This is a genomic window from Olsenella intestinalis, from assembly GCF_023276655.1.
Taxonomy (GTDB): Bacteria; Actinomycetota; Coriobacteriia; order Coriobacteriales; family Atopobiaceae; genus Olsenella_J; species Olsenella_J intestinalis.
This window is the reverse complement of sequence record NZ_JALGRK010000002.1, coordinates 576,715-692,057: the sequence shown is the minus strand read 5'-3', so window position 1 is coordinate 692,057 and position 115,343 is coordinate 576,715. Positions and strand designations below refer to the sequence as shown.

The 115,343-nt window shown below is 67.6% G+C and carries 98 protein-coding genes (2 of these 98 only partly in view); 77 read left to right on the top strand and 21 right to left on the bottom strand.

Features of this window, described 5'->3' with window-relative positions:
• A protein-coding gene (locus tag M5D76_RS07715; protein WP_248922805.1) for an Mbeg1-like protein crosses the window boundary here: on the top strand, window positions 1-1,133 show its 3' portion. The gene continues 193 nt to the left of window position 1, outside the view; only the last 1,133 of its 1,326 coding nucleotides appear in the window; its start codon lies off the left edge, out of view; the stop codon is at window positions 1,131-1,133.
• Here the strand turns inward: M5D76_RS07715 and M5D76_RS07710 are convergent.
• A complete protein-coding gene (locus M5D76_RS07710) occupies window positions 1,130-1,495 on the bottom strand; it encodes a phage holin family protein (protein ID WP_248922804.1) in 366 nt (121 codons plus the stop codon). The two genes, M5D76_RS07715 and M5D76_RS07710, sit on opposite strands and share 4 nt — an antisense overlap.
• Before the next feature lie 135 nt (window positions 1,496-1,630).
• Between M5D76_RS07710 and M5D76_RS07705 the strand changes: the two genes are divergently transcribed.
• The 12 genes from M5D76_RS07705 (at window position 1,631) to M5D76_RS07650 (ending at window position 20,467) form a co-directional block, all read left to right on the top strand.
• Window positions 1,631-1,939, top strand: a complete 309-nt coding sequence (locus tag M5D76_RS07705; RefSeq protein WP_248922803.1) for a YerC/YecD family TrpR-related protein — start codon at window positions 1,631-1,633, stop codon at window positions 1,937-1,939.
• A gap of 123 nt (window positions 1,940-2,062) precedes the next feature.
• On the top strand, window positions 2,063-5,320 hold the full coding sequence (locus tag M5D76_RS07700; protein ID WP_248922802.1) for a PD-(D/E)XK nuclease family protein: 3,258 nt from the start codon (window positions 2,063-2,065) through the stop codon (window positions 5,318-5,320).
• Entirely contained in the window at window positions 5,317-8,895 is a 3,579-nt protein-coding gene (locus M5D76_RS07695) for a UvrD-helicase domain-containing protein (protein ID WP_248922801.1), read from the top strand. The genes M5D76_RS07700 and M5D76_RS07695 overlap by 4 nt, the downstream gene beginning before the upstream one ends.
• A 211-nt stretch (window positions 8,896-9,106) precedes the next feature.
• Window positions 9,107-13,012: a DNA polymerase III subunit alpha gene (dnaE, locus tag M5D76_RS07690; protein ID WP_248922800.1), complete on the top strand. Its 3,906-nt coding sequence runs from the start codon at window positions 9,107-9,109 to the stop codon at window positions 13,010-13,012.
• 130 nt (window positions 13,013-13,142) lie between these two features.
• Entirely contained in the window at window positions 13,143-13,523 is a 381-nt protein-coding gene (locus M5D76_RS07685) for a desulfoferrodoxin family protein (protein WP_248922799.1), read from the top strand.
• Between the two features lie 93 nt (window positions 13,524-13,616).
• On the top strand, window positions 13,617-15,545 hold the full coding sequence (locus M5D76_RS07680) for an NAD(+) synthetase (protein WP_248922798.1): 1,929 nt from the start codon (window positions 13,617-13,619) through the stop codon (window positions 15,543-15,545).
• An 83-nt stretch (window positions 15,546-15,628) separates the two neighbouring features.
• Window positions 15,629-16,261: a crossover junction endodeoxyribonuclease RuvC gene (gene ruvC, locus M5D76_RS07675; protein ID WP_346348408.1), complete on the top strand. Its 633-nt coding sequence runs from the start codon at window positions 15,629-15,631 to the stop codon at window positions 16,259-16,261.
• Window positions 16,258-16,884, top strand: coding sequence for a Holliday junction branch migration protein RuvA (gene ruvA, locus M5D76_RS07670; RefSeq protein ID WP_248922797.1), 627 nt, complete (start codon window positions 16,258-16,260; stop codon window positions 16,882-16,884). The genes ruvC and ruvA overlap by 4 nt, the downstream gene beginning before the upstream one ends.
• Complete coding sequence (ruvB, locus tag M5D76_RS07665; protein WP_248922796.1) at window positions 16,884-17,942, top strand: Holliday junction branch migration DNA helicase RuvB; 1,059 nt, start codon at window positions 16,884-16,886, stop codon at window positions 17,940-17,942. Before ruvA ends, ruvB begins: the two co-directional genes overlap by 1 nt.
• Window positions 17,943-17,967: 25 nt before the next feature.
• A complete protein-coding gene (locus M5D76_RS07660; RefSeq protein WP_248922795.1) occupies window positions 17,968-18,363 on the top strand; it encodes a hypothetical protein in 396 nt (131 codons plus the stop codon).
• A gap of 226 nt (window positions 18,364-18,589) precedes the next feature.
• Window positions 18,590-18,793, top strand: a complete 204-nt coding sequence (locus tag M5D76_RS07655; RefSeq protein WP_248922794.1) for a cold-shock protein — start codon at window positions 18,590-18,592, stop codon at window positions 18,791-18,793.
• Between the two features lie 234 nt (window positions 18,794-19,027).
• Window positions 19,028-20,467: a Sapep family Mn(2+)-dependent dipeptidase gene (locus tag M5D76_RS07650; protein WP_248922793.1), complete on the top strand. Its 1,440-nt coding sequence runs from the start codon at window positions 19,028-19,030 to the stop codon at window positions 20,465-20,467.
• A 92-nt stretch (window positions 20,468-20,559) separates the two neighbouring features.
• Here M5D76_RS07650 and M5D76_RS07645 read toward each other — a convergent pair whose 3' ends face one another.
• Together M5D76_RS07645 and M5D76_RS07640 are read right to left on the bottom strand one after the other, a co-directional pair.
• Window positions 20,560-21,240, bottom strand: a complete 681-nt coding sequence (locus M5D76_RS07645; protein ID WP_248922792.1) for an HAD family hydrolase — start codon at window positions 21,238-21,240, stop codon at window positions 20,560-20,562.
• 76 nt (window positions 21,241-21,316) lie between these two features.
• A complete protein-coding gene (locus M5D76_RS07640) occupies window positions 21,317-22,192 on the bottom strand; it encodes a Cof-type HAD-IIB family hydrolase (protein ID WP_248922791.1) in 876 nt (291 codons plus the stop codon).
• A gap of 168 nt (window positions 22,193-22,360) precedes the next feature.
• Here M5D76_RS07640 and M5D76_RS07635 point away from each other — a divergent pair, with 168 nt between their 5' ends.
• From M5D76_RS07635 to M5D76_RS07625, 3 genes are read left to right on the top strand one after another with little or no spacing between them, the layout of a single operon-like run.
• Complete coding sequence (locus M5D76_RS07635; protein ID WP_248922790.1) at window positions 22,361-23,134, top strand: SDR family NAD(P)-dependent oxidoreductase; 774 nt, start codon at window positions 22,361-22,363, stop codon at window positions 23,132-23,134.
• Between the two features lie 54 nt (window positions 23,135-23,188).
• Window positions 23,189-24,184, top strand: a complete 996-nt coding sequence (locus M5D76_RS07630) for an SIS domain-containing protein (protein ID WP_248922789.1) — start codon at window positions 23,189-23,191, stop codon at window positions 24,182-24,184.
• 59 nt (window positions 24,185-24,243) lie between these two features.
• A complete protein-coding gene (locus M5D76_RS07625) occupies window positions 24,244-25,101 on the top strand; it encodes a sugar phosphate isomerase/epimerase family protein (protein ID WP_248922788.1) in 858 nt (285 codons plus the stop codon).
• Here M5D76_RS07625 and M5D76_RS07620 read toward each other — a convergent pair.
• Window positions 25,098-25,886 carry an alpha/beta hydrolase gene (locus M5D76_RS07620; RefSeq protein WP_248922787.1) on the bottom strand — a complete coding sequence of 263 codons (789 nt, stop codon included), beginning with the start codon at window positions 25,884-25,886 and terminating at the stop codon, window positions 25,098-25,100. The genes M5D76_RS07625 and M5D76_RS07620 overlap by 4 nt on opposite strands.
• 387 nt (window positions 25,887-26,273) lie before the next feature.
• Between M5D76_RS07620 and M5D76_RS07615 the strand changes: the two genes are divergently transcribed.
• Together M5D76_RS07615 and M5D76_RS07610 are read left to right on the top strand one after the other, a co-directional pair.
• Entirely contained in the window at window positions 26,274-27,845 is a 1,572-nt protein-coding gene (locus tag M5D76_RS07615) for an amino acid permease (protein WP_248922786.1), read from the top strand.
• Between the two features lie 182 nt (window positions 27,846-28,027).
• Window positions 28,028-29,560, top strand: coding sequence for an amidohydrolase (locus M5D76_RS07610; protein WP_248922785.1), 1,533 nt, complete (start codon window positions 28,028-28,030; stop codon window positions 29,558-29,560).
• Window positions 29,561-29,745: 185 nt separating this feature from the next.
• Here the strand turns inward: M5D76_RS07610 and M5D76_RS07605 are convergent, their stop codons facing one another.
• From M5D76_RS07605 to frlD (M5D76_RS07590), 4 genes are all read right to left on the bottom strand, one after another.
• Window positions 29,746-30,843, bottom strand: a complete 1,098-nt coding sequence (locus M5D76_RS07605; protein WP_248922784.1) for an SIS domain-containing protein — start codon at window positions 30,841-30,843, stop codon at window positions 29,746-29,748.
• Window positions 30,844-30,950: 107 nt separating this feature from the next.
• Window positions 30,951-31,898 carry an ROK family protein gene (locus M5D76_RS07600; protein WP_248922783.1) on the bottom strand — a complete coding sequence of 316 codons (948 nt, stop codon included), beginning with the start codon at window positions 31,896-31,898 and terminating at the stop codon, window positions 30,951-30,953.
• Complete coding sequence (locus tag M5D76_RS07595) at window positions 31,895-32,956, bottom strand: SIS domain-containing protein (RefSeq protein ID WP_248922782.1); 1,062 nt, start codon at window positions 32,954-32,956, stop codon at window positions 31,895-31,897. The genes M5D76_RS07600 and M5D76_RS07595 overlap by 4 nt, the downstream gene beginning before the upstream one ends.
• 9 nt (window positions 32,957-32,965) lie before the next feature.
• Window positions 32,966-33,751, bottom strand: coding sequence for a fructoselysine 6-kinase (gene frlD, locus M5D76_RS07590; protein WP_248922781.1), 786 nt, complete (start codon window positions 33,749-33,751; stop codon window positions 32,966-32,968).
• Between the two features lie 293 nt (window positions 33,752-34,044).
• Between frlD (M5D76_RS07590) and frlD (M5D76_RS07585) the strand changes: the two genes are divergently transcribed.
• The 9 genes from frlD (M5D76_RS07585) (at window position 34,045) to M5D76_RS07545 (ending at window position 42,767) form a co-directional block, all read left to right on the top strand.
• Window positions 34,045-34,845, top strand: coding sequence for a fructoselysine 6-kinase (gene frlD, locus M5D76_RS07585; RefSeq protein ID WP_248922780.1), 801 nt, complete (start codon window positions 34,045-34,047; stop codon window positions 34,843-34,845).
• Window positions 34,846-34,910: 65 nt separating this feature from the next.
• Window positions 34,911-35,735, top strand: a complete 825-nt coding sequence (frlC, locus tag M5D76_RS07580) for a fructoselysine 3-epimerase (RefSeq protein WP_248922779.1) — start codon at window positions 34,911-34,913, stop codon at window positions 35,733-35,735.
• Window positions 35,736-35,744: 9 nt separating this feature from the next.
• On the top strand, window positions 35,745-36,596 hold the full coding sequence (locus M5D76_RS07575) for an amidohydrolase family protein (protein ID WP_346348407.1): 852 nt from the start codon (window positions 35,745-35,747) through the stop codon (window positions 36,594-36,596).
• An 8-nt stretch (window positions 36,597-36,604) separates the two neighbouring features.
• Window positions 36,605-37,033 carry a secondary thiamine-phosphate synthase enzyme YjbQ gene (locus tag M5D76_RS07570; RefSeq protein ID WP_248922778.1) on the top strand — a complete coding sequence of 143 codons (429 nt, stop codon included), beginning with the start codon at window positions 36,605-36,607 and terminating at the stop codon, window positions 37,031-37,033.
• Between the two features lie 89 nt (window positions 37,034-37,122).
• Complete coding sequence (locus M5D76_RS07565; RefSeq protein WP_248922777.1) at window positions 37,123-37,848, top strand: GntR family transcriptional regulator; 726 nt, start codon at window positions 37,123-37,125, stop codon at window positions 37,846-37,848.
• A 1-nt stretch (window position 37,849) separates the two neighbouring features.
• Window positions 37,850-38,578 (top strand): GntR family transcriptional regulator, encoded by a 729-nt coding sequence (locus tag M5D76_RS07560; protein WP_248922776.1) that lies wholly within the window; start codon window positions 37,850-37,852, stop codon window positions 38,576-38,578.
• 199 nt (window positions 38,579-38,777) lie between these two features.
• A complete protein-coding gene (locus M5D76_RS07555; RefSeq protein WP_248922775.1) occupies window positions 38,778-40,301 on the top strand; it encodes an FGGY-family carbohydrate kinase in 1,524 nt (507 codons plus the stop codon).
• Between the two features lie 58 nt (window positions 40,302-40,359).
• Window positions 40,360-41,187: a BtpA/SgcQ family protein gene (locus tag M5D76_RS07550; protein WP_248922774.1), complete on the top strand. Its 828-nt coding sequence runs from the start codon at window positions 40,360-40,362 to the stop codon at window positions 41,185-41,187.
• 167 nt (window positions 41,188-41,354) lie between these two features.
• Entirely contained in the window at window positions 41,355-42,767 is a 1,413-nt protein-coding gene (locus M5D76_RS07545; RefSeq protein ID WP_248922773.1) for a Sapep family Mn(2+)-dependent dipeptidase, read from the top strand.
• Window positions 42,768-42,904: 137 nt separating this feature from the next.
• Here the strand turns inward: M5D76_RS07545 and M5D76_RS07540 are convergent, their stop codons facing one another.
• The 3 genes from M5D76_RS07540 to hypB all read right to left on the bottom strand — a co-directional run bounded on the left by M5D76_RS07540 (window position 42,905) and on the right by hypB (window position 46,561).
• Window positions 42,905-45,457: a tetratricopeptide repeat protein gene (locus M5D76_RS07540; protein WP_248922772.1), complete on the bottom strand. Its 2,553-nt coding sequence runs from the start codon at window positions 45,455-45,457 to the stop codon at window positions 42,905-42,907.
• A gap of 63 nt (window positions 45,458-45,520) precedes the next feature.
• Entirely contained in the window at window positions 45,521-45,865 is a 345-nt protein-coding gene (locus tag M5D76_RS07535; protein ID WP_248922771.1) for a hydrogenase maturation nickel metallochaperone HypA, read from the bottom strand.
• Between the two features lie 21 nt (window positions 45,866-45,886).
• Window positions 45,887-46,561, bottom strand: a complete 675-nt coding sequence (hypB, locus tag M5D76_RS07530) for a hydrogenase nickel incorporation protein HypB (protein ID WP_248922770.1) — start codon at window positions 46,559-46,561, stop codon at window positions 45,887-45,889.
• Window positions 46,562-46,909: 348 nt separating this feature from the next.
• Here hypB and M5D76_RS07525 point away from each other — a divergent pair, with 348 nt between their 5' ends.
• The gene (locus M5D76_RS07525; protein WP_248922769.1) at window positions 46,910-47,092 is read left to right on the top strand and encodes a hypothetical protein; all 183 of its coding nucleotides are present in this window, start codon (window positions 46,910-46,912) and stop codon (window positions 47,090-47,092) included.
• 91 nt (window positions 47,093-47,183) lie between these two features.
• On the opposite strand, the gene M5D76_RS07520 is transcribed toward M5D76_RS07525, so the two are convergent.
• The 3 genes from M5D76_RS07520 to serC form a co-directional block, all read right to left on the bottom strand.
• Window positions 47,184-48,419 (bottom strand): DUF1015 domain-containing protein, encoded by a 1,236-nt coding sequence (locus M5D76_RS07520; RefSeq protein ID WP_248922768.1) that lies wholly within the window; start codon window positions 48,417-48,419, stop codon window positions 47,184-47,186.
• A gap of 24 nt (window positions 48,420-48,443) precedes the next feature.
• A complete protein-coding gene (locus tag M5D76_RS07515) occupies window positions 48,444-49,628 on the bottom strand; it encodes a phosphoglycerate dehydrogenase (RefSeq protein WP_248922767.1) in 1,185 nt (394 codons plus the stop codon).
• An 84-nt stretch (window positions 49,629-49,712) separates the two neighbouring features.
• On the bottom strand, window positions 49,713-50,804 hold the full coding sequence (serC, locus tag M5D76_RS07510) for a 3-phosphoserine/phosphohydroxythreonine transaminase (RefSeq protein WP_248922766.1): 1,092 nt from the start codon (window positions 50,802-50,804) through the stop codon (window positions 49,713-49,715).
• Window positions 50,805-50,985: 181 nt separating this feature from the next.
• On the opposite strand from serC, the gene M5D76_RS07505 reads away from it, so the two are divergent.
• The 3 genes from M5D76_RS07505 (at window position 50,986) to M5D76_RS07495 (ending at window position 54,046) form a co-directional block, all read left to right on the top strand.
• Entirely contained in the window at window positions 50,986-51,651 is a 666-nt protein-coding gene (locus M5D76_RS07505; protein WP_248922765.1) for an HAD family hydrolase, read from the top strand.
• Between the two features lie 120 nt (window positions 51,652-51,771).
• On the top strand, window positions 51,772-52,119 hold the full coding sequence (locus tag M5D76_RS07500) for a phasin family protein (RefSeq protein WP_248922764.1): 348 nt from the start codon (window positions 51,772-51,774) through the stop codon (window positions 52,117-52,119).
• A gap of 10 nt (window positions 52,120-52,129) precedes the next feature.
• Window positions 52,130-54,046 (top strand): ABC1 kinase family protein, encoded by a 1,917-nt coding sequence (locus tag M5D76_RS07495; RefSeq protein ID WP_248922763.1) that lies wholly within the window; start codon window positions 52,130-52,132, stop codon window positions 54,044-54,046.
• A gap of 56 nt (window positions 54,047-54,102) precedes the next feature.
• Here the strand turns inward: M5D76_RS07495 and M5D76_RS07490 are convergent, their stop codons facing one another.
• From M5D76_RS07490 to M5D76_RS07460, 7 genes are all read right to left on the bottom strand, one after another.
• Entirely contained in the window at window positions 54,103-55,047 is a 945-nt protein-coding gene (locus M5D76_RS07490) for an RlpA-like double-psi beta-barrel domain-containing protein (protein ID WP_248922762.1), read from the bottom strand.
• A 5-nt stretch (window positions 55,048-55,052) separates the two neighbouring features.
• Window positions 55,053-55,739 carry a peptidylprolyl isomerase gene (locus M5D76_RS07485; RefSeq protein ID WP_248922761.1) on the bottom strand — a complete coding sequence of 229 codons (687 nt, stop codon included), beginning with the start codon at window positions 55,737-55,739 and terminating at the stop codon, window positions 55,053-55,055.
• Window positions 55,740-55,944: 205 nt separating this feature from the next.
• Window positions 55,945-57,930 carry an ABC transporter ATP-binding protein gene (locus M5D76_RS07480; protein ID WP_248922760.1) on the bottom strand — a complete coding sequence of 662 codons (1,986 nt, stop codon included), beginning with the start codon at window positions 57,928-57,930 and terminating at the stop codon, window positions 55,945-55,947.
• The gene (locus M5D76_RS07475) at window positions 57,923-59,749 is read right to left on the bottom strand and encodes an ABC transporter ATP-binding protein (protein ID WP_248922759.1); all 1,827 of its coding nucleotides are present in this window, start codon (window positions 59,747-59,749) and stop codon (window positions 57,923-57,925) included. The genes M5D76_RS07480 and M5D76_RS07475 overlap by 8 nt, the downstream gene beginning before the upstream one ends.
• Window positions 59,734-60,213 (bottom strand): MarR family winged helix-turn-helix transcriptional regulator, encoded by a 480-nt coding sequence (locus tag M5D76_RS07470; protein WP_248922758.1) that lies wholly within the window; start codon window positions 60,211-60,213, stop codon window positions 59,734-59,736. The genes M5D76_RS07475 and M5D76_RS07470 overlap by 16 nt, the downstream gene beginning before the upstream one ends.
• Before the next feature lie 186 nt (window positions 60,214-60,399).
• Complete coding sequence (locus tag M5D76_RS07465; RefSeq protein ID WP_248922757.1) at window positions 60,400-61,269, bottom strand: alpha/beta fold hydrolase; 870 nt, start codon at window positions 61,267-61,269, stop codon at window positions 60,400-60,402.
• A 95-nt stretch (window positions 61,270-61,364) separates the two neighbouring features.
• Window positions 61,365-63,416: a class I tRNA ligase family protein gene (locus tag M5D76_RS07460; RefSeq protein WP_248922756.1), complete on the bottom strand. Its 2,052-nt coding sequence runs from the start codon at window positions 63,414-63,416 to the stop codon at window positions 61,365-61,367.
• A gap of 204 nt (window positions 63,417-63,620) precedes the next feature.
• Between M5D76_RS07460 and M5D76_RS07455 the strand changes: the two genes are divergently transcribed.
• The 46 genes from M5D76_RS07455 to M5D76_RS07230 all read left to right on the top strand — a co-directional run.
• Window positions 63,621-64,166, top strand: a complete 546-nt coding sequence (locus M5D76_RS07455; RefSeq protein WP_248922755.1) for a DUF3267 domain-containing protein — start codon at window positions 63,621-63,623, stop codon at window positions 64,164-64,166.
• A 7-nt stretch (window positions 64,167-64,173) separates the two neighbouring features.
• The gene (locus M5D76_RS07450) at window positions 64,174-64,998 is read left to right on the top strand and encodes a histidinol-phosphatase HisJ family protein (RefSeq protein WP_248922754.1); all 825 of its coding nucleotides are present in this window, start codon (window positions 64,174-64,176) and stop codon (window positions 64,996-64,998) included.
• A 178-nt stretch (window positions 64,999-65,176) separates the two neighbouring features.
• Window positions 65,177-67,861 (top strand): SpoIIE family protein phosphatase, encoded by a 2,685-nt coding sequence (locus M5D76_RS07445; protein WP_248922753.1) that lies wholly within the window; start codon window positions 65,177-65,179, stop codon window positions 67,859-67,861.
• A 34-nt stretch (window positions 67,862-67,895) separates the two neighbouring features.
• Entirely contained in the window at window positions 67,896-70,199 is a 2,304-nt protein-coding gene (locus tag M5D76_RS07440; RefSeq protein ID WP_248922752.1) for an HAD-IC family P-type ATPase, read from the top strand.
• 90 nt (window positions 70,200-70,289) lie between these two features.
• Complete coding sequence (locus tag M5D76_RS07435; protein WP_248922751.1) at window positions 70,290-72,188, top strand: GNAT family N-acetyltransferase; 1,899 nt, start codon at window positions 70,290-70,292, stop codon at window positions 72,186-72,188.
• A gap of 484 nt (window positions 72,189-72,672) precedes the next feature.
• Window positions 72,673-73,920 (top strand): deoxyguanosinetriphosphate triphosphohydrolase family protein, encoded by a 1,248-nt coding sequence (locus M5D76_RS07430; RefSeq protein ID WP_248922750.1) that lies wholly within the window; start codon window positions 72,673-72,675, stop codon window positions 73,918-73,920.
• 40 nt (window positions 73,921-73,960) lie between these two features.
• On the top strand, window positions 73,961-75,370 hold the full coding sequence (locus tag M5D76_RS07425; RefSeq protein ID WP_248922749.1) for a replication-associated recombination protein A: 1,410 nt from the start codon (window positions 73,961-73,963) through the stop codon (window positions 75,368-75,370).
• A gap of 71 nt (window positions 75,371-75,441) precedes the next feature.
• Window positions 75,442-76,026, top strand: a complete 585-nt coding sequence (locus M5D76_RS07420) for a DUF948 domain-containing protein (protein ID WP_248922748.1) — start codon at window positions 75,442-75,444, stop codon at window positions 76,024-76,026.
• Between the two features lie 2 nt (window positions 76,027-76,028).
• Window positions 76,029-76,403 carry an ATP-binding protein gene (locus tag M5D76_RS07415; protein ID WP_248922747.1) on the top strand — a complete coding sequence of 125 codons (375 nt, stop codon included), beginning with the start codon at window positions 76,029-76,031 and terminating at the stop codon, window positions 76,401-76,403.
• Window positions 76,393-77,220 carry an RNA polymerase sigma factor SigF gene (locus M5D76_RS07410; RefSeq protein WP_248922746.1) on the top strand — a complete coding sequence of 276 codons (828 nt, stop codon included), beginning with the start codon at window positions 76,393-76,395 and terminating at the stop codon, window positions 77,218-77,220. Before M5D76_RS07415 ends, M5D76_RS07410 begins: the two co-directional genes overlap by 11 nt.
• Before the next feature lie 136 nt (window positions 77,221-77,356).
• On the top strand, window positions 77,357-80,005 hold the full coding sequence (gene alaS, locus M5D76_RS07405; protein ID WP_248922745.1) for an alanine--tRNA ligase: 2,649 nt from the start codon (window positions 77,357-77,359) through the stop codon (window positions 80,003-80,005).
• An 8-nt stretch (window positions 80,006-80,013) separates the two neighbouring features.
• Window positions 80,014-80,439 (top strand): Holliday junction resolvase RuvX, encoded by a 426-nt coding sequence (ruvX, locus tag M5D76_RS07400; RefSeq protein ID WP_248922744.1) that lies wholly within the window; start codon window positions 80,014-80,016, stop codon window positions 80,437-80,439.
• Window positions 80,436-81,764 (top strand): endolytic transglycosylase MltG, encoded by a 1,329-nt coding sequence (gene mltG, locus M5D76_RS07395; RefSeq protein ID WP_248922743.1) that lies wholly within the window; start codon window positions 80,436-80,438, stop codon window positions 81,762-81,764. Before ruvX ends, mltG begins: the two co-directional genes overlap by 4 nt.
• A gap of 1 nt (window position 81,765) precedes the next feature.
• Window positions 81,766-82,275: a YqeG family HAD IIIA-type phosphatase gene (locus M5D76_RS07390; protein ID WP_248922742.1), complete on the top strand. Its 510-nt coding sequence runs from the start codon at window positions 81,766-81,768 to the stop codon at window positions 82,273-82,275.
• Window positions 82,276-82,347: 72 nt separating this feature from the next.
• Window positions 82,348-82,896, top strand: a complete 549-nt coding sequence (locus M5D76_RS07385; protein ID WP_248922741.1) for a shikimate kinase — start codon at window positions 82,348-82,350, stop codon at window positions 82,894-82,896.
• Window positions 82,893-84,002 carry a 3-dehydroquinate synthase gene (locus M5D76_RS07380; protein WP_248922740.1) on the top strand — a complete coding sequence of 370 codons (1,110 nt, stop codon included), beginning with the start codon at window positions 82,893-82,895 and terminating at the stop codon, window positions 84,000-84,002. Before M5D76_RS07385 ends, M5D76_RS07380 begins: the two co-directional genes overlap by 4 nt.
• A 48-nt stretch (window positions 84,003-84,050) precedes the next feature.
• A complete protein-coding gene (locus M5D76_RS07375; RefSeq protein WP_248922739.1) occupies window positions 84,051-85,175 on the top strand; it encodes a M24 family metallopeptidase in 1,125 nt (374 codons plus the stop codon).
• Between the two features lie 260 nt (window positions 85,176-85,435).
• A complete protein-coding gene (locus tag M5D76_RS07370) occupies window positions 85,436-86,419 on the top strand; it encodes a PTS sugar transporter subunit IIB (protein ID WP_248922738.1) in 984 nt (327 codons plus the stop codon).
• 29 nt (window positions 86,420-86,448) lie between these two features.
• Window positions 86,449-87,264 carry a PTS mannose/fructose/sorbose transporter subunit IIC gene (locus tag M5D76_RS07365; RefSeq protein WP_248922737.1) on the top strand — a complete coding sequence of 272 codons (816 nt, stop codon included), beginning with the start codon at window positions 86,449-86,451 and terminating at the stop codon, window positions 87,262-87,264.
• Between the two features lie 16 nt (window positions 87,265-87,280).
• Window positions 87,281-88,198, top strand: coding sequence for a PTS system mannose/fructose/sorbose family transporter subunit IID (locus tag M5D76_RS07360; protein ID WP_346348406.1), 918 nt, complete (start codon window positions 87,281-87,283; stop codon window positions 88,196-88,198).
• 123 nt (window positions 88,199-88,321) lie between these two features.
• The gene (locus tag M5D76_RS07355) at window positions 88,322-88,705 is read left to right on the top strand and encodes a DUF956 family protein (protein WP_248922736.1); all 384 of its coding nucleotides are present in this window, start codon (window positions 88,322-88,324) and stop codon (window positions 88,703-88,705) included.
• Between the two features lie 187 nt (window positions 88,706-88,892).
• Entirely contained in the window at window positions 88,893-89,456 is a 564-nt protein-coding gene (gene efp, locus M5D76_RS07350; protein WP_248922735.1) for an elongation factor P, read from the top strand.
• A gap of 129 nt (window positions 89,457-89,585) precedes the next feature.
• On the top strand, window positions 89,586-89,948 hold the full coding sequence (locus tag M5D76_RS07345) for an Asp23/Gls24 family envelope stress response protein (RefSeq protein ID WP_248922734.1): 363 nt from the start codon (window positions 89,586-89,588) through the stop codon (window positions 89,946-89,948).
• A 6-nt stretch (window positions 89,949-89,954) separates the two neighbouring features.
• Window positions 89,955-90,545: a transcription antitermination factor NusB gene (nusB, locus tag M5D76_RS07340; RefSeq protein ID WP_248922733.1), complete on the top strand. Its 591-nt coding sequence runs from the start codon at window positions 89,955-89,957 to the stop codon at window positions 90,543-90,545.
• 1 nt (window position 90,546) lies between these two features.
• Complete coding sequence (locus M5D76_RS07335) at window positions 90,547-90,885, top strand: exodeoxyribonuclease VII small subunit (RefSeq protein ID WP_248922732.1); 339 nt, start codon at window positions 90,547-90,549, stop codon at window positions 90,883-90,885.
• 1 nt (window position 90,886) lies between these two features.
• Window positions 90,887-91,699: a TlyA family RNA methyltransferase gene (locus M5D76_RS07330; RefSeq protein ID WP_248922731.1), complete on the top strand. Its 813-nt coding sequence runs from the start codon at window positions 90,887-90,889 to the stop codon at window positions 91,697-91,699.
• A gap of 139 nt (window positions 91,700-91,838) precedes the next feature.
• Complete coding sequence (locus M5D76_RS07325) at window positions 91,839-92,690, top strand: NAD(+)/NADH kinase (protein WP_248923069.1); 852 nt, start codon at window positions 91,839-91,841, stop codon at window positions 92,688-92,690.
• A gap of 4 nt (window positions 92,691-92,694) precedes the next feature.
• A complete protein-coding gene (locus M5D76_RS07320) occupies window positions 92,695-94,338 on the top strand; it encodes a DNA repair protein RecN (protein ID WP_248922730.1) in 1,644 nt (547 codons plus the stop codon).
• Window positions 94,339-94,456: 118 nt separating this feature from the next.
• The gene (gene pyrG / locus M5D76_RS07315) at window positions 94,457-96,103 is read left to right on the top strand and encodes a CTP synthase (RefSeq protein ID WP_248922729.1); all 1,647 of its coding nucleotides are present in this window, start codon (window positions 94,457-94,459) and stop codon (window positions 96,101-96,103) included.
• 107 nt (window positions 96,104-96,210) lie between these two features.
• Entirely contained in the window at window positions 96,211-97,170 is a 960-nt protein-coding gene (locus M5D76_RS07310) for a site-specific tyrosine recombinase (protein ID WP_248922728.1), read from the top strand.
• A 264-nt stretch (window positions 97,171-97,434) separates the two neighbouring features.
• Window positions 97,435-97,863 carry a division/cell wall cluster transcriptional repressor MraZ gene (locus M5D76_RS07305; protein ID WP_248922727.1) on the top strand — a complete coding sequence of 143 codons (429 nt, stop codon included), beginning with the start codon at window positions 97,435-97,437 and terminating at the stop codon, window positions 97,861-97,863.
• Window positions 97,864-97,881: 18 nt separating this feature from the next.
• Window positions 97,882-98,853, top strand: a complete 972-nt coding sequence (gene rsmH / locus M5D76_RS07300) for a 16S rRNA (cytosine(1402)-N(4))-methyltransferase RsmH (RefSeq protein WP_283102119.1) — start codon at window positions 97,882-97,884, stop codon at window positions 98,851-98,853.
• 133 nt (window positions 98,854-98,986) lie between these two features.
• Entirely contained in the window at window positions 98,987-99,523 is a 537-nt protein-coding gene (locus M5D76_RS07295) for a cell division protein FtsL (RefSeq protein WP_248922725.1), read from the top strand.
• Between the two features lie 9 nt (window positions 99,524-99,532).
• Window positions 99,533-101,314, top strand: coding sequence for a peptidoglycan D,D-transpeptidase FtsI family protein (locus M5D76_RS07290; RefSeq protein WP_248922724.1), 1,782 nt, complete (start codon window positions 99,533-99,535; stop codon window positions 101,312-101,314).
• Between the two features lie 17 nt (window positions 101,315-101,331).
• Window positions 101,332-102,777, top strand: coding sequence for a UDP-N-acetylmuramoyl-tripeptide--D-alanyl-D-alanine ligase (locus M5D76_RS07285; RefSeq protein ID WP_248922723.1), 1,446 nt, complete (start codon window positions 101,332-101,334; stop codon window positions 102,775-102,777).
• On the top strand, window positions 102,777-103,808 hold the full coding sequence (mraY, locus tag M5D76_RS07280; RefSeq protein WP_248922722.1) for a phospho-N-acetylmuramoyl-pentapeptide-transferase: 1,032 nt from the start codon (window positions 102,777-102,779) through the stop codon (window positions 103,806-103,808). Before M5D76_RS07285 ends, mraY begins: the two co-directional genes overlap by 1 nt.
• A gap of 9 nt (window positions 103,809-103,817) precedes the next feature.
• Complete coding sequence (gene murD / locus M5D76_RS07275) at window positions 103,818-105,227, top strand: UDP-N-acetylmuramoyl-L-alanine--D-glutamate ligase (RefSeq protein WP_248922721.1); 1,410 nt, start codon at window positions 103,818-103,820, stop codon at window positions 105,225-105,227.
• A 10-nt stretch (window positions 105,228-105,237) separates the two neighbouring features.
• Window positions 105,238-106,827 (top strand): FtsW/RodA/SpoVE family cell cycle protein, encoded by a 1,590-nt coding sequence (locus M5D76_RS07270; RefSeq protein WP_248922720.1) that lies wholly within the window; start codon window positions 105,238-105,240, stop codon window positions 106,825-106,827.
• Complete coding sequence (murG, locus tag M5D76_RS07265; RefSeq protein ID WP_248922719.1) at window positions 106,817-107,947, top strand: undecaprenyldiphospho-muramoylpentapeptide beta-N-acetylglucosaminyltransferase; 1,131 nt, start codon at window positions 106,817-106,819, stop codon at window positions 107,945-107,947. Before M5D76_RS07270 ends, murG begins: the two co-directional genes overlap by 11 nt.
• A 76-nt stretch (window positions 107,948-108,023) precedes the next feature.
• The gene (gene murC, locus M5D76_RS07260; RefSeq protein WP_248922718.1) at window positions 108,024-109,445 is read left to right on the top strand and encodes a UDP-N-acetylmuramate--L-alanine ligase; all 1,422 of its coding nucleotides are present in this window, start codon (window positions 108,024-108,026) and stop codon (window positions 109,443-109,445) included.
• 1 nt (window position 109,446) lies between these two features.
• Window positions 109,447-110,361, top strand: coding sequence for a UDP-N-acetylmuramate dehydrogenase (gene murB, locus M5D76_RS07255; protein ID WP_248922717.1), 915 nt, complete (start codon window positions 109,447-109,449; stop codon window positions 110,359-110,361).
• A gap of 7 nt (window positions 110,362-110,368) precedes the next feature.
• Window positions 110,369-111,598 carry a cell division protein FtsQ/DivIB gene (locus M5D76_RS07250; RefSeq protein WP_248922716.1) on the top strand — a complete coding sequence of 410 codons (1,230 nt, stop codon included), beginning with the start codon at window positions 110,369-110,371 and terminating at the stop codon, window positions 111,596-111,598.
• A gap of 319 nt (window positions 111,599-111,917) precedes the next feature.
• Complete coding sequence (ftsZ, locus tag M5D76_RS07245; protein ID WP_248923068.1) at window positions 111,918-113,039, top strand: cell division protein FtsZ; 1,122 nt, start codon at window positions 111,918-111,920, stop codon at window positions 113,037-113,039.
• 2 nt (window positions 113,040-113,041) lie between these two features.
• The gene (locus M5D76_RS07240; protein ID WP_248922715.1) at window positions 113,042-113,872 is read left to right on the top strand and encodes a purine nucleoside phosphorylase YfiH/LACC1 family protein; all 831 of its coding nucleotides are present in this window, start codon (window positions 113,042-113,044) and stop codon (window positions 113,870-113,872) included.
• Window positions 113,872-114,603 carry a YggS family pyridoxal phosphate-dependent enzyme gene (locus tag M5D76_RS07235; protein WP_248922714.1) on the top strand — a complete coding sequence of 244 codons (732 nt, stop codon included), beginning with the start codon at window positions 113,872-113,874 and terminating at the stop codon, window positions 114,601-114,603. Before M5D76_RS07240 ends, M5D76_RS07235 begins: the two co-directional genes overlap by 1 nt.
• 56 nt (window positions 114,604-114,659) lie before the next feature.
• Window positions 114,660-115,343 carry the 5' portion of a cell division protein SepF gene (locus M5D76_RS07230; RefSeq protein WP_248922713.1) on the top strand. Its footprint extends 45 nt past the window's final position, so only the first 684 of its 729 coding nucleotides appear in the window; the start codon lies at window positions 114,660-114,662; its stop codon lies off the right edge, out of view.

Below are 115,343 nucleotides of genomic sequence, written 5' to 3'. Positions count from 1 at the left end.
TTGCGCCCTACGTGCGCTCGCTCGCCTCGATCGACGAGTCGTTCCTGCGTGCGCTTGCCGCGTCCCGCCGCTTCGGCCGCCTTGCCATGCGCGACTACGTCGACGTCGTCGACGACGCCCGCTCGCTCCAGTTCGCCGCCCTCACGGTCGACCTCGGAGCCTGCGCGCCGGCCGACGCCTTCGTGTCCTTCCGCGGCACCGACCTCACACTCACCGGCTGGCGCGAGGACCTCATGCTGAGCTTCGAGGTGACCGAGGCCCAGGAGCGCGCCCGCGCCTACCTCGAGCGCATCCTCGACCAGGGCCACACCGTGCTCGTGGGCGGCCACTCCAAGGGCGGCAACCTCGCGGCCTTTGCCGTCGCGGCCGCAGAAGAGCGCCTGCTCGACGGCGTCGTGCGCGTCTGGAGCTTCGACGGACCCGGCATGGACCCCGCCGTCATGGCCCGTGGCCCCCTCGACGCCATCGGCAGCCGCTTCCGGCGCGTGCAGCCTGCCTACAGCGTGGTCGGCCAGCTCTTCGACCGCGCGGACACGCCGCGCCGCCACGTTGTGAGCTCGGCCGACGCGATGATGCAGCACGACCCCATGACCTGGCAGGTCGACCGCGACGCCCTCGTGCTCGCCGGCGGACTCGACCCGGCCGCGCGCCGTCTCGACGACGCGCTCGCGGCGTGGCTCTCCGCCCTCGACCTCGACCAGCGCGCGGCCTTCACGACAGAGCTCTTCGACATCCTGGGGGCCGGTGGCGCGACGAGCCTCTCCGACCTCACGACGCCCGCCAACCTCCAGCGTGTGGCCGCGGCGGCAGCGGGTGCGAGCGAGACCACCAAGTCCGTGGTCATGGGGCTCGTGGGCGCGGGCGTGAGCTCGACGACGGGCTCGGTCGCCGCGGCGATCGGCTCCGCAGTCAAGGGTGCGGTGCACGGCGCGCAGCATGCGGCCGCTGGCGCGGCGCAGGCCGCGGGCTCGGTGCTCAGGAGAGGCGAGAAGGACGCCGCGTCCCGGGAGTCTGCCCACCCAGAGGTCGACGCCGCAGGACAGCCCACGGCCCAATCAACAGATGAAACCATCCTCATCGAGGACGTCACGACCGACCCCTCGGTCGAGAAGAGCCAGCCTCGCGCCCGCTAGTCGTCGACGCCCAGAAACGCGTTCATGATCGCCATGACGATCGAGATGACGATCGAGCCGACGAGCGCTGCGCCGAACGAGTCGATGGAGATGCCCGCGTGGAAGATGTTTCGCGACAGCCAGCTCGCGACCTCGAGCATGAGCGCGTTCACCACGATGAGGAACAGGCCGAACGTGATCACCGTCAGCGGCAGCGACAGCGCGCGCGTGATCGGCTTGAGCGTGGCGTTCACCAGGGCGAGCGCCAGCGCGCACATGATGGGCCCGGCGTAGGTCCCGCCGACGGCCTCGATCCCGGGCACCAGCGCGACGGCCACCATCGTGGCGACGGCGCAGGCGATCCAGCTTGCGATGAACCTCATGTGCTCCTCCAGTCAGCGGAGACTCGAACGTAAGCCATTGTACGCCGCACGTCGTCCGCCTGCCCGTCCCGAGCGATTTAATGCGCTAAAGTGGGTGAGAAGAGCATACGTCCCGAGACGGAGGGAACCCGCCGCATGCGCAAGGCGAATCACAACCTAGAGCAAGAGGTCGAGCGCCTCTGCGCCGCGATCGCCACCCTCTCCGACGAGGCCGAGGCCCGCGCGTTTCTCGTCGACATCCTGAGCCCGCGCGAGCTCGACGACCTCGCGCAGCGCCTCGAGGTCGCGCGCCTTCTCGCCGACGGCGCCTCCTACGTGGACGTCTCGAGTGCGACCGGCGCGTCGTCGACCACGGTGAGCCGCGTCTCCAAGTGCCTGAACGGCGAGGCGGGCGGCTACCGGACCGTGCTCGCGCGCCTGGACGCGCCCGGCGACGACTCGTAGACGCAGTCCGTCACGCCCATCGAGCCGCACGGAATTACTGTCCAGTCGCGGCCGTATCCTAGAGTCGCACATGCACAGCCGACACCCGCGCCCGCGCGCGTCGCGCCATCGACAAGGAGCCACATGTCCCTCAACGTCATGTATTCGTCAAACGACCGCCTGATCTGCGACTCGGCGCAGGGGGTCGTGCGCGGCGCGCTCGACGAGCACGGCTCCGCGCTCGTCCTCGTCCCGGACTTCCGCACGCAGCTCGTCGCCTCGCGCGAGCTCGCCGCAGCCGGCCTCGGCCTCGGCGTCCGCGTCGAGACGCCCGCATCCTGGGCCCGCGAGCGCTGGGACGTCTGGGGCGACGGCACGCGCGTGGTCTCGCCGGTCGCGCGCGACCTCGCGATCCGCTCCCTGCTCGCCTCCCAGGGCGACGCCTGCCCGCTTGACTCCAACCCCGGCACGGTGACCGTCATCTCGCGCCTCGCGCGCGAGGCGCTCCCGTGGCTCAAGGCCTCCCTCGACGCCCTCGATGCCGAGAAGAGCCCGGCCTCGGCCGCCCTGACCTCCGCCGAGCGCGAGGCCGTCCTTCTTGCGATCGCCTACGGAGAGTCCCTCCCGTCGCGCTCCCTCGTCGAGGAGTGCCAGGTCATGGACTCCGTCGTCGGCAGCATCGTCGAGGGCGGCGGAGCGCCATCGCTCGCACCGGTCGTGCTCGCGGGCTTCTCCGGGCTCTCGCGCGCCGAGCGCGAGCTCGTCTGCGACCTCGCCGCACAGGTCGAGGTGACGCTCGTCCGCCCGTGCGGCGACAGCCCCGTCTACGCCGAGATAGATCGCGCCGTCGATCTCCTCGAGGCCGCCTCTGCCTCGGACGGCGGCTTCGACCTCATGACCACCTGCATCGACGTTGGGATGCCCGACGACGGCCGCGACGCGGAGCTCTCGTCCCTGCTCTCGAGCCTCTTCAGGGTGTCGGGCGCGACCTCGGCCACCGGCGCCGTGTCGCTCCTCGAGCCGCTGGGTCCCCTCGCCGAGGCGGAGTGCGTCGCGCGCGAGGTCGAGCGCCTCGCATCCCTCGGCGACGAGTCCGTCGTCATCTCCTGCCCCGACGTCGCGCGCATGTGGCGCGAGCTTGCCCCCAAGCTCGCCGCCCGCGGCATCGCCGTGCGCGCCCAGGTCTTGGAGCCCGCCCTCGAGCTCGAGGCCGGCCGCGCCTTCATGCAGTTCGCCGACTCCGTGGCCTCGCTTTCCGCCCTCGCCGAGACCTGGCCCGAGCCCGAGCAGACCGAGGAGGGCACGCGCCTCGTCCTCGCCGACATGGACTGGTGGCCGCCCAAGCAGGTCGTCGACTTCCTCCTGAGCGACATCTCGCACGTGCCCACCTCCCGTGCCCTGCGCCTCGACGCCGCCTGGAGGGCAGACCGCCTGCTGACCCCGGCGGACGTCCTGTCCGAGCTCCAGAGCGAGCGCGCCACCTCGCGCGAGGTCGCCGCGGCCACGCGCGAGCTGCTCAAGGGCCGCCTCGGCTCGGCCGCCTCCAAGCTCGTCGCACCCTTCGCCGAGGGCGGGGAGCGCGAGGTGGAGGACCGCATCCAGAGCGAGCTTGACGACGAGGAGTTCCGCGAGGTCAGCCGCCCCGACGACCCGCTCTCCGACGCCCGCGCCACCGGCGCCCTCGGCGCCGTGCTGAGCGTCGCGTCGAGCCTGAAGGAGCAGGGCGTCGCCGCCGACCTCGAGCCCGGCAGCGCCGCGGCCCTGCGCGAGCTCGTCGACGCCGCCAGCTTCGCCCTCGACCGCCTGGGCGTCGTCGTCAGGCCCGAGGCTGCCGTGCCCGGCGCGCGCTGCACCGCCACCATCGCCTCCTTCGCCCAGGCCGCGCGCGAGCAGGCCCTCTCCTGCGACGCGGCGATCATCTGCGGCCAGACCTCGGTCGAGTCGCCCGTCGGCGGCACCGACGACGTCTGCGACTGCATCGTCGAGGCCCTCGGCATCGCCGACGCCCCCGACCCGCTCGAGTCCGCGCGTGGCACCTTCTACCGCCAGGTCGCGGCGGCCCGTCGCCACGTCAGCCTCGAGCGCACCCTCTTCAACTCCGAGGCCAAGGAGTGCTACCCCTCGGTCATGCTCTCCGAGCTCCTGTCCTGCTACGCCTCGCCCGAGGCCGACGACTCCTCGACGGGCCTTTCCGCCACGCGCCTCGGCGAGGTCGACGCCGCGGCCAACCTCACGGCCACGGGCCACGCGCCCGCCCTCGTCGAGCGCGACCACGCGTCCTCGGCGGGCGTCGTCAGCGGCCCCTCCCGCGCCCTCGTCAACGTCCCGCGCGAGGGCAGGCTCGACCTCGTGGACGGCAAGCCCATGCTCTCCGCCTCCCAGATCGAGACCTACCTCGACTGCCCCTACAAGTGGTTCAGCCTCCGCCGCCTGCGCCTGCAGGACGTCGACGCCGGCTTCGGCCCCATGGAGATGGGCACCTTCGCCCACCGCGTCCTCGAGGTGACCCACGCGACCATGCTCGCCGAGGCGCTCGCCGCGGCAGGACTGGACGAGAAGAGCGTGGATGACCCGCGGGTGCGCGTGCCTGGGTCACGCGTCGTCGAGGGCGACGACTCTGGCCTCGAGCGCGCCCGCAAGATCCTCGACGACGAGTTCGACCTGCACCTCCTGCACCAGACCATCCTCGAGGGGAAGAACAGACGCTACCAGGCCTTCGTCGCCCACGACGCCTCCCAGGAGGACCAGCTCGCCACCCTCAGGCGCGACCTCGAGAGCGTGCTCGACTACGAGGCCGGCCTCTTCCTCGGCTTCGAGCCCCGCCTCTTCGAGTGGGGCTTCGGCCGCCGCGGCGAGCTCGTCGAGTACGCCGGTGCCTGGATCAACGGCACCATCGACCGCGTGGACGTCGACGCGCACGGCAACGCCCTCGTCATCGACTACAAGCACAAGTCGTCGGCCGGCTTCATGCGCGAGTACGGCGCGATGTCGGCCGAGGGCGACTCCGGCGAGTTCGCCCTGCCGCGCCGCGTCCAGTCGCTCGTCTACGGACAGGTCGTCCGCAGGAGCCGCCCCGAGCTCTCGGTCAAGGCGTCCCTGTACCTGTCGACCAGGGGAGAGGAGCACACCCTTTCCGGCGCCGTCGACGCCAACCTCGCAGACAAGGTGTTCGGCTCGCACGAGCCCAGCTCCCGCGGCCTCGACGCCATGGCCGTCGGATCCGCCGACGCCTTCGGGTGCGAGGGCTCCCGCGGCATGGACGCGCTGCTCGACGCCACCGAGGAGCGCATCGCCGAGCAGGTCGAGAACATGGTCGCCGGCCGCATCGAGGCCAACCCCCGTGACGCCACCTCCTGCGCCTTCTGTCCTGTCATGAAATGCGAGAAGAGGATTTCCAAGTGAGCGGAATCACCCTAGAAGGCCTGAACCACGAGCAAAGGAAGATTGCCGAGACGCTCGACGCGCCCCTCTTCGTGCAGGCAGGCGCCGGCTCGGGCAAGACCTTCACACTCACGCGTCGCGTCGCGTGGGCGCTCTCCGACGGCTCGGGCGAGGGCGGCGCGCCCTTCCTCGAGAGCATGTCGCAGGTCCTGATCATCACCTTCACCAATGCCGCGGCCCGCGAGATCAAGGAGCGCGTCCGCTCCACCCTGCGTGACGCCGGCATGAACGAGCATGCCCTGCAGGTCGACTCCGCCTGGATCTCGACGATCCACGGCATGTGCAAGCGCATCATCGTCCGACACGCCCTCGACCTGGGCCTCGACCCCGACTTCTCGGTCGCCTCGACGAACCTCGAGTCCACGATCGAGACCACCGCGCTGCGCGAGGTCGTGGGCGCAGCCTACGACCGACGCGGCGAGAGCCCCGTCCTTGCCGGCCTCTTCGACGACTTCGGCTTCGGCGGCGTCGACGCCCGGGGCGCCTCGGGCGTCTGCGGCCTGGTCGTCGCCGTCATGGAGGCCGCCCACTCGACGGCCGGCGGTTACGCCGCCCTGCGCTTCCCGAAGGCCGCCGGCGTGCGCTCAGTCCTCTCGGGCGTCGCGAGCGACTACGGCAGCCTCCTGTCCCTCGAGTTGAAGGACGAGAACGCCGAGAAGGTCACCGCCGGGCTCGAGCGTCTCGACGCGCTCGCCGCCCTGCCGCCCTCCGCCCTCGACGCCCGCGAGGCCTTCGAGGTCGTCAACGGCCTCTGGCTGCCCGCCGCCCGCGGCGGCCACGCGACCGAGATCAAGGTCATCAAGCAGGACCTCTCCGAGGCGAAGGCGTCGCTCTCGCTTGCAGGCGTCGACGGCTACACCGACGTCCTTCTCGACTGCGCCAAGGAGGTGGAGGGGAGGATCGCGGAGCTCAAGCGCGCCTCGTCCGTGCTCGGAAACGACGACCTTATCGAGCTCGCCCTCAAGGCCGTGCGCGACGACCCGACCGTCGCGGCCGACTACGCCGGCCGCTTCCGCCTCGTCATGGTCGACGAGTTCCAGGACACCGACGACAAGCAGCACGAGCTCATCCGCCTGCTATCCGGCGAGGGTGCGCTGCGCCTCACGACGGTAGGCGACGTCCAGCAGTCGATCTACCGCTTCCGCGGCGCCGACGTCACCGTCATGAACCGCAGGGGCGAGAGCCTGCCCAAGGAGAGCCACGTCGAGCTCGCGGTCAACTACCGCAGCCACGGCGACGTGCTCGCCCTCGTCGACCGCGTCTGCGGGGGAGAGGGCGGCGTCCTCGACGGCTTCATGCACCTCGACGCCAACCCCAAGCGCACCGACTCCTACCAGGCGCGCGACCTGCCCCGCATCGACGTCGAGCTCACGCGCGGACCGTCCTCTGCCGGCGGACCCTCGAAGGCCCAGTGCGCCGTCGGCGCCGCGATGGTCGCCGACCGCCTCGCCGCCTACCGCGACCACGGCGAGAGCCCCTCGGGCATGGCGCTTCTGCTCGGCTCCTTCACGCACGCCTCCTACTACATCAACGCGCTCAGGTCCCGCGGCCTCGAGTGCGTCGTGAGCGGCGGCTCGACCTTCACGAGCGCGACCGAGGTCCACGTCGTTGCGGCACTCCTGCACGCCCTCGCCAACCCCAAGGACACGCGCTCCGGCCTCTTCCCGCTGCTCTCGAGCGAGATGTTCGGCCTCGACGCCAACGACTTCGTACAGCTCGGCACCCGTCGCCAGCGCACGCTCGACGCGCCGACCATGCGCACGATCGACCGCGGCCTCGAGACCCTCGAGCTCTTCGCGGGCGCCGAGCCGTCGCCGCGCCTGGCGCGCGCCCACGAGGTCATGGCGCGGGCGAGAAGCGCGATGCGCCGCATGCCCGTCGCCGACGTGTGCCTGCAGGCCATCCGCGAGTCCGGCTGGCTCTCGCGCCTCGAGCGCGACGCCGACGGCCGCGCCCGCGAGGCCAACGTGCTCGCCGCGATCTCCTACATCCGCGAGCTCACGCTCGACCTCTCGATCGGCCCGGCCCTCGCGGCCCAGGAGTTCGACCGCTGGCTCGAGGTCTCCAAGGTCTCACCCGCCTCGCTCGCAGGCGGCGCCGAGGGGCTCGTCCAGATCATGACCGTCCACGCCTCGAAGGGCCTCGAGTTCCCTGTGGTCGCGATCGCCGAGTGCTGGTCGTCGCGCTCGCGCTCGGAGAGCCTCGTCTCGGGCAAGGTAGGTAACGACTGCGTCTGCGTGCTGCGCCCGCCCTCGGCCCTCAGGCCAAAGGACTTCTCCAAGGTCGTCAAGGGCGCCGAGCCGTACGACCACCCGCGCGACGCCTTCGAGTGGCTCACCGCCCTGACCCAGGACGACGAGGCCGCCGACGCCGCGGAGCGCACGCGCCTCCTCTACGTCGCGCTCACCCGCGCCCGCGAGGCGCTCGTCGTGAGCTGCCCCCTCTGGTCCACGAAGGCCGGCGTCAGCGACTCGCTCTCGCTTTCCTTCGCGGAGAACCTCTTCGACGCGACCATCGACGCCGGCGAGCACCCCTTCTCCTTCGGGGGAGAAGAGCCTGGCCTCGTCCGCGCCATCGACGTCTCCCAGAGGACCGAGGCCGGCCGCAAGGTCTGGTCCGCCTCCACCGGCGGATCCATGGCCGAGCTCGAGGGCGACCTGCCTGCCGCAGAGGACGACATCGCCACGCTCGGCCACGCCGACGTCTCCGACGGCACCGACGCCAACGGCTATGCCGGCGCCGCACCCGAAGGGACCGCGTCCGACGATCCCGACGCCGGCGGCGAGTTCGATCTGTTCGAGGTCGAGGAGGACGTCCTCACGCCGCTGCTCTCCTCCTGGGGCTCGCGCGAGGGCACCTACAGCTACTCGAGCGCACACGCCGCCGTGGTTCGCGAGGCCCTTGAGCGCGGCGAGGCGCTGCCTGGCTCGGAGCGCCGACGTGCCCGCTCGCTTGCGAGCCCCGAGGTCCGCGAGGCCGAGCAGCAGGGCGCTCCCGTGACCGCCGACGCCGACCGCGCGACGGGCCTCGGCTCGGCCTTCCACGAGATCGCCCAGACGATGGTGGAGTCCAAGGCAGACGCGCCCGACCCCTCCCGCGTCGAGGCCATCGCGAGGCGCTGGCACCTCTCTCCGCGCGCGATGGCGAGGCTCGCCGACGCGCTCGACCGCTGGGCCCGCTCCAAGGTCCGCGAGCGCGCACTCGCCCACGACCACGTCCGCGCCGAGGTCCCGTTCTTCGCGAGCGCCCCGTCGCGCTTCGGCGACTCTGTCGAGGGCGCCATCGACCTGCTCGCGACCGACGACGGCTCCACCTCGGCCCTCGTCGTCGACTACAAGACCGGCGACCGCGACCTCACGGAGGACGAGATCTTCGCCAGCCACGAGATGCAGGCGAACTTCTACGCCTCCGTCCTCATGTCGCAGGGCTTCGAGAGCGTCGAGTGCTGCTTCGTCTGCGTCGAGCGCGAGGACGAGGCGGGGGAGCCCCTCGTCTGCTCCTACGCCTTCGACGCGGGGCACGCGCCTGCCATCTAGGCTGCGAGTTGTGTTCTTTTTTGCCCGCAGGCGCCTCTTTTGCGAGGCGGGAAGCTGCGCTTTTCTCGCCACGCTGGCGTTTTGGCAGGCAGGAGGTCACGAACAGGTGTTTGGTGTCGGGCGGGAGGCCTAGGTCCTTCCGCTATCATGTCCTGTGTCGTCCGTGGCGCGCGGGGCCGGTGCCTTCGCCGCGCCAGACAAAGGAGCTTTCATGGCATTCGTCCACCTTCACAACCACTCGTGCTTCTCGATCCTCGACGCCGCCACGCGCATCCCCGACATGGTGAAGCGCGCCGTCGAGTTCGAGATGCCCGCCGTCGCGCTGACCGACCACGGCTACATGTTCGGCATCCCCGAGCTCGACCTCGAGTGCCGCAAGTACAACGACGACCAGAAGAACATGAAGCAGTGGCGCCACGACGTCGAGTGCTTCCAGAAGGGGTGGGAGCTCGAGGAGCCCGAGGCCGACCCCGAGGGCGCGTCCTACTTCGACGCCGTCCATGCGCAGTGGGAGAGCGACTGCAGGGTGTGGGAGGAGAGCGGTCACGACCTCGAGGCCGTGCGCGCCAACCGCCCGCGCCTCAAGGTCAAGCCGATCTTCGGCTGCGAGGCCTACTTCATCACTGACGACTGCATCGAGCGCGGCACGCCGCAGCGCCGTTACCACCTGATCCTGCTCGCGAAGAACGAGACGGGCTACGTCAACCTCATCAAGTGCATGTCCAAGGCCGCCGGCCACGAGATGATGTACTACAAGCCCCGCACCACGCTGGACATGCTGAAGGAGTACCACGAGGGGCTCATCTGCCAGAGCGCCTGCGTCCAAGGCATCATCCAGCAGCGCATCCTCGACGGCCAGTTCGACGAGGCGTGCGAGTGGGCGCAGACCTTCAAGGACATCTTCGGCGACGACTTCTACATGGAGATCCAGGACCACGGGCTCAACTTCAGGAACGGCTTCGACGACCGCTCCCTCGACGAGAAGCTCGTGAACCTCGCCCACGAGCTCGACATCAAGGTCATCGCAACCAACGACTTCCATTACCTCGCCCGCGAGGACGCGCCGACCCAGGACATCCTCTCGTGCATCGGCAAGGCCACGACCCTCGACGACCCCAACCGCATGCGGATGGAAGGCACCGAGTTCTACATGAAGAGCGAGCAGGAGATGCGCGAGCTCTTCTCATGGTGTCCCGAGGCCTGCGACAACACCCTCGAGGTCGCCGAGAAGTGCGACTACGAGCTCGACTGGGACTCCATGTTCCTGCCCGAGTTCCCGGGTCTTCGCGAGGGCGAGACGGCCGACCAGCGCTTCCGCGAGGAGTGCGAGAAGGGCCTCGCCCGCCGCTACGGCGACGACTGGCGTAACGTCACGATCAGTGGCATCAACGTCGAGGAGCGCTACGAGCACGAGGCCGGCATCATCATCAACAAGGGCTTCGCCAACTACTTCCTCATCGTCCAGGACTACGTCCAGTGGGCGAAGGACCAGGGCATCGGCGTCGGACCGGGCCGTGGCTCCGCCGCAGGCGCAATCGTCGCGTACGCGATGAACATCACCAACTTCGACCCGCTCGAGAACAGCCTCATGTTCGAGCGATTCCTCTCGCCGCAGCGTACCGAGATGCCCGATATCGATATGGACTTCGACGACGAGCACCTCCAGGACGTCCTCGCGCACGTGCGCGAGCTCTACGGCGAGGACCGCGTCTGCAAGGTCATCACCTACTCGACCATCAAGGCCAAGCAGGCCATCAACGACGCCAACCGCGTCCTGGGCTTCCCGGTCTACAAGGGCCAGCAGCTCTCGAAGATGCTCTCCAACGACCCCAAGCTCGCTCTCGCGAACGCGCTCCACAAGAACGAGAAGAAGCCGGACCAGTACTCGCCCGACTTCGAGAACGCCTACAAGAGCGACCCCGAGGCGCGCCGCATCATCGACGCAGCCCTGGCCATCGAGGGCCTGACCCGCGGCGAGGGCGTCCACGCCTGCGCGACGCTGATCGCCCCGACGCCGGTCACCGACCACGTCCCGACCAAGCTCGACACCAAGGGCAACGTCACCATCACCCAGTACGAGGGCCACTCGGTCGCCGACATGGGCCTGCTCAAGATGGACTTCCTGGGCCTGAGAACCCTCACGGTCATCAACAAGGCCCTCGAGAACATCCGCAACGCCTATCCCAACGCCTCTGACATCGACGGCATGCCCGAGACGGTCAAGGCGGCCCTCAAGGACGGTGCCACCTGCGTCGACATCGACCCCGACAAGATCGACTTCTCCGACCCGAAGATCTACGAGCTCATGGGCAAGGGCCACACGGCCGGCGTCTTCCAGGTCGAGTCCGGCGGCATGACGGCAACCATCAAGAGCATGCAGCCGCGCGAGTACAAGCAGATCGTCGCACTCATCGCCCTCTACCGCCCGGGTCCCCTCGGCGCCGGCATGGTCACGAGCTACATCAACCGCATGAACGGTCGCGAGCCGATCAAGTTCTATGACGACCGCCTCTCCGACATCCTGGACGAGACCTACGGAACGATGGTCTACCAGGAGCAGGTCATGCAGATCTCGATGAAGATGTCGAACTTCTCGCCTGGCGAGTCCGACGGACGCATCCGAAAGCCGGTGGCCAAGAAGAAGATCAAGATGCTCACGAGCCAGATCTTCCACTGGGAGGGCAACGGCGCCGACGAGACCATCTACGACCACTGGATCAACGGCGCGGTCGAGAACGGCTACAAGAAGGAGGTCGCCCAGCAGATCTGGGAGGACGTCCTCGAGTTCGCGTCCTACGCGTTCAACAAGTCGCACTCGGCCGGCTATGCCATCCTGGTCATGCAGACCGCCTGGCTCAAAGCGCACTTCCCGAAGGAGTACATGGCCTCGGTCCTCACGTCCTACATGGGCAAGACCGAGAAGATCGTGCACTACGTCACCTCCTGCCGCCACGAGGGCATCAAGATCCTGCCGCCTGACGTCAACGAGTCCGGTAAGGACTTCACCGCGACCGCGGAGGGCATCCGCTTCGGCTTCGCCGGCATCCGCGGCGTGGGCGCCGCCGTCGGCGAGGCGATCATGGCCGAGCGCGAGAAGGGCGGCCCCTTCGCGAACCTGCACGACTTCTGCGAGCGCGTCGACGGCAGCCAGGCCAACCGCCGCGTCGTCGAGGCGCTCATCAAGTCGGGCGCCTTCGACTCCACGGGCTACACCCGCAAGCAGCTCATGGGATTTGTCGCCAAGGAGAACCCGGCCAACATCATCGACGCTGCCGCGCGCCGCCAGAAGGACAAGGCCAACGGACAGGTCTCGATGTTCGACATGTTCGCCGACGTCCAGGGCGCCGGCTTCGAGGACGACGTTCCCGAGCCCGACGGCGACGAGTGGGACCGTCACACGAAGCTCGCCCAGGAGCACGAGGTCCTCGGCATCTACGTCTCCGACCACCCGCTGCGCCCGTACGAGTACGCGCTGTCCAAGGCCCGCGACTACACGATCTCGGAGCTCATGGAGTCCGAGGAGGTCATCGACCCCGTCACGGGTGGCGCCACCACGCGCTACAAGGTGGAGGAGGGCCGCGAGATCCGCCTCGCCGGCATGGTCCCCACGGGCGGCGTCGCCAAGAAGGTCACCAAGAAGGGCGACCAGATGGCCATCGTGACCCTCGAGGACATGGAGGGCGAGATCACGCTCGTCGTCTTCCCGAAGACGTACAAGGAGTGCGCGCAGATCCTCCAGGGCGAGATCGATCCGACGACCGGCGAGCGCACGAGCGACGTGTTCATCAAGGTCCACGGCAAGCTCGAGCGAGGCGACCGCGGCGACCAGGTCATCACGAGCTCCATCGAGGCGATCGAGCTCTCCGAGGCCACCAACAAGCCCAAGGTCGTCGAGGTCTACCTGCCCTCGCGCATGCTCTCGATCGACAAGATGGAGCGCCTGCAGTCGATCTTCGTGCGCTACGCGGGCCTCGACCGCATCGAGCTCATGGTCGAGAGCAACGCCGGCGACATCATGCGCATGGAGCTTCCCGCCAAGGTCGACGCCAAGAACATGGTCATGCTCGCCGAGGTCGACGACTTCGTCGGCAGGGAGGGCTACGTTCAGGTCACCTAGGCGCCCCTCCGTCTCCCCGCCGCGTTGCATCGCTCGCCGCAAGGTGTGCCTGCGAGCGCGGGGACGTCCCCCGTTTGGGGGACAATGGCCTTGGCGGCGCCTGCCGCCAGACCAAGAGGAGAGGAGCACCATGTCCGACGTCATCTTCTATCGTTGCAACAAGTGCGGAAACCTCGTCTATGTCGTCAACCGCGGGACCTGCACCCCGCAGTGCTGCGGCGAGCCCATGGAGAGGCTTGAGGCGGGATCTGTCGACGCAGCCGCCGAGAAGCACGTGCCCGCCGTGACCCGCGAGGGCGACAAGCTCGTCGTCCGCGTCGGCGAGGTGGCGCACCCGATGCTCGAGGAGCACCACATCGAGTGGCTTGCCGTCTGCGCCGAGGGCAAGACCCTCATCAGGAGGCTCGACCCGACCGGTGCGCCGGAGGCCACCTTCTGCGGCGGCTTCGCCGAGCACGGCGAGGTCTATGCCTATTGCAACCTGCACGGCCTCTGGAAGGCCGAGTTCTAACAGACAAGCGAAGCGGCTTCACGGGGCTGTTTCGGGTCCCTCCGTCGGGTGCGTATCCCCAGAGGGACGCACGACACGGAGGGACCTTCTCTTATGAGAATCGGCGTCGCTCAGATCAACACGACCCCAGGCGACTTCGCCCAGATGGCGAGCCGCATCGTCTCGCTCTCCGAGACGGCTGCGTCGCAGGGGGTCGACCTGCTCTGCTTCCCCTCGACGGTCACCACCGGATCGCTCGTGCCGTTCGAGGCGTGCGCCACCGAGTTCGTCCTCGACGCCGTTGGCGCCCTCGCCGAGGCGGCGAAGTCAGTCGCCTGCCCCTGCCTGGTCCCGATTCCCACGCTGGAGCTGCTCGGCCGCATCGACTGCTGCGCGCTCCTGAGCGAGGGGCAGATGAGCGTCCATGACGCCGCCGGGCAGCTGATGTGGCCGGGCGACGTGGTCGAATCCTCCCGCGACGCGGGCGGACGCCCCGGCCCCGTCGTCGAGGCCCGCTCGAAGCGCGTCATGTTCGTCACGCAGCACGAGGGCCTCTTCGACTTCTCCCTCGGCCCCCGTGACGTGGACGTCGTGGTCTTCGCGCCGGCCCTCGGCACCGCCTTCGACGAGCCCGACTCGTTACTGGGCGTCGACCTCAGCCACACCGCGTATCCCTACCTCGCATCGGCGCTCGAGTCCTGGCTCGTCGTCGTCTCGCCGGTCGGCGGCTACGGCACGCAGGTCTTCCCGGGCGGAAGCTGCGTGCTCTCGCCGAGCGGCTCGGTGGTCGACTGTGCCCGCAGCCTCGACGAGGTCCTTCTCGTCACCGACCTGCTCGAGCCCGAGAGCCCCGAGGCGCCCCGCGAGCTGGCGAAGGGGGACCGCCACGCCTTCCTCTGGCAGCTGCTCGTCGCGGGCACCCGTGACTTCCTGCACAAGCAGGGGTGGCGCCACGCCGTGCTCGCCCTGGACGGCACGCTCTCCTCGATGGTGGCCGCCGCCATCGCGACCGACGCGCTCGGTCCCACCAACGTGCATGCCATCGTCGACGCTCCCGAGAGCGTCGAGCGCGAGGCCGCGTGCCAGCGCCTGGCGCGAAACCTCAGGATCGACTGCCGCGACGGCTCCGACCTCGCCGCGCTCCCGCCCGCGAAGGAGGCGTCCGACCTGCTGCTGCGCCGTGGCATCGTGGAGGCCTACCTCGCGTCCTGGGCCGCCGAGCTCGACGGCATGGTGCTCTCCTGCGCCGACAAGACCTCGCTCGCCCTGGGCGGCGCCCTCCACCCGGCCGCCGCGAGCCTCGCGCCCCTGGGCGACGTCCTGCTATCGGACGTGGTCGCCCTCGCCGCGCAGCGCAACACCGCCTCGCCGGTCATCCCCGACATCTCGCTTCCCGACGCCGAGAAGAGCCGCGCCCTCGGCCGAGGCCGCTTCCCGGCCCTCGCCGCCGCGCCGCTTCGCGAGGTTGAGGAGCTTGTCATGGAGCGCTACGAGGCCGGCTTCGAACCCAGCCGCTCCTACGAGGAGGTCGGCTTCGACCAGGAGCTCGTCCGCGAGGCCACGGTCGCCATGGACGAGGCGGAGTGCGCGCGCCTGAACGTGCCGCTCGTGCTCGCCACCTCGCAGTGGCCGGTCGACCGCGTCCTGCGTCCGATGCGCATGGCCTGGCATGCGTCGACCGCGGGGAGGGGAGAGCCGCTCCAGATCGACCCCGTCCGCTCCGAGTACGAGCCCGACCCCGTCGCCGACGAGCTCAGGCGCGCCCTTGGCCTCGACGACGAGGATGGCTCCGACGCCGATGGCGGCTATGGCGGACGCAGGCCCGGTCGACGCCTTCGCGACGTCGCCGAGGACGACATGCCCGCCGACGCGCGCGAGGCGCTCGCCTACCTTCGCGACTTCGCGGCCAGCGGCGCCTTCGACGCGTCGCTGCCCGATCCCGACGGCGGCCTTGGCTCCGATGCGCCTGCTGACATGGGCAACAACCTCACGATCAAGGACGCGGCCGGCAACCGCTGGCCCACGCCCTTCTCGGCCAACTAGGCCGCGGCCGCCCGGCCCTGTGCTACTATAGAACGGACGTTCGATTATCGGCGCGCATGCGCCACGGCAGCAGCGGAGGGCACGTGATCATCCTGGGCATCGACCCCGGCCTTGCGAACACGGGCTGGGGCATCGTCGAGACGCGCGGCAACGTGTGCCGCGCCCGCGCCTACGGCTGTGTCAGCACTTCTTCGCACGACCCCATCGACCAGCGGCTCGGCAAGATCTTCGACGAGGTCTCGTCGGTCATCTCGCGCTACGGGCCGACGCATCTCGCCATCGAGAAGATCTTCTTCGGAGAGAACACCCGCTCGGCCATCGCGACCGCCCATGCCCGCGGTGCCGCCATCGTGGCGTGCTCGGCCGGCGGGCTCGAGGTGGGGGAGTACACGCCGATGCAGATCAAGCAGGCCGTGGTGGGGACCGGATCGGCGGACAAGCGCCAGGTCATCTACATGGTGCGTAACGTCCTCGACCTCGACCACGACCCACGGCCCGACCACGCGGCCGACGCGCTCGCCGCAGCAGTCTGCCACGCCAACCTCTGCCGCACCCAGGGCATCGCCCGCAGGGTCGCGGCCGAGCAGGTGCGCGAGCAGGAGATCGCCCAGCGCGCCGTCGACGCCGAGGAGGCGCGCCAGGTCACGGCGGCCGCAACCGCGGCGAACGTTGCCCGCGGCGCACGCCGCGATAAGACGAGGAGGAACGCTTCGTGATTGTCCAGCTAACAGGCACCCTGCTCGAGGTGCTGCCCTCGAGCGTCGTGCTCGACGTGGGAGGCGTCGGCTACGAGCTCGGCGTGTCGACCACGACCGCGAGCGCCCTGCCCCCGTCGGGCACGCCCGCCGTCACCATCCTCACGCGCCTGGTCGTCCGCGAGGACGCCATGGACCTCTACGGCTTCTCGAGCCGAGAGGAGCGCGCGCTCTTCGACCGCCTCGTCGCGATCTCGGGCGTGGGCCCCAGGCTCGCGCTCGCGGTCCTGTCGACCTTCGCTCCCGCGAGCCTGGCCGCCGTCGTGGCGGCGCAGGACGTCTCGCGCATGTCGCAGGTGCCCGGCGTCGGCAAGAAGAAGGCCCAGCGCCTGCTCGTCGAGCTGGAGGGCGTGTTCCAGAAGGACGGCGAGCTGAGGGGCCTCGTCGGCCTCACGACGACCGAGGCCGCGCCTGCCACGGCGCCCGCGTCGGCAGTCGGCGCGGACGCGCTCGAGGCGCTCCTCTCGATGGGCTTCACCGAGCAGGAGGCCACGCTCGCCCTTGACGGGCACGAGCAGGCCGGTGCCACCACGATCGAGGCGGCGCTGTCGTTCGCCCTCAAGAACCTGGGAGGCGGTGCCTGATGTGGGAGGCTGACAAGGGAGACCTCTTCGAGGAGGACGCGCACGGCCCGCGCGGCGCGAGCCGCCCGGTCACGAGCTCGCTCACCTCGGACGACCTGGACGTGGAGCGCACGCTGCGCCCGAAGACCCTCGACGACTACTGCGGCCAGGAGCGCATCTGCGAGAACCTGCGGGTCCTCATCCAGGCCGCGCGCACGAGAAACGAGCCGCTCGACCATGTGATCTTCTCGGGACCCCCGGGACTTGGCAAGACCACGCTCGCCGGCGTCGTGGCCAACGAGATGGGCGCCAAGCTGCACACCACCTCCGGCCCCGCCATCGAGCGCACCGGAGACCTCGCCGCCATCCTCACCAACCTCGAGGAGGGCGACATCCTCTTCGTCGACGAGATCCACCGTCTCAACCACCAGGTGGAGGAGGTCCTGTATCCCGCGATGGAGGACTTCTTCCTCGACATCGTCATCGGCAAGGGCCCGGCGGCGCGCTCCATCAGGCTCGACATGCCGCGCTTCACGCTGGTGGGCGCCACCACCAGGACGGGCCTGCTGACGGGTCCGCTGCGCGACCGCTTCGGCATCTCGTACCGCCTCGACTACTACTCGATCGAGGAGCTCGCGCGCATCGTCGAGCGCTCGGCCAGGATCCTCGACGTCGAGATCGACGCCCAGGGTGCGGCCGAGATCGCCTCGAGGAGCCGCGGCACGCCGCGCCTCGCCAACCGCCTGCTCAAGCGCGTGCGCGACTACGCCCAGGTGAAGGCCGAGGGGCGCATCACGTGGGAGGTCGCATCGGAGGCGCTCACGTTCTTCGAGATCGACGAGATGGGCCTCGACTGGATGGACGTGAAGATCCTCACCGCGCTCACCAAGACGTTCCGCGGCCGGCCCGTGGGACTCACCACGATCGCTTCGGCCGTCGGGGAGGACCCCTCGTCGCTCGAGGACGTCTACGAGCCCTACCTCCTGCAGAGCGGGCTTATCATTAGGACGCCGCAGGGCCGCCAGGCGACGCAGCTCGCCTTCGAGCACCTCGGCGTGGTACCGCCCGCCAGCTCGTAGGCGCCAACACAGATTGGAGGCACGGATGCTCCAGCACGACTACATCCTCGAGGTCGTCGGCAAGTTCGTCGAGTCGGTCGCCGTCGCTCTCTTGGGCATCTTCAAGAGGAACGACTTCACCCACATCGGCGAGGCCGAGAAGGCCGTGGCCGAGCTGCTCGACCTCGACCCGGAGACCGCGATGGCGCTCTCGCCGGAGTCGCTCGTGACCATGATGCGGCTCTCGGGCGTCGGCGACACCGTCGCCGCCTACGCCGCCTACGCCCTGCGCAAGGTGGGGGAGGCCTACGAGCTCGAGGGAGACGCTGAGGTCGGCTCGCTCAGGATCGCGCAGGCCCGTGCCATCAGCGAGGCGTTCGGCGTGGAGGAGGGCGAGGTCCCGCCCGAGTTCGCCGAGCTCGAGAGGGAGCTCGCGCGCTAGGCGCCGCGCGGGGCGAGGGGCAGGCTCTTCTCGGCGGCGCCTGCATCAGAAGCACCGTCGTGTCAAGTCAAATGTTTCACGCTTGAACCATTTTTGTCTGTGAACGGTTTGTGATGAAGTATTGAGATTTCTTGGGGTATTATGTCTTTCGTGGCAATTCGCCACAAAAGGTATCGCGCGTCTGCGCATTGTTTTCGCCCTCAGGGGCAAGAAAGAAAGGCACGAAATGGCACAGGGTACTGTTAAGTGGTTCAACCCCGACAAGGGCTACGGCTTCATCTCCCGCGAGGACGGCGACGACCTGTTCGTCCACTACTCCGAGATCCAGATGGACGGCTTCAAGACCCTCGACGAGGGCCAGGCTGTCGAGTTCGAGATCACCACTGGCCAGAACGGCAAGCTCCAGGCTTCCAACGTCACCAAGGCGTAGAGTCTCCGGCCACGTTCTAGCATATGGCTCAGGCCCCGCTCCGGCGGGGCCTTTTTTTGTGCCGCGGGTCCGTCGCGGGTGGCCTGTGGCGCGTGGCGTCGCGCGTGCCGCCTCGCGTGTGCGCGCTGTGTTGCTTTGGGCCGCGTCGCCCTCTGGCGGCCACGGCTCCGCCGATGTCCTAGGATGGGCGGGAAGAGACTGCGGACCGGCCGCAGGCAGACCCAGGGAGGACCGATGTCCGATCACGTGCGCGAGCTGGATGAGAAGATCGACGCCTACATCGAGGAGGTGTGGGAGGACGTCGTGGGCGACATCCGGACGCTGGTGCGGATCCCCTCCGTCGAGGACGTCTCGGCAGCGGCCCCCGGCATGCCCTGGGGCCCTCGCGCCCACGAGGCGCTCGTGGCGGGCCTGGGCCTCGCCGAGAGGCTCGGGATGGACGCGCACGAGTGCGAGGGCGGCCGCATCGGCTACGCCGACGTTGCGGGCGCCAGTGACAGGCAGATCGCGCTCATCTGCCACACTGACGTCGTGCCCGAGGGGCTCGGCTGGACCGTCGACCCCTTTGACGTGACGCGCCGCGACGGCTTCCTGCTGGGCCGTGGCGTGCTCGACGACAAGGGCCCGCTCGTGGTCGGGCTCTACGCGGTCGCCCTCGTGGCGCGCCTCGCGCGCGAGAGGGGAGAGGAGCTTCCCTACACGCTGCGCTTCCTCGTGGGCAACAACGAGGAGACGAGCATGGACGACCTCGTCTGGTACCTCGAGAACTACGACGAGCCGGCCTTTGCGTTCTCGCCCGATGCCGACTTCCCGCTCATCTGTGGCGAGAAGGGCGTCTACCACGCCCACTTCACCTCCGAGGCCTGCTTCGGCGGCGAGGGCGACTCGCGCATCGTCGAGATGGACGGCGGCACCGTGGCAAACGCCATCCCGTCGCAGGCGACGGCCGTCGTGCGCGCGGGCGCGGGCGAGCTCGAGCCGACCGCCGAGATCGAGGTCGAGGAGGCCGGCGAGGGCCTCGTCAGGCTCGTGGCGCACGGCAAGGGCGGTCACGCCTCGATGCCCGAGGGAACCGTGAACGCCATCGGCCTGCTCGTGGACTACCTGCTTGCGAACGACCTCTGCTCCGCCGCGGAGCGAACCTTCCTCGAGCTCGAGCGCCTCGTCTGCGGACGGGGTCACGACGGCGAGTCGCTCGGCATCAAGAGCGCCGACGACAAGTTCGGCGCGCTGACCGCCATTGGCGGCACGGTCCGCCTCGAGGGCGGCCGTCTCACGCAGACGATCGACTGCCGCTACCCGACGTCGATCACGGACGAGAGGATCACGTGCATCCTCGACGAGCTGGCACAGGGCAACGACGCCACCTTCGACGTGGACATGGTCAAGGTTCCCTTCTACATCGACCCCGCCTCTGCCGAGGTGCAGGCTCTTCTCGCCGCGCACGACCACGTGACGGGCAAGAGCTCGAAGGCCATCACGATCGGCGGCGGCACGTACGCGCGCAAGTTCACGCGCGCCTGCGCGTTCGGCCCGCATGACCCCGACGAGGCCGTGCCCGCGTGGGTCGGCCCCGAGCACGGGCCTGACGAGGGCATCAGCGAGGCGAGCCTGAAGCGCGCGCTGCGCATCTACGTCCACGCGATCACGAACCTGATGGAGCTCGAGCTCTAGGCCGCCATTGCGACGAGATAGTTCATCAGGTGCGACTGGGGCCGCCATCCGAGTGCAATCGGGTGGCGGCCCTTCTTGTCGTGCGGGCTTTGCTAGGGGCGTGCGAGGTCGCGCCAGTCGTCGATAACGAGGTCGGCCTCGCGCTCGATCTGGGCCATGTCCTGCACGGGGTCGCTGGAACGTACGCCGCAGGCGAGCATGCCCGCCGCGCGAGCCGAGGCGAGGGCAGCCGGAATGTCCTCGAAGACGATGCAGGAGGCGGGGTCTGCTCCCAGGCGCCGCGCGGCCTCGAGGTAGATGTCGGGATGGTCCTTCCCGCGTGCGACCTCGCGACCGTGAACGCGCACGTCGAAGAGGCTCGCCACGTCCACCTGGCTGAGGCCGTCGAGGACCTCGGGGTCGTTGGTCGTTGCGAGCGCCACGCGGACGCCATGGCTGCGAAGCCGCTCGATGTAGTCGACGACGCCCGGCCTGAGGGTGGCCTCGGCCTCGTAGAGCTCGCGGCCCATGCGGACCCACTCGGCACAGATCGACTCGACGCTTTCGTGAAGGCCGAACCGCTCGATGGTGTACTCGGCCCCCTTGGAGAACCCGAGTGTGGAGAGGGTGAGCGCGTAGTCGTCGGGCACGGCAAACCCGCGTGCCCCGAGGAAGTCTTCGTCTACGCGCCTCCAGAGGGCGGCGGTGTCCGAGATGGTGCCGTCGAAGTCGAAGATGGCCGCCTCGAAGGCGGACGGCCACAGCGGCGAAGGGGCGTCGTTATTGATGGTCAAGGGTTATCTCCTGAGGTGGTGCCGGGGCGGGTTGCGCACTTTACAACTGACTCATGATAGCGCCCGCGCTATGGCACTAGTCGAGGAATAACTGCTGGAGGGTCTCGATTACTCCCGACTCCGTATTTGGCGGACAGGTGGCGTCAGCTGCACGAATCGCGTCCAAGGCGGCATTGTCCATCGCAACACCCCAGCCGACGGCGGCAAGCATCTCTACGTCGTTGCCGTTGTCGCCGAACGCAAGGCATTCGTCGAGTGACAGTCTCCATCTCTTGCAAAGGGTTGCTAGGCCAGTGGCCTTCGTGCAACCGGGCGCCATGAGGTCGACCGAGCCGTTGCCCGAGACAACGGGGACGAGGGCCCCGCAGAGGGCGTCGGAAACAGCCTCCGAGAGCGCCTGCTCTGTCCCGTTGCGCGTTTCGATCGAGAACTTGAGCGCGATGTCGTTCAGGGACGTAAGGTCGTCGGTCCAGGAGATTCGGGGAAAGTATCGGCTCATGAGCTCGAAGAAGCCTTGGCTTGCCGAGCCGTGCTGGACGTAGGCTTCGTTTACGCAGCAGAGGGCGCACTCGGCATCCGCTCTGGAGGAGAGGAGCCTCCATGCGTCCTTGACGACGCCTTGCGAGAGGGATGCATGGTCGATTACGAGCCCGTCATCGACGACGAGGGCGCCATTCTCGGCGACGTAGGCAATGGGCGACGCGTCCGCCTCTTCCTCGATTCCCTCGAAGAACGTGCGGAGCTGGTAGTACTGGTTGCCGCTTGCGACGACAAAGCGCGTGCCAGACTCGGCCATGGCGGAGAGGACTCGGGCAAAGCGCTCACGGTCATATTCCCCGAATTGGTTTAGAAACGTTCCATCCATATCTGTGGCAACGAGACGTGGCTTGCTACCGTCCTGGAACGGCCCCAGACTCACTTTTCGTTTGCTGCTGCCGCATCGCTTTACCATGGGCCTCTCCTTAATCTGAATGCCGCCTGCCCCCCGAATAGCTACCAGATAAGTGAACGTGAAAATTATACCTTGTATAAGAGCGGTAAATAAGTTAATACGAAATATATACCAGTACCGAATCAGGCAGTGCTGCCAGAGGGTCTCGCTGCCAGGGAAGGAGCGTTCATGCGGGGAATCGAAGGGAAGGTAGTCGTCGTCACCGGTGCCGCGAGCGGCATCGGCAAGGCCACGGCGGGACGATTCGCGCACGAGGGCGCGACCGTGGCGATGCTCGATCTGTCGGCTGACGCCGTCGAGGCGGCCGCTGCCGAACTCGGTCTTTCCAAGGATGCCTACGTTGCGGTCGCTGTTGACGTGACCAACGACGAGTCGGTGGCCGCCGCCGTCGCATCGGTTCGCGAACGCCTTGGCCGCATCGACGTCCTCTGCAACATCGCGGGGATCGGCGGTGAGGTCGGATCCGTCGAGGAGCAGGATGTCGCGACCGCCCGAAAGGTCATCGAGGTTAACCTGCTCGGCACCTACGACATGATCCACCACGTGCTTCCCGTGATGCTCGAACAGGGCGAGGGCGTGATTCTTAACACGGCCTCCGTGGACGGTACCGCCTGCTACGCCTTTGAGGCCCCGTATGCCATGAGCAAGGCCGCCGTTGTTCATCTGACGCAGTGCCTTGCGAACGAGCTTGGTGGCAAGCTTCGCGCGAACTGCGTGAGCCCCGGCTGGGTGAGGACGCCCATGATGGACGCCACGGCCGACGCCTTCGGTGACATGGAGTACCAGAACGAGGGTGACCTCGTGGATCTCGGGCCTCTCGGAAGGGTGGAGGAGCCCGAGGAGATAGCCGCTGTGTTCGCGTTCCTCGCATCTGACGACGCGGCCGTGATCAACGGTGCCGACATTCACGCCGACGGCGGCAAGTACCTCGGCAAGCAATAGCGAAAGCGCCCGTGGCAGAGGGTCGCGGGCTCGACTAGTTGGGAGACCGTAAGAATGATCAAGTATGACAAGCAGCACGAGTTGGACAGCGTGAGGGGCGCCCTCGCCATTCGCGGCGAGATCGAGGCCGTGGTGGACGAAGTATGTGAGCGTGGCTTCGACCTCGTATGCTACATGGGCATCGGGGGCACCTGGGCCTCTGCGCTCCAGGCCGAGTCGCACATCAAGGAGCTGAGCGACCTGCCGGTCGTCGTCGAGAACGCTGCCGAGTTCAACACGCTCGGAAACAAGCGCCTCACGGACAAGAGCGTTGTCGTCTTCTCGTCCGTCTCTGGCAACACCGCGGAGATGGTCGTCGCCCTGGAGGCCCTGAACGAGCGTGGCGTCACGACCATCGGCTTCGTTGACGTTGAGGACTCGCCGCTTGCAAAGGGGGCGACCCACTGCATCGTCTATCCCGAGAACGAGCAGCTCAAGTTCTTCATGGTGGCCGATCGCTTCATGATGAACGCCGGCCAGTTCCCGCAGTACGACGCCTACTATGCCGAGCTCGACGCGCACCTTGCGGATGCGCTCGTCTCGGTCGCGGAGGCCTCTGACGAGTTCGCTCAGAGGTTTGCTGAGGAGCACCACGACGATGACATTCACTACTTCGTGGGCGCCGGCGAGCAGTATGGGTCGACCTACTCCTATGCGATGTGCTACTGGGAGGAGCAGCACTGGATCCGCACCAAGTCGATCCATGCCGCCGAGTTCTTCCACGGCATGCTCGAGGTGGTTGACCGCGATACGAACGTGACCGTCATCATGGGAGAGGACGCCGAGCGCCCGCTGGCCGAGCGCGTCGCCCGGTTCCTCCCGAAGATCTGCGCGCGCTACACCATCATCGACTCCAAGGACTATGCCCTCGAGGGCATCTCTCCGGAGTATCGAGGCTACCTGAGCCACCTCGTGACCCACCAGGTCACCAATCGCATAGACGCGCACATCGAGCGCATCAACTGCCACCCGATGGACATCCGGCGCTACTACCGCGCACTCGACTACTAGGGCATCGTTTCCCTATGCGGGGCCGCCTCCGGGCGGCCCCGTCCCGTTTGGAGGTTCGCATGAGCACGATAACGATGCGCGACGTCTCCGTCATGGGTACGTCGTACGTGCACTACCCGTTCGAGTTCTTTCTAGACTCAATGGCTGAGCTCGGTATCGCGCGCATTGACCTTTGGGGTGCCGAGCCGTTCTACTGCAGGCTCGACTACCCTGACTCCTGGGCGGCCTCCCGCCGCCTGCGCGCCATGCGGCGACAGATGGAGGAGCGCGGCCAGTGCGTGACGATCTACACGCCCGAGACCCTTGGCTACCCCTATAGCCTCTGCGATCCCAACCCGGCGCTCACGCTACGTACGATCGAGTTCTTCAAGTGGGCCTTCGAGGACGCGCACGAGTTGGGTTGCGGACGCGTCTTCGTCAACTCGGGCTGCGGCCTGAGGAGCCTGCCGCGCGAGGAGTCGCTCAAGCGTTGCACGGACACCCTGGCGACCATTTGCGACCTCGCCGAGGCGGAGGGCATCGTTATGCCTCTCGAGCAGCTTCAGCCCTACGAGAGCAACCTCGTCACGACCCTCTCCGACGTGCGTCGGGTGCTCGATACCGTCTCCTCTCCCGCGCTTCGGGTGTGCGTTGACATCACTGCGATGGAGGTGCAGGGGGAGACGCTCGACGACTACTTTGATTGCTTTGGGGACAAGGTCGAGTGGATCCACTATTCCGACTCCCATCACGAAGCGGTGGGATTGGGCTCCTACGGACGCGAGAAGCTCGCCGGTTTCATCCGCACGCTTGAGGAGCGTGGCTTCGAGAACGGGATCGACCTCGAGATCAATGACTCCATCTACTGGGAGGACCCGCACGCTCCCCATGAGGCCACCTGTCGCTATCTGCGAGAGGAGCTTGGCCTAGAGGGCTAGAGGCTCGGTGCCTCGAGGCCGGAAAACATCCGCAGCGCACGGTCCAGGGCGCCGTTCCAGAAGAGGAAGTCGTGCCTCCCCGGCCAACTCTCGAAGCTGTTGCTGCAGCCGAGGCGCGCAAGCGCCTCGGCGAGCCTTTTCACGTGGGGACAGAAGGGGTCGTCCTCTCCGACCATCTGGATGATGCGGGGGATGCCATCGGGCCCGACCCGGGAGATCGCCGCGCGAGCCAGACTCTCGATCGAGTGTCCCTCGTCAGGGCCCGACTCACCGAAGACGGAACGCATCTCGGCGTCACCCCAAAAGAGGTCGGAGAAGTCCTCGGCTAGCACTGCGGGGTCGGTTACGGAGGAGAGCGCTGCCACCCCTGCGAAACGCTCGGGGTGGGCGAGGGCCATCCTGAGCGCGCCGTATCCTCCCATGCTCTCGCCGCACACGAAGGTGTGCTCTCGGTCGCGCGGAAGCCTGAACCACGTGTGCACGAGCTCGGGCAGCTCTTCCGAGACCCATTCGAAGTAGCGTGGTCCCGCGGGTGCGTCGAGATAGAAGCTGCGGTTGCCGTCGGGCATCACGACGGCAAAGTCATAGACCTTCGCAAAGGCCTCGATCATCGAGAAGCGTGCCCACTCGTCGGCGTTCGAGCCGAGGCCGTGCAGGAGGTATAGAACCTTCAGGTCATTATCTATCTCTGTCCAAAAGTCTTCCGAGTCGTCCGGGAGAATCACGTTCACGCGCTGAGTGACGCGAAGCGATCTCGAGTAGAAGTCCCCGCCCAGCGTGCTCATGACCCCACCTTTCTGACGTGCGCGTGCCCTTTGTGCGCAAAGTGACAGTTTCTGGTGCAGAGCTGGTACATCCCTCTATGTGGAGGTGGCCTTTGACTGGATTTGCACTGCGGCTTCGCAAGGGTGTCCTTGCCGCCTTGGAGGCCCGTCCGGTCGTGTCGGCCATCCCTGGAGATGGGGGCATGCACGTAGAATGCACCCATCATATTGAACTAAGTAAGTACTAAGTAATTCTATACCACTCGCCGACGAATAAACAAGTGTGAGCAAAAAATATTCCAGTGCGTGTAATTCTACGGATGGAGTCAGCGAGACGCGCTGGGTCTCGACGAGACGAGGGCGTCTCCGTCGCATTCGATTGGTCATGACAGCAAGAAGGGAGAGTGTATGTCTGACACGCAGGCCGCAAAGGGCGGCGAGGGAATGACTCGTCACCTTGGCCTCAGCACCGCCGTTGCACTTGGCGTCGGAACCACGATTGGATCGGGAATCTTCACCTCGGTAGGCGCAGTTGCCGGTGCCGCCGGCACACCGTTCTTCACCATCCTCGCGTTTTTGATCGGCGGTCTCATCATGATTCCGCAGAACCTCATCTATGCGGAGTACTCCACCGCATACTCCGAGGACGGCGGACAGTTCGTGTACTTCCGCGAGGCCGGGTGGCCCTTCCTCGCCATGTTCTTCATCTGGTCCTGCTGGTGGGGCTCCGATCCCGTCGGCATTGCGATCATGGCGCTCACGGTCGCCAACTACCTCGCCTTCTTCACGGGCTGGTCGGCGACGGTCGTCTCCATCATCGCGTGCCTGCTCATCATTTTCTTCACGTGGCTTCACATGTGCCACAAGCACGCAGGCGCCAAGTGGCAGAACTTCATCACGGCCTTCAAGGTCGTTCCGTTCCTGCTGCTCGTTCTCACCGGCCTGTTCTTTATCAACGGCGGCAACTTTGAGGCAGCCCCGGTTGCGAGCTCTGCGGCCGCCTCGGGCAACATCATGATGGCCCTCATCGCCGGTGTCGCCGCGACCACCTGGTCCTACGACGGCATGCAGACCTGCGTCACCATGGGCGGCGAGGTGAAGAACCCGAAGAAGAACATGCCGATCGCGCTCATCGGCACCGTCTTCGTCGTCACCCTCCTTTACGTCCTCCTGTCCGTTTCCGCCACCGGCCTTGTCGACATCGAGTCCCTGGCCGCGTCCGAGGCGCCGATCGCCATGGCGTTCTCCCAGATTCCCATGATTGGCGAGCACGCCGGCACGGTCGCCGCAATCCTTGCGGTCATCGTGGTCACCGGGTCGCTCTCGTCGCTTATCATGTTCCAGGCCCGTGGCGAGATGAAGGCTGCGCAGGAGGGCTACTGGTGGCGCTCCTGGGGCAAGATCGACCCCAAGTACGATTCGCCCGTGATTTCCATGCTCTGGCAGTCCGGCTTCGCCCTCGTGCTCGTCTGGGCGACGACCATCCAGGACCTCGTGGCGATCTTCACCTTCATCTGCCTCCTGCGCAACGCCCTGCTCTTCTGCGCCTGGTTCTCGCTTCGCAAGAAGGAGAACTACCACCCGACCTTCAAGGCCCCCGGTGGCCCGGTCATGGCGATCCTTGCCATCGTTCCCTCGCTCATCCTCATGTATGGCGAGCTGGGTGGCATCATCTCCGGCGAGGTGCCCCTGTTCAGCTTCAACCCGATCAGCGCCGGCATCCTGATCGTCATCTCTGCCGTCCCGTTCTTCCTGCACTGGCGCAGGGTCAACGCTGACATCATCGAGGCCGCCGAGGAGCGCCGCAACGCCGCGATCGAGGGCCGCGTTGCCGCCGTGGCCGCTGGGGCGGCCGGCGAGACGACGGTCGAGGCCGACTCGGAGGTCACCCGTGCCTCGTCCGATGGCGTCAATGCGACCGACGCCCCCGAGGGCTCGGACGATCCGTCGAGGCCCGACTCCGGCGGCGAGGACGAGTAGTCCCTCCCACGAGGGGCGAGCCTGGCCCGCGGCACGTGCTCTTCTCCGAGGGCTGGGCCACCCCTCTCCTTGAACCAACGGCTGGCCACCCGCGTGCACGAACGCCGCGGGTGGCCTCTTGTTTGCGCGGTCAGGCGACTTCGCCTCCGCGCGCTCCCGCGACGACGAAAGAAAGGAACAAGATGGACGAGAAGAGCTTCGTTATCCGCTCGAGGGCGATCTTCGACGGCGTGGCCGACGCGCCGTTCTCGGGCCATGTGGCCGTGTGCGACGGCGAGATCGTGAGCGTGGGGGAGGGAGACGGCGACGCGTTCGTCACCGGCGCGACCCGGGTGATCGACGTCGGGGACGCGCTCGTGACCCCCGGCCTCGTGGACGCCCACTGCTTCTTCCAGGGCTGGCTGCTCCAGCATTACGGGGCCGACCTCTCTGGTTGCGCGAGCCTGGCCGAGGCGGCGGCGCGCGTCGCGGCCCAGGAGGGCTTCGCGCTTCGCGTGGGTCACGGCCTGCCGGTCGCGCTCGCCACTGACGACACCGGCCTGCTCGACGAGGTCTTCGCGGACGAGCCGTGCGTGCTGGTCTGCGAGGGCGCCGAGGCCATGGTGATGAACGCGGCGGCTGAGGCTCGCTTTGGCTTCACGCCGCGGGAGTGCTGGTCCGAGCGAGCGCACCTGCTGCTTGCCGCCGTCATGGCCGACCACGCGGCGTCGGTTCCCCTCTATCGAAGGTACCTGTCCATGATGAACGGCTATGGGGTGACGGCGACCAAGGAGATGGGCTACGACGACGACTGGTTCGTCGACGAGGCGCTCGCCCTCGAGAGCGAGGGCGAGCTTACCGTGCGCGTGAGCCTCATGAGCCAGCCGGTGGGACGCGATGCCGACATCGAGTACGGGCTCGGCCTGCGCCACCGCCTTGCGGAAAGCGAGCTTGTGGACTTCAGCGGCTACAACCAGATGACCGATGGCTCGATTGGCGAGCATGCGGGCGAGATGAAGGAGCCCTATCTCGATTTCGACGGCCGCTGCTCGATGGACGTCGACTGGGCGCATCACGCGGACGAGGTGCGCCGCGCCGAGGAGGCAGGCTTCAGGTTCTCCCTGCACACGCAGGGAGACGGCGCCGTCTCGCACGCGCTGGACATCTACGAGGGATGCGCTCGTGACGACGACGGTCGCCTGAGGCTGCGCCACGCCATGACCGACCTCGAGGCCGCCGACCCCGCCGACTTCGCGCGCATGGCGGCGCTCGGCGTCGTCGCCGAGGTGTATCCGCTCATCCAGTCGATCGCAAGCCGAGCGGGAAAGGCCGAGATGATAAGGCGCACCATCGGAGAAGAGCGTGGCACCCGCTATTGGAACCGCCGCGGAATGCTCGACGCCGGCGTTACCGTCGCCTGCGCGACAGACCTCCCCATGACCTTCGACGACCTGGGGACGGGCATCTACAGTGCCTGCGGTGGCTACTTCCCCGAGGGAGGGAGCCCGCTCTTCTCGCAGAACATGGTCTCGCCCGCCGAGCTGCTGCGTGCCTGGTGCGCGGGAGGCGCCTTCGACTTGATGATCGAGGACCGCGTCGGCACGCTCGAGCCGGGCAAACGTGCCGATATCGCGGTGTTCGACAGGAACGTGCTCGCCTGCGACCCCGTTGACGCGCGCGGCTGTGCGTGCGTGATGACCTTCCTGGACGGTCGCGTGGTGCACGACGTGCGCTAGCGCATCCGACAGCGACAAGAGGCGGGCCCGCACCATCTGCTCTGACGGTGCGGGCCCGATTTCCGTTGACGCAGGTCTGCTTTGGGCGTGGTGATGCAGGCGAGTGGGGCGTGTGTGGATCGGCCGGACGCGCGGACGCTGCGCCTGTGACGGTGGGGGCTGTGGCGGAGGCTCTTCTCGTCGTTCTAGAGGACCTCGCGGTCGACGTAGTTCTCGCTCTTGCCGGAGACGGCCCTGTCGAAGGCTGAGACCAGCGGGTGCTTGTGCCAGAGGTGCCTGTCGTCGGTGAGCTGATAGGCGAGGGTCTGGTAGTAGGGGAGAAGGGCGATCGGCGCCGCGAGGAAGCCATCCTGGGGCGCGAGGGAGACGTCGGCGCCTGCGGCCTCGGGGTCGTCGGTCAGGACGAAGACGTGGTCGGTCACGAGTCGCGTGGCCTCGACGAGCTGGCGCCCGCGAGCGTGGTCGCGGCCTCCCACGAGGTTGAAGAAGACGGCGTAGTCGGGCGAGAGCTGCAGGTTGGGCCCGTGCAGGTACTCCTCGAGCTCGAGGGCCATGGCGGGAATCTGGAGGCACTCGCCGAACTTGAGGGCGCCCTCGCAGGCGATCCCATAGTTGGCTCCGGCGCCCACCATGAAGACGCGCTCGAGGTTGGAGAGCTCCTTGTAGCGCGCGGCGAGGGCGGCGGGCGCATCGCCTGCAACGCGGGCGAGGGCTCCTGCGACGTCGGCGAGACGTGCGACCTCGCGCTCGCGCTCGGCGTCGTCGATGCGACCCTCGGCCCGCGCGACGTCGAGGGCGAACAGACAGAGGAAGTTCGCGAGCGCCGAGACGCCCTTGGTCACGTAGCCCACGAGCTCGACGCCCACTCCGTAGTCGACGAGGAAGTCGGACGCGCCGGCGAAGTCCGACGCGGGGTCGCCCGTGACGCCTATGGCCCTTCCGCCTGATTCGCGAATGGCGGCGAGGGCGGCAAGCGCGTTGGTGGAGTATCCGCTTTGTGAGATGACGAACGTAAACGTGGCGGCGTGCGCGTCGCGCTCGTAGGCGCAGAACGTGTACGGCTCCACGATGTCGACCTCGCGACCGAGGACGGAGCGCACGTAGGGGCGCGCTATCGTCGCAGCGTTCTTCGAGGACCCGCATGCGACGATTCGGACGCGCGAGTGACTGCCGGCGACAAATGCCTGGGCCAGCGGCGCGGCGACGTCTCGTTCGAGCTGCGACCTGAGGACGGACGGGGTTTCGTGGACGTAGGTGAGCATGGTTGGTCTTGCCGTGGTCATGTGTCTGGGTCTCCTTGCGATTGAGGTCAGATATGGTGCGGGTGGTTCCCATGGGGATGGGGCGACGTGCTGACGGGGGAGTGGGCACGTCGCCCCAGAGGAGGGCGTTAGTTGGAGACGAGGCCCGCGGCGCCTATGACGCCGGACTCCTCCCTGAGCCGCGTGACGCGCAGCTCGGTATGCTGCCCCTGGTACACCTCGGCGATGATGCCGCGCTGGAGTCGGTCGACGTAGGACTCGAGTCCGCGGGCAACGCCGCCCCCAAGGACGATGACGTCGGGGCAGTAGAGGTATACGTACTGGTTGAGCGCGCGAAGCAGGTAGCCCAGGAACCGGTCCACCACTCTGCGGGCGACGGGATCTCCCGCGACGGAGCGCTGGAACAGGTCTTTGTTGGTGGCCGCCGGCCCCAGCACGCGATGGACGACGCGCTCGAGGGCTGTGCCGGAGCAGGTCTGCTCGAGGCAGCCCTCGAGCCCGCAGTAGCAGGGGCTCTCGTCGATCCAGGGGTCGTCGTCGCGTTCGCGAACGCAGACGTGCCCGGCGAGGTGGCCCCGGGGCTCGTCCTCGACGAGCTGACCGTCCTCTACGAGGCCGAACCCGATGCCCGTGCCCAGGGTGAGCGTGAGCACGCGGCCGAAGCCCCGGCCCTCTCCGGCCAGCGCCTCGGCCATGCAGATGAGCCTGGCGTCGTTGTCGACGCGCACGGGCAGGCCGAGGGTGGCCGACATTTGCTGGCCGAGCGGGTGGCCATGGGTGAGGAAGGGCACCATCGAGGAGAGGCCGTCGATCGTCCCGTCCGAGAAGACATAGGATCCGATGCTCACGCCAGCCCCTACGGGCCTCGTGCCCGTTTGCGCGACGAGCCGGCAGACGCTTTCGGCTATGCCGCGGTAGAAGGCGTCCTCGCTCTCGCGCTCCGTCGGGAAGACGTCCAGCGCCATCACGCGTCCGGGCCTGGACGTGTCGACGAGCCCGACCTTGGTGCGCGTCCCGCCGACGTCGATCCCGCAGACGACTCGGCTCGGCGTCGCGCTCTTCTCGCCCGCGCTCATTTGACGACCCACCCGTCCTCGAAGAACATGCCTGGCTCGACGCCGTGGGCGAGGGCGACCTGATAGCTGAGGAGCTGGAAGTAGATCGCCTCGACGAGCATCATCCACGGGCCGTCGAGCCCGAGCTCGGGGAAGGTGAAGCGAGCTCCCGCGCGGGCGGAGTCGTCGAAGCCGAAGTAGAGCGAGTCTGGCGCGGCGTCGTTCACGTAGTCCCAGATCATGCTCGAGCGCTCGTCCGGGTAGACGTCGATCAGGATGGGCGTGGTGCGCGTGCGGGTGATGCCCTGCGCGCGCACGAGCTCCATCGGACCGTGGTAGAAGTTGTCGGCCGTCATGACGTTGGCCCCGACCTTGGCGGTCTCCTCGATCCAGAGCGATGCGCTCCTCGCCATGTTGACGCCCTCGTCGCGCGAGATGAGGTAGAAGCAGTCGGTCGCGGAGAGGAACGGCACCTCCTCGAGCCCGGTGAGGATGGCGCGCTTGTTGGCCTCCATCCAGTCGAACGCACCGTGAAGCGCCGAGACGAGCGTGCCGTCGGGCTCCGTTCGGCCTGCCATGTGCGCAATGAAGAGCCCGCAGAGGGCCATGGAGCTGTACGCCTTGATGCAGACGATCTTGTCGTAGCTCGCGACGTCGTGAAGGACGTGGGCGCAATGGGTCGCCATCGTGGAGTCGGGCGTCATGGTCACGCACGCGGCCTCGTGGCCGTGCGCGTCGAGCCATACGGCGAAGTCGGCGACCTCTCGGCTCTCGCCCGAGCGGCTCATCATGAGGTAGAGCGTGTCATGGTGGACGCGCTCGGGATGGTGGATCAGGGTCGCGGTCTCGACGAGCTCGACGTTGCGCCATCCGTCGTCGACGAGCGCCTCGTACATCGGCATGAGGGAGTAGAGCGCGCTTCCCATGGAGGTGAGGACGACGCGGTCGTAGGACTGCATGAGGGCGCTGATCTCTCGCACCTTGTCGAGATGCGGGCCGCAGAGGTCATCGAGGACGCGATGGAGCTCTGCGGGTTGCTCGAAGATGTTGGCGAGTATCGGATTGGTCTCGTTGGCCATGTCCGCCCCCTACCATGCGCCGAAGTACTGGAGGGTGACCGCCGAGCTCTGGGCGCCCTCGTCCATGCAATCCGAAACGCCCTTGCCCTCGAGCACGCCCTTGATGAATCCGGCGATGAAGGAGTCGCCCGCGCCCATGGTGTCGGCGAGGTCGACCTCGATGATGCCGTGCTTGTAGAAGGTGGTTCCATCGAAGGCGAGGCTTCCGTGCTCGCCGAGGGTCACGACGACGGCCTTGGGCCCCATAGCCTGCTTCTCTCGCATGAAGGCACGCACCTCGTCACTGTCGTCGGCGTCGAGGCCGAAGAAGGCGTAGTCGACGTAGGGGAGTGCGGAGTCGACCATGGGGTCGTCGGGCTGGTCGGAAAAGTCGAAGGCGACCGTGGTGCCCGAGGCCTTGATGGCCGGAAGTTCCTCGGCCGTGTGGCCCCAGATGCCGCTCACAAAGAGGTCGTGTCCGCAGACGAAGGCGAGATCGTCCTCGGTGAGCCTGAAGCTCTCCATGACGCCCTCGGTGTAGTCGCCGAAGACGCGGTTGCCATTGACGATCTTCACCTGGGTGACGGCCGTCTGCCCCTCATCGACGTGGAGGTGGGAGAGGTCGACCCCCTTGGCTTCGAGGGCATCTGCCAGGAAGGCGCCCTCGGGGTCGGTTCCGACTGCGCCGGTATAGGATGCGTCGATCCCCATGCGCTTGAGGTAGACCGCGACGTTGACGGGGTTCCCGCCAGGGTACTTCTTTCCTTCGTCCTGGTAGACGTCAACGCAATTGTCTCCCGCTGCGGCAACTCTCATGTGCTTCTCCTTCTGGTGGTCTCGATCGTGTGCGCGTGCTGCGCGTCCACGGCAATGCTACCGATTGGAATGCCCCGTGCATCTACTCTGAGACGAGTGGTATGAAAAACACTATAAGCGGTATAGCGAATCTACGCTTCGGCGAATGTGTTTGAAAATCCTTGGAGTTTCAAGCTGAACGTTGTGAAATCGTCCGCGTGCGGTATGAGCCAGATATAAGCGAGCTGTACGTTCGATGAATTTAGTATATAAGTACGTTTTAAAGGCATACCACATAGCAACAAGGAGGAGTCATGAGGGCAGCCTGTATCGGCGACAACTGCATAGACTACTATCGCAATCTCGCGCGCGCCTATCCCACGGGAAACGCCGTGGATACGGCCGTTAACATGCAAAAGCTCGGCGTGCCCACGTCGATCATCTCTACCACGGGGTCGGATGGCCATGGCTCCTGGATGGTCGAGACCCTTCGCCGCGAGGGCCTCGACGTCTCTCATCTCAAGGTCGTCGAGGGCATGACCGCCATCACGTACATGGACCTCGAGGGACTCGATCGCGTCCATGGCGAGTACTTGGAGGGCGTCCTGGCCGACATCTCCTTTTCCGATGACGACATCGCCTTCGCGTGCGAGCACGACATCGTCCACACGGCGCTCTGGGGCAATGCCGAGGCGACGCTGCCCGAGATTCACGCGTCCGGAACCCTCGTGAGCTTCGACTATGCCGATCGTCTCGATCACCCGCTCGTCGAGAGCACCCTTCCCTACGTCGACTACGGGTTCTTCTCCTCCCATGGCGAGAAGGACGACGCCATCCGCGACTACCTCCGGGACAAGGTGGATCGCGGCATGAGGGTCGCGACGGCCACCTTCGGGGAGCGGGGCAGCCTCTCGTGGGACGGCGAGCGCTTCTGCGAGGGTCCTGTCTACCCGGCCTCACGCCTCGTGAACACCGTCGGGGCGGGAGACTCCTTCATCGCGGGTTTCCTCGTGGGCGTCCTCATGGGCGATGACGTTGCCGGATGCCTTGATCGTGGGGCTCGAATCGCGAGCGAGGTCGTGGGAGTCTTCGAGCCCTGGGTTGTCACCGCATAACTCTATACACCCGAGCCGGCGAGGCCGGCACGAGCGGCGGCGCGTCCGCCAGAGGGGATGGGAAGATGTTTGAGATCGGTTTGTTTACGAGTGGATACCAGCGCAGCGACATCGAGGACATGTTTGCTGACGCAAAGCGATTCGGGTACGACTTCATCGAGCTCTGGGGCGGACGTCCGCACGCCTACGCCCCCGACCTTGCCGCGGGCGAGATCGACGAGATCCTTCGCTTGAGGGATGCGTACGGGGTCGACATCCGTGGGTACACGCCCGAGCATAACGCATATCCCTACAACTTCATGATCGGCAGCGAGCGCCAGCGCGAGGACGCCGTGCGCTACCTCAAGGTATGCCTCGACCAGGCGCGCGCCCTGGGCAGCGACTTCATGCTCGTCAGCCCAGCCCACGCCGGCTACGAGGCGACGCACGATCAGATGCGCGAAAGGCTCTATCGCACGATGGAGGAGCTCTCCGGCCATGCGGCCAAGGTTGGGGTCAAGCTCGTGGTCGAGACACTTACCCCCGAAGAGTCCAACGTCTTCAAATGCGCCAACGACCTCGTCGACCTTTTCGAGCATGTTGACAGTGACTACCTCGTGGGGATGCTCGACGTCGTGCCCCCGTTCCTCCAGCAGGAGCAAATCATGAGCTACTTCACGTTGCTTGGCGAAAAGCTCTATCACCTGCACATCCCCGACTCCAACGGTGTCGATGCGACGCATCTGGTCCCTGGGGAGGGCGTCATGCCCTATCGCGAGCTCGTCCAAGAGATCCGCGACCTGCCCTTCGAGGGGACGGCCACGATCGAGCTGGTCACCAACTACCTCAGCGAGCCGCGCCTCTATGCGCGCCGCTCCATCGAGAACCTTCGCTCGATGCTGGCCGAGTAGGAGGCTCACGTGTTTATCGACATCCATGTCCACCCCGCCTTCTATGAGCCCATCAACTCGGACCCCGTGCGCGAGGAGATGCGTCACGAGGTCCTTGACATCCACCTGAACGGAACCGCCAAGCTCGCCCACATCGAGAACCAGATGCGTCTGGCCGGACTTGACAAGATGTGCCTCCTCGGACAGGACTATCTCGTCACGGAGGGCGTCACCCCCGTCTCGAACGAGGAGGTCCAATCGCTCGTTGACCTCCGGCCCGACCGCTTCATCGGCTTCGCCTCGGTCGACCCGCATGACCCCGCCGCCGCCGAGAAGCTCGAGCGCGCATTTGTGGAGCTCGGCCTCGTGGGACTCAACCTGCATCCCGGCAGGCAGCGCTTCTATCCCATGGATGACTGCGTCCAGCCGCTCTACGACATCTGCGAGCGCCACGACCGCCCCGTCATGTTTCACGCCGGCATGTCCTGGGAGCCGCATACCCTTGCGAAGTTCGGACGGCCCGTGGAGTTCGAGGAGCTTGCCGAGGCCCGACCGAACCTGCGCTTCTGTCTCGGCCACTTCGCATGGCCCTGGCTCGAGGAGGCGGCGATGCTCATGGTCAAGCACAGGAACGTCTATGCCGACACGGCCGCCCTGTACTTCGACTGCGCGCGAGAGTTCTACGACCGCCTCTTCACGCAGGAGCTTCCCCTTACCTGGATCGATCGCAGCCTGAGACACCAGGTCATGTTCGGCAGCGACAACCCTCGCTTCGAGCAGATCCGCATGGCACGAGCCCTCGAGGGGCTCGGCCTGCGCGAGAGCACCCTCGAGCTCGTCAAGGGCGAGAACGCCCTTGAGTTCCTGTACGGACGCGACTAGGGAGGACCATGGTCTTCGAGAAGAGCTTCACCTTCCTCACCAGCGAGTACAACCAGTACACGCTCATTACCGAGAAGATCGAGAGCGTCGTGGCTGAAAGTGGCGTCACCGACGGCATGGTCACGGTTCTGTCCCGCCACACGACGACGGGCATCACCACCAACGAGGCGCTCGAGTGCCTTGAGAGCGACATCGACGAGTTCCTCTGTCGGCTCGTGCCGGAGGATCATCCCTACGCCCATGCCCGTATGCTTGCCGACTACGGCTCGACGGCCGGGAACCCCACGGGCCACCTCAAGGCGCTCCTCACGGGCAATCACGCGCACTTTCTCGTGCACGACGGGCGAATCGAGAGGGGTGGGGCCCAGGAGGTGTACTTCTGCGAGTTCGACGGACCCTCTGAGCGTACCTTTCTGGTGCAGGTGATGGGCGAATGACCCGCGTGCCGTCGGCACGGCGACGGCAAGTCTTATATATTTAGGAGAATCGAGGAAACGAGACTCAGACGTCTGACAGGTGGGGACCCTTGAGTTCCAGAGACACGATCACAGAGCTAATCGAGTGCTACATCATCGATAACGACCTGCGCCCTGGTGACAGGCTCCCTTCCGAGAGGGACCTGTGCGAGCAGTGGGGCGTCAATCGCATGACGCTGCGCAACGCCATCAAGCGACTCTCCGAGCTTGGCGTCGTCGAGAGCAAGGTGGGGCTCGGCACGTTCGTCGCCAAGCCCAAGATCGTTCGAAACCTTCAGGACACGCTCGGTTCCTCCGAGGCCATTGCGGCGGCGGGCGGCGAGCTCGATCGGATCGTCGTCTCGTCTCGTCTTGCCGAGGCCGACAAGCATGCAGTGCGCCAGCTCCACGTGATGCTGGCCTCGCCCGTCTTCGAGCTCACAAGGGTTTGCATCGTCGACGGCGAGAGGGCGGCCATCGAGTCCGTGATCGTCAATGCAAGGGACTGCCCCGGCATCGAGAGGCATGACTATGCGGTGGAGTCGCTCTACGGCGTTCTCCGCGAGGAGTACGGCCTCGTTGCGACGCGGGGCACCGAGAAGATCGACGTCTGCAAGCTCGACGAGCGAGAGGCTGACCTCCTGCACTACCCCGCGGGCACGACCGCCTTCTTCCAGGAGGGACTCATGCTCGACCAGGAGGGCAAGCCGCTCGAGTACTTCACGACCATCGCGATGCCGCAGCGTATCGTCTTCGGGACGGAGCTTCGTCCGTTCAGCGAAGGGGAGGGCAGGTAGCATGTCGGGCATCGATGAGAGCTCACCCATCTTCATGCAGCTGAGGGGTGTCGTTCGCGAGCGCATCTCGACGGGCGAGTACGCTCCCGGCGTGGCGATTCCCTCGGAGAACGCGCTCGCGAAGACCTATGGCATCAATCGCCTGACCGTCCGTGCGGCCCTCGACGGGCTCGTCGAGGAGGGGCTGCTCAAACGTGTCCAGGGCAAGGGCGTCTTCGTTGTCGGCAAGCGTATCGAGCGAGACCTCGATCACCTCACCGGATTTCGCAAGGCCATCGAAGGCGGGATGTCCAAGCCCGGCGTGAAGATCCTCGATCGACAGCGTCGCCGTGCCGGATCGGCGTACGCGAAGCGTCTCGGCATCGATCCCGAGGATGAGATCTTCTACATCAAGCGCCTCGACCTGGCTGACGGCGAGCCCATCTCGATGGAGGAGGTCTACGTCCCCTGCGAACTCTTCCCGAACCTCATGGACGTCGACCTCGAAATCTTCCCCATGCAGGACGTCTACGACTTCTACGAGTCGTCGCCCGTGCGCGCCTGGCAGACCCTCGAGATCGTTCCCGTCGAAACGAGGCTCGCGCGCATGCTCAAGCTTGGCGAGGAGCGCGACGCGCTGCTGTTCACCTGCTACACGTACCGCGAGGACGGACGCGTCATCGAGTTCATGCGCTCTTACAACCGAAGCGACGCCTGCTTCTTCACCGTCAAGGTGAGCGAGGGAGAATAGCTCTCCGTTTCCAGGGGACGAGCTGCGGGTGACCGCGCCCTCTGTGCCTCTTTAGCTAGATAAGTAACCTATACCATTAGACCACTCTTTTTCGACCGCTCGCGTCGGTCGTCTCGCCATACCCCTCTCATTGGACTAAAAACAATTGGGAGTTATCTATCTACATCGCCTTTCGGCGACATGAGAGAGGGGTGGTCTCGTGACACAGCCGTATTTCATGGGCATCGACACCGGCACCTTCGCGAGCAAGGGCGTCATCATCGACGTCGAGGGGAGTATCGTAGCGCAGAGTTCCATGGAGCACGGGATGGAGAACCCACGGCCCGGGTACTATGAGCACGATGCCGATGACGTCTGGTGGCACGACTTCTGTGCAATCTCACGCGACCTCATCGAGTCGAGCGGGATCGAGGCCTCTGACATAGCGGGCGTAGCCGCGAGTGCGCTCGGCGCTGATTGCCTGCCGGTAGACGAGGGGTGCCGACCGCTGCGCAAGGCCATCCTATACGGGATTGACGCGCGCGCCCTGGAGCAGTGCCGCGAGCTTACCGAACTCTATGGGGACGAGCAGATCCACCGCTGGTTCGGACGCCCGCTTGGCAGCTCGGATGTCATGCCGAAGATCCTTTGGGTGCGCGAGAATGAACCCGAGGTCTTCGGGCGCGCTCACAAGTTTCTGACAGCCTCGAGCTTCATAACCGCGAGGCTCACGGGCCAGTACTGGGTTGACAAGTTCCTCGGCCTCGCGAGCTTCAACCCCCTCTACGATCCTGATGGGACGCCTAACTCGACGCTCTGCGAACCAATCTGTCGTCCCGACCAGCTTGCTCGCGTGGGCGAGACGACCGACATCGCCGGGTACGTCACACCGTCCGCCGCCGCCGAGACCGGGCTTGCGGCGGGGACTCCCGTGACGGTGGGGACCGACGATTCCGGCGCCGAAGGCATCTCCTGCGGCATCGGGCGCGTGGGCGACCTCATGCTTCAGTTTGGGTCGTCGATTTACATGTTCCTCGTGGCGGACCGCCTCGTGAACGATGACCGTATCTGGCGTGAGCGCTTCATCATCCCCGGTAGCTATGACGTCTCTGCGGGCACCAACACCGCCGGCACCCTCACGCGCTGGTTGCGCGACGAAGTCTTCCGCGACCTCGCTTCTGACGAGGGTAATGGTGATGGGTCGGCGTATGCGTCCATGGCGCGAGAAGCGGCCGAGGTCGGCGTGGGAAGCGATGGACTCATATTCCTCCCATACCTCGCCGGCGAGCGCACCCCCATCAACGACCCGGATGCCCGCGGCTGCCTCGTGGGGCTCACGCTCGCACATACGCGCGCGCACCTCGTTCGCGCCGCCCTTGAGGGCGTAGCCTATTCGATCAATCAGCACTTCAAGATCTTCGAGGAGGACGGCGTTCCCATACGACGCGTCGTTGCGGCAGGCGGCGGAACCAAGAATGGACTGTGGATGCAGGTCGTTGCGGACGTGACGGGCAAGCCCATCGAGGTGCCCGCCATTGGCATCGGGGCGAGCTACGGCGATGCCATGATGGCAGCAGTCGCGACCGGGCATTGGTCCGGATTCGACGAGATCGCACGTCGCGTCAAGCCCGGCGTGACCTATGAGCCGAACCTCGAGCACCATGAGAGCTACAAGCGCTACCAGGAGATCTTCGATGAGCTCTATCCCGCGACCAGGGAGCTTGTCCACCGACTCTCGCGCTAGCCACCGCGAGCATCGCGGGGTGACGAACGGAAGACACTGACGACAGGAGAATTGGCACATGTGGATCAACGAACTATTCGGCGTGGATAAGCCCATCATCTCGATGCTGCACCTTGACCCTCTCCCCGGAGACCCGCGCTATGGGCGAGATGGATCGGTGAATCGAGTCGTCGAACATGCGAAGCGCGACCTCGAGGCTCTGCAGGAGGGCGGCGTCGACGGAGTCATCATCTCGAACGAGTTTTCCCTGCCGTACCAGCGGCACATGAGCCATGTGACGCCCGCCACCATGTCTTACGTCGTCGGTCGGCTCAGGGATGAGATGAGCGTGCCGTACGGAGTCGACGCCATCAGCGACGGGCTTGCCTGCATAGAGCTTGCCGCTGCATGCGAGGCTCGGTTCGTCCGCGGCACTTTCTCGGGCGTCTACGTGGGTGACGGCGGCCTCTACGACAACGATTTCAGTATGCTTATGCGCCGCAAGGCCGAGCTTCACCTCGACGATCTGCGCATGCTCTATTTCATCAACCCCGAGTCGGACGTCAGCCTCGATTTGCGCCCGCTTGCCGACGTCGCCGCCTCGACCATCTTCAAGGTGCACCCCGACGGCCTGTGCGTCTCCGCGAACGCTGCGGGCTCGGATGTCGACTCGGGGCTGATTCGGTCGGTCAAGGAGAGGAACCCCGAGGTGGCAGTGCTGGTCAACACGGGGTGCCGCCCCGACACCATTCGCGAGAAGCTCAGCGTGAGCGATGCCGCGGTGGTGGGCACCTATTTCAAGGAGGGCGGACGACTTGAGGACGAGCGCCTCGATAACGTGCGCGTCGATGTGAGGCGCGTACGGGAGCTCATGGGGGTCGTGCACGAGCTGCGCGCCGGGCGCTAGCGCCTGGAGTGGCCAGGGCGATCTTCGCCCGAGCGGGCGCGGGGGAGGGTCATGCTCTTCTCGGCATCCGTGATGACCTTTGCCCGAAAGGCGCAGAACCTGCGAATCCAACTGCTACACTAGCTAGTCGTATTCGATAGAGTCCGCCATCTATGCAAAGGAGCACCATGGCAGATGAGATGCTGAAGGCAGAGGCCAAGGCCTTTGTCGAGAAGAACTGGGAGGACATCGTCAAGGACATCGAGAGCCTTGTCGCCATCCGCTCGGTCGAGGACCTGGACCATGCCACCGACGAGATGCCCTACGGCCCCGCGAGCTACGAGGCGCTCTGCAAGGGCGTCGAGATCGCCGAGAGGCTCGGCCTCGACGCGCACAACTGCGACGGCCACATTGGCTACGCGGACGTGCCCGGCGACTCCGAGCGCCAGATCGCGATGATCGCGCACACCGACATCGTCCCCGAGGGCTCCGGCTGGACCTTCGACCCGTTCAAGCTCACCCGCAAGGACGGCTACCTGATCGGCCGCGGCGTCCTCGACGACAAGGGCCCGTTCGTGCTCGAGCTCTACTGCGCCAAGTTCTTCGCCGAGAGGGCCGCGCGCACCGGCGAGCGCCTGCCGTACACCATCCGCTGCATCATCGGCAACAACGAGGAGACCGAGATGGCGGACGTCGAGTGGTACCTCGAGCGCTACCCGCAGCCCGAGTTCCTCTTCTCGCCCGACGCCGACTTCCCGCTGATCTGCGGCGAGAAGGGCGGCTACTCCGCCACGATCCGCTCGGGCAAGGTCTCCGACGTGATCGTCGACTTCTGCGGCGGCACCGTGGGCAACGCGGTCGCCGGCGAGGCCACGGCGCTCGTGCGCGCCGACGCGGCCGCGCTTCCGGCCGCCGAGCGCATCACGGTCGAGGCCGTGGAGGGCGGCCTCGCGCGCATCAGCGCCGAGGGCATCGGGGCCCACGCCTCGACGCCCGTGGGCTCGATCAACGCCATCGGCCTGCTCGTCGACTACCTGCTCGAGAATGGGCTCTTCTCGGAGGGCGAGAAGAGCTTCCTCGAGATGGAGAAGCCCGTCTTTGGCTCGACCGACGGCTCGACGCTTGACATTGCGGCGTCCGACGACCTGTTCGACCCGCTGACCTGCATCGGCGGTACCATCCGCACCGTCGACGGCGTGTTCGAGCAGACCATCGACTCGCGCTACCCGACGTCGATCACCGGCGACGAGATCACGCGCCGCGTGGGCGCGCTCTGCGAGGCGCACGGCTGCACGCTGACCGTCGACCTCGACATGGTGCCCTTCTCGACCGACCCGAACTCCGACGGCATCCAGGCGCTCGTGCGCACCTACAACGAGTACACGGGCCGCAACGACAAGCCGTTCACCATCGGCGGCGGCACCTACGCCCGCCACTTCAAGGCAGGCGGCGCCTTCGGCCCCAACGACCCGAACTTCCCGATGCCCGACTGGATCGGCGCCGAGCACTCCGCCGACGAGGGCTTCTCGGAGGAGCAGTTCAAGCGCGCGCTCGAGATCTACATCGTCTCCGTGGCGCGTCTCGCCGAGCTGGAGCTCTAGGGCCGAGGTAGCCTGGCGCTACGCCGAACATCGTGCGGCTGCGGCCGCATTGCAGAGAAGAGCCTGTCCCCGAGCTGGGGCAGGCTCTTCTCGTCTGCGTGGTGCGTGGTGGTGGAGGGGACGTGCGGCAGGCGGCGTCAGCTGTCGGGCGCGCCCTCGAGCGAGCGGATGATGCCGGCGAGGACGTCGTCGGAGCCGAAGGCGCCGAGCACGTGCGCGAAGTTGCGGGCGACGGGGAAGACCTCGGCGTCGAGCGAGGCGCGGGCGCACTCGAGCAGGACGAGGGCCGTGTCCTCGGTCGGGGCGAGCGGGATCTGCGCGTCGGTGAGGACGCTGACGACCTCCTCGGGCGTGAGCTCGCGGCCGAGCAGCGACGGGTTCTGCATGGCGAGGACGGCCATCTCGGTCGCGACAAGGCCGGCCGTGTCGGGCGCGAACTTGAGGGAGCGCTGGTAGCAGGCCTGCGCCGCCATGAGGTTGCCCTTCTGCCACTGGAAGAACGCCATGCGGTAGTAGCCGAGCGAGACGCCGATGGGGTCGTGGGCGACCTCGAGGAGGCGGCGGAGCTCGTCGATCGCCTGGTCGGTGCGGTCGAGCGACTCGAGGCAGCGCACGTGGAGCAGGGAGGTGTGGTAGTCGAGGCCGGAGAGCTCGAGCAGGCGCAGCGACTCGGCCAGGGCCTGCTCGCGGTTGCCGGCGAGGAGGTGCGCCGAGGCGAGCAGCAGGTGCGCCTCGAAGTAGCTGTCGGGCACGAGGGCGACCGACCTGCCGGCGGCGTCGCCGATGCGGTTGAAGAGCGCGCGGTCGACGTAGTTGTTGAAGAAGCGGTAGGCGACGGTGTCGCTGTCGGCGTAGAGGCCGGCCGCGTCGATGTCGGCGACGACGGGGGAGAGCTTGCGGATCGCCTCGTCGGGCAGCTTGCGCTTGAGCGACTCCTTCGCGGAGCGGACGGCCATCGTGAGGGCGTCGCCGTTCACGAACTCCTCGGCGACGTTGAGGGGGTCGCCGTCGAGGGTGCCGTCGACCAGCTTGCGCGCCGTGCGCTCGCAGGCCGAGCGGACGGTGGGGTCGGGGTCGTCGGCCGCGTTCTCGAGCACGACGCGTACGCTCTTCTCGCACGACGTCGCGTCGGGATCGCGCATGAGGCCGGCCATGATGGCCTGCGCGACGAGGCGGCGCTTGTCGGCCTCCTCGATGGCGAGGCCGGCGACGTGGTCGCAGCCGAGGTCGCGCGCGACGTCGCCCGTGAGGCGGCGCGCGGAGAGCGAGACGGCCTCGTAGCGCGCCGGCGGGCAGAAGCGACGCTCGCTGGGCGAGAACGTGCGCTCGACGGGCTTGAGGAAGCCGTCCTCGAGGCGCATGTTGGGGACGAAGGGGCGCATGGCGGCCTCGAGGTCGTCCACGTGGGCGAGGTCGAGCCTGGAGAAGCGCCAGCGGTCGAAGTCGACCGTGTAGTAGCACCAGCGGTGGCTCGGCGTCTCGAGCGAGCCAGCGACCCAGACGTGGAGGACCTTCTCGGACGCGCGAAACGCGGTCGCGGCCATGAGGATCGCGACGCGCAGCGCGTAGGCGGAGGCGGCGGCACGGCGCATGTCGCGCGTGGTCTCGACGGTGCCGAGGCCGTCGACGTGGGCGCTCTTGGCGAAGGCGCGCGAGGGGGTGAGCTCGACGTCGATCGAGACGTTGCCGTCACGCACGTTGGAGCGCAGCGACCAGTCGAGGCGGTAGGGCAGCTGCAGCGACTCGATGGTCTGCGAGATCTTGCGGCGGACGGCCCACTCGCCGTCGGGGCGCTCGCCCTCCTCGTCCTCGATGGGCTCGTCGAGGCCGGGGGACTGCGCGCAGATGGACTGCAGGAGGTTGTGCGAGAGCAGGTAGCAGTCGTCGACGGTGACGCCCTCGGGGCTCTCGAAGTACATGCAGGCGAAGCGGACGGCGTTGAGCGCGGCCTCGATTGAGATGACGGCGAGCTTGGCCTGGTAGGAGATGCGCCTCTCGGCGACCTTGAGGTAGAGCATGTGCGAGGTGGGCGGACGGACGATGGTGAGGCTCGGCAGGTTGGACTTGTCGTCGAAGAGGCCGGCCTCCTCGAGCTGGCGCGCGCAGAAGAGCTCGATCGCGTTCGGGGCGTCGGTCGCGGGCGCGTCGCCGTCGGCTGCGGCGGCCTCGCGGTCGCGGATGTCGTGGACGATCAGGCGCAGCTCGGCGATCGGGTCGGAGCTCTCGAGGAGGCGGGAGGCGAAGGCGTCGAAGTCGAAGGCGGGCGCGGGGGCCGCGTCGGCCTGACCGTCGTCCTTGGTGGTGTCCGTGGGGCGCGCTTCGGCGGCCGCGTCGTCGGCGGGCGGCTCGGCGACGACGGTGAGGGTGGTGTAGACGTCGTCTTCGGTTGAGGGCGAGTCGTCAGGGCCGGGCGCGGCGACAGCTGAGGCGCTCTTAGGCGCAGGGGCGGGCGCGGGTGCGGGAACCTTGGGCTTGGGGGCCTGCTTGTTTGCGATGCGGGGGCCTGCCATGCGGGAGGCGAGCGAGGCGATGAGGAGGGCGCCCGAGGCGCCGCAGACGCCGCCGAGCATGGCGGCGGCGAGGCCTCCTGCCCCCAGGAGCAGCGCTGCCACGCCGCACGCCGCGCACACCAGCGCGAGCATCAGCTCAAGGCCGGGCCCCTGGCCCGGAGTGTAGGCTCTTCTCGTCATCTTGACCCGTCGTCCGACTGTACTTCACGTGTGGTGTATATACCCAACGCACGGCCGGGCACGTCAGCAGCCCTCAATCTCCTTTATCTCGATCTCGTTGCCCGTGAGCAGGTAGGTCTGGTCGCTGCCGCAGAAGGGGCAGGTGCGGCCGTGCTCGACGGTGCCGTAGGTCTTCTCGCACGCCGTGCAGAAGGTGACGGCGTCGATGGTCTCGAGCTCGAGGGTGGAGTCCTTGAGCAGCTCGGTGCGGCCGCAGGCCCAGCGCCAGCAGTCGGCGAAGTAGTCCTGGAGGATGCCCGAGACCTCGCCGAGGCGCATCGTGACGCGCGTGATGCGGCTGAGGTCGTTCTCGCGGCCCAGCTCCTCCAGCGTGTCGATTGTCGTAAACACGACGCCCAGCTCGTGCATGGGACTCCCTTCGCGGCGCGCCTACGCGCGCTTCCAGTCGCTCACGTGCTCGCGCAGCCAGGAGAGCCACTGGTCCATGCCCTCGCCGGTCTTGGCGCTGAGGTAGATGATCTGTGCGTCGGGGTTGCGCAGGAGCACGTTGCGCTCGAGCTTGTCGCGGTCGAAGTCGAAGTAGGGGAGGGTGTCGACCTTGCTGATGAGGACGAGGTCGGAGACCTCGAACATGAGCGGGTACTTGAGGGGCTTGTCGTCGCCCTCGGGGACCGAGAGGATCATGACCTTGGCCGCCGCGCCGGTGTCGAACTCGGCGGGGCAGATCAGGTTGCCGACGTTCTCGATGAAGACGAGGTCGGTGTCCTCGTAGCCCATCTGCTGCAGGCCCTGCTCGGTCATTGCCGCGTCGAGGTGGCACATGCCGCCGGTGTGCAGCTGGATGGCCTTGGCGCCGGCCTCCTGGACGGTGTGGGCGTCGACGTCGGAGTCCACGTCGGCCTCCATGATGGCGACGCGCATCTCGTCGGCGAGCGCGCGGGTGGTGGCCGAGAGGAGCGTGGTCTTGCCGGCCCCGGGCGAGCTCATGAGGTTGATCATGAACGTGCCCGCGTCGTGCATGCGCTCGCGCAGGGCCTCGGCGGCGCGGTCGTTGTTGGCGAAGACGCTCTCCTTCACCTCGATGACCTTGATGGGGTCTGCCATTGGTGCTCCTTTCGGCAGGCAATGCGTGTCGTTGCCCGCAAGTGGTGGTCAGGTCTTGATTCTACCCGTATGTGCCGAATTGCGGTCGCGGGCGTGCCAACAGGAGGGCGGCGCGCTCTTCTCGCCTGCGCCTACCGTTCGCCGGTAGTGGATAAAAGGGCCGTTTCATACATAGGACCCTCAGGGTTTCAAGGGGCTTATATGGGCGGCTGGATAAAAGTTCCAGTCTGCTCGCTTTTGCGCCTCACGCTCGCTGAACGCGGTCTTGAAAAGGCGTTCCAAAGCGCGTAGAAGGGAGCTGAGGCGCGGCAGAATCCGCGTGAGCCTAGCGAACGTTTGGAGGGTCAGATGAGCCTGTTCTCTGTGTCGACGATTCAGTTTATCTTCGTGACGCTGCTCGGTTTTGTGGGCGCGCTGTTCGCGCTCATGGTTGTGGTCGGAGTCGTGAGGTATGCCGTCCGACGCGCGATGAACGTGGTTGAGCCCGACCCCAACGCCGCCACCTATCCGACCAACGTCCCCTGGGTGTAGACCCTCGGCCATAGACGGCGAGACCGCCGCGGCGCCCGTGGGCTCTGCGGCGGTCCTTTTATGCGTACGTGTGGCAGCTGGTGCGGGCCTGCTAGATCCTCCTGATGAAGAGGCCGCTCCTGAGCTTCGGCTCGAACCAGGTCGACTTAGGGGGCATGAGCAGGCCTGCGTCGGAGACGGCCATGAGCTGGTCGACCGTGGTGGGGAAGAGGGAGAAGACCACGCCGTCCGCGCCCGCCCTTCGCTCAAGCTCGTCGGTGCCGTCGATGCCGCCGACGAAGGTGATGCGCGCGTCGGAGCGGGGGTCGCCGATCCCCAGGATCGGGGCGAGCACGCGCTCCTGCAGGATCTGCGTGTCGAGCCTGGCGACGGGGTCGTCCTCCGGGAGCTCGTCGGTGCGGGCGAAGGTGAGCCTCCTCCAGCTGCCGGCGTGGTACATGCCGAACGCGAGCTGGCCGTCGGGATTGACGGCGTCTTCGCTCTTCTCGCCCACGGCGAAGCCGGCCGCCTCGATGGCGGAGACGAGCTCGTCGTCGCTGAGGCCGTTGGCGTCGGCGACCACGCGGTTGTAGGCCAGCACGCTCAGCTGGCTTGCGGGGAAGAGGACGGAGAGGAAGAGGTCGGAGGCCATCTCGGGGGCGTCGGGGTCGGCCTCGCGGCGGCGCTTGGCCACGGCGACCGCGGAGGCCGCGCGGTGGTGGCCGTCGGCGATGTAGGCGCAGGGGATGTGCGCGAAGGTCTCGCGGATCGCCTCGACGGCCGAGGGGCGCGCGACGCGCCAGACGGTCTGGCGGACCTGCTGCTCGTCGGTGAAGTCGTAGAGCGGCGTGGCGGTCGTGGCGAGGCTGACGAGGAGGTCGAGGGCGAACTCGTCGCGATACGTCAGGAAGATGGGGCCCGTCTGGGCGCCCGTGGCCTCGATGTGCTCGATGCGGTCGCGCTCCTTGTCGCGGCGGGTGTTCTCGTGGCGCTTGATCGTGCCGTCGAGGTAGTCGCTGACGGCGCAGGCGCAGACGACGCCCGTCTGGGAGCGGCCGCCCTGCTCGAGGCGGTAGATGTAGTAGCAGGGCGTCTCGTCCTTGAGGATCGTGCCCTCGCGCGCGGCGCCCTGGATGAGTTCGGCCGCCTTCGCGTAGACGTCGGCGGCGTACATGTCATGGTCGGCCGCAAACGCCGTCTCGGGCCGGTCGATCGCCAGGAACGAGCCGGGGTGCGACTCGACGTAGGCGCGAGCCTGCTCGCGGTCGAACACGTCGTAGGGAAGCGACGCGAACGTGGGGGCGGCCTCCGGTCGCGGGCGGTAGCAGCATATGGGCTCGGCGCGCATGCTCTTCTCCTTTTGGTGGTGCGCCTACTGGGCGGGCTTGATGACCCTGATGCGGTAGATCCCCGGGATGGCACGAAGCCTCTCGAGGTCGTCGGCGTCGACGGGCTTGTCGAGGTCGATGAGGGTGTAGGCGGAGTCGTTCTGGGCCTCGTTCATCATACGCTGGATGTTGGCGTTGGACTTCGCGAGGATGGCCGTGATCTGGCCGAGCATGTTGGGGACGTTGGCGTGCAGCGCCGCGATGCGGCCGGGCGTGGGGCAGGCGCCCATGTCGCAGTCGGGGTAGTTGACGGAGTTCTTGATGGTGCCGCGCTCGAGGTAGGCCTTCATCTGCTCGACGGCCATGGTGGCGCAGTTCTGCTCTGCCTCGGCGGTGCAGGCGCCCATGTGCGGGGTGATGAAGGTGTTCTTCATCCTTGTGGTCTTCGGGGTGGCGAAGTCGCAGACGAGGCTGCCGAGCTTGCCGCTCTCGAGGGCGGCGGCGACGTCGTCCTCGTTGATGATCTCGGCGCGGGCGTAGTTGATGAGCATGGCGCCGTCGCTCATGAGGTCGATCATGCTCTTGTCGATCATGCCGATGGTGTCGTCCTTGGCGGGCACGTGCAGGGTGACGTAGTCGGCGTCGCGGCAGAGCTCCTCGAGGGAGTCGACGCGCTTGACGGTGCGGCTGAGCTGCCAGGCGTGCTCGACGGAGAGGTAGGGGTCGTAGCCGTAGACGTCGAGTCCGAGGTGGACGAGGGCGTTGGCGACCTTGCTGCCGACCGAGCCGAGGCCGACGATGCCGACCTTGCGCCCGATGGCCTCGCGGCCGACGAAGGCCTTCTTGTTGCGCTCGGCGTCGCGCACGATGTCGGGGTCGTCGGCGTTGTCGTTGACCCAGTGGATGCCGCTGAGGGTGCCGCGGGAGTTGACGAGGATCATGCCGACGACGAGCTCCTTGACGGCGTTGGCGTTGCCGCCGGGCGTGTTGCAGACGACGATGCCGCGGCGGGCGCACTCCTCGAGCGGAATGTTGTTGAAGCCGGCGCCGGAGCGCGCGATGACGCGCACGGAGGGGCCGAGGTCGAGGCCGTGGATGTCGCTGGCGCGGATGAGGATCGCGTCGGCCTTGTTGATGTCGTCGGTCTTCTCGTATCCCTCGCCGAGGTTGGCGATGCCGTCCCTGGTGATGTCCTCGGCGATGTTGTCCATAACCTTTACGTAGCGCATTGGATCTCCCTGCCGGCCGGCGCGGCGCGCCTGGCCAAGTCGTTGTCGTGCGCGGGGCGTCGCCTCGCGCCTGCGTCGTCGTTCCTAGGCTGAGGCGTTCGCGGCCTCGAAGTCCGCCATGAAGGCGAGAAGAGCGTCGATGGCCTCGTCGGGAACCGCATTGTAGCAGCTGGCGCGCATGCCCCCGAGGATGCGGTGACCCTTGATGTTGACGATGCCGCGAGCTGCGGCCTGCTCGACGAAGGCCGCGTCGAGCTCGGGGGAGGGGCACCTGAAGGTGACGTTCGCGATCGAGCGCGAGCTCTTCTCGACCAGCGGCTCGAAGAGGGAGCTCTGGTCGAGGTAGTCGTAGAGGCGGTTCACGCGCGCCCAGTTGCGCTCTGCCATGGCGTCGAGCCCGCCCTGGTCCTCGACCCAGTGGAAGACCTGGCCGCAGACGTAGATGCCCCAGCAGTTGGGGGTGTTGTAGAGCGAGGACTTGTCGGCCTGGAGGCGGTAGCCCATGTAGGTCGGGACGAGGTCGCCGAGGGCGGGGCCGTCGCCGATGAGGTCGTCGCGGCAGATGACGACCGTGGTGCCGGCCGGGCCTGCGTTCTTCTGGGCGCCCGCGTAGATGAGGCCGTAGCGCTCGACGTCGAGGGGGCACGAGAGGAACATGCTCGAGACGTCGGCGACGATGGGGACGTCGCCGGCCTCGGGGAGCTCTTGGCGCATGGTGCCATAGACGGTCTCGTTCTGGCAGAGGTAGAGGTAGTCGAGGTCCTGGTCGATGGGGCCCGCGACCTCGGGCGTGCGCAGGAAGCCGTCGGGCTCGCTGGTCGCCACGACGTCGGCCTGGCCGTACTTGCAGGCCTCCTTCCAGGCGAGGCGCGACCAGTTGCCCGAGACGACATATCCCGCGTGGCGCTTGCGCATGAGGTTCATGGGGATGCCCGCGAACTGCAGCGTGGCGCCGCCCTGAAGGAACATGACGCGGTAGTCGTCGGGGATGGACATGAGGCGCCTGAGCGTCTGCTCGGCGTCGTCGACGATCTCCTGGAACGGGGCGGAGCGGTGGCTCATCTCCATGACGGACATGCCGCTGCCGCCATAGTCGAGCATCTCGGCGGCGGCGCGCTCGAGCACGGCCTGGGGCAGTGCGGAGGGCCCCGCGGAGAAGTTGAACGCTCGTGGCATGAATGCCTCCTTGCTGGCATCAGAGGACGAGTTGTTCGACCTAGGATAGCCCAATCATGTTTCGTGTCTGATAACGCACCGGCGTCTGCGTCCGGGGTGCGGAGCGCCCCGTGGGCGCAAGGCATACCATGTGGGGGACCCTCCGGCATGGTGCCGGCGGGCGACAGGGAGGAAGCGGAAGATGGACCTCAGCAAGCGCGGCGTCGTGATATTCGACTTCGACGGGACCATTGCCGACACGCTGCCGATGATCGTTGAGACCGCACGGGTGGTCCTTCGCGAGCACGGTGTCGCGGAGGAGGAGCTCGTGCGCGCGCCCGAGCTCGTGGGGCCGCCCTTCCCGCAGGCGTTCTCGCTCGTGTTCGGCCTGAGCGACGAGGAGGCGCGCGAGGTCACGCGTGACTACCGCGAGCGCTACGCGCGCCTGGGCCCGGCGGGTTGGCCGCTGATCGAGGGGATGGGGGAGCTCGTGGCGGACCTCGACGCCGCGGGGCGCCGTTTGGGCGTCGCAAGCTCCAAGCGCATGCGGTTCGTGCGCCAGGGCCTGTCCGACCAGGGGATTCTCGAGCGCTTCGACGTCGTGGTCGGGAAGCGCAGCGACGACGAGATGTCGAAGGCCGCGGCGATCCGCGAGGTCGTCGAGTCGCTGGGGGCGACGACCGAGGATGCCGTCATGGTCGGCGATCGCCGCTTCGACGTGGAGGCCGCGCGCGAGGCGGGCGTGCCCTGCGTGGGCGTGCTCTTCGGCGGGACGGCCGACCGCTCCGAGCTCGAGGGCGCAGGCGCGTGTGCCGTCGCCGAGAAGGTCGACGACCTGAGGAGCATCCTGCTCGGGCTGCGGACGTAGGCTCTTCTCGCCACGCTGGGCGCCCAATGTCGACCGCATCGGCAAAGCGTCGGTGCCTAATGCGCACGCTCGGGTATTGTGTGTATGAAATGTGGTCAAAACCGAAAGGGGATGTGCCCTATGGCAAGCTTCGACTTCGATTCTCTGAGTGACGTCGCGCGCAAGGTCTTCCTGGCTGGCGTCGGCGCCGTCGCCGTCGGTGCCGAGAAGACCGCCGACGTCGTGAACGACCTCGTCGAGAAGGGCGAGCTCACGGTCGAGCAGGGCAAGGCCGTCAACGAGGAGCTCAAACACAAGGCCGCCGAGGCCACTTCGGGCGCCTCCGACGCGGTCCTGCGCGCGAGGCTCAAGAACATGAGCGCCGAGGAGCGTGCGGCCTGGATCAAGAACGCCCAGAAGATCGCCGACGACCTCGATGCCGAGCCCGTCGAGGTCGAGGTCGAAGAGCCGGCCCAGGACGCCGAGTAGCGGCTGACCCTTGTCGGACGACTCCACCAAGAGAGAAGAGCGCGCCGAGGTCCCCGAGACGGAGGGCCAGGCGAGCGCTGCCGCGTCAGAGGATGCGGCGACCGCCGTGCCTGAAGGCGCCGCCGAGACGGAGGACGCGCCCGAGGCCGGGGATGAGCCTGCCGACGAGCCCGACCCCAAGCGCGACGACCCCGCCACGGGCAGCGTGTTCGCCGACGAGCCCTACAGCGGCGCCGACTGGTACCAGTCCTACGTCGAGATGGAGACGCCGGTCTGGAGCGACACCATCGGCCTGTTCGGCGGGCGCACCTCCGAGAGCGTGCGCTACCAGATCTCGCGGCGCAAGAAGGCGCGTCGCCTGAAGGAGATCCTCGCGATCGCGAGCCACTACGACGTCTTCCACGGGCTCACGCCCGAGACGTTCCGCAAGCTCCTCGAGGAGCTCGGCCCGACCTTCGTGAAGGCGGGCCAGATCCTCTCGATGCGCTCCGAGATCCTTCCCCAGACCTTCTGCGACGAGCTCGCGAAGCTGCGCTCCGACGTGGAGCCGATGGACCGAGACCTCGTGCTCGAGACCCTGCGCGCCGAGTACGACACCCCGATCGAGGAGATCTTCGACGCGATCGACGACGTTCCCCTGGGCTCGGCGTCGGTCGCGCAGGTGCACAAGGCGCGCCTCGTCACGGGCGAGCTCGTGGCCGTCAAGGTCCAGCGCCCGCACGTGCAGGAGATCATGGCGCAGGACATCTCGATCATGCGCTCGCTCGCGCGCCACTCGTCCCTCTTCGTGGGCGACGAGCAGTTCCTCGACCTGCAGTCGGTCGTGAGCGAGCTGTGGCAGTCCTTCCGCGAGGAGACCGACTTCCTCGTCGAGTCCCGCTCGCTCGAGGAGTTCCGCCGCAACAACGCCGACTGCGCCTTCGTTGACTGCCCGAAGCCCTATCCCAGGCTCTGCACCGAGCACGTGGTCGTCATGGACTACGTCGACGGCATCTCGATCGACGACACCGACCGCCTCGTCAAGGAGGGCTACGACCTCGTCGAGATAGGGGAGAAGCTCGTCGACAACTACACCAAGCAGATGGTCGACGACGGATTCTTCCACGCGGACCCCCACCCCGGCAACCTCGTCATCCACGACGGCAAGATCGTCTACATGGACCTCGGCATCATGGGCAGGCTCTCCGCCCATGACCGTGCCGCGCTGTCGGACATGGTCGAGGCGGTCGCCATGCGCGACGCCGCGGCGCTCAAGAACGGGCTCCTTCGCTTCTCGGTCTCCGAGCCCTCGTCGGTCGACCACGCCGGCCTCCTTGCCGACCTCGACCGGATCATCGACGACTTCGGCGAGGCCGACCTCGCGGACCTCGACCTGGCGCAGTTCCTCAACGCGCTCGTCGCCATGGCGCGCAAGAGCGGCATCGAGCTGCCCGGCACGGTCACGATGCTCGCGCGCTCGCTCGTGACGCTCGAGGGCGTCGTCGACGAGTTCCTGCCTGGCGTGTCTATCGTCGAGATCGTGCGCCGGCACATCAAAGCTCATGCGAGCGTCTCCGACCTCGCCACCCAGGAGGTCAAGCGCCTCACGCGCGAGGGCTACGCCGCCACGCACGGCGTGCTCAAGGCCGCCTCCCAGCTCGACACCGCGATGAGCATGCTCACGCGCGGCCAGCTCAAGATGAAGCTCGACCTGGACGGATACGACGACCCCGTCGGCGACCTCGCCCACGCCGCCGACCGCCTCACCATGGGCATCGTCATCGCAGGCCTCTTCATCGGCTCGTCCGTGGTCTACTTCGCCCGCATCCAGCCGGTCATCTTCGGCATCCCCGTGATCGGCTTCGTGGGCTACATCGTCGCGCTCGCGCTCGGCCTCTGGGTCTTCCGCCAGGTCGTCAGCGAGCAGAGCCGTCGTCGCCGCAAGTAGGCGAGAAGAGCCTGCGCCCTCACCCCGAGCGGCGCCTTGCCACGCCGAACCCGTCCCTAGTTCACCACGCGATAGCCCAGCATGCCGACGCCGGAGAAGCCGAGCGCGTGGGCGACTGCGGGCTGCAGGTCGATCTGGCGGTCTCCCACGTAGGGACCGCGGTCGTTGACGACGGCGCGCACCGTCGCGCCCTCGTAGGTGATCTCGATGATCGTGCCGAGCGGCATCGAGCGCATGGCGACCCCCATCGAGGTCGGGGTGACGATGTCGCCCGAGGCCGTCGTGCCGTACATGAAGCCGTCACCCTCGCCGTAGGTCGAGGCTGCCACGAAGCTGTACTCGCCGGACGCCACCTGGGCGCTCGTCGCCTCGATCGTCGCGAGGGTGGCGTCGTCGATCTCGCCGGCCTCCCACCGGGCCCGCGCCTCCTCGGAGCCGGACTTCGCCATGGCCTCGGCAACGCTTTTCGCCGCCTCGGCCTTGGCCTTCTCGGCAGCGGCCTCGTCGGTCGCGCGACGCGCGGCCTCGGCCTGCTGGGACAGCGCCGTGCGCGCGTTCTCGAGCTCCTTGATCGAGTTCGTGAGGTCGCTTACGGCGGCGGCGTTGGACTGGCTGATGGCGTCGAGGTAGACGGCCTGCGTCAGGAACTTGTTGAAGTCCTCGGACGACAGCAGCAACAGCAGCAGGTCGCCCTGCATCTGGCTGAGCTTGTAGCTGGCTCGGATGGCGGCCTTCGCGCGGTCGCGCCGCTCGGGCAGCGTGCCCTGCAGCTGGGCGATCCTCGCCTCGTTGGCGCGCACGCCGTCCTCTGCCTCGCGGGCGCGGGCCTGCGCATCCTCGAAGATGCGGTTCGCCTCGATGGCCTTGTTCTGCAGGTCCTCGAGGGTCTCGGCGTGGGCGCGACCGGGCGCGCACGTGAGTGCGAGCGCGAGCGCAGTGGCGCATGCCGCGGCGCCGCGCAGGGCGAGAGGAGCCTTGTTCCAGGTTCGACGCAGGGTCATGTGCGCTAGTCCACCATCTTGATCGACGTGATGGTGGGCTGGTTCTCCTTGGCGACCGTGCCGTTGGAGTCGGTCACGGGGGTGTTCTCGGCGATGGCGTCGACGACCTCCATGCCGCTGGTCACGTTGCCGAAGGCCGCGTAGTTGCCGTCGAGGCTGGAACTCTCCTGGTGCATGATGAAGAACTGGGAGCTTGCGGAGTTGTTGTCGTTCGACCTCGCCATCGAGATGGTGCCGCGCTTGTGGCGGATGGCGTTCACCACGCCGTTGGCGGAGAACTCGCCCTTGATGTTGCGCTGCGACCCGCCGGTGCCGTCGCCCTTGGGGTCGCCGCCCTGGATCATGAAGCCGCTGATGATGCGGTGAAAGGTCAGGCCGTTGTAGAAGCCGTCGTTGACGAGCTGCGCGAAGTTGCTGACCGTGATGGGCGTGTTGGTCGCGTTGAGCTCGACCTCGATCGTGCCAAAGTTGGCGACCTCGATCACCGCGTGGTGCATGCCCGACGAGTAGCCGTTGTCGAGCGGCTTGGTGAGGAGCTTGTCCGAGGCGCTGCCGAACTTCGCATCGTCGCCCTGCTTGCCGGAGTCGGAGCTGGGCTGCGCCTGCCCGGAGCAGGCACTGAGGGCGAGGGCGCCGGTCCCGCAGGCGGCGGCGCGAAGGAACGTGCGGCGGGTCATCGGTTCGAACAGCAAGGGGTGCTCCTCTCGACGTGTGATGCCTCTGGCGGCGTGCGCCAGCCCGTCCATTCTACCAGCGCGGGCCAAAAGTGGCACGCAGGGGAGAGGGGCATGCCCCTTTGGTGGGGCCGGGCCTGGGTCGCGCGCCCGCCTCGCCCGAAAAAGGGGCGCCCCGCTTTCGCGAGGCGCCCCCGGGACGCGGTGCCTATGGCTGCGTTCGCTACTCGAGCTCGAAGGCGCCGGTGTAGAGCTGGTAGTACGTGCCCTTCTGGGCGATGAGCTCCTCGTGGGTGCCGCGCTCGATGATGTTGCCGTGGTCGAGGACGATGATCACGTTCGCGTTGCGGACCGTCGAGAGGCGGTGCGCGATGACGAAGGTCGTGCGCCCGGCCATGAGGGCGTCCATGCCGCGCGAGACTATGGCCTCGGTGCGGGTGTCGATCGAGGACGTGGCCTCGTCGAGGATCATCGCGGGCGGGTCGGCGACGGCTGCGCGGGCGATGGAGAGCAGCTGCCTCTGGCCCTGCGAGAGGTTCGCGGCGTTGTCGGTCAGCATCGTCTGGTAGCCCTCGGGCAGGCGGGTGATGAAGGAGTCCGCGCCGACGAGCCTTGCGGCCGCGATGCACTCCTCGTCGGTGGCGCCGAGGCGGCCGTAGCGGATGTTGTCCATGACCGTGCCCGTGAACAGGTTGACGTCCTGCAGGACGATGCCGAGCGAGCGGCGCAGGTCGTCCTTGCGGATCTTGGTGATGTTGATGCCGTCGTAGCGGATCTTGCCGCCCTGGATGTCGTAGAAGCGGTTGATGAGGTTCGTGATGGTCGTCTTGCCGGCACCGGTCGCGCCGACGAAGGCCACCTTCTGACCGGGCTTGGCGAACAGCGAGATGTCGTGCAGGACCATGTGGTCGGGCGTGTAGCCGAAGTCGACGCTCTCGAGGCGGACGTCACCCTTGAGCTCGGTGTAGGTCACGGTGCCGTCGCCGTGTGGGTGCTTCCAGGCCCAGAGGCTCGTGCGCTCGTCGGTCTCGGTCACGCCGCCCTTTCCGTCGGGCTTGGCGTTGACGAGCGTGACGTAGCCCTCGTCGTGCTCGCTCTCCTGGTCGAGCAGGCCGAAGATGCGCTCGGCGCCCGCGAGGCCCATGACGACGAAGTTGATCTGCTGGGAGACCTGGCCGATCGAGCCGGCGAAGCGCTTCGTGAGGTTGAGGAAGGGGACGACGATGTCGACACCGAGCACCATGCCCGAGACCGAGAGGCTCGGCGCGCCCACGGCGATCAGGGTGCCGCCGGCGAGAGCCACGATGACGTAGGCGATGTTGCCGAGGTTCATCAGGACCGGGGCGAGGGTGTTGCCGTAGATGTTGGCGCTCTTGGCGTCCTCGAAGAGCTTCTCGTTGACCTCGTCGAACTTATCCTGCTGCTGCCTCTCGTGCGTGAAGACCTTGACGACCTTCTGACCGCTCATGGCCTCCTCGGCAAAGCCCTCGACCTTGGCGAGGGAGACCTGCTGCGCGAGGAAGAAGCGAGCGGAGCGGCCGCCCAGGAAGCGCGTGAGCCACATCATGACGAAGACCATGACGAAGACGACGAGCGTGAGGGGGATCGAGTACCAGAGCATGATGACGGTCGTGAAGACCATCTGCATGACCATGGTGAGCAGGTTGGGCAGCGCCTGGCTGATGAGCTGACGCAGGGTGTCGACGTCGTTGGTGTAGGTCGACATGATGTCGCCGCGCTGGTTCTGGTCGAAGTAGCGGATGGGCAGGCCCTCCATGTGACCGAACATCTTGTTGCGGATCTTCATGAGGGTGCCCTGCGTCACGATGGCGCTCAGCTGGCCCTGGACCGTGTTGCAGGTGATGGCGACAACGTAGAGGCCGATGAGCTGGAGCACGAGCGGGGCGATCTCCGCCGAGGCGCCGGCCCAGTCGCCCGCCTGCCAGTAGCGGCCGACGATCTCGAGGGCCCGCTGCATGAAGACGGACGGCAGCGACGTCAGGATCGCGGCCAGGACGATGCAGAAGATGATCGCGGCCGTGCGGATGGGGTAGAACTCGAACACGAGCCCGAGCACGCGCTTGAGGACGAGGCCGGGGTGGGAGGCGCCGTGCCCCTCGCGGCGTCCGCTCTTCTCGGCGGCAGGCGCCTGGGCGGCCTGGTCCCTCTTGGTCTCGTCTGCCTTGGTGGCTTCGGTGTTCTTAGTCATGCTGCTCGACCTCCTCTCCCTTGGCGTCGCCGGGCATGTCGATCGCGCCCATCTTCTCGTCGTGCGACTGCTTGTTCTGGCTCATGTACGTCTCGCGGTAGATGTCGTTGCTGCGCAGAAGCTCGTCGTGGGTGCCCACGGCGGCGATGCGACCGCCGTCGAGGACGACGATGCGGTCGGCGTCCTCCACCGAGCTCGTGCGCTGGGCGATGATGATCTTGGTGGTCTCGGGGATGAACTCCCTGAAGCCCTTGCGGATCAGCTTGTCGGTCTTGGTGTCGACGGCCGAGGTGGAGTCGTCGAGGATGAGGACCTTGGGCTTCTTGAGCAGCGCTCGGGCGATGCAGAGGCGCTGCTTCTGGCCGCCGGAGACGTTGGTGCCGCCCTGCTCGATGTAGGTGTCGTACTTGTCGGGCATGAGCTGGACGAACTCGTCGGCCTGCGCGAGCTTGCACGCGTGGACGAGCTCCTCGTCGGTGGCGTGCTCGTCTCCCCAGCGCAGGTTCTCTGCGATGGTGCCCGAGAAGAGCACGTTGCGCTGCAGGACGACGGCGACCTGGTCGCGCAGGGTGTCGAGGTCGTAGTCGCGGACGTCGCGGCCGCCGACCCTGACCTGGCCCTTGGTGGCGTCGTAGAGGCGGCTGATGAGCTGGATGAGGGTCGTCTTGGACGAGCCGGTGCCGCCGATGACGCCGATGACCTCGCCGCTCTTGATGTGGAGGTCGATGTCGTCGAGGGCCATGCGCTCGGCCTTGTCGGAGTACTCGAAGCTCACGTGGTCGAAGTCGATCGAGCCGTCGGCGACGGCGGTGATCGGCTCGGCGGGGTTGTGGAGGTCGGGCTCCTCGAGGATGACCTCGGAGATGCGCCTCGCGCTCTCCTCGGACATCGTGACCATAACGAAGATCATCGAGAACATCATGAGCGAGATGAGCATCGAGAAGCCGTAGGTGATGAGGGCCGACATCTGGCCGACCTGCATGGCCTGGCCGGCGCTCTCGACGATCGCCTTGGAGCCGAAGAAGATCACGAAGGCGTAGACGGTGTCGACGGCGAAGGACATGAGCGGCATGTTGAGGTTGAGGATGCGCTCGACGTGCGAGAAGTCGCGGAAGAGCGAGCCGGAGGCGCGGTTGAACTTCTCGCGCTCGTAGTCCTCGCGGACGAACGACTTGACGACGCGGATGCCCGAGACGTTCTCCTCGACGGAGTCGTTCAGGGCGTCGTAGCGCTTGAAGATGCGGCGGAACATGGGCATGACCTTGCACGCGATGCCGATGAGGGCCGCGCCGAGCAGGAGCGAGACGATGACGTAGACCACGGCCATCGCGCCGCCGGTGATGAAGGCCATCACGATCGCGAAGATGATCATGAGCGGGGAGCGGATCGCGGTACGGATGATCATCATGTAGGCGAGCTGGACGTTGTTGGTGTCGGTCGTGAGGCGCGTCACGAGCGAGCTCGTCGAGAAGCGGTCGATGTTGGAGAACGAGAAGCGCTGGATGCTCGCGAACATGTCGTGGCGCAGGTTCTTGGCGAACCCGGTCGCGGCGACGGAGCACGTGATGCCCGCCGCGCCGCCGCAGGCCAGCGAGACGAGCGCGAGCGCGACGAGTACGATGCCGTAGCGGCAGATCACGTCGACGCCGCAGCCCAGCTGCATCTCGGTGATGAGCTGCGCGGTGATGAAGGGGATGATGCACTCGATGACGACCTCGCCGATGACGAGCACCGGGGTCAGGAGTGACGTCTTCTTGTACTCACGCACGCTGCGGGACAGCGTGGAGATAATGTCTCGCAGCGTTAGTTCCTTTTGCATTCTGCCTTCCTTCCTTCAATCTCACGCCAGTGCGCGCGGACGCGGTCGAGCATGTCGACGAGGGCGCTCTTCTCGTCCTCGGTGAGCACGCCGAGGGACATCTCCTCGAACTCCTCTCGTGCCCTGACCGTCTCCTCCGCGCGGGTGTGCCCCTCGTCGGTGAGCAGGATGACCTGCTGGCGCTTGTCCTGGTCCGAGCGCGACCTCGTGATGAGGCCCTCGCACTCGAGCTTGGAGAGCACCTCCGAGAGCGCCGCCGAGCTGATCGACGTCGCCTCGAGCAACTCCCTCTGCGTGAGGTGCCCGTCGCGGTAGTACAGCTTCGAGAGGATGTGCTGCTTGCCGCCACGGCCGCCCTCGTACACATGCAGGAAGTGGCCGAAGTAGCCAAAGTCGTGCAGCGTACGGCGCTCGAGGGATTCTTCCGCAGGCTCGCGTTTGCCCTGCGTGTCGCATGAATCCATGCGTTCCTCCTTCGTGCGGTCCATATGGTTTGACGAAAGAATGTTAGGTACCTACAAATTGAGCGTCAACACGTTCACATGAACTATGCTTCGGTACCTTGCAATCTTCACATATGCATGAGAAGGGTGCCGCCCCGCGCACTGGCGGGACTGCACCTGAGCTGCGCCTATGCGGGCGAGAAGAGCCTACGCGCCGGCTCGCGCGATGACCTCGAGCGCAGCCTCGCTCACGCGCTCGGGAGCCTCCTTGGGCAGCGTGTGGCCGCAGCCCTCGACGATTTGGAGGGTGGCACCGGGGATCGAGCGGAAGATGAGGTCGGTCTGGGCGCGGTCGATTTCGTCGAACTCGCCGGCCATGACGGTCGTGGGGCAGGAGATGACGTTGAGGCTCGCGGCGTCGATCTGCGGCTCGACGACCATGAGGCGGAGCAGCTCGGCCGTGCGCGCGGCCTCGTCCAGCGGCGGGTTGAGGAGGGCGGCGTCCACGCTCTTCTCGGCACCCTCGCCCTCGGTCCAGTAGGTGACCCAGCCGCTCAGGCGATCCGCGATGGCCTCCATCTCGAAGGAGTCGTCCACGCCGTCGGGCGTGAGGTTCGCGCCGATCGAGAGCAGCGAGAGGGCGCGCTCGGGGTGGTCGCGGGCGATCAACAGGCCCTCGATCGCGCCGTCGGAGAAGCCCACGACGTGGGCCGCCGCGATGCCCAGGTGGTCGAGGGCCGCCAGGGCGTCGGCCGCCATGAGCTCGTAGGTCAGGGGAGCGGTGCCCCTCGTGGAGCGGCCCTGGGCGCGCGAGTCGATGGCGACGACCGTGTGGCCGGCCTCGCAGAGGGCGTCGATCGTGGGGCCGAAGATGCCGTGCTCCTCGCCGTTGCCGTGGAGGAGGAGGACCGGGGACAGGCCCTGGGCCAGGGCCTCGGGGAGGCTCTTCTCGGCGGGGGCGTGCGCGAAGGTCGCGATCGCGGCGCCGTCAGGCATCTCGACAGACTGCGCGAAGACGAGGGGAGCGGTGGGCAGGAGGTACGCGCTGGGGAAGTGGAGCTGCGGGACGTCGACCATGGTGTCTCCTTGGTGAGAGCGATGGGCTGGGCGGGCGCGCGGCGGCGCATATGAGAAGGGCGGCGCCCGATGAACCGGCGCCGCCCTCGCGTTGGCTACTTGCCCTTCTTGACCTGGCTGGGGTGCTTCTCGAAGAAGTCGAAGCGCGGCGGGAGTTCGACGATAGCGTGCCCCTCGGGCGCCTCGCCGAGCTTGGCGGCGAGCTCCCTCGGGTCGAGGAAGGCGTTCCCCCAGTCGAAGAACGCGTCGGCGGCAAATCCCATGTGCTCGCAGATGCGCTCGCAGCCGGCGGGCACGGCCGGGTGCATGAGCAGCGTCACGCAGCGCAGCTCGCAGAAGGCGTCGGCGAGGGCCTGGGCGTAGGCCTCGTCCTCGCCGTTGGCCGCCTTGGAGGCGTCGCCCCAGCGCTTGTTGGCGGCGCGGCAGAACTCCTCGGCGACGGCCAGGGCGCCGTGGGCGTCGAAGTCGTGGGCGCAGCGCTCGAACGCGAGCACGGCGTCGGTGCAGGCCTGCTTGACCTCGGCGTGCGGCTCAAAGGCCGGCAGCTTGCCGTCGCAGACGTTGGCGGCGCCGTAGAAGCAGCTGCGCGCCAAGCGGTTGAAGATGTTGGTGAGGAAGGCGGACTCCTTGAGGGCGGGGTCGACCACGCGCGGGTCGTCCTTCACGAGGACCTCCTCGCCGGTCTTCTTGTCCTTGTGCGAGACGCTCGTGTCGAACGCCTTGGGCGAGAAGGACACGGCCTTCTGGTCGAGGCCGAGGGAGAGCCAGTGGGTCCTCAGCTGCTCGGCGGTGTAGTGGTCGAGCAGCTCGCGGGCCATGGGCGGCTTGATGGCGCCCGAGCTCGAGGCCTTCTTGTTCATGAACAGGATGTGGTGGTTCGCCACGGGGATGTCCTGCGTGAGACCCCAGTCGAGGGCCTCCCAGAGTGCGGGCTGGGCCGTGCAGTAGAAGTAGATGTTGTCCTGCCCGATGAACTGGTAGACGCGGGCATCGTCGGAGCACCACCAATCGCGCCAGTCGTCAGAGCTGTAGCGACCGGCGCCCTTCGCGGCGTCGGCCTCGAGCACGGTCCTCGTGAACGAGATCGGCGCCCAGAGGCTCTCGGGCCAGCACCAGACCGTGAGGCCGTCGGTCCCCTCGAGCGCGGGCGCCTTCACGCCCCACTCGATGTTGCCGGTGATGCGGAAGGGGAGGAGCGTCTTGCCCGTGCGGAAGCGCACGCCCGCCTCGGCGAGCACGTCGCGCGCGTCGTCGCGGTCCTGCCAGTTGTCGAACTTGACGGAGAAGGACTGCTGGTTGCCCTCGCTCTCGCGGAGCTCGTGGGCGGGCAGCTTGCAGGCGACGGCGTCGAAGCCCTCGCGGAACTTGTTCTGGATGTACATGACCGGCGCCGCGAGCGACTCGCGCACGGTCTTGGTGACGATCGAGCGCACCTGGTCGTCGGCGTCCCACTCGTCCATGAGGCTCTCGAGCACCTCGTGGAAGCGCGGCAGGTCGAAGTACCAGTTGTCGACTGGGCGAAGCTCGGGCGTGGTGCCGGTGAGCTGGCTCACCGGAGCGATCAGCTCCTCGGGGTCGAACTGGTGGCCGAGGTCGCACTCGTCGGCGTAGGCCTTCTCGCTCTTGCAGCCCCTGACCGGGCAGTGGCCCTGCACCTGGCGGCCGTTGAGGAAGGTGTTGGCCTCAACGTCGAAGAACTGCATGGTCGTGCGCTTGGTCAGCACGCCCTTCTCGTACAGCCTCTCGATGAGCTCGTTGGTGACCTGCTGGTGGACGTCCTTGGCGTCGTCGAGGCCGGAGCCGCCGAAGAGGTCGAGCGAGATCCCGTAGGCGTCGAGCGCCTCCTTCTGCAGGTCATGGTTGGCGCGCACATAGTCCTCGATGGTTCCCTCGAAGCCCTCGCCCTCGACCTTCTTGCGGAAGCCCTCGGCGATGGGGGAGCCGAAGCAGTCGGTGCCCGAGACGAACACGACGTTCTCGCGACCGATGCGGTCGCGCAGGAACCGCGCGAAGAAGTCTGCCGGGACGAAGACGCCGCCGACGTGTCCGAAGTGGAGGTTCTTGTTGCCGTAGGGCATGCCGCCCGTGATGACGGCGCGCTTGGGGAAGGCGGGGCGCAGGGCCTCGTCAGAGGTGGTGTCTGCCATGTGGCGCAATCCTTTGGTTCGATCCGGTCCGTTCAAGCTCTCGATTATCCCACATTGCGCAAGGGGGTGCCCAAAACCCCATCGAGGTCGCACGCGCGCCCCCGACGGGGTCCGACTGCGGTCGGAGCGAGCGGCATGTTTCGCCTCGTCGCGCATCGGCGTCACCCACCGCCAGCTCAGCCGCGCCTTTGCTATCCTTGGCGCATGGACACGATCTGCGACATCGACCTCATGGGAGACGAGCGACTCCGGGGCCTCATGACCCTGCTCTCGTTCGGCGTCCTCGTGCTCGGCGTCGTCGTCGCGCTCGCGCTGGTCCTGGCCGCCTCGGTCGAGGCCGTGGACCTCGGCTGGATGATCGCCCTCACGCTTGTCTCTGTCGTCGCCCTCGCGGTCCACGAGCTCGTCCACGCCGCGGCCTTCAAGCTGCTCGGCGGCCCCTCCGTGCGCGTCGCCTTCGGCGCGCAGAACGGCCTCATCTACACGTCTGCCGCCGGCTCCGTCCTCACGCGCCCGCGCTTCGTCTGCGTGCTCGTGGCGCCGACCGTCCTTCTGAGCCTCGCCATCCTCGGCGCCTGCCTTGCGGTTGGCGCGCCGCTTCTCGGCTGGTGCCTCTTCGCCCTGCACCTCTCGGGCTGTGCCGGCGACCTGATCATGGCCGCGCGCATCGCCACCGAGCGCGGCTGCACCCACGTCCGCGACACCGACTACGGCTGCGAGCTGCTGCGCGCCGCCGGCGAACCGCGCTAGGAGGCCCATGTTCGACTGCAACTACCACACCCACACGACCCTCTGCGACGGCGCAGACACCCCCGAGGACATGGTCCGCGCCGCCCTCGCGGCCGACATGTCCCACCTCGGCTTCTCCGGCCACATGGACGCCGACATCCACATGGACTGGCCGGCTTACGTTCGCGAGGTCACCCGCCTGCGCATCGCCTACGCGGACCGCATCGACATCCTGCTCGGCGTCGAGCTCGACTGCCTCTATGACCCCGCGAGCTGCCCGGGCGCCGAGTACGTCATCGGCTCGACCCACTTCCTCGACGTCGACTCGCCCGAGCCGATCTCGGTCGACTGCAGCGAGGACGACCTGCGACGCCTCTGCCGCGAGCACTTCGCGGGCGACTGGCTCGCGCTCTGCCGCGCCTACTATGAGCTCGAGGCCCAGGTGCACGAGCGCACAAACTGCACCTTCGTCGGCCACTTCGACCTCGTGACCCGCTTCAACGACGCCATGGGCTTCGTGGACGAGAAGAGCGACGCCTATCTCGCGCCCGCCCTCGAGGCCATGGAGTACCTTGCCCGCGACAGGGGCGTCCCCTTCGAGATCAACTGCGGCGCCTACAACCGGGGCCGGAAGTGCGAGCTCTACCCGCGCCTCGAGCTGCTGCGCGCCTTGCACGACTTCGGTGGCGAGATCTTCGTCAGCGCCGACGCCCACAGCGCGGACCTCCTCATGGGCGGCTTCGAACGCGCGCGTGAGGCGGCCATCGCCTGTGGGTTCACGCACTTCAACTACCTGGCCCACGACGACTCCGGGTCCGTGGTCGTGCTGCAGCGCGCGCTCGACTCCGTCTAGCGGCCCCGCGGATAGCCCCATGCCCGCCGGGGGCGTCCGTTGAACTAGTATGTCCACATATACGAGCACCTACCGGCGCGCCTGAACCTGGCGCCCGTGGCCTTCGAGAGGGGAAGCGATGGGACAGCGCGCGACCACGGCACGGCGTTCGGACGATGCGAGCCAGGCTGAGGGCCGCATGAGGATTCGCGACTGGAAGGGCATCCTCGGCGACGAGGATCGCAGGACCAAGCTGACCACCCTGTTCGCCCTCACGCTCGTCTCCGCATCGATGACCTTCACCCAGCTCGGCTTCATCGGCCTCGGTGCCAACGGCGTCTACTTCTGCTATGTCATGGGGCTCCTCGCGCCCGTCGCCGTCGCCGCGCTCCTGCTCGGAAAGGGCCTCGGCTTCGTACAGGGGCTCCTCTCGGGTGCCATTCTCGGCCTCCATGCCTACTTCCAGCCGCTCGACATCATCGAGCGGTTCTTCGTGACGCCCCTCAACTCCGTCGTGCTCTACCCCCTCGTCGGATTCCTGCTCGGCCTGCTGTTCGCCGTGGCGCTCAGGAACAGGCCCGCGCCCGGGCGTCAGATCCTCCGGGTCGCGCTCGTCTGCCTCGTCGTCTCCTTCATCGCGAGCATTGCCTTCCTTGTTAACTCGCTGATCGCGATTGCGATGCAGTCGGTCCATGACGCCATCCAGGCGGGCGGCGTGGCGGTGGCGAACGATAACGGGGCGGCGATCGTCTCGCGCGACCTTCTTGCGGCGCTCGTGGGAATCGGCAACTTGGAGCTCCAGGTCGTCTTCGACGCCCTTCTCATGTTCGTCATGGTCGTCGTCTCCACTGCCTCGGTCTGGAACCTGCGTCGCCAGAGCAACGGCGGGCGGATAAAGCTCCAGTTCAGGTCCCGCCTGCTCCTCGTCCTCGTCCTGGTCTTCATGGCGGTCTCGGCCGTGGGGTTCACGGCCATCACGATCCAGAGCGAGGACGCCGAGTCGGACTACCTGAGCGACGAGCTCGGCTACCTCAGCAAGCTGGTGGGGGAGAGGGTCGACGCGGCTGCCAAGGTCAGTGCCATCCCCGAGTTCCCCTCGCTCTCGAACGAGTCGCGTGACGTCGTCACCCAAAGCGCCGACCTGGCACCTGCCTTCAGCGGCTTCTCGCTCGAGGACGGCACCGTCGCCTTCGTCGTCGACGACCGGGTCGTCTACTCCAACAGCCCCGCCTACCCCGTTGGGGACAGCCTCGACCAGCTCTTCGGCCCCGCCGGCTCCGAGATGGTCCACAACCTCGCGCAGGACGGCTCCATGCGCCAGATCCTCTACGACGTGCACGACATGGACGAGCTCCTCGACACTTCCTTTGACGCCGGCGCCACCTCCCAGATCGGCTACATGAAGGCCGCCTCCGCGGGCGGTGGCTATATCCTGATGGCGCTGCCGTCGTCGATCGTCTTCCAGACGCGCCACGTCACGGCGCTGTGGACCTCCTTCACGACCCTCGTCCTGCTCGCCGTCGTCTACGTGCTTGCGGCGCGTCTCCTCTCGACGATCGTCGTCAAGCCCATCAACAAGACCAACGGCTCCCTCGCAAAGATCACGGCCGGCGACCTTGACGTCCGCGTCGATGCGTGCGACAGCGAGGAGTTCGCCTCCCTCTCCGAAGGCATCAACGACACGGTCGGCGCCCTGAGGGGGTGGATCGCCGAGGCCGAGACCCGCATGGAGCGCGAGCTGCACACCGCCAAGGCCATCCAGTCCGGCGCCCTGCCGCGCACCTTCCCGCCCTTCCCCGAGATCGACAAGTTCGACATCTTCGCGAGCATGGACCCCGCCAAGGAGGTCGGCGGCGACTTCTACGACTTCTTCCTCATCGACGAGCACACCCTCGGCTTCCTGATCGCCGACGTCGCGGGCAAGGGCGTTCCCGGCGCGCTCTTCATGATGGCCGCCAAGACCCAGATCAAGAACTACATGAGCACCGGCATGGCGCTCGACCAGGCGATCGCAAGCGCGAACCTGCAGCTGTGCGACAACAACGAGGCCGGCATGTTCGTCACGGTGTGGGCGGCCACCCTCGACTACGAGAGCGGCCTGCTCACCTACGTGAACGCGGGCCACAACCCGCCGCTTCTGCGCCACGACGGCAGCTGGCGCTGGCTGTCCGAGAAGGGCGGCCTCTTCCTCGCCACCTTCGACTCGGCCAAGTACCGCCAGTCGCAGCTGACGCTCGTCGCCGGCGACGAGCTCCTGCTCTACACCGACGGCGTCAACGAGGCCTTCTCTCCGACGGAGGAGGAGTACGGAAACGACCGCCTCGAGGCCTTCCTCGCCGCGCACACGACGCTGCACCCCCGCGACCTCGTGAGGCACCTGCGCGCCGACGTCGCCGACTGGGCCGCGGGCGCCGAGCAGTCCGACGACGTCACGATCCTCTCGCTCGAGTACGGCGTCGCCCCCGAGGTCACCGGCACGCTCACGATGCCCGCCGTGATCGAGAACCTCGGTCGCGCCCGCGAATTCGTCTGCGACGAGCTCGACCGCAGGCTCTGTCCGGCCAGCGTGAAGATCAAGGTCGAGGTCGCCCTCGAGGAGCTCTTCGTCAATGTCTGCCGCTACGCCTATGCCGACCAGGACCACCCGGGCGACGTCACGGTCAGCTACGTCTACACCGCGGGCCCCTCTGCGATCACGATCGAGCTGGTCGACCAGGGCATCCCCTTCGACCCGCTGTCGCTTACGAACCCCCTCAAGCCCGACAGCGTCGAGGACGCCAAGATCGGCGGCCTCGGCATCTTCATGGTGAAGAAGTCGATGGACGACTTCACCTACGTGTACGATGGCGAGTGCAACAACGTTGCGATCCGCAAGGAGTGGTAGTCGCGCGCGTCGCGCTCCCCGTCGAGAGGCACACATGAGCACCGAAAAGGGTCTGACCTCGGCCGAGGTTGACGAGATGGTCGGCCGCGGCTTGGTCAACGCCGCGCCCGCGCAGGCCGGCAGAAGCGTCCTGGCGATCATTGCGTCGAACGTCTTCACCTACTTCAACGCCATCTTCTGCGCCCTGGCCGTCCTGGTCGTGATCGCCGGCTCGCCCAAGGACCTCACGTTCATGGTCGTCGTCATCGCCAACGCCGTCATTGGCATCGTCCAGCAGCTGCGCGCCAAGCGCGTCATCGATCGCCTGGCCCTGCTCGACGCGACCTCCTACGAGGTCGTCCGCGACGGCGCCTCTGTCAGCGTCGCCTCCGACCGCCTCGTCCAGGGCGACCTCGTGCACCTCGAGGCCGGCCAGCAGGTCCCGGCAGACGCGCGGGTCGTGTCCGGATCCGCCGGCGTCAACGAGTCCCTGCTCACGGGCGAGCCCGACGAGGTCGAGAAGAGCGCGGGCGACGAGCTCCTCTCCGGCAGCTACCTTGCGACCGGCTCGCTCTCGGCGCGTCTGACGCGCGTCGGCGCCGACTCCTACGCCGCGGGCCTCACCGCGAGCGCGAAGCGCCACCGCGAGCGCCCCTCCGAGATGGTCCGCGACATCGAGCGCATCGTGCTCGTCGCCGGCATCCTCGTCGTCCCCGTCGGCGGCCTACTCCTCTGGCGCACCATGCAGGACGGCTGCACGACCCTTCCCGAGGCGATCCTCCAGATGGTCGGCGCCGTCATCGGCATGATCCCCGAGGGCCTCTACCTCCTCGTCACGATCGCCCTCGCCCTCTCGGCCATGCGCCTTGCCCGCGAGCACGTCATGCTCCACGACATGCGCAGCGTCGAGTCGCTCGCCCGCGCCGACGTCCTCTGCGTCGACAAGACGGGCACCATCACCTCGCCCGACATGCGCGTCCTCGAGCTCTTCTGCTGCGATGGGGCCGGCGGCGAGGCCGAGGCCCGCGCCCTTCTCGCCTCCTACGTCGCCACGGTGGGGGACGGCAACGCCACGGCGCACGCCCTCGCGGCCTTCGCGCCCGACGGGGAGCCCCTCCCCGCGGCCGAGGTCCTCCCCTTCAGCTCGACCACCAAGTACAGCGAAGTCACCACCGCCGAGAAGAGCCTGCGCCTCGGCGCCCCCGACATCGTGCTGGGCGAGGGCGCCCCCGCCCCCGTGACCGAGGCCATCGCCGCGCGCACCGCGGCCGGCGCCCGCGTTCTCGCGCTCGCCGACGTCACGTCCGAGGCGCCCGTCACGCTCGTCCTCGTCGCGATCGGAAACGAGGTCAGGCCCGACGCCCGCACCAGCCTCGCCGAGTTCGCGCGCCAGGGCGTGAGCGTGCGCGTCATCTCGGGCGACCACCCGCTCACGGTCTCGCGCGTCGCCGCCGAGGCGGGCGTCGCCGGCGCCGAGCGTTGGGTCGACGCGACCACGCTCGAGACCGACGAGCAGCTCGCGGAGGCCGCCGCGACGAAGGTCGTGTTCGGCCGCGTGACGCCCGAGCAGAAGCGCGCCCTCGTCGCGGCGCTGCGCGCGCAGGGCCATCGCGTCGCCATGACCGGCGACGGCGTGAACGACATCCTCGCGATGCGCGAGGCCGACTGCTCGATCTCGATGGGCTCGGGCGCCGACGCCGCGCGCCAGGCGGCCCAGGTGGTGCTGCTCGACTCCGACTTCTCCCACCTCGCCCAGGTCGTCAGCGAGGGTCGCCGCAACGTGAACAACGTCACGCGCTCGGCGACCCTCTTCCTGTACAAGAACATCTTCTCGCTTGCGCTCGCGCTCTTCTCGATATTCGGGGCCTTCGCCTACCCGCTCACGCCCAACCAGGTGTCGCTCATCTCGTTCTTCAACATCGGCCTGCCGGCGTTCCTCTTGGCCTTCGAGCCCAACGAGGAGCGTCGCGAGGGCAGCTTCCTGTCCGACGTGCTCGTCAGGTCGCTGCCGGCCGCGCTCACGTCCTTCGTCGCAATCGCGCTCATGATCGTCTTCGCCGACATCTTCGACGTGTCCGAGCAGGACGTCGCCACGGCGAGCACCTACCTGCTCTCCGCCGTGGGCTTCCTCATCCTCATCGGGCTCGCGCGCCCCATCAACCGCTACCGCGCCTTCGTGATCGTGCTCTGCCTCGTGGGCTTCGCCCTGGGCTGCGGCCTGCTCTGGCAGGTGTTCGACATCAACGCGCTCTCGAGGCGCGCGCTCGTCCTCTGCATCACGTTCGCCCTGTCCGAGGTCGGCTTCCTGCAGATCTTCGGCTTGATCGTCCGCCGCGTCCGCTCGGCCGTGGCGAGCTGATCGTTTTTCCGCCCGCCGCGCCCGAGGCCGGCCGATCCGTGTCAGAATAGGAAGTCCTCAAGGCAAACGCTACTAAACCGGAGACCGTCAATGGGGCAGCTTGACGCCATAGGGGCCCTCGGGCCGACCTCCGCGCTCGTGAGCGCGGACGCATCGACGCTGCTGCACGGCGCGATCCGCCTGGTCCGCGAGGCCGACGGCTGGGTTCGCCCCTGGCGCTTCTCCGAGGAGCAGATGCGCGCCCTCGGCTCCTGCCAGGCGTGGCACCCCGGCCTCTTCCGCCAGATGGCGCGCACCACGGCCGGCGTCTGCATCGAGTTCGACACCGACTCCTCCGAGGTCGCCGTCGAGGTCAGCCTCGACGAGGAGCCCCCGGCCACCCGCTCGGTCCTGGGCTGGGTCGACGACCTCGCCCCCGACGACGCGCCCTCCGCCCACGACGGGCTCTCCTGCGTCTCCGACGGGCACCGCCTCGGCGTGGCCGTGCCCGCCTTGGGGGAGAAGAGCGTGCTCTTCTCGCTCGACAGCCTCGACGAGGTTCCCGCCGGCGCCCCCATGCGCCTGCCCGGCATGGGCGACACCCACCGCGTCCGCATCTGGCTGCCGTGCCTGAGGGGCTGCAGCGTGCGCAAGGTCGTGGGCAACGGCACGACCATCGCGCCCGTCGCCGACCGCCCCCACCTGCTCGTCCTCGGCGACTCGATCGCCCAGGGCTTCGTCTGCGGCGACCCCGCGCTCGCGTGGCCGGCCCTTCTCGCCGACGAGCTCGGCCTCGACCTGCTCAACCAGGGGCTCGGCGGCCAGGTCTTCCAGCCCGGCTCGCTCTTCGGCCTCGCGCGCTCCATCGAGCCCGCGCGCATCGTGGTCGAGTACGGGGAGAACTACCGCTACGAGCCCTGCCGCGCGCGCCTCGTGACGCGCGACGTCAGGAGCTACCTGCTCGAGGTCGCGCGCCTGTGGCCCGGCGTCGACACGACGGTCGTGACGCCGCTCTGGCACGACGAGTACTCGCACCCGTCGCACCCCCTGAGCTGCTTCTCCAGCGTTCCGTCCTTCCTGGCGGCCCACGTCGCGCCGCACGACCAGATGCGCCTCGCCGACGGACGGCGCCTGCTCGACCACAAGGCATCCCTCATGGCCGACGGCTACGAGCACCCCAACGCAAAGGGCTCGCGCCAGATCGCCGAGCGCCTCCTCTGCGTCATGCGCACGGGCGGCGACCAGGCGAGCCTGCGCGAGTGCGCCCTCGCCGAGCTCTCCGGCGCGCCCCGCCGCGCGCTGCCGCTCGCCGAGATGCTCCGCCGCGGCGCAGGCCAGGTCATCTACGCCCACGACGGCTGCGTCCTCGCGCAGACGACCGAGGGCATGCAGGTGCTCTGGGCCCGCGACCGCGCCGCCGGCAGGCGCGTCGTGGAGGCCCTCGTCGACGCGCCCCTCGTCGACTGCCTCGAGCCCGCCCTCGTCCGCGACGTCACGCACCGCTGCGGCCTCACGCAGGTCGAGCCCTACCACGTCTGCGTCTTCGAGAAGAGGCGCGCGCCCAAGCGGGACGCCTCGCGCGACATCCGTCCGCTGGACGAGAAGAGCTTCTACGCGCTCCGCACCCTCTACTCGCACCCCGAGTTCAAGACCGACGCCGAGATCCTCGACCTGCTGCGCTCGGGCCGCTGCCTCGGCGGCTTCGAGAACGGCGAGCTCGTCGGCTTCGTCGGCGAGCACCCCTCCGGGTCGATAGGCATGCTCGAGGTCTTCCCGGCGTGGCGCCGCCAGGGCTGGGGCCTCGCCCTCGAGTCCGCCAAGATCCGCGAGACGCTCGACAGGGGAGAGGTCCCCTGGTGCGAGGTCTTCGCCGGAAACGAGGCGTCGCTCGCCCTGCAGGAGCGCCTCGGCCTCACCGTCGTCGCGTCGAACGAGACGTGCTACCTCTCGGCCCCGCTCGTGCCCGCCGCCCCTCTCGACGACCTCGACTCCATCGACGAGCCGGCCTAGGCCTTCCGCACCGATCGCGCAGCGCAAAACACCGTCGAGGGCGCGACCGCTCAGCGCAAACTGCCGTCGAGGGCGTGAATCTGTGCGCAAACTGCCGTCGAGGGCGCGAGGGGTCAGCGCAAAACCGTGTTGAGGGCGTGAGCTGCAGCGCAGAATGCCGTCGAGGGCGCGACTGACCTCACGCCCTCGAGACCATTCTGCGCTGACGGTCGCGCCCTCAACCCACATCTGCGCTGCAAGGCATCAAAGAACCGCGCCCTCGAGGCCATTCTGCGCTGCAGACGCCAAAAAAACTCGCGCCCTCGAGGCCATTCTGCGTTCACGCCTTCTGGCACTCGCGCCCTCGAGGCCACGTCGCGCTGCAGATTCACGCCCTCGACCGTGTTTTGCGCTGCAGGCCCAGCGCCCCCACCCCATGCGCCCCTTCGGCCCGCGTCCGCCAGTTGGTGTAGGCTAGGCCCAAACCATCGAGAAAGGCCCCGCAATGTCACCACTTGCACGCGACGCCTCGATCAACCGCGGCGCGCCCAACCTCACCGGCAAGCTCTCGCCGTCGGTCGCCGCGCACGTCCGCGCCATGCTCGACGAGGGCCGCATGAGCCCCTGCGCCTGCGCCGACGCCGACGCGATCCGCCGCGAGCCGCGCCCGGCCGACGAGGCGACGCTTTTGCGCCCCGCCTTCGTGCGCGATGCCGAGAAGATCATGCATACCCCGGCCTACAACCGCCTCAACGGCAAGACCCAGGTCTTCTCCTTCCGCGCGAACGACGACCTCACCCGTCGCGGCCTCCACGAGCAGCTCGTCAGCCGGGTCGCGCGCGACATCGGACGCGCGCTCGGCCTCAACCTCGACCTCATCGAGGCCATCTCGCTCGGCCACGACATCGGCCACACGCCCTTCGGCCACGCCGGCGAGCGCTTCCTCAACAACGTCTTCCACGACCGCACGGGCCGCCACTTCATGCACAACGTCCAGAGCGTCCGCGTGATCGACCGCATCTACGGCCGCAACGTCTCGCTCCAGACCCTCGACGGCATGATCTGCCACAACGGCGAGTTCGAGTGCCAGCGCTTCGAGACGAGCGGCCTTTCCGACTTCGCGACCTTCGACCGCGTGGTCGAGAGGTGCTGGCAGGACGGCCCCCGGCAGGTCCTGTCCCTCAGGCCCATGACGCTCGAGGGCTGCGTCATGCGCATCTCCGACATCATCGCCTACGTGGGGAAGGACCGACAGGACGCCATCCGCGCCGGCCTCGTGAGCGAGGACTCCTTCGACGACGGCCTCGGCGGCGCCTACAACGCCTGGGCCCTCTCCGCCTTCGTGGCCGACGTGGTCGAGAACAGCTTCGGCAAGCCCGTCATCGAGATGAGCGAGGAGGGCTTCGCCGAGCTCTCCCGCGCCAAGCGCGAGAACTACGAGAAGATCTACGGCTCCGCCGAGATCAAGGGCGACCTGCCCGAGGCCGTCAACGACCTCTTCCGCAGCCTCTACGAGCGCGAGATCGACGCGCTCGCCGCCGGCGACGAGGACGACGCCATCTTCAGGCACCACATCGGGCCCATCACGCGCTCCCTCTCCTTCTACGGCCGCTCCTACGACTGGGAGGCCGACCCGGACCAGTGCGTGGCCGACTACATCGCCGCGATGAGCGACGACTACTTCGTCGAGGCCTGCTCGCGCCACTTCCCCAAGGCCCGCGAGATCTTCCCACGCCGCGGCTACTTCGGCTAGCGGCCGCGCACCGTCACGCATCAAGAGACAAGGCACCACCATGGACACGCTCTTCTCGGACATCGAGCGCTACAAGCGCAAGGTCAACGCCCCGCTCGCGGTGCGCATGCGCCCGCAGACCCTCGACGGCTACGTCGGACAGGAGAAGGCCGTCGGGCCGGGCTCGTGGCTCAGGCGCGCCATCGAGCACGACACGCTCTCGTCGGTTCTGCTCTACGGCCCGGCCGGCACCGGCAAGACCACGCTCGCGCGCATCATCGCGAACACCACCCACGCCGAGTTCGTCGAGGTCTCGGCCGTCACCGGCACCGTGAAGGACCTGCGCCAGGCCACCGAGGCCGCCGAGTCGCGCCTGCTCACGAGCGGCCGGCGCACGATCCTGTTCGTCGACGAGATCCACCGCTTCAACCGCGCCCAGCAGGACGCGCTCCTGCACGCGGTCGAGGACCGCACGGTCATCCTCGTCGGCGCCACGACCGAGAACCCCTACTTCGAGGTCAACTCCGCCCTCATCTCGCGCTCGCGCGTGGTCGAGCTCGAGCCGCTCTCCGACGACGCGATCCGCGAGCTCGTCACCCGCGCCCTCGACGACAAGTTCGGCCTCGACGGCGCCTTCGACCTCGCCGACGACGCCCTCGACGAGATCGTGACGCTCGCCGCGGGCGACGGCCGCTCGGCGCTCACGTCGCTCGAGCTCGCAAGCCAGATGGCCGCCCCGGCGGACGCCCCCTCCGACCCGACGTCCCCCGACGCCGCCAAGGGCGATGGCGCAGGCGAGAAGAGCCGCATCCTCATCACGCGCGAGCACGTGCTCGACGCCAACCCCCGCCGCGGCCTGCCCTACGACAAGGGCGGCGACATGCACTACGACATCATCTCCGCGTTCATCAAGTCGATGCGCGGCAGCGACCCCGACGCGACCCTCTACTGGCTCGCGCGCATGATCGACGCGGGGGAGGACCCCAAGTTCATCGCGAGGCGCATCATGATTCATGCCTCCGAGGACGTCGGCAACGCCGACCCGCAGGCCCTTCTCGTCGCCGAGGCCGCGTTCAAGTCCGCCGAGGTCATAGGCTACCCGGAGTGCCGCATCAACCTCGCGCAGGCCGCGCTCTACGTCGCGCTCGCGCCCAAGTCCAACGCCTGCGAGGCCGGCATCGACGCCGCCCTCTCCGAGGTGCGCTCCGGCCCCCGCCGCGAGGTGCCCGCATACCTGCGCGACCGGCACCGCCCGGGCTCGGAGGACTACGGCGACTACCTCTACCCGCACGACTTCGAGGGCGGCTGGGTCCCGCAGCGCTACCTGCCCGAGGGCCTCTCGGCGGGCGACTTCTTCTTCCCGAGCCCGCGCGGCTGGGAGGCCTGGCGCCTCGAGTCGACGGAGCGCGACCGGGCGGCGCGTGCCGCCAACGGCGGCAGGGCCACGGGTAAAGGGAAGACAAACGGGTAGAATGCAAGAGTAATCCGAAGACCGCACGTTCGCGCGCGCCGCAGCGCGCATGGAGAGAAGGGCGCACCATCATGCAGTTCGATCCCATGACGATTTTGCTTCTGGTCCTGGCCGCCGTAGGCGTCTGGGCCGTCGTCGAGCTCGCGCTCACCATCAGGAAGGCCCGCTCCACCGTCGATGAGGTCGGCCGCAACGCCAACGAGACCATCGAGCAGGTCCAGCCGATCATCTCCAAGCTCGACGGCGTCATGGACGACCTCCAGCCGTCGCTGCGCCAGGTCGACCCGCTCATGGAGAAGGTCAGCGTCTCCCTCGACGAGGTGAACGTCAGCCTGCGCCAGGTCAACGGCATCCTCGACGACGTCTCCTCGGTCTCCGAGACCGCCGCCGGCGTCACCGGCGCCGTCAACCAGGTCGCAAACACGGCCGCCAACGCCGCCACCGGCATCGTCAACAAGATCACCGGCAAGAAGGGCGAGCCCGCCCCCGCCATCGAGGGCGCCGCGCCCGCCCAGATCGAGGCCGCCGACGAGGCCGAGGAGGAGCAGCACAACTCCGGCTACGTGACCTACGCGGAGAAGCCCGCCGAGAAGAGCGACGCCGCCGAGAAGAGTGACGACTCCGCCTCTGACTCCTCCGAGAACGAGGGCGAGTAGGGATGGCGGGCCAGAGCGCCGTCAGGCTGAGCGTCCCCGCCGAGGCACGCTACGCCCGACTCGTCCGCATGACCGTCGCCAACCTCGCGGTCCTGTGCGACCTCGGCGTCGACGAGGTCGAGGACCTTCGCATGATCGCCGAGGAGGGCTTCGTCCTGAGCTGCGCCACGCAGCCCACTTCCTGTGACATCGAGCTCGACTTCGCCGACGGGCGCGCGAGCCTCGACTTCGCGCTCGGCGAGGCGGACCCCGCTGAGGCGGGCGCAGACCTCGACCTCGTGAAGCTCCTGCTCGAGGCCGTCTGCGACTCGTGCGACGTCGTCGATGGCGCCACGCTGCGCCTCACCAAGACGATCGGCCAGGACAATGCCCGGTAGCGACGCCGCCCGCGAGCGAGCCGCCCGCCGTCGCGCCTCGGCGCGCACGCCCAAGGGCAAGCTCGCCTGGGACAAGGAGCGCACGAGGGAGCTCTTCCGCCTCTACAAGGAGGAGGGGGACGAGGAGGCGCGCCAGCAGCTCGTCGTGAGCCACCTCAACCTCGTCAGGTTCCTCGCGTCCAAGTTCAAGAACAGGGGAGAGCCGCTCGACGACCTCGTGCAGGTCGGCACCATCGGCCTCATTAAGGCGATCGACCGCTTCGACCCGGCCCGCGGGCTCGAGTTCACCACGTTCGCAACGCCCACGATCATGGGCGAGATCAAGCGCCACTTCCGCGACAAGGGCTGGTCGGTCCGCGTCCCGAGGCGCCTGCAGGAGCTCTCCTCCAAGGTCAACCAGGTCACCGAGGAGCTCACCAAGGACCTCCAGCGTTCTCCCTCCGTCGAGGAGATCGCGAGCGCCCTCGACTGCTCGGTCGACGAGGTCCTCGAGGCCATGGAGTCCTCGAGCGCCTACAGCTCCGTGCCGCTCGAGGCGCCGTCGCGCGACGACGATGACGCGCCCTCGGTCATCGACCGCTTCGCCTCCGAGGACGAGGACCTCGCCTCCTCCGACGACCGCATGCTGCTCGAGGAGGCCATCGCCGAGTTCTCCCCGCGCGAGCAGGAGATCATCCGCATGCGCTTCCTCGACGGCCTCACGCAGGTCGAGATCGCCAAGCGCCTCGGCATCTCGCAGGTGCAGGTCTCGAGGCTCTTGCGCCGCACCCTCGAGAAGGTCCGCGAACGCATCGACCCCGAGGGGGTCATGGGCTAGGCCCAGGCCAAACGCCTCCGCGCCCCGCGCACGGCTCACGCCCTGCGCGGGCGTTTTTGTGTGTTGCTTCCACGTGCATCAGATTCACGTATGATGTTGAGCGCAAGTGCGTCACTCGCAAAGGCTGAGGAGAACAATGAGCACGACAGACTACAAGACCATGACCACCGCCGAGATTCGCGCGGACTACCTGAAGTTCTTCGAGGAGAAGGGCTGCAAGCTCTACCCCTCGTCCTCCCTTATCCCCGACGACCCGTCGCTCCTGCTCGCCAACGCGGGCATGAACCAGTTCAAGGAGTACTACCAGGGCACCAAGACGATGAGGGAGATCGGTGCCACGTCGTGCCAGAAGTGCCTGCGCACCAATGACATCGACAACATCGGCGACGCCCGCCACCTCTCGTTCTTCGAGATGCTCGGCAACTTCTCCTTCGGCGGCTACACCAAGGCCGACGCCATCGCCTGGGCCTACGAGTTCATCACGAGCCCCGAGCACCTCGGCCTTCCCAAGGACCGCCTCTACTTCACGGTCTTCGAGAACGACGACGAGGCCATCGAGCTGTGGCACAGCCACGGCGTCGACTACGACCACATCTCCCGCCTCGGCGAGGAGGACAACTTCTGGGCGGCCGGTCCCACCGGTCCCTGCGGCCCCTGCTCCGAGATCTACTTCGACCAGGGCCCCGAGTTCGAGGGCGAGGCCCCCGGCGACGACGGCGACCGTTACCTCGAGTTCTGGAACCTCGTCTTCACGCAGTACGACCGCCAGGAGGACGGCTCGATGCCCGACCTCCCGCACCGCAACATCGATACCGGCATGGGCCTCGAGCGCATCGCGGCCATCATGCAGCACAAGGGCTCCAACTACGAGGGAGACGTCATGCGCTCGCTGATCGCCCTCGGCGAGAAGCTCTCCGGCGTCGAGTACCACGCCTCGGCCAACGACACCGACAAGAGCCTCCGCATCCTCGCGGACCACTCTCGTGCCGTCACCTTCATGATCGGCGACGGCATCCTCCCGTCCAACGAGGGCCGTGGCTACGTGCTCAGGCGCCTGCTTCGCCGCGCCGTCTACCACGGACGCCTCCTCGGCATCCAGGGCGCCTTCCTCACCACCTACGCCCACGAGGTGACCGAGGTCCTCGGCGACCAGTACGAGGCCCTCGTCGAGAACCAGGCCCTCATCGACGGCATCATCTCCGCCGAGGAGGAGCGCTTCGGCGCCACCCTGAACGCCGGCGAGACCATGCTCCAGGCCGAGCTCGAGAAGCTCGCCGAGGGCGCCGTCCTCTCCGGCGAGGTCGCCTTCAAGCTGCACGACACCTACGGCTTCCCCATCGACCTCACCCGCGAGATCTCCGAGGACGCCGGCCACGAGGTCGACATGGACGCCTTCGAGCGCGAGATGGAGGCGCAGAGGGACCGCGCCCGCCAGAGCGCCAACCGCGACGCCTGGGGCGCCGCCAACAACGTGTGGGCTGCCGTCTCCGACCACATCGCCGAGACCGAGTTCTGCGGCTACGATTCGGACGTCGCCGAGGGCTGCAAGGTCCTCGCCCTCGTCGTCGACGGCGAGGAGCGCGAGGTCGCCCACGCCGGCGAGTCGGTCGAGGTCGTCCTCGACAAGACGAGCTTCTACGGCGAGATGGGCGGCCAGGTCGGCGACACCGGCTCCATCGCCTCCGACTCCGCCCGCCTCGAGGTCAGCGACGCCAAGCACCACGAGGGCGGCGTCGTCGCCCACGTGAGCGAGGTCGTCGAGGGCGAGCTGCACGTCGGCGACGCGGTCACCACGACCGTCGACCACGGCCGCCGCGAGCTCATCCGCCGCAACCACACCGCGACCCACCTCCTCGACGCCGCGCTCAAGCGCGTCCTGGGCGACCACGTGAGCCAGGCCGGCTCGCTCGTCTCGCCCAATCGCCTGCGCTTCGACTTCACCCACTTCGAGGCTCTCACGGCCGAGGAGGTCGCCCGCATCGAGGGCATGGTCAACGCCGAGATCTTCGCCGCCGAGCCCATCGTGACCAAGGTCATGGGCATCGACGAGGCCAAGGCCGCCGGCGCTGTCGCACTCTTCGGCGAGAAGTACGGCGACGTCGTCCGCGTCGTCTCCACCGGCGACTCCGACGAGCCCTTCTCCCGCGAGCTCTGCGGCGGCACCCACGCCCGCAACACGGCCGAGCTCGGCATCTTCAAGATCGTCTCCGAGGGCTCCGTGGGCTCCAACGCCCGCCGCATCGAGGCCGTCACCTCCGTCGGCGCCATCGAGTACGTCGACGAGCGCCTCGCCGGCCTCGACGAGGTCGCCAGCTCCCTCAAGTGCCGTCCCTCCGAGGTGCTCACCCGCGTCGAGCAGCTCAAGGAGGAGCGCGCCGACGCCGAGAAGAAGCTCAAGGCCGCCCTCGTCGGTGGCTCGTCCAGCCAGGTGAGCGACGCCGTCTCCGCGGCGGTCGACATGGGCGCCTACAAGCTCGTCATCGCCCGCCTCGACAACATCGGCGGCAAGGAGCTCCGCGGCGTGTGGGACACGGTCCGCGACAAGCTCGGCGCCGACTGCGCCTGCGTCCTCGCCAGCGTCGCTGACGGCAAGGTCGGCCTGCTCGCCGCGGGCACCGACTCCGCCGTCGCCGCGGGATTTGCCGCCGGCAACGTCATCAAGGAGATCGCCGGCCACGTCGGCGGCCGCGGTGGCGGCAGGCCCAACATGGCCCAGGCGGGCGGCTCCGACGCCTCCGGCATCGACGCCGCGCTCGACGCCGCCAAGAGCCTCCTTAACGCATAGGAATCCCAGTGAGGGCCTTGGCGCTGGACATAGGCGAGGTTCGCATCGGCGTCGCCGCGACCGACGCGTCGGGAACCATCGCCTCTCCCGTCAAGGTCCTCCCTGCGCAGGAGGTCCTCTCGATGAGCAGGACCTTCCGCATGATCCTCGAGGACTACGAGCCCGAGGTGCTCGTCTGCGGCCGTCCCAAGACCCTCTCGGGGGAGGACGGCCCGCAAGCCGAGAAGATCATGGCTCAGGCTCGCCAGATTGCCTCGGCGTGCGGACTTCCCCTGGAGTTCGCTGACGAGCGCCTCTCCTCGCAGGAGGCCAAGCGTATCCTTCGAGCAGAGGGATTGAGCGAGAAGTCCATGCGAGGCAAGGTCGACATGGTGGCCGCCTCGCTGTTTCTGCAGGCATGGCTCGACGCCCATAGAGAGCAGGCGAACCAATGACCGAAGACCGCAACCCCAGGGCGCGCCACTTCACCGCGCGCAAAGACGCCCCGCCCCAGGCGCGCGCCTCGAGGCCGAGCGCAGGCTCTTCTCGCCCGCAGGCTCGCCCCGCGAGTCACGCCGCGCGCCAGCAGCACGTCGCAGGCCATGTCCGTCCCCAGCAGGCTCGTCAGCAGGTGCGTCCCGCGTCCGAGGCGTACCGCGCGCAGGCCAGGCCCTCCGGCGGGCGCCCGTCCGGCAGGCGCCCCGGCGGCACGGGCGCGCCCGACGGCAGGAACCTGGTCGTCATCGGCGCCGGCCTCCTGGTCGTCCTCCTGATCGCCTTCTTCCTCGTGCCGCGCTGCACCTCCGCGCTCTTCGGCGAGACCCAGAAGGTTGAGTCCGGCAAGCTCGTCAGCGTGCGCATCCCCGACGGCGCGTCGGGCGCCGACATCGCGCGCGTGCTGTTCGAGGCCGGCGTCATCGCGAACGAGCGCGAGTTCAAGGACGCCGTGCACGCCAAGGGCGCCGAGTCCAGCATGAAGAGCGGCACCTTCGAGCTCACCTGCGGCGACAGCCTCGACAACATCGTGAGCATCCTCTCGGCGGGCTCCAACTCCACCGCGAACAGGATCACCGTGGCCGAGGGCCTCACGCTGCAGAAGACCGCCGCGGCCGTCGAGCAGCAGACCTCGATCTCCGCGTCGGACTTCCTCGCGCAGGCCAAGGCGTCCAACTACGTCTCGAGCTACCCGTTCCTCGCGGAGGCCGCCAACGACTCGCTCGAGGGTTTCCTCTACCCGAAGACCTACGACTTCGACGGTCGCGAGGTCACGGCCGACGCGATCATCCGCGACATGCTCGACCAGTACGCGGTCGAGATCGCCGACGTGGACCTCGCGGGCGCCCGCTCCAAGATCAAGTCGGCCTACAACCTCGACCTCACGAACTACGACATCCTCAAGGTGGCGTCTATTATCGAGCGCGAGGCGATCAGCGACACCGACCGCCCGCTCGTGGCGTCCGCCATCTACAACCGCCTGAGGGACGGCATGGCGCTCCAGAGCGACGCGACCATGGGCTACGTCACCGGGGGAGAGGTCACGGCCGAGGACCTCACCAAGGAGAGCCCCTACAACACCTACCTCAACCAGGGGCTCACGCCCACGCCCATCTGCACGCCGGGCCTCGAGGCCCTCAAGGCCGCCGCGGACCCCGCGACGACCAACTACAAGTACTTCCTCATCATCGAGAACGGCTCCTACTCCAACCACACGTTCTCCGAGACCTACGAGGAGCACGAGCGCGCGATCGAGAAGGCCAAGTCCGAGGGGTGGGCTGCGTAGGATGGGGCTCTTCTCGGCATGGCGCTACTTCGAGCGCGTCGACCAGATCCCCGTGGCGGAGCTTGCCGCCGCGGGCGTCACCTGCGTCCTGATCGACCGTGACAACACCTGCGTCCCGCGCGACGCCAAGGTCGCGCCTCCCGCGGTCTCGGCCTGGCTCGACGAGGTGCGCGCCGCGGGCATCAAGACCTGCGTCGTCTCCAACAACTTCCACGGCTCCCAGGTCGAGAAGAGCGCGCGCGAGCTTGGCTGCGAGGTCGTCCACCACGCCATGAAGCCGGCGCCCTTCGCCCTGAGGCGCGCCCTCTCGCTCATGGGCGCCACGGCCGACGAGGCCGTCATGATCGGCGACCAGGTCTTCACCGACGTCGTCGCCGGCAACCTCGCGGGCGTCAGGACCATCCTCGTCAGGCCCCAGTCCCGGCGCGACCTCTGGTACACGCACATCATGCGCGTGGGGGAGAGGCTCGTCCTGAGGGGCAAGACGTTCGAGGATGGTGGAGAGCGCTAGCCCTCGCTTGACGGGGCGCCTCGGGTGGTAGAATCGTGGCCGAAAAACCACGTACGCTCGGAGCTTCACACAATGGAACAAGGCACAACCGGATACGTCGTCCACGAGGGGTGCGACCACATCTTCTTCGTGGGCTTCCTGGGCGCGGGCAAGTCGACGCTCGCCCGCAACCTCGGAAAGCTCTTCAGGAGGAGCTACGTCGACACCGACCGCATGGTCGAGCGCGCGCTCGGCAAGACCGTCTGCGACATCTTCTCGGAGGACGGTGAGGACGAGTTCAGGCGCGGCGAGGCCCGCGTGCTCGAGCGCCTGAGGGAGCGCAAGTCCCTTCTCGTCAGCTGCGGCGGCGGCATCGTCGAGGGGCCGGCATCCTGCGAGCTCATGCACCAGATGGGGACCATCGTCTTTCTCGACGGCGACCTCGAGGACTCGCTGAGGCAGATCCGCCACCCCGAGCTCAGGCCCGACTATGACACGCCCGAGTCGGCACGTGCCCTCTACGCGCACCGCCGCCCGCTCTACGAGCGCGAGTGCGACCTGCGCATCGACATCCGCGGAAAGGACTTCGAGCAGGTTGCCTCAGAGGCGGCGCAGCTGCTCTGGGAGAAGGGATTGCTATGAGCACCACCGAGTCACAGGCCATCAGGCAGTGGGTCTCCGCCCCGGGCGGCTCCTGCGACGTGCGCGCCGGCGGCGGCGTCATCGAGAGCTGCGGCCGCTCCTTGGCCACGCTCGTCGGCAAGCCGCGCCTCTGCGCCCTCGTGAGCACCCCTGAGGTCGACGAGGGCCTCGTCGAGCGCCTGAGGCGCCAGCTCACCGACGGCGGCTTCGAGGTCCGCAGGGTCACGGTCGCGGCCGGCCCCGACTCCCGCACCCTCGAGGCGCAGGCGACCCTCTTCAACGACCTGCGCGAGGCCCACGTCACGGCTGACGACCTCGTCATGGCCGTCGGCGACGTCGACGCCCTGAGCGCCGCCTGCAACGCGAGCGCCCTCTGGTGCTCCGGCGTCCCCTTCGTGGCGGTCGCCCTCGACCTCGAGGCGATGCTCGAGGTCGCGCTGACCCCGCGCGGCCTCGCCGTGGCCGGAGACGACGACATGGTCTCCTGCGGCGCCTTCTGCCGCGTGCTGCTCTGCGACGCCGACGCCATGGACCTCGACCTCGCCTCCGAGCGCACCCGCCACGGCCTGGCCATCATGGCCGCCACGGCCATGGCCGAGAACGAGAACACCTTCTCCCGCCTCTGGGACTGCGCGGACGAGATCGCGTCGGGCGAGAAGAGCGTGCTTATCGAGGAGGCGGTGGACATCCTCAAGGCGCGCGGCCGCCTCGCCTCGTCGACCGCCATCGCGGTGCGCCAGTCGCTCGGCTTCGGCCAGACCTTCGTGCGCGCCCTCTCGCGCCTCGTTCCCGCATCCGAGCGCTCCGTCCTCCTCGCCGAGGCGCTCCGCTTCTCCGCGCGCCTCTCGGCCGGCATGGGGCAGCTCTCCGTCGACGACGTGCTCGCTCAGGACGAGCTCCTCGAGACCCTCGGCCTCGGCGAGCTTGCCGCCGACGTCGAGCCTGAGGCGATGGTCGATGCCCTCAAGTCCGAGCGCTTCCTGCGCACGAACCGATTCCTTCTCGCCCTGCCCCAGGTCATCGGCAGGGTCCGTCTCAGCTCCGTGCCCGACGACCTTCTCGCCGAGCACGCGGGCGCCTTCTGCGACGCCCACCGCGCGTCCTGACGGCGCGCCACGTACGCTTATAAGCCTTCGTAAGAGGAGATGCATAGCATGAAAGACATGACGGCATTCGCACGGCGCGTCGAGCGGTTCAGGGGCCTCATGGCCGAGCGCGGCTACGACGCGGCGATCATCCGCAACAACGCGGACCTTCGCTGGCTTACGGGCGCCGAGAGGGCCTTCGACGACGAGAGCGCGCACACCGCCTTCGTCACGGCCGACGGCCTGTGGTTCCACACCGACTCGCGCTACTACGGCACCTTCGTCGACAGGCTGGGAGAGGACACGCCCTGGCAGCTCGACATGGACATGGTCGGCCACGCCGAGTGGGCGGCCAGCCACGTCGCGGCAAGCCGCGCGCGCGTCGTCGCCATCGAGGACAGCGTCGACCTCGCGTTCTTTGACGCGCTCCAGGTCGAGCTCCAGAAGGCCTCCGTGGCCGCGCTGCTCCCGCGCATGCACGCCGACATCGCGACCCTGCGCATCGTCAAGGACAGCGAGGAGATCGAGCTCATGCGCCACGCGCAGACGATCACCGACGCCGCCTTCACGCACATCTGCGAGTTCATCCGCCCGGGCATGACCGAGATGCAGATCAAGGTCGAGCTCGAGAACTACATGTTCGAGCACGGCGCCGACGCGCTCTCCTTCGACTCCATCATCGCCTCGGGCCCCAACGGCGCGAACCCCCACGCCAAGCCCGGCGAGCGCGTGGTCGAGAAGGGCGACATGATCGTCATGGACTACGGCGCGGGCTACCACGACTACCACTCCGACATGACGCGCACGGTCTGCGTGGGCCAGCCCAGCGAGGAGCAGCGCCACGTCTACGACATCGTCCGCAGCGTCAACCAGGCCTGCGCCGAGGCTGCGCTTCCCGGCTGCAAGGGATCTGACATCCACGCCCTCGCCGTCCGCCTCATCACCGAGGCCGGCTACGGCGACTACTTCAAGCACGGCCTGGGGCACGGCGTCGGCCTCGAGATCCACGAGAAGCCCTACTTCAGCCTCAGCTTCGACGGCGAGATCCCCGTCGGCTCGGTCGTCACCGACGAGCCCGGCATCTACCTGCCCGGCAAGTTCGGCGTCCGCATCGAGGACTTCGGTGTGATGGGGGAGCAGGGCTACGAGCGCTTCACCCAGTCCACCCACGATCTGGTCTGCATCGACTGCTAGAGCGGTCGCTCATACCACAATTCGGGGTCAGTTCGCAAGAACTGACCCTTTTTTAATCAATAATGCGTGGTAGACGGTCGAATTCATCCAAATGTGAATAATATTTACGAGTTGTCGGCATTTTCTGTCGAGATAACACGTATACTCTATGCAGTGTGGAGCAATTATGAAGGCAATTGCTCCTCGGCCTAGCCAACATTTAGGCGAGTGGGGGTTGGGTCGGATCTGTTGGATGCAAGGAATATGTAAGGAGGAAGTGAATGGTCAGCATTGTTCTTGCAAGCCACGGTAAGTTCGCCGAGGGCATCATGGAATCTGGCAGCATGATCTTCGGTCCGCAGCAAAACGTTGCGGCTGTCGTTCTCACGCCTGACATGGGCCCCGACGCGCTTCACCAGAAGCTGCTCGATGCAATCGCCACCTTTGACGACCAGGAGCACGTTCTGTTCCTGGTGGATCTCTGGGGCGGAACGCCGTTCAACCAGGTCTCTCGACTCATTGAGGAAGAGGGCCACGAGGACTGGGTCGCTGTTACCGGTCTCAATCTCCCCATGCTCGTCAGCGCCTACGGCTCGCGTCTCGCGGCCGAGACCGCTGTCGACGTCATGAAGGAGATCTTCTCTGAGGCTCGTGACGGCGTGAAGGTCAAGCCCGAGGCACTGCAGCCCGCAGGTGCCGCCGCTGCCGCAGCCCCGGCTGCCGCCGCTCCCGCCGGTGCCATCCCCGAGGGGACGGTCATGGGCGATGGGCACATCAAGTACGCATATGTCCGCATCGACACCCGACTCCTTCACGGCCAGGTCGCGACCGCGTGGACCAAGCAGGTCAACCCGGATCGCATCCTCGTCGTCTCGGACGGCGTCTCCCACGATGATCTGCGTAAGAACATGATCATCCAGGCCGCGCCTCCTGGGGTCAAGGTCCACGTCATCCCCATCGACAAGCTCATTGCCGTTGACAAGGACCCGCGCTTCGGCGCAACCAAGGCCATGGTTCTGTTCGAGAACCCGCAGGACCTCCTCCGTGCCGAGGAGGGCGGCGTCAAGTTCGACGAGGTGTGCATCGGCTCGATGGCCCACTCCGCCGGCAAGACGGTCGTCAACCAGGCCATCGCCTGCGACGACGAGGACGTCAAGACGCTCAAGGCCATTCGCGACAACGGAACCAAGTTCTACGTCAAGAAGGTGCCTGCCGACAGGTCCGAGGACATCTGGGCTCTTCTCAAAGAGAAGAACATGGCCTAACGCCCCGATAGAGAAGAAGGAGGGAATTCATGTCGCCCATTACGATTGTTCTAATCGTTCTCGTCGCGTTCCTCGCTGGTATGGAGGGCATCCTCGACGAGTTCGAGTTCCACCAGCCGCTGGTCGCTTGTACGCTGATCGGCCTCGTTAGCGGTCACCTTCAGGAGGGCATCCTGCTCGGTGGCTCCCTGCAGCTCATGGCTCTCGGTTGGGCCAACATTGGTGCCGCCGTCGCCCCCGACGCCGCGCTCGCCTCTGTGGCCTCCGCGATCATCATGGTGCTCGCCCTTGACGGTGGCACCGCTGATCCCCAGACTGCGATCAGCACCTCGATCGCCGTCGCCGTGCCTCTTTCCGTGGCCGGCCTGTTCCTCACGATGATCGTCCGTACGATCGCCATCCCCATGGTTCACGCCATGGACGCTGCCGCCGAGAAGGCCAACTTCAAGGCCATCGACGGCCTGCAGATTGCGGCCATCCTGCTTCAGGGCGTCCGCATCGCGGTTCCCGCCGCGGCGCTCTGCTTCGTCCCCGCCGACGTCGTCACCAACGCCCTCAACTCCATGCCCGCGTGGCTGACCGAGGGTATGGCCATCGGTGGTGGCATGGTCGCCGCCGTCGGTTACGCCATGGTCATCAACATGATGGCCACCAAGGAGGTCTGGCCGTTCTTCGTGCTCGGCTTCGTCCTCGCTGCGCTCTCTGAGCTCACCCTCATCGCCCTCGGCGCCCTGGGTGTCTCTCTCGCGCTCATCTACCTCGGCCTCAAGGAGCTCGCCAAGCAGGGCGGCGGTGCCGCTGGCTCGGGCGATCCCCTTGGCGACATTCTGAATGACTACGAGTAGGAAGGGAGTGATTACTGTGGCAGACAAGATTGAGCTTACTAAGAGCGATCGCATGGCAGTGGCCTGGCGCCACCAGTTCCTGCAGGGCTCTTGGAACTACGAGCGTATGCAGAACGGCGGCTGGTGCTACGCCATGATCCCCGCTATCAAGAAGCTGTACTCCTCCCAGGAGGAGCAGGCTGCGGCCCTCAAGCGTCACCTCGAGTTCTACAACACTCAGCCGTACGTCTCCGCCCCCGTCCTGGGCGTCACCCTCGCCCTCGAGGAGGACCGTGCCAACGGCGCTCCCGTCGAGGACGCCGCGATCCAGGGCGTCAAGGTCGGCATGATGGGCCCGCTCGCCGGTGTCGGCGACCCCGTCTTCTGGTTCACCGCCCGCCCGATCCTCGGTGCGCTCGGTGCCTCGCTGGCCCTGTCCGGCAACATTGCCGGCCCGATCCTGTTCTTCGTTGCCTGGAACATCATCCGTATGGCGTTCCTCTGGTACACGCAGGAGTTCGGCTACAAGGTCGGTACCCAGATCACCAACGACCTTGGCGGCGGCATGCTCGGCAAGATCACCGAGGGCGCTTCCATCCTCGGTATGTTCATCATCGGTGCCCTCGTCGAGCGCTGGGTTAGCATCTCCTTCGTCCCCGTCGTCTCCCAGGTTCAGCAGGCGGACGGTGCCTTCATCGACTGGTCCGCTCTTCCCGCTGGCGCCGACGGCATCAAGGAGGCCCTGACCCAGTTCAACTCCATCGGTGCGACGGCCCTTGACCCGATCAAGGTTACGACCCTCCAGGACAACCTTGACGCGCTCATCCCGGGCCTCGCTGCCGTTGGTCTGACGCTGCTCTGCTGCAGCCTTCTCAAGAAGAAGGTCTCGCCGATCATCATCATCCTCGCGCTCTTCGTGGTTGGTGTTGTCGGTCACGTGATCGGCCTCATGTAAGCGATTCCGCCAGCGCGGTTTCTGCTCGACATGCCGAGCCGCACCTTGTACGCTTAGACGCCTGGGGCGCCTCGCTGCAAGGTGCGGCTCTTCTCTTTACCCAACCAAGGAAGCAAGGCAACAATGGTTCAGTCTCAAAACACCAAGGTCGACCTCACCATCCGGGCCACCTCGTACCATGGCATCTCGACCTACGGCGACATGATGGTCGGCGACAAGGCGGTCGAGTTCTACAACGAGAAGAACAAGGCCGACTTCATCCAGATTCCCTGGAACGAGGTCGACCAGGTGGCCGCCTCCGTCATCTTTGGAAAGTTCATCCCTCGCTTCGTCGTGATGACCAAGCAGAACGGAAACTATTCCTTCTCGACGCGCGACAACAAGAAGACGCTGCGTGCCATGCGCCCGTACGTCGGCGAGGACAACCTCGTTCGCAGCCCGAGCTTCTTCGGCGTCCTCAAGCTCGGCATCCAGAGCCTGTTCAGGATCGGCAAGAAGAAGGCCTAGTCACACGTCACATATGCCCGGCGGGCATGGGGGAGAAGAGCCACCTTTGCGCTCGAGGGGCCTTTTGCCCTGTCGGCTCTGTGGAATCGCCTAGCTCTCGCGAGCAGGCGATTCCGCTGCGTTATACTCTCGATGCATATGACTGTCGCCTGCAGAGCTGCAGGCAATAATAGAAAGTGAGCATCTCGTGGCAACCATCAGCACCGCAGACTTCAAGAACGGCATGGGTCTCAAGATCAAGGACAAGATCTACACCATCGTCGAGTTCCAGCACGTCAAGCCTGGCAAGGGCGGCGCCTTCGTCCGCTACAAGATCCGCGACCTCAAGACCGGCCGCGTCATCGACCAGACCTGCAACGCTGGCACCAAGTTCGAGAACGTCCAGCTCATCACCCGCGAGATGCAGTACCTCTACAACGACGGCACCGCGTACTACTTCATGGACAACGAGACCTTCGAGCAGATCCCCGTCTCCGACGAGTTCATCGGCGACAACGAGAAGTGGCTCAAGGAGAACGACACCTGCCAGCTCCTCTACGCCGACACCGAGCTCCTCGGCGTGAACCCGCCGATGTTCATCGAGGTCGAGATCACCGAGACCGACCCCGGCTTCAAGGGCGACACCGTCCAGGGCGGCTCCAAGCCCGCCGTCATCGAGACCGGCGCCACCGTCCAGGTCCCGATGTACCTCAACCAGGGCGAGATCATCAAGGTTGACACCCGCGACGGCAAGTTCGTCTCCCGCGTCTAGCGAAGCGTTCGGATCGGGTCCGCGGGCATTTCCGCGGGCCCGATCATCTCGCACACGTCTGACCCTGACCGTTCGCGCAACGAGGCACGGTGCGCACTCAGGGCCGCAGCTCTTTGAAAGGATTGGATTATGAGCGAAGCTGAGCTCTTCATTTCGGGCATGGGCATCTCGAGGGGCGTCATCTCGACCATCGTGACGATCGCCGCCGAGAACGTCGAGGGCGTCGTCCGCGTCGGCGGCAACGACATCGCCTCGAGCCTTGTCTCCGTCTTCACGAGGCGCTCCGCGGCTCCCGAGGCCTCCGTCGAGGCCGAGGTCGTCGACGGCTCCCTCAAGGTGACCGTCCATCTCGCCGTCTTCTACGGCTATCCCTTCACGAAGCTCGCCGCGGCCGTCCGCACGGCTGTCTCGACCGCCATTCTCGAGCAGGTCGGCGTCGAGGTCGCAGCCGTCGACGTCTGCATCGACAGCCTCGTCTTCCCCAAGGAGTAACCAGACGTGTCAGCAAGAACGCACTTCGGCGGGCGCACGCTCGCCCGCAGCCAGGCCCTCCAGCTCCTGTTCCAGGCCGAGGCCACCGGTCGTACCGTCTACGAGGTCCTCGAGGGTGACTACGCCCTCTCCGAGGGTCCCCTCGACCCGTTCGGCGAGATGCTCGCCCGCGGTGCCGACGACATGCGCTCCGACCTTGACGCCGTGATCGAGGTCACGTCGTCCAACTGGAGCATTTCCCGCATGTCCTCGGTCGACAGGAACCTGCTCCGACTCGCCCTCTACGAGATGCTCGAGGTCGACGAGGTTGCGGTGGCCGTCACGATCGACGAGTCGGTCGAGCTCGCCAAGGCCTACGGCTCCGATGACTCCTTCCGCTTCATCAACGGCCTCCTCGGTCGCGTCGCCCGCAGGATGGACGAGGGCGTCGACGTCGTCGCTGCCGCCCGCGAAGAGCTCGCCGCCCGCAACGCCGCGGACCAGCAGGACGCCGAGGACGTCGAGGACGTCGAGGCCCAGGACGCGGACGAGGATGCGACCGACGTCGAGGACGCCGCGACCGAGTCCGTCACCGACGACACTGAGGACGGTGAGTAGGATGGCAAAGCCCAACACCGCTGCCTACAAGACCTTCGACGACATCACGGGCCGACTCGACGAGATCGTCCAGCAGGTCCGCGACAAGGACGTCTCCCTCGAGCACTCGCTCGACCTCTTCGACGAGGCCATTGCGCTTGGCTCCAAGGCCGTCGATATGGTCGACACCACCGACTTCACCCCCGAGGAGGAGGCGAAGCTCCAGGAGGGCGCTCAGGAAGCCTCCGCCGAGAAGAGCGAGGACGCCTCCGCCGAGGCCTCCCAGGGGGCCGAGGGCGCCTCTGACGCCCCCGAGGCCGCGGACGAGGCCAAGGGTGAGTCCGAGGGGGAGCAGGCCTAGCGTGGCCAAGGCTCCGCGACACAGACTTGACGAGGAGCTCGCGCGTCGCGGGCTCTTTTCCTCTCGCGACGAGGCGATGCGCGCCATCATGGCGGGCGACGTCTCGACCACCGACCGCCGCCTCACGTCCCCCGGCGAGCAGGTCCGCGAGGACACCTACCTCCACGTGAGGGGTCAGAAGTCCTACGTCGGCCGCGGTGGGCTCAAGCTCGAGCGCGCCCTCGAGGCTTTCGCGATCGATCCCACCGGCATGCGCTGCCTCGACGTGGGGTGCTCGACGGGAGGCTTCACCGACTGCCTCCTCAAGCACGGCGCCGCTAGCGTCGTGTCCGTCGACGTGGGCTACGCCCAGTTCGACTGGGGCCTCAGGGAGGACCCGCGCGTCGAGCTCCACGAGCGCACCAACATCGTCGACCTTCCCAGCCCCGACAACGAGGGCACCATCGACCTCGCCGTCTGCGACGTCTCGTTCACCTCGGTCACGGTCGTGCTTCCCGCCGTCATGCGCCTGCTCGCCGCCGACGGCAGCTTCGTGACGCTCGTCAAGCCGCAGTTCGAGGCGGCCCGCGACGAGGTGGGGGAGGGCGGCATCGTGCGCGACCCTGCCGTTCGCCTGGCGGCGCTCGAGAAGGTCGCGGACGCGTTCTCGGAAGCTGGCCTCAATCTGGCAGCGTGCTGCCCGAGCCCCATCTCCGGACACAAGGGAAACACGGAGTTTCTGCTGATGGGGACCGGGAAACCGATGCCTGCGGGCGAGCTCGACCTGAAGGCCGTGGCGCTTCGCGGCGAGGTATGCACGCTCTTCTCGGCGTGAGTGGACGCCTGTTTTTGGCAAATCTTTGTTGCCGCGCACGCCATGCTGGAAGACGGCCGTTGCGCGGGTGCTACACTCCTCTTACTAGCTGACCTTACAGGCTGACCTTAGTAGCTGACGACTAGAGGGAGTGATGCTCGTGAAGGTGCTGCTCGTTCCTAACTACTCTCGCCCCGAGGCGGTCGAGGGCGCCAGCTCTCTCGCGGATTGGCTTGAGGGCGAGGGCGTCGAGGTCCAGTGGGCCCATGACAAGAAGCTGTTCCCCGACAAGGTCGTGGACACGGACGGCGTGGGGCTCGTGGTGTCGCTCGGTGGCGACGGCACGCTGCTGCGCGCGGCGCGCATCGTGGGCTACGAGGAGATTCCCGTCGTCGGCATCTCGTACGGGCACCTGGGGTTCCTCACCTGCGGAGGTCCGGCCGACCTCAAGCAGATCGTCATGAGCGCGCTGGCCGGCGAGATGCACGCGTCGCATCGCGCGACCCTCGACATCGAGGTCGAGCTCACCGACGAGCAGGGCAACGTCCACACGGAGCGTCGCTTCGCCCTGAACGACCTGTCGCTCACGCATGGCATCAAGGGCGACATGATCGTGTTCGACGTGTCGGTCTCCGGACACCACATCGACAGGCTGCGCGCCGACGGCTTCGTCGTCTCGACGGCGACGGGCTCGACGGGATATGCGCTCTCCGCGGGCGGGCCGATCGTCTCGCCCGAGTACTCGGGCATGGTCTGCGTCCCCGTGGCGCCCCACACGATCCAGGCGCGCGCGTTTCTCACGTCGCCGTCGGACGTGGTGGAGATCGAGATCAACCCCGAGCGTCGCTCGGAGCGCCTGTTCTTCGCGGACGGCCAGGTCATCGGCGAGGGACTCGTCGCGACGCGCGCGACCGTGCGTCGCGGGCCCGGCGACCTCATCCTTCTCGACAAGAGCGTGACGAGCTTCTACCAGTCCGTCTCTCGCGTCTTCTACGGCAGGGCGGGGAAGTAGGGCCATGATCGACGAGCTGCACGCACAGGACGTAGCCCTCATTCGCGACGCGACCATTCGTCCCGCGGCCGGCCTCACGGTGCTCACCGGCGAGACGGGCACGGGCAAGACCGCGCTCCTCTCGGCCATCAAGCTGCTCATGGGCGAGCGCGCCGACGCCGGTGCCGTGCGCGAGGGGGCGGACGCCCTCGTGGTCGAGGGGCGCTTCTTCGGCGAGGGACTCGACCCCGACGGCTGCGTGGTGCGCAGGCGCGTCGAGGCGGCCGGGCGCGGCCGCGTGGAGCTCGACGGGCGCATGGCGTCCGTGCGAGAGGTCGCCGAGGGGGTCGGTGCCACGATCGACCTGTGCGGCCAGCACGAGCACCAGCGCCTCATGCAGGTCTCGAGCCACGTGGGCCTTCTGGACGCGTGGGCGGGAGACGGCGTCGCCGGTGCGCGCGAGGCGTACGCTGCGGCGTTTGCCGCGGCGCGCGAGGCGGCCGCGGAGCTCGAGCGCGTGCGCGAGATGAGTCGGACCGCCGGCGAGCGTCTCGAGGAGGCGAGCTTCGCGCTTCGTCGCATCGACGAGGTGTCGCCGCAGGAGGGCGAGCTCGAGGAGCTTGAGCGGACGCTGCCGCGCGCGGAGCACGCCGAGCAGCTGCTGAGGTGCACGGCCGCCGGCCACGAGGCGCTCTCCGGAGACGAGGGGGTCTGCGACACGCTTGCCGCGCTCGTCTCGGAGCTTAAGGGGGCGGCCGCCTATGACGAGAGGCTCGGCGCGTTCGCGAGCCAGCTCGAGGGGTCGCTCATCGACGTGGAGGACCTGTCGGGCGAGCTGAGGAGCTATGCCGACTCGATGGACTTCGACGGCGAGCGCCTCGCCGAGATGCAGGAGCGCATGAGCGCGCTGAACGGCCTCTTGCGCGCGTTCGGGCCGCGCATGGAGGACGTGCTCGCGCGGCGCGAGGAGGCCGCGGAGGTCGTCTCTGCGGCTGAGAACGGCGACGAGGTCGTGCGCAGGGCGAGCGAGGCCTGCGAGCGCGCCGAGGGGGAGCTGGCGCGGTGCGCCGACGCCCTCGACGCGGCCCGGGCGAAGGCGGCTCCGCACCTCTCGGCGGCCATATGCGAGCAGATGGCGTGCCTCGAGATGGGCACGGCAGCGGTCGAGGTCGCGCAGGAGCGCCTGCCTCGCGCGGAGTGGACGGCCACGGGGCCGAGCCGCGTCGAGCTGATGTATAGGCCTGCGGCGTCGATGAGCGCCCGACCGCTCAGGAAGATCGCCTCGGGCGGCGAGATCTCGCGCGTGATGCTGGCGTGCAAGGTCGTGCTGGGCGAGGCGGACGAGACCGAGACGCTCGTGTTCGACGAGGTGGACGCCGGCGTCGGCGGCGCGACCGCCGTGGCGCTCGCGCAGGTGCTCGCGCGGCTCGCGCGCACGCACCAGGTCATCGTCGTCACGCACCTCGCGCAGGTCGCCGTCATGGGGGAGTGCCACTACCTCGTCTCGAAGGTGGGCGACGACGCGCCCGAGACGCTGATCGAGGAGATCGAGGGCGACGAGCGCGTGGCCGAGGTCGCGCGCATGCTGTCGGGCGACCAGACGCAGGCCTCGCTCGAGCACGCCCGCGAGATGCTCGAGGAGGCGTCGCGCATTCGCGAGGCCCTCTAGCTGGGGTCATGCTCTTCTCGTCATGAACGTATGAAGGCGCGTATCCTCGCCCGAGCGGCTTGGCGGCGGGCTATAATGAAGTCCCGTGTAGAAAAGACCTATACGGGAAGGGCTTCAAATGGCTAAGCACATCTTCGTCACCGGCGGCGTCGTCTCATCTCTGGGCAAGGGAATCACGGCCGCCTCGCTCGGCAGGCTCCTCAAGGCTCGTGGCTACAAGGTCACGATGCAGAAGGCAGACCCCTACCTGAACGTCGACCCGGGCACCATGAGCCCCTTCCAGCACGGCGAGGTCTTCGTGACCGAGGACGGCCGCGAGACCGACCTCGACCTCGGTCACTACGAGCGATTCATCGACGAGAACCTCACGAGCGGCTCCAACTTCACCTCGGGCCGCATCTACCAGTCGCTCATCTCGCGCGAGCGCGCAGGTGACTTCCTGGGCGGCACCGTCCAGGTCATCCCGCACGTGACCAACGAGATCAAGGAGCGCTTCCGCCGCATGGAGGAGCAGACCCATGCGGACGTCGTGATCACCGAGCTCGGCGGCACCATCGGCGACATCGAGGGCCAGGCGTTCGTCGAGGCCATCCGCCAGTACCGCAAGGAGCAGGGCCCGGGCAACACCCTCGTGATCCACGTCAGCCTCGTCCCGTACATCTCCGCCGCCCACGAGGTGAAGACCAAGCCGACCCAGCACTCCGTCAAGGAGCTCAGGTCCATGGGCATCCAGCCCGACATCATCGTGTGTCGCTCCGACCACGAGGTGGACGCCTCCATCCGCGCGAAGATCGCGCACTTCTGCGACGTCGACGAGAGCTGCGTCTTCCAGAACAGGGACTGCGCCTCGATCTACGACGTCCCGCAGCACCTCTCCGAGCAGGGCTTCGACGCCCGCGTGCTGTCGATCCTCGGCCTCGAGCAGCGTGAGTGCGACATGAGCGAGTGGGACGGCTTCGTCGAGCGCATGCACGCCGCCTCGGCCAAGGAGGACGTCACCCGCATCAAGGTCGTCGGCAAGTACACGCAGCTGCCCGACGCCTACCTCTCCGTCATCGAGGCGCTGCACCACTCCGGCGTCACCTTCGGGCGCAACGTGTCGGTCGAGCTCGTCGACGGCGGCCTGCTGAGTGCCGACAACGTCGACGAGGTGCTCGCCGACGCCGACGGCATCCTGGTGCCGGGCGGCTTCGGCCAGCGCGCGTTCGAGGGCAAGATCCTCGCGGCGCGCAAGGCCCGCCAGGACCTCGTGCCCTACCTCGGCATCTGCCTGGGCCTTCAGGTCGCGGTCTGCGAGTTCGCCCGCGACGTGGCCGGCATGCCGGGCGCCAACTCCACCGAGTTCGACCCCGAGTGCGCCTTCCCGGTGATCGACCTCATGCCCGACCAGAGGGGCGTCACCGACAAGGGCGCGACCATGCGCCTGGGCGCCTACCCCTGCGAGGTCCGTCCCGAGACGCTCGCGGCCGAGGCCTACGGCAGCGCGCTCGTGAGCGAGAGGCACCGCCACCGCTTCGAGGTGAGCAACGACTTCCGCGACCGCCTCGAGGAGGCCGGCCTGGTCCTCTCCGGCCTCTCGCCTGACGGCCGCCTGGTCGAGATGGTCGAGCTGCCGCGCGAGGTGCACCCCTGGTTCGTCGCGAGCCAGGCCCACCCCGAGTTCAAGAGCCGCCCGACCAAGCCCGCGCCGCTCTTCCGCGAGTTCGTGCGTGCCGCCATCGCCCGCCACGAGGGCGTCGACCGCGCCGAGGTGACCATCGCCTAGAGGCGCCCGCGGCTTCGAATCACACGCTCTTCTCGGCTGCTCCGTCCGTCCGGCATTGGTATATGCTGGTCGGACGGAGCGTTTTTGTGCCCAGGGGGAGGTGCGGGATGGAGCTTGGCCAGGCGCGCGAGGAGTTTCTCGGCTACCTCGCCGTGGAGCGCGGCAGCTCCCAGAACACCGTCGAGTCCTACGGGCGCGACCTTGCGCGCTACGTCGACTTTCTGGCCGCGCGCGGCGTTGCGGAGCCGGCCGACGTCACGCGCCACGACATCGAGGCGCATCTCGCCGAGCTTGCGGCGCAGGGGCTGTCCGCGGCCTCGGTGCAGCGGGCGGTCTCGGCGATCAAGGGGTTCCACAAGTTCATGGTCGTCGAGCGGATCTGCGAGAGCCATCCCGCGTCGCAGCTCGTGATGCCCAAGCGGCCCGAGCGCCTGCCCGACGTGCTGGGTCACGACGAGGTGTTCAGGCTGCTCGACGAGCCGTTCGCGCCGGAGCTCGAGCCCGAGGCGCGCACGCTCAAGAGCGGCGCGGCCGATCGCCGCGCGCAGTCGGCGTTCCATCGCGACAAGGCGATCCTCGAGGTGCTCTACGGCTGCGGGCTGCGCGTGAGCGAGCTCGTGGGGCTGGACCTGCGCGACGTGCTCTTCGACGACGAGGTCCTGCGCGTGATGGGCAAGGGGCGCAAGGAGCGGGTCGTGCCGCTGCTCGGCACCGCGCGCGAGGCGCTTGCGACCTACGTGGACGCGTGGCGGCCGGTGCTGGCGCGCGGCGGGCGCGACGGGGGAGCGGTCTTCCTCAACAGGCGCGGCGGCAGGCTCAGCCGCCAGGCCGTCTTCGGCATCGTCGAGACCTACGGGGCGGTCGTGGGTATCAAGGGGCTTCATCCCCACACACTTCGCCACACCTACGCCACCCACCTGCTCGAGGGTGGCATGGACCTGAGGGTCGTGCAGGAGCTCCTGGGGCACGCGAGCATCTCGACGACGCAGCTCTACACCCATGTCGACCGCACTCACGTGCGCATGGTGTACCTCGAGGCGCACCCCCGGGCGCGCCGCCGGGCCTGAGGGCAGGCTCTTCTCGCCATTCACTGTTCGTTCATATTTGGCCCGTGAGCTGCGGCAGAGACGTTCCTCGGCGTTTGTGGGCCAGAACATTCGTTCTCACAACATGTTGGGTACCCGTCTCGGCAACGTGATGCCGAGCGGGGCATTTTTGGCGCCGAGAGTCAAAAAGTGTCGGAAAGTGTTGCGTAGTGTCGGACGTAAACATATAGTTGTTGTCACGTTCTCAAAGGGATGAGGCTCCCTGAGTTGAAGAGGGGAGGGGCAATGTACCTGACTGGCACCTACAAGCACAACCTCGATGCCAAGTCGCGCGTTACCCTTCCGGCTTCCATTCGCAAGCAGTTCGACGACAAGGTCTGCCTCGTTCCCGTTGATGGCGCGATCTACGGTTTCACTCCCGAGGGTCACGAGGCCTGGGTGCGGAGCTTCTTCCCCGAGGGGTTCAACCCCCGCAACAAGAGGGACGTCAAGCTCAGCAGGATGCTCACCTCGATGACCGTCACCGTCGACCTTGATTCGGCTGGTCGCCTTGCCCTCGGCAAGGTGGACCCGGAGCGGGTCGCCAAGTGCGGGATCGAACGCGAGGTTGCGGTCGTTGGCAACAACGACCACTTCGAGATCTGGGACGCTTCCCGTTTTGACGAGGAGCAGAAGGAGATGGAAGAGAGCCTCGAGGACCTGATGTTCGACTAGCGCGAGGGAGTGGGAATCTTGACAGTGGAATATCGGCACGTACCCGTGATGCTGGACGAGGTTCTGTCCGAGCTCGACCCCAAACCAGGCGAGGTGGTCTGCGACTGCACCCTGGGCGGGGCGGGGCACACGGTCGAGATGGCCAAGCGAATCCAGCCCGATGGGCTCTCGATTGGCATCGACCAGGACGACATGGCCCTCGCCGCGGCGGCGCAGCGCTTCGAGCGCGAGCTGGCCGGCTGCGAGCACCGCTTCCTCAAGGGTAACTTCGGTTCCCTCGATGAGCTCCTCGTCCAGGCTGAGGTGCCCGGCGTCGACTGCTTCCTGTTCGACATCGGAGTCTCCTCCCCACAGCTTGACATCCCAGAAAGGGGCTTCTCCTACCACGAGGACGCCCCGCTTGATATGCGAATGAATCCGGGGAAACACACCCAAACCGCAGCTGAGGTCATAAACAACTACAACGAAACCGACCTCACCCGGATTCTTCGTGTCTATGGCGACGAGAAGTACGCCGCCAGGATCGCCCGCCAGATCGTGCGGGCGCGCGAGAAGGAGCCGATCGAGAGGACGCTCCAGCTCGTGGAGGTCATCAAGGCCGCGATTCCCGCTGCCGCCAGGCGGCACGGCGGACACCCGGCCCGCAAGACCTTCCAGGCCCTGCGCATCGAGGTCAACCATGAGCTCGATGTTCTGGACCAGGGGCTTCGCGCGGCGATTCGCTGGGCCAACACGGGTGGCAGGATCTGCGTGATCTCCTACCACTCGCTCGAGGACCGGATCGTCAAGCACGTCTTCGCGGAGATGTCGAAGGGCTGCATCTGCCCGCCGGACCTTCCGGTGTGCGCCTGCGGTCACGTGCCGATAGTCGACGTCAAGACACGCAAGCCCCTCGTCGCGAGCGAGGGGGAGGTGGCCCAGAATCCTCGGGCCCGAAGCGCGCTCATGAGGGTGGCGGTGAAGAGGGACGTCACGGAGGAGCGCATCTGAGCAAGCACGCGGCCTGGCCGCATGCAAATACAACATATACGTAGCAGCATGAAGTAGAACGAAGCTCAATCGCACTACCAATGCACCACAGAGCCACCGCGTGCGGTGGTTCTTCCAATCAAGGGGGAGCACGATGTACCAGGGATCCGAGGCATACAGCCTCTACGGCGCCGAGAGGGTTCGCCGCCAGGAGAGCCACGCCCCCTTCGAGGTCGTCCGAGGCGGCGGGCTTGACGCCCAGGTCCGTCAGGGCGTCTCGCACACCTTCGTCTCCCGCCTGGTTGTCGCAATGGCCGCCGTGACCGTGTTCGTGTGCCTCGGCTTCTGCCGCGTCGCGCTGACCACCGCGACGGTCTCCCAGCTCCAGCAGACGGCCTCCCTCAAGGAGGACATCGTCTCCGCCACCGCTACCAACAACGACCTCCAGATCGAGCGTTCCGTTCTCTCGAGCTCGTCGCGCATCGACCGCATCGCCACCCAGAACTACGGCATGGTGTACCCCACCTCGAGCGACTCGATCACCGTCGGCGAGTCCGGCAACCTCGACGAGGCGCTTTCTACGCCGATCGCCGCAGACGCTGCCGAGGAGGCGGCCGACGACGACCCTGAGGCTTCTGCAGATGCTACGCAGAACGCCGCTGCGGCCGACCCGAGGCTCATGACGTCGTAGACTAGAGCCGTGAGAGATCGAGATGGACAGAGGCGCCCAAGGCGCACGCAGGCACGGGGAGCTTCCTATGACGAGGCTCCCCGATATCGTGCCGGTAGGCGTGGCGTCCCCACCCAGGGCGGAAACTTCGAGAACGCGGCACGCATCATCACCGCGATCGTGGGCGTGGTCTGCCTGGCGGTCGTCATAAAGCTCGTCTCGCTCCAGGTCTTCCAGGCGTCGGACCTCACCCAGGAGGCCGAGGCGCGCAGGTCCCAGGTGGCCGTGCTCCACGCCAAGCGAGGCACCATCTACGACCGCAACGGCAACGTGCTCGCCATGAGCAAGGCCTGCGAGACCATCTACTGCAACCCGCGCGAGGTCAACGACCCCTCCGGCGCCGCCGCGATCATCGCGCGCGAGTGCGGCGGCGACGCCTCCACCTACCTCTCCCGCATGCGCGGCGACGGCACCTTCTCCTACGTCGCCCGACAGGTCGACACCGAGGACGCGGACTCCATCCGCGAGGACTTCGCGGCCCGCGGCGTCGAGGGCCTCTACTTCCTCGAGGACACCAAGCGCATCTATCCCTACGGCGCGGTCGGCGGCCAGGTGCTCGGCATGGTCGGCATCGACGGCGACGGCCTCTCGGGCCTCGAGCTCTACTACGACGACGTCCTCAAGGGGGAGGACGGGAAGATGGTGCTCGAGACGGGCGCGGGCGGCACCCCCATCGCCGGCGGCAACTCCCACACCACGGAGGCCAAGGACGGCACCGACATCGTCATCTCGCTCGACATCGACATCCAGCGCGTCGCCGAGCAGACCATCAGCGAAGGCATCACCAAGTACAGCGCCGACTCCGGGTCGGTCGTCGTGACCAACCCCGCCAACGGCGAGATCCTCGCCGCATGCTCCACGCCGCTGTTCGACATCACCAACACGTCCAACATCGCGGACGGCGCGCTCGCGCTCAAGCCGGTCTCGTCCTCCTACGAGCCGGGCTCCATCTTCAAGGTCCTGACCACCGCCATCGGCCTCGACGCGGGCAAGATCTCGACGAGCGACGTCTACACGGTCCCCGGCAAGGTCAAGGTCGGCGACGACCTCGTCGGCGACGACGACGGCCGCACCGAGACCATGACCATGGACCTGCGCGAGCTGCTCAGGAGGTCCTCCAACACGGGCATGGCGCTCGTGGCGCAGGACTACATCGGCGAGACCACCTTCGCCCAGGGCGTGAGCAAGTTCCAGATCGGCAAGCCCACCGGCATCGACTACCCCGGCGAGGTCGAGGGCCTCGTCAAGCAGCTCAACCAGTACGACGGCGCAAGCCTCGGCACGATGTCGTTCGGCCAGTCGCTCGCCGTCCCCTCGATCCAGATGATCCGCGCCATCGGCTCGATCGCCAACGGCGGCACGCTGCAGACGCCGCACTTCCTCATGAGCAAGGGCGGCCAGACCGTCGACTGGCCCTCGGGCGGCACCACGGTCTCCAAGGACTCCGCGGCCACGACCGTCGACCTCATGCGCTCCGTCATGGAGCCCGAGGGCACGGGTGCCCTCGGCGTGGTCAAGGGCTACGACATCGCGGGCAAGACCGGCACCGGCGAGCAGGCCGACGAGAACGGCTACATCGAGGGCAAGCTAGTCAGCTCCCTCATAGGATTCGCGCCCGCCTCCGACCCCGTCGTGATGGTCTACGCCGCTCTCAACGGAACTCCATATTTGGCCTCGGACTCCGCCGCGCCGCTATTCTCTACTATCATGGGGGAGGCGCTCTCCGATTTGGGGCTGCAGCCGTCTTCGTAGGTTCGGGAGAGGTTTCGATGTTTAAGTTCACTGTCGACGAGGTCGCCCGCGCATGCTCTGCTGAGCTCGTGGCCGGCAACGCCTCCGACGTCGTCTCCGGCGTCGCGTACGATTCGCGAGCCGTCGAGAAGGGCATGCTCTTCGTGTGCATCCCCGGCGAGCGCGTTAACGGCAACAGGTTCGCCGCCTCGGCCATCGCATCCGGCGCCGCTGCGGTCGTCATGACCGAGGAGCCCGCCTCCGACGCCCTCGACGCCGCCCGCACCCACGGCGCGGCCGTCCTTCGCGCCGACGGCGACGACCCCGAGGAGTTCCTCCTGCGCCTGGCCGGCGCCTGGCGCGACGCGAACCCGCAGTGGAAGGTCGTCGGCGTCACCGGCTCGGTCGGCAAGACCACGACCAAGGAGCTCTGCGCGGCGGCCCTCGGCGCGACCTATCGCGTCCACGCCACCGCCGGCAACCTCAACAGCCTCATCGGCCTCCCCGTGACCGTGCTCTCCGCATCGCCCGAGGACGAGGTCCTCGTCCTCGAGATGGGCATGAACCACGCCGGCGAGCTCACGCGCCTCTCGCGCTGCGGCCGCCCCGACGTCGCCCTCATCACCAACGTCGGCACGAGCCACATCGGCATCCTCGGCTCGCGCGAGAACATCGCCCGCGCCAAGGCCGAGATCCTGGCCGGCATGAGGCCTACCGAGAAGAGCGACGGCCTTCCCTCGTGCCTCTTCGTGACGTCCGACAACGACTTCGCCGACTTCATCGAGTCCGGCTTCGCCAGGCCCGCGGGCGTTGACGTCAGGCGCGTCGGCCCCTCGAGGGACCTCGCCGTCAGCTGCGGCGACGTCACCCTCGACGACGAGGGCATGCCGAGCTTCGGCCTCGCCTTCGCCGACGGCTGGCACCGCGACGTCACCCTGGGCATCCCGGGGCGCCACGTCGTCTCCGACCTCCTGCTCGCCATGGCCGTCGCCGACCGCCTCGGCGCCGACCGCGACGCCGCGATCGACGCCGTCTGCGCCATGCGCCAGGCCCACATGCGCCTCGAGGTCGTGACCGCCCCGGGCAAGCCCCGCATGATCGACGACACCTACAACGCGAGCCCCAGCTCCATCGCGGCCGCACTCGAGGTCCTCTGCTCCATGTCCTGCGAGGGCCGCCGCGTCGCGGTCCTCGGCGAGGTGGGGGAGCTCGGCGACGAGTCGAGGCGCCTTCACGGCTACATCGGCGCCTTCGCCGCGGCCAAGAAGCTCGACCTCCTCGTCTTCGTGGGCGGCGAGATGGCCCGCGAGATGGCCGAGGCCGCCCGCACGATGGGCCACTCCGAGGACGCCCTCGAGGTCGTCGCCGACGCCGACGAGGCCTGCCGCACCATCGCGCCGCTCCTCGAGGAGGGCGACCTCGTCCTCGCCAAGGCCTCGCGCTCCGTGGGGCTCGACGCCTTCGTCAAGGGGGTGCTTGCCTAGTGTTCGGCAACCCGAGCTATCCCTCGTACCAGATCTTCCTCGCGGCCGCCATCGCGGCGATCGTCGTGATCGTGGTCATGCCGCTCTTCATCAAGCTCATGCGCCACGAGGGCGTCGGCCAGCAGATCCGCGCCGACGGCCCGCAGCGCCACCTCGTCAAGCAGGGCACGCCCACCATGGGTGGCGTCGTATTCCTGCTCGCGGTGCTCGTCACCTGCGTCATCCAGGCCAAGTGGACCACCGACCTCGTCCTGGCCATGGCGGCCACCTTCGCGACGGGCTCGCTCGGCCTGCTCGACGACATCGAGAGCGTCGCCCACAAGCGCTCGCTCGGCCTCACGCCCCTGCAGAAGATGGTCGGCCTCGTCCTGATCTCGGTCACCTTCTGCCTCGTCGCGGTCAACACCTGCCGCGTCGCCCCCTGGATCGAGCTGCCCGGCGGATTCGCCATCAACCTCGGCGTCCTCACCACGGTGATCGACCTTGGCGGCACGATCATCCAGATCCCCTGGCTCTACGTCTTCTTCGTGTTCCTGCTCATGGCGGGCCTCTCCAACGCCGTCAACCTCACTGACGGCCTCGACGGCCTCGCCGGCGGCTGCGCCTTCGTGGTCATGATGATCATGTGCCTCGTCGCCTTCAGGCACGGCGAGAGGAACCTCGCGATCTTCGCCTCGGCGTTCGCGGGCGCCCTCATCGGCTTCCTCTGGTACAACTGCTATCCCGCCTCGATCTTCATGGGCGACACCGGGTCGCTCGCGCTCGGCGCCGGCTTCGCGGCCCTCGCCGTCCTCACCAAGACCGAGGTCACCTCCCTGGTCATGGGCGGCCTCTTCATCGTCGAGGCCCTCTCCGTCATCATCCAGGTCATCAGCTTCAAGACCACGGGGAAGCGCGTCTTCCTCATGTCGCCAATCCATCATCACTTCGAGAAGAAGGGCTGGAGCGAGACGAAGGTCGTCATTCGCTTCTGGATCGTCTCGGCAGCTTTCGCAACGCTCGGATTCGCCCTCTTCTTCCAGCTTAGCTAGGGGGTCCAGGTGGTTTCTGCTGACGGTTGGCTGGGGGACGTGTGCGTCCTCGGCCTCGGAAAGACCGGCGTCGAGGTCGCGCGCTACCTGTCCGACCTGCCCGAGGGGCGTCTGTCCTCCGTCACGCTCTACGGCGGCGCCTCCTCGACCGAGGGTGACGTCACGCGCGAGCTGGCCGAGAAGGGCGTACGCGTCGTGGTCGGCACCGAGTCCGTGGAGGGCCACTTCGACCTCGTCGTCGCCAGCCCCGGCATCCCCGAGCGCTCCGACTTCTTCCGCTCCGCCCAGGCCCACGCCACCGAGGTCATCGGCGAGCCCGAGTTCGCCTGGCGCGAGAGCCCCGAGCGCTGGGCCGCCATCACCGGCTCCAACGGCAAGACGACCACCACGAGCCTGGCCTGCGCCATCCTGAACGAGGCGGGCATCTCTGCGGCCCCCGTCGGCAACATCGGCAACACCTGCACCACGGCCGTGGCCGACCGCGCCGAGGGCCAGTGGTTCGTCGCCGAGCTCTCGAGCTTCCAGCTCGCCTGCTCCAAGCGCCTCCACCCGCACGTGGCGTGCCTGCTCAACGTGACGCCCGACCACCTCGAGTGGCACGGCAGCTTCGAGGCCTACGCCGAGGCCAAGGAGCGCATCTTCGCCAACCTCGAGGCCGATGACCTCGCGATCGTCTCCGACCTCGACGGGCGCTGCCGCGACCTCGCGCCGCGCCTCGAGGCCCGCGGCCTGCGGGTGCTCCGCGTCGGCCTGCGCGAGGCCCCGGCCGCCGCCCCGCGCGCCTGGGTCGACGGCGACGCCCTCACGGTCGAGCTCGACGGGCAGCGCCACGGGCTCGTCTCCGTCGGCGAGCTCTCCATCCACGGCGACCACAACGTCGAGAACGCCCTCTTCGCCTCCGCCCTCGCGATAGCCCTCGGCGCCGACGACGACGCCGTCCGCCGCGCACTGCGCGCCTTCTCGGCCCTCGAGCACCGCATCGAGCCCGTCTGCTGCGCAGGCGGCGTCCGCTTCGTGAACGACTCCAAGGCCACCAACACCGACTCGGTCGAGAAGGCCCTCACGGCCTTCGAGCCGCACCGCATCGTCGTCATGCTCGGCGGCCACGACAAGGGCACCGACCTCACCTCGCTCTCCGCGGCCGTCGCGGCGACCTGCAAGGCCGCCGTCTGCTTCGGCGAGGCGGGCGAGAGGATCGCGGCCTCCCTCGAGGCCGCCTCCCAGGGTTCCGCCCTTCGCGTGCTGCGCGCCGACCACCTGGCCGACGCCCTCGACGTCGCCGTCGCCTCCGCCGAGGCCGGCGACACCGTCCTGCTCTCGCCGGCCTGCTCGTCCTTCGACGAGTTCAACAACATGGCCGAGCGCGGCAGGCGCTTCAAGGAGCTCGTCTATGCCCTTCGCGAGAGGGAGGGGGAGTAGCGTGCGTCCCATGGCAGCAGGCGCCGCCTCCGCGCGCCCCACCACCACGAGAGGCTCCCGCGCGTCCTCCCGCGCCGAGCGCACGATCTTCGGCGTGCCCTCGCGCTTCATGGCGCCGAGGCTCGTCTTCGTCTTCTGCGTGGTCTCGCTCACGGCCTTCGGCCTGCTCATGATCTACTCGTCGTCGTCCATCTCGTCGCTCACGGCAGACGACATGGGCAACAACCCCGCCTACTACCTCCAGAAGCAGCTCGTCTTCATGCTTGTCGGCATCGTGATCGCCGCCCTCGAGATGGTCCCCGACTACCGCTCGCTCGTCGGTCGCGCGCTGCCGTTCCTCTGGGTCGGCACCATCCTCATGCTCGCCGTGGTCTTCCTGCCCTTCGCCGGCGCCGACGCCTACGGCGCCACGCGCTGGGTCGCCATCGGCCCCTTCACGCTGCAGCCCTCCGAGTTCGCCAAGATCACGGTCATCCTCTGCGGCGCGAACCTCATGGGCGAGTGGTTCGGCGGCGTCGCCCCCGACTTTCGCACCATCGCCAAGAAGGCCGTCCTCGGCATCGTTCTCCCCATGGGCATGATCCTGCTCCAGCCCGACAAGGGCACCGTCATGGTCCTCGGCCTCACCCTCATCGTGATGCTCTACTTCGCGGGCTTCCCGCCCGTCGTCTGCGCCGGCCTCGTGCTCGTCGCCATGGGCGGCCTCATCGCCATCTCGTTCATCGACTCCTACTCGCGCGCCCGCATCTTCACGATGATCAACCCCTGGGCCGACCCCGACGGCGCGGGCTACCAGCTCATCCAGGGCTTCTACGCCTTCGGCACGGGAGGCCTCACGGGACTTGGCATCGGCATGTCCAAGCAGAAGTACTCCTACCTGCCCATGGCCTATAACGACTTCATCTTCGCGGTCGTGGGAGAAGAGCTTGGCCTTCTCGGCTGCCTCGGCCTGATCGCGGCGTTCATCGGCATCCTCTGGGCGGGCCTGCGCATCGCCCGCTTCGCGCCCGACCTCGCCGGCCAGCTCGTCGCCTGCGGCTGCACCATGATCCTCGTGATCCAGATGTTCCTCAACGTCAGCGGCGTGCTCGGCCTCTTCCCGCTCTCGGGCAAGCCCATCCCGTTCGTCTCCTACGGCGGCTCGTCGATCATCTCGAGCCTCATGCTCGCCGGCCTCGTCCTGTCGGTCTCGCTCAGGTCCGAGCTCCCCGACACCGAGCACGACGAGCTCAGGCGCGGCTTCAGCGTCGCAGGACCCCAAGACGACGACTCCGGCGTCGGCGAGCCCACGCTGCGCAGCAGTCGCCCGGCCCTCGCCGCGCCCCGCTCCGTGGGCCTCACCGTCCACGGCGGCGGCCGCGCCTCCGGCCGCTCGTCGGGGCGCGCCGACTCCGCCCGCCCCGACAGCCCTGCGGCCCTCAGGCGCGAGCGAGAGGAGCGCGAGCGCACCCATGGCGCCCGCGTCACCACCGACTCCAACGGACGCCGCCGCATCGACCTCGGGCCGAGCGCGGGCGAGCGCCTCAGGAGGGACTCGTCTCCCAACGTGCGCGGCAGCTCCGCGCGCTCTGACAGAAGGAGTGATAGACGTGGGCGATAAGCTCAAGGTCGCAATCGCCGCCGGCGGCACCGCCGGTCACATCAACCCCGCCCTCGCGCTCGCCGAGGAGCTCGTCTCCCGCGGCCACGAGGTCCACTTCTATGGCCAGGCCACGCGCCTCGAGGCCACGCTCGTGCCCCAGGCGGGCTTCCCGTTCACCCCGCTCGACCTCACGGGCTTCGACCGCTCCCGCCCCTGGACGCTCTTCACCTCCCTCTGGAAGATGAGCCGCGCCGAGAAGAGCCTCTCGCGCGAGTTCGCGGCCGGCTCGGCGCCGGACGTCGCCATCGGCTTCGGCGCCTACATCGAGATGCCGCTCATCAACTGCTGCGTGCGCCACAAGATCCCGACGCTCGTCCACGAGCAGAACTCGGTGCCCGGGCTCGCCAACAAGAGCTCGGCCCACAAGGTCAAGAGCGTCTGCGTGTCGCTTCCCGTCGCCATCGACGCCTTCAAGGGCAAGGTCGGCGCCGGCACCCAGATCATCGTTACCGGAAACCCCGTGCGCAAGAGCGTCATCAACGCCCGGCGCGACGAGGGCCGTCGCGCCTTCGGCGTCCCCGACGACGCCAGGCTCCTGCTCGTCTTCGGCGGCAGCCTCGGCGCGCGTCACCTCAACCAGGGCGTCGTCGCCCTCAAGGACGAGCTGCTCAGCCGCGAGGACCTCTACGTCATCCACTCCACCGGCAAGGGCGAGTACGACTCGGTCGTCTCCTCGCTCGCGCTGACCGACGAGGAGGCCGCCCGCTGGCAGGTCATGCCCTACATCGACCGCATGGGCGAGGCACTCGCGGCCGCCGACCTCGTGCTCTCGCGCTCCGGCGCCTCCTCGGTCGCCGAGATCGCGGCCCTCGGCACCCCGAGCATGCTCATCCCGTACCCGCTCGCGACGGCCGACCACCAGACCACCAACGCCCGCTACCTCGTCGACGCGGGCGCCGCGATCATGCTGCCCGACGACGACATCGACACGCCGGCGTTTCGCTCGGACCTGCTCGCCCTCGTCGACGGCGCCGACCGTCGCGCCCAGATGGCCGCCGCCGCCAAGGGGCTCGGCCAGGACCGCGCCGCCGCCGCACTCGCAGACCAAGTGGAGAGTGCCGCGGGTCTGGGGGATTAGTCCCGCCTTCTAGTAAAGTAGTGAGGGGGTCCGCGTCCCGCGGGCTCCCCATTTTGCCATCACGAGAGAGGCACCCATGATTGATTCTTCTGACATCAAGCACGTGAGCAGCGCTCACTTCATCGGCGTCGGCGGCGCGGGCATGAGCGGCATCGCGCTCGTCCTCCACGAGAGGGGCTGCGCGGTCAGCGGCTCCGACCTCAAGGAGTCGCGCTACGTCCGTCAGCTCGAGGAGGCCGGCGTCAAGTGCTTCCTCGGCCACCACGCCTCCACCATCGACGAGGTCACCCCCGACGTCGTCGTCACCTCCTCGGCCATCCCCGAGACCAACCCCGAGGTCATCCGTGCCCGCGAGCTCGGCATCCCCGTGTGGCCGCGCGCCAAGATGCTCTCGCACCTCTCGCTCGACGCCACCACGGTCGCCGTCGCGGGCACCCACGGCAAGACCACGACGTCCTCCATGGTCGCCACGACCCTCGACCACCTCGGCATGGACCCCTCCTTCCTCATCGGCGGCATCGTCGAGGAGTACGGCACCAATGGCAAGAACGGCTCCGGCGGCTACTTCGTATGCGAGGCCGACGAGTCCGACGGCTCCTTCCTCTACCTCGACCCTGACGTCGTGGTGGTCACCAACATCGAGGCGGACCACCTCGACCACTACGGCACCCTCGAGAACATCGAGAAGACCTTCTGCCAGTTCATGGACCTCGTCGGTGACGAGGGCTGCGTCATCATCAACGGCGACGACCCGCACTACCCGGAGCTCGCGCGCTCCACGGGCCGCCGCGTCCTCACCTACGGCTTCGACGAGTCCTGCGACTACGTCTGCACCCCGCACGAGGGTGGTCACGCGCTCGAGAGCCACTTCGCGGTGAGGCTTCCCTCCGGCGAGACGGTCGAGCTGAGCCTCGGCGCCAACCCCGGCCGCCACAACATGGCCAACGCCACCGCCGCCCTTGCCGTCGCCGACGTGCTCGGTTGCGACGCCGCTCGAGCGGGCGAGGCGCTCTCCTCCTTCAAGGGCGCGCACCGCCGCTTCACCCACGTGGGCGACATCGACGGCATCACCGTCGTCGACGACTACGGCCACCACCCGACCGAGATCCAGGCGACGCTCGCCGCCGCCCGCGGCCTCGACTTCAAGCGCATCGTCTGTGCCTTCCAGCCGCACCGCTACTCCAGGACCCAGTCGCTCGCCGACCAGTTCGCCCATGCCTTCGACGACGCCGACGTGCTCGTCGTGACCGAGGTCTTCTCGGCGGGCGAGACCCCGATCCCGGGCGTCACGGGCAAGGTCGTCGCGTCCAGGGTCGAGGAGGCCGGCGGCGTGGCCGACGTGAGCTTCGTCGCGAAGCGCAAGGACCTCGTCCAGCACCTCGTCGACGTCTGCCGTCCGGGCGACCTCCTCATCACCCAGGGCGCCGGCGACATCACGGCCATCGGCCCGATGTTCATCGAGGCAAAGCGCGAGCTCGACGAGGGCGAAGAGGCCTAGGTTGAGCACCTTCAACGCATACATGGCCCTCTCGGGCGCCTATGACGCGGACGTCGCTCGAAACGAGCAGCTGTCGCACTACACCACCTACCGCATCGGCGGCCCCGCCGACCTCGTGGTGACGGTCCACAGCTACCAGGCGCTCCTTCGCACGATCGACACCCTCACGCGCGAGGGCGTCGAGTGGGTCATTCTCGGCCGCGGCTCCAACGTGCTCGTGGCCGACGCGGGCTACCGCGGTTGCGTCATCCTGCTCGGGCGCGAGTTCTCGAAGATCAACTTCGCAGACGACGGCATCGTGTCGGCCGGCGCCGGCGCTCTTCTCTCCAAGCTCGTGAACGAGACGCTCTCGCACTCGCTCACGGGGCTCGAGTGCTGCGTGGGCATCCCCGGCACGGTGGGCGGCGCCGTCTCGATGGACGCGGGCACCCGCCACGACTGGATCGGGTCGCGTGTGGTCGACCTCGTGACGCTGCGTCCCGGCGACGGGCTCCACCGCTACGAGGGCTCCGAGATCGAGTGGGGCTACCGCTACTGCTCCGTCCCCACCAACGAGATCATCCTCGAGGTGACCTTCGAGCTCGCCGACGCGGAGAAGGACGTGGTCGCGGCCAACATGGAGCGGCTCATCGCGAGGCGCCGGAAGCGCCAGCCGCTCGGCAAGCCGTCGTGCGGCTCGGTGTTCAAGAACCCGCCCGGCCACTCTGTGGGGCAGCTCATAGACTCGTGTGGCCTCAAGGGCTACACCGTCGGCGCCGCGCAGGTGTCCGAGGTGCACGCCAACTTCATCGTCAACAGGGGCGGCGCGAAGGCCGCGGACGTCCTCTCAATAATCCAGCACGCTCACGACTGCGTCGCCGAGAAGTACGGCATCGACCTCGCCTGCGAGGTCAAGCTGCTCGGCTTCGACGCCTAGGATCACGATGGCTCAGGACTCTCGCAACCAGAGGAGGGCGACCCCGAGGGGGTCCGCGCCCCGCGCCCGCTCGCAGGCGCCGCGCACGTCGCGCGCGGGTGGCGCCGGCCGCTCGCGCGGCGCCCGGCAGCGCCCGGCGGCCCGTGCGGCCGCGCCGGCACGCAAGCCGGTGCCCGACCAGCGCGTCTCCGCGGGAGAGAGGGGCGCCAAGCGCTCCCACGTGCGCCACGTGATCGTGGGCGGGATCGTGGTGGCCGCGATCGCGCTGGTGGCTCTTCTCGGCTACCTGCTGCTCTCGTACACGCCGGCGTTCTCGATCCAGACCGTGGTCGCCGACTCGACCGAGCACATCACGTCGGCCAACATCGCGAAGCTGGCGAACGTGCCCGCGGGCTCGACGCTGCTCAACCTCGACGAGGCCGCCGTCACCAACAACCTGCGCAAGAACCCGTGGGTGGGTGAGGTGTCCTACGTGCGCGAGTTCCCGTCGACGCTCAAGATCGAGGTGCACGAGCGCGCCGTGGACAGCCTCGTGCTCATGAGCACCGGCAACATGGCGTGGTGCCTGGGCTCGGGCAACGTGTGGATCGAGCCCGTGCCGCTCAGCGTCGGCCAGGGCAAGTCGATCAACGAGGTGGCGCTCGCTAAGGCGCGCGAGATGGGCGTCATGCTCATCACCGGGACGCCGCCGACCGTGAGCCCCGTCGCGGGCTCGAAGGCCACCGACGACGTGCTCGACGCGATCTCGACCTACCGCAGCCTCTTCTCGAAGGAGCTCTCCGACAAGATCGTGAGCTTCTCGGCGTCGAGCCTCGACAGCATCTCGTGCGTGCTCGAGAACGGGGTCGAGATCTCGCTCGGGCCGGCCACGAGCGTGGACTCGAAGGAGAGCGTCATCAAGGAGATCCTCTCGAAGTACGCGGGCAAGCTCACCTACATCAACGTGCGCGTGCCGTCGAAGCCGTCCTACCGCATGGTGTCGTCGGACAGCGTCGGGCAGGGGAGCGGCACGTCGGGCCAGGACTACGCCGACGCCTCGCAGAAGGTCGACGGCGCGACGACGGGCGCGACGACGGGCGCGACGGGGACTGGCGCGACGACCGACGCGACGACGGCCACCGGCGTGACCGACGCGACGACGACGGCTGCCGGCGAGGCGAGCGCGGCGCAGTCCGAGGCCCAGTCGGGCGACGCGGGCCAGGGCCAGGGCCAGGCCGCATCGACGGCCGGGGAGTAGCCGCGGGGCAGGCTCTTCTCGCCTGCGGTGACCGGCGCGTTCAAAATTTTCGACAAATTGGTTGACGCACTCAGTTCAAGTGTGCAATTATACGTCGCTTTGGATAAGCTATATATCTCTACCTGAGGTTTAGGGTTTACGCAAGGCACCATGTAATCGGACGAAAGCACAACGTATGGAAATGAAGCACAGCAGGACGCAGAACGTCCAGGGCAGCGTCGCTCGGATCAGCATCGAGACCGAGAAGGCAGAGCCCGCAAGGGAAGTGGTCGAGGCCCCCAAGGCTCCCGAGGCCACCGTCGCCAAGCGAGGAGGAACCATGATCGAGAACGACATCCCCAGCAACTACCTTGCCGTCATCAAGGTCGTCGGCGTCGGTGGCGGCGGCACGAACGCCGTCAACCGCATGATCGAGGAGGGCATCCGCGGCGTCGAGTTCGTCGCCATCAACACCGATGCCCAGGCCCTTGCCATTTCCGACGCCGACATCAAGGTGCACATCGGCGCCGACATCACCCGCGGCCTGGGCGCCGGCGCCAACCCCGAGGTGGGCGCCGAGGCGGCCGAGGACAGCCACGACGAGATCAAGCAGGCCCTCGCTGGCGCCGACATGGTCTTCATCACCGCGGGCGAGGGTGGCGGCACCGGCACGGGCGCCGCTCCCGTCGTCGCCGACATCGCCAAGAACGACGTGGGCGCCCTCACCGTGGGCGTCGTCACCAAGCCCTTCACCTTCGAGGGTCGCCCCCGCACCAACCGCGCGGCCGACGGCGTCCAGAGGCTTGCCGACAACGTCGACGCCCTCATCGTCATCCCGAACGACCGCCTGCTCGACCTCTCCGAGAAGAAGACCTCCTTCCTCGAGGCGTTCCGCATGGCCGACGACGTGCTGTGCCAGGGCACCCAGGGCATCACGGACCTGATCACGGTCCCGGGCCTGATCAACCTCGACTTCGCTGACGTCTGCACGATCATGCGCGGCGCCGGCACCGCGATGATGGGCGTCGGCACCGCCTCCGGCGACACCCGCGCCTCCGACGCGGCCGCCCAGGCCATCTCGAGCCCGCTGCTCGAGACCTCGATCGACGGCGCCACGCGCGTCCTGCTCTCCGTCGCCGGCAACAAGGACCTCGGCATCCAGGAGATCAACGACGCCGCCGACCTCGTCGCGCAGAACGTCGACCCCGACGCCAACATCATCTTCGGCACCGTCGTCGACGAGTCCCTCGGCGACCAGGTCCGCGTGACCGTCATCGCGACGGGCTTCAACGACGCGAACGTCCAGACGTCGCTGCCGACCCTCAACGTCGAGCGCACCCCCAAGCGCGAGTCCAGCCGCCCCGCGCCTGCTCCCGCACCCAGCACCCCGACCCACACCACGAGCTCCACGAACGACAAGGAGTTCGACATTCCCGACTTCCTGAAGCACAGCCGCCTCTAGCCATGGCCGTGCCGGGACTCACGAGATACGTCTCGAATGGCGTGACCCTGCTGGGCGACACCGCTCGCCCGGGCGGGGTCACGCTCGCTTTTACCGAGCGAACGGGAGGCTGCTCGACGGGGCGGTTCTCGTCGCTCAACCTGTCGCTCGACTGTGACGACGACGAGAAGAGCGTGCGTGCCAACCGCGAGCGCGTCATGGGCGCGATCGGCGCCGGCGCCGACGCCGGGCGCCTCGTCAGCCCGAGGCAGGTGCACGGCGACCGCCTCGTCGTCGTCGACGACGGCTCGGACGAGGCCGTGGCGCGCCTTGCCGCCGACGCGCGCGAGGGGGCTGACGGCGTGGTCTGCTGCGTGCCCGGCGTGCCGGTGCTTCTGTGCTACGCCGACTGCGTGCCCGTCGTCCTCGTCCAGCACGGGGCCTTCGCGGTCGTGCACTCCGGCTGGCGCGGCACGCGCGCCCGGATCGCCGCCAAGGCGCTCAGCGCCCTCTGCGAGCTGACGGGCCTGCCTGCGAGCAGTGCCACGGCCTATGTCGGGCCGCACATCGAGGCCGCGGACTACGAGGTCTCGGTTGACCTGGCTCGCGAGTTTGCCGGCGAGTTCGGCGACGGCGCTCTTCTCGGCAGGCGAAACCTCGACCTCTCGTTCTGCATCACCTCGGCGCTCGTCGAGGCGGGCATGAGCGCGTCGGCGATCGCGTCCTGCGGCGTCTCCACGCCGCACGCGACCGACCGGTTCTATTCGTATCGCGCCTCGCGGGGCGCGTGCGGGCGCCACGGCGCCGTCGCGTACATCCCGCGGGACACCAGTGAAAGTGGGGGAGCAGCGTAATGGAAGACGACCAGAGGGACGAGTACCTCTCCTTCCTCAAAAGGCGTCGAGAGGAGATCCTCCGTCGCGTGGAGGGCGCCTGCGAGCGCTCGGGGCGGGACGTCTCTGACGTGCAGCTTGTCGCGGTCTCGAAGACCGTCGGCGTCGACGAGGTCGAGCTTGCCTGGCAGGCCGGCTGGCGCGCCTTCGGGGAGAACCGCCCGCAGGAGCTCAAGCGCAAGCTCGAGGGGCTCGCGCCTCGCGGCGAGGCCGCCGACGCACGCTTCGACATGATCGGCAACCTGCAGGTCAACAAGATCAACCAGGTGCTCGGCAACGTGCGCCTCATCCATTCCGTCTCGTCGATGCACCTGGCGGAGGCCATCTCCAAGCGCGCCGAGGTCCGCGAGACCGTCGCAGACGTGCTGGTCGAGGTCAACGTCTCGGGCGAGGAGTCGAAGTCGGGCCTTTCCCCCGAGGAGGCTCACGCGTCCTTCGGGCAGCTGCTCGCGCTTCCCGGCATCAGCGTGCGCGGCCTCATGACCATGGCACCGCGCGGCGACGCGGCTCGCGCCCGCTCGACCTTCGCCGGGCTGCGAGAGCTGCGCGATGAGCTGAGGGCGGACCTTGGCTGCGAGCTCGAAGTGCTATCCTGCGGAATGAGTGACGATTTCACTATTGCAATCGAAGAGGGCTCGACCCTCGTTAGGCTTGGAAGGTGCGTGTTCGACCCAGGCTACGCGCTAGACTAGGTGACAGGACTTGGCAATTGGCAGCGGCTTGGCCGGGCCAGGAAGGCGAGGCAACAATGAGCTTCCTCGACAACATCAGGGACAGGCTTCGTCCCGCCGGTGACGACTACTACGACGACGAGTACTACGACGACTACGACGAGCCCCAGGACTCCAGGGGCGACTCCTACGAGAACGGTGGGCTCCTCGGCAACAGCCGCAGGCCCGAGGCCGAGAGCGTCTCGGTCTACACCCGCTCCGGTCGCCTCGTCGACGGCACCCCGTCGACGAGCGCCCCGAGCTCGGCGAGCTACGGTCGTGACGTCTCCTACCAGCCCTCTGCCGCCGCGCGCCCGAGCTACGCGCCGCGCACCGACTACCGCGACTCCTACGCCGCGGAGGAGACGACCTCCATCCCGGCGCAGCCGCAGCACGACTACGGCTCGCCCGACAGCCTGCTGGGCAACACCACCGGCGGCCACACGCCCGGCGACATCGGCCTCAAGCCCGTGCCGCGCGTGAACTCCGGCCAGCTCCCGCCCTACGTGCTCAAGCCCGTCTCCTACGACGACGTGCAGATGGTCGTCCGCCGTGTGCGCACGAACCAGCCCGTGGTCCTCGTCTTCAAGAACACGAACATCGAGATCGCCAAGCGCATCCTCGACTTCTCGTTCGGCCTCACGTGCGGCGTGGGCGGACAGGTCGACGAGCTCGGCGACCGTGTCTTCGCGGTGATGCCCCAGGGCGTCACGCTCTCGCAG

Coding starts and splice junctions, on each gene's coding strand:
- M5D76_RS07250 (WP_248922716.1), top strand. CDS start 110,369: ATGGCTCAGGACTCTCGCAACCAGAGGAGGGCGACCCCGAGGGGGTCC.
- M5D76_RS07455 (WP_248922755.1), top strand. CDS start 63,621: ATGGACACGATCTGCGACATCGACCTCATGGGAGACGAGCGACTCCGG.
- M5D76_RS07355 (WP_248922736.1), top strand. CDS start 88,322: ATGGTTCAGTCTCAAAACACCAAGGTCGACCTCACCATCCGGGCCACC.
- mltG (WP_248922743.1), top strand. CDS start 80,436: ATGACCGAAGACCGCAACCCCAGGGCGCGCCACTTCACCGCGCGCAAA.
- M5D76_RS07500 (WP_248922764.1), top strand. CDS start 51,772: ATGGCAAGCTTCGACTTCGATTCTCTGAGTGACGTCGCGCGCAAGGTC.
- M5D76_RS07550 (WP_248922774.1), top strand. CDS start 40,360: ATGTGGATCAACGAACTATTCGGCGTGGATAAGCCCATCATCTCGATG.
- M5D76_RS07630 (WP_248922789.1), top strand. CDS start 23,189: ATGATCAAGTATGACAAGCAGCACGAGTTGGACAGCGTGAGGGGCGCC.
- frlC (WP_248922779.1), top strand. CDS start 34,911: ATGTTTGAGATCGGTTTGTTTACGAGTGGATACCAGCGCAGCGACATC.
- M5D76_RS07470 (WP_248922758.1), bottom strand. CDS start 60,213: ATGGATTCATGCGACACGCAGGGCAAACGCGAGCCTGCGGAAGAATCC.
- M5D76_RS07415 (WP_248922747.1), top strand. CDS start 76,029: ATGGCGGGCCAGAGCGCCGTCAGGCTGAGCGTCCCCGCCGAGGCACGC.
- serC (WP_248922766.1), bottom strand. CDS start 50,804: ATGCCACGAGCGTTCAACTTCTCCGCGGGGCCCTCCGCACTGCCCCAG.
- dnaE (WP_248922800.1), top strand. CDS start 9,107: ATGGCATTCGTCCACCTTCACAACCACTCGTGCTTCTCGATCCTCGAC.
- M5D76_RS07525 (WP_248922769.1), top strand. CDS start 46,910: ATGAGCCTGTTCTCTGTGTCGACGATTCAGTTTATCTTCGTGACGCTG.
- M5D76_RS07605 (WP_248922784.1), bottom strand. CDS start 30,843: ATGACCACGGCAAGACCAACCATGCTCACCTACGTCCACGAAACCCCG.
- M5D76_RS07710 (WP_248922804.1), bottom strand. CDS start 1,495: ATGAGGTTCATCGCAAGCTGGATCGCCTGCGCCGTCGCCACGATGGTG.
- M5D76_RS07655 (WP_248922794.1), top strand. CDS start 18,590: ATGGCACAGGGTACTGTTAAGTGGTTCAACCCCGACAAGGGCTACGGC.
- M5D76_RS07650 (WP_248922793.1), top strand. CDS start 19,028: ATGTCCGATCACGTGCGCGAGCTGGATGAGAAGATCGACGCCTACATC.
- M5D76_RS07430 (WP_248922750.1), top strand. CDS start 72,673: ATGTCACCACTTGCACGCGACGCCTCGATCAACCGCGGCGCGCCCAAC.
- M5D76_RS07370 (WP_248922738.1), top strand. CDS start 85,436: ATGGTCAGCATTGTTCTTGCAAGCCACGGTAAGTTCGCCGAGGGCATC.
- M5D76_RS07285 (WP_248922723.1), top strand. CDS start 101,332: ATGTTTAAGTTCACTGTCGACGAGGTCGCCCGCGCATGCTCTGCTGAG.
- M5D76_RS07270 (WP_248922720.1), top strand. CDS start 105,238: ATGGCAGCAGGCGCCGCCTCCGCGCGCCCCACCACCACGAGAGGCTCC.
- M5D76_RS07435 (WP_248922751.1), top strand. CDS start 70,290: ATGGGGCAGCTTGACGCCATAGGGGCCCTCGGGCCGACCTCCGCGCTC.
- M5D76_RS07305 (WP_248922727.1), top strand. CDS start 97,435: ATGTACCTGACTGGCACCTACAAGCACAACCTCGATGCCAAGTCGCGC.
- M5D76_RS07570 (WP_248922778.1), top strand. CDS start 36,605: ATGGTCTTCGAGAAGAGCTTCACCTTCCTCACCAGCGAGTACAACCAG.
- alaS (WP_248922745.1), top strand. CDS start 77,357: ATGAGCACGACAGACTACAAGACCATGACCACCGCCGAGATTCGCGCG.
- M5D76_RS07375 (WP_248922739.1), top strand. CDS start 84,051: ATGAAAGACATGACGGCATTCGCACGGCGCGTCGAGCGGTTCAGGGGC.
- M5D76_RS07520 (WP_248922768.1), bottom strand. CDS start 48,419: ATGCGCGCCGAGCCCATATGCTGCTACCGCCCGCGACCGGAGGCCGCC.
- frlD (WP_248922781.1), bottom strand. CDS start 33,751: ATGAGAGTTGCCGCAGCGGGAGACAATTGCGTTGACGTCTACCAGGAC.
- M5D76_RS07545 (WP_248922773.1), top strand. CDS start 41,355: ATGGCAGATGAGATGCTGAAGGCAGAGGCCAAGGCCTTTGTCGAGAAG.
- M5D76_RS07295 (WP_248922725.1), top strand. CDS start 98,987: ATGTACCAGGGATCCGAGGCATACAGCCTCTACGGCGCCGAGAGGGTT.
- M5D76_RS07610 (WP_248922785.1), top strand. CDS start 28,028: ATGGACGAGAAGAGCTTCGTTATCCGCTCGAGGGCGATCTTCGACGGC.
- M5D76_RS07540 (WP_248922772.1), bottom strand. CDS start 45,457: ATGACGAGAAGAGCCTACACTCCGGGCCAGGGGCCCGGCCTTGAGCTG.
- pyrG (WP_248922729.1), top strand. CDS start 94,457: ATGGCTAAGCACATCTTCGTCACCGGCGGCGTCGTCTCATCTCTGGGC.
- M5D76_RS07600 (WP_248922783.1), bottom strand. CDS start 31,898: ATGAGCGCGGGCGAGAAGAGCGCGACGCCGAGCCGAGTCGTCTGCGGG.
- M5D76_RS07595 (WP_248922782.1), bottom strand. CDS start 32,956: ATGGCCAACGAGACCAATCCGATACTCGCCAACATCTTCGAGCAACCC.
- M5D76_RS07335 (WP_248922732.1), top strand. CDS start 90,547: ATGGCAAAGCCCAACACCGCTGCCTACAAGACCTTCGACGACATCACG.
- M5D76_RS07460 (WP_248922756.1), bottom strand. CDS start 63,416: ATGGCAGACACCACCTCTGACGAGGCCCTGCGCCCCGCCTTCCCCAAG.
- M5D76_RS07490 (WP_248922762.1), bottom strand. CDS start 55,047: ATGACCCTGCGTCGAACCTGGAACAAGGCTCCTCTCGCCCTGCGCGGC.
- M5D76_RS07365 (WP_248922737.1), top strand. CDS start 86,449: ATGTCGCCCATTACGATTGTTCTAATCGTTCTCGTCGCGTTCCTCGCT.
- M5D76_RS07505 (WP_248922765.1), top strand. CDS start 50,986: ATGGACCTCAGCAAGCGCGGCGTCGTGATATTCGACTTCGACGGGACC.
- M5D76_RS07440 (WP_248922752.1), top strand. CDS start 67,896: ATGAGCACCGAAAAGGGTCTGACCTCGGCCGAGGTTGACGAGATGGTC.
- M5D76_RS07615 (WP_248922786.1), top strand. CDS start 26,274: ATGTCTGACACGCAGGCCGCAAAGGGCGGCGAGGGAATGACTCGTCAC.
- M5D76_RS07700 (WP_248922802.1), top strand. CDS start 2,063: ATGTCCCTCAACGTCATGTATTCGTCAAACGACCGCCTGATCTGCGAC.
- frlD (WP_248922780.1), top strand. CDS start 34,045: ATGAGGGCAGCCTGTATCGGCGACAACTGCATAGACTACTATCGCAAT.
- ftsZ (WP_248923068.1), top strand. CDS start 111,918: ATGATCGAGAACGACATCCCCAGCAACTACCTTGCCGTCATCAAGGTC.
- M5D76_RS07480 (WP_248922760.1), bottom strand. CDS start 57,930: ATGACTAAGAACACCGAAGCCACCAAGGCAGACGAGACCAAGAGGGAC.
- M5D76_RS07445 (WP_248922753.1), top strand. CDS start 65,177: ATGAGGATTCGCGACTGGAAGGGCATCCTCGGCGACGAGGATCGCAGG.
- M5D76_RS07680 (WP_248922798.1), top strand. CDS start 13,617: ATGAGAATCGGCGTCGCTCAGATCAACACGACCCCAGGCGACTTCGCC.
- M5D76_RS07345 (WP_248922734.1), top strand. CDS start 89,586: ATGAGCGAAGCTGAGCTCTTCATTTCGGGCATGGGCATCTCGAGGGGC.
- M5D76_RS07390 (WP_248922742.1), top strand. CDS start 81,766: ATGGGGCTCTTCTCGGCATGGCGCTACTTCGAGCGCGTCGACCAGATC.
- M5D76_RS07385 (WP_248922741.1), top strand. CDS start 82,348: ATGGAACAAGGCACAACCGGATACGTCGTCCACGAGGGGTGCGACCAC.
- M5D76_RS07625 (WP_248922788.1), top strand. CDS start 24,244: ATGAGCACGATAACGATGCGCGACGTCTCCGTCATGGGTACGTCGTAC.
- M5D76_RS07240 (WP_248922715.1), top strand. CDS start 113,042: ATGGCCGTGCCGGGACTCACGAGATACGTCTCGAATGGCGTGACCCTG.
- M5D76_RS07410 (WP_248922746.1), top strand. CDS start 76,393: ATGCCCGGTAGCGACGCCGCCCGCGAGCGAGCCGCCCGCCGTCGCGCC.
- murC (WP_248922718.1), top strand. CDS start 108,024: ATGATTGATTCTTCTGACATCAAGCACGTGAGCAGCGCTCACTTCATC.
- M5D76_RS07380 (WP_248922740.1), top strand. CDS start 82,893: ATGAGCACCACCGAGTCACAGGCCATCAGGCAGTGGGTCTCCGCCCCG.
- M5D76_RS07640 (WP_248922791.1), bottom strand. CDS start 22,192: ATGGTAAAGCGATGCGGCAGCAGCAAACGAAAAGTGAGTCTGGGGCCG.
- hypB (WP_248922770.1), bottom strand. CDS start 46,561: ATGGCAGACCCCATCAAGGTCATCGAGGTGAAGGAGAGCGTCTTCGCC.
- M5D76_RS07425 (WP_248922749.1), top strand. CDS start 73,961: ATGGACACGCTCTTCTCGGACATCGAGCGCTACAAGCGCAAGGTCAAC.
- M5D76_RS07320 (WP_248922730.1), top strand. CDS start 92,695: ATGATCGACGAGCTGCACGCACAGGACGTAGCCCTCATTCGCGACGCG.
- M5D76_RS07535 (WP_248922771.1), bottom strand. CDS start 45,865: ATGCACGAGCTGGGCGTCGTGTTTACGACAATCGACACGCTGGAGGAG.
- M5D76_RS07420 (WP_248922748.1), top strand. CDS start 75,442: ATGCAGTTCGATCCCATGACGATTTTGCTTCTGGTCCTGGCCGCCGTA.
- M5D76_RS07635 (WP_248922790.1), top strand. CDS start 22,361: ATGCGGGGAATCGAAGGGAAGGTAGTCGTCGTCACCGGTGCCGCGAGC.
- M5D76_RS07235 (WP_248922714.1), top strand. CDS start 113,872: ATGGAAGACGACCAGAGGGACGAGTACCTCTCCTTCCTCAAAAGGCGT.
- M5D76_RS07450 (WP_248922754.1), top strand. CDS start 64,174: ATGTTCGACTGCAACTACCACACCCACACGACCCTCTGCGACGGCGCA.
- M5D76_RS07705 (WP_248922803.1), top strand. CDS start 1,631: ATGCGCAAGGCGAATCACAACCTAGAGCAAGAGGTCGAGCGCCTCTGC.
- M5D76_RS07475 (WP_248922759.1), bottom strand. CDS start 59,749: ATGCAAAAGGAACTAACGCTGCGAGACATTATCTCCACGCTGTCCCGC.
- ruvB (WP_248922796.1), top strand. CDS start 16,884: ATGTGGGAGGCTGACAAGGGAGACCTCTTCGAGGAGGACGCGCACGGC.
- M5D76_RS07515 (WP_248922767.1), bottom strand. CDS start 49,628: ATGCGCTACGTAAAGGTTATGGACAACATCGCCGAGGACATCACCAGG.
- M5D76_RS07660 (WP_248922795.1), top strand. CDS start 17,968: ATGCTCCAGCACGACTACATCCTCGAGGTCGTCGGCAAGTTCGTCGAG.
- M5D76_RS07685 (WP_248922799.1), top strand. CDS start 13,143: ATGTCCGACGTCATCTTCTATCGTTGCAACAAGTGCGGAAACCTCGTC.
- M5D76_RS07310 (WP_248922728.1), top strand. CDS start 96,211: ATGGAGCTTGGCCAGGCGCGCGAGGAGTTTCTCGGCTACCTCGCCGTG.
- M5D76_RS07560 (WP_248922776.1), top strand. CDS start 37,850: ATGTCGGGCATCGATGAGAGCTCACCCATCTTCATGCAGCTGAGGGGT.
- M5D76_RS07465 (WP_248922757.1), bottom strand. CDS start 61,269: ATGGTCGACGTCCCGCAGCTCCACTTCCCCAGCGCGTACCTCCTGCCC.
- M5D76_RS07620 (WP_248922787.1), bottom strand. CDS start 25,886: ATGAGCACGCTGGGCGGGGACTTCTACTCGAGATCGCTTCGCGTCACT.